Source organism: Bradyrhizobium sp. B025 (assembly GCF_042257955.1).
GTDB lineage: Bacteria > Pseudomonadota > Alphaproteobacteria > Rhizobiales > Xanthobacteraceae > Bradyrhizobium > Bradyrhizobium diazoefficiens.
The window spans coordinates 8,080,656-8,192,769 of record NZ_CP170150.1; the positions used below are offsets into that span (position 1 = coordinate 8,080,656).

At 61.8% G+C, this 112,114-nt stretch carries 105 protein-coding genes and 20 pseudogenes (2 of these 125 only partly in view); 53 read left to right on the forward strand and 72 right to left on the reverse strand.

Annotated features, from left to right (window positions below; all coding sequences use genetic code 11):
* The 5 genes from ACE10W_RS38155 to ACE10W_RS38175 form a co-directional block, all read left to right on the forward strand.
* Positions 1-188, forward strand: partial view of a response regulator transcription factor gene (locus ACE10W_RS38155; RefSeq protein ID WP_008542552.1) — the 3' portion only. It extends 514 nt beyond the left edge of the window; only the last 188 of its 702 coding nucleotides appear in the window; its start codon lies beyond the left edge, outside the window; the stop codon is at positions 186-188.
* Between the two features lie 117 nt (positions 189-305).
* Positions 306-2,111: a sensor histidine kinase gene (locus ACE10W_RS38160; protein ID WP_028175918.1), complete on the forward strand. Its 1,806-nt coding sequence runs from the start codon at positions 306-308 to the stop codon at positions 2,109-2,111.
* Entirely contained in the window at positions 2,108-2,632 is a 525-nt protein-coding gene (locus ACE10W_RS38165; protein WP_304549167.1) for an HPr kinase/phosphorylase, read from the forward strand. Before ACE10W_RS38160 ends, ACE10W_RS38165 begins: the two co-directional genes overlap by 4 nt.
* Before the next feature lie 133 nt (positions 2,633-2,765).
* Entirely contained in the window at positions 2,766-3,167 is a 402-nt protein-coding gene (locus ACE10W_RS38170) for a PTS sugar transporter subunit IIA (RefSeq protein WP_011090868.1), read from the forward strand.
* The gene (locus ACE10W_RS38175; RefSeq protein WP_011090869.1) at positions 3,164-3,481 is read left to right on the forward strand and encodes an HPr family phosphocarrier protein; all 318 of its coding nucleotides are present in this window, start codon (positions 3,164-3,166) and stop codon (positions 3,479-3,481) included. Before ACE10W_RS38170 ends, ACE10W_RS38175 begins: the two co-directional genes overlap by 4 nt.
* A 128-nt stretch (positions 3,482-3,609) precedes the next feature.
* On the opposite strand, the gene ACE10W_RS38180 is transcribed toward ACE10W_RS38175, so the two are convergent.
* A complete protein-coding gene (locus ACE10W_RS38180; RefSeq protein WP_304549169.1) occupies positions 3,610-5,235 on the reverse strand; it encodes a glycosyltransferase family 39 protein in 1,626 nt (541 codons plus the stop codon).
* A 114-nt stretch (positions 5,236-5,349) separates the two neighbouring features.
* Between ACE10W_RS38180 and lepA the strand changes: the two genes are divergently transcribed.
* Positions 5,350-7,161 (forward strand): translation elongation factor 4, encoded by a 1,812-nt coding sequence (lepA, locus tag ACE10W_RS38185; RefSeq protein ID WP_028175920.1) that lies wholly within the window; start codon positions 5,350-5,352, stop codon positions 7,159-7,161.
* 329 nt (positions 7,162-7,490) lie between these two features.
* Entirely contained in the window at positions 7,491-9,353 is a 1,863-nt protein-coding gene (locus ACE10W_RS38190) for a caspase family protein (protein WP_304553928.1), read from the forward strand.
* Positions 9,354-9,688: 335 nt separating this feature from the next.
* On the opposite strand, the gene ACE10W_RS38195 is transcribed toward ACE10W_RS38190, so the two are convergent.
* The 3 genes from ACE10W_RS38195 to ACE10W_RS38205 form a co-directional block, all read right to left on the reverse strand.
* Positions 9,689-10,105: an SRPBCC family protein gene (locus ACE10W_RS38195; RefSeq protein WP_304549171.1), complete on the reverse strand. Its 417-nt coding sequence runs from the start codon at positions 10,103-10,105 to the stop codon at positions 9,689-9,691.
* Between the two features lie 182 nt (positions 10,106-10,287).
* On the reverse strand, positions 10,288-11,541 hold the full coding sequence (locus tag ACE10W_RS38200; RefSeq protein ID WP_304549174.1) for a serine hydrolase: 1,254 nt from the start codon (positions 11,539-11,541) through the stop codon (positions 10,288-10,290).
* Between the two features lie 200 nt (positions 11,542-11,741).
* A complete protein-coding gene (locus ACE10W_RS38205; RefSeq protein ID WP_304549176.1) occupies positions 11,742-12,431 on the reverse strand; it encodes an aspartate/glutamate racemase family protein in 690 nt (229 codons plus the stop codon).
* Between the two features lie 139 nt (positions 12,432-12,570).
* On the opposite strand from ACE10W_RS38205, the gene ACE10W_RS38210 reads away from it, so the two are divergent.
* Entirely contained in the window at positions 12,571-12,870 is a 300-nt protein-coding gene (locus ACE10W_RS38210; protein WP_161532453.1) for a hypothetical protein, read from the forward strand.
* A 138-nt stretch (positions 12,871-13,008) separates the two neighbouring features.
* Positions 13,009-14,160, forward strand: a complete 1,152-nt coding sequence (locus ACE10W_RS38215; protein ID WP_304549177.1) for an acyl-CoA dehydrogenase family protein — start codon at positions 13,009-13,011, stop codon at positions 14,158-14,160.
* A 250-nt stretch (positions 14,161-14,410) separates the two neighbouring features.
* Here ACE10W_RS38215 and ACE10W_RS38220 read toward each other — a convergent pair whose 3' ends face one another.
* Positions 14,411-16,582 (reverse strand): bifunctional diguanylate cyclase/phosphodiesterase, encoded by a 2,172-nt coding sequence (locus ACE10W_RS38220; protein ID WP_304549178.1) that lies wholly within the window; start codon positions 16,580-16,582, stop codon positions 14,411-14,413.
* Between the two features lie 389 nt (positions 16,583-16,971).
* Entirely contained in the window at positions 16,972-17,415 is a 444-nt protein-coding gene (locus ACE10W_RS38225; protein ID WP_074077627.1) for a L,D-transpeptidase, read from the reverse strand.
* 138 nt (positions 17,416-17,553) lie between these two features.
* Between ACE10W_RS38225 and mepA the strand changes: the two genes are divergently transcribed.
* The 5 genes from mepA to modC all read left to right on the forward strand — a co-directional run bounded on the left by mepA (position 17,554) and on the right by modC (position 21,715).
* Complete coding sequence (gene mepA / locus ACE10W_RS38230) at positions 17,554-18,498, forward strand: penicillin-insensitive murein endopeptidase (protein ID WP_304549181.1); 945 nt, start codon at positions 17,554-17,556, stop codon at positions 18,496-18,498.
* A 346-nt stretch (positions 18,499-18,844) separates the two neighbouring features.
* A complete protein-coding gene (locus tag ACE10W_RS38235; RefSeq protein WP_304549183.1) occupies positions 18,845-19,348 on the forward strand; it encodes a hypothetical protein in 504 nt (167 codons plus the stop codon).
* Positions 19,349-19,558: 210 nt separating this feature from the next.
* On the forward strand, positions 19,559-20,341 hold the full coding sequence (gene modA, locus ACE10W_RS38240) for a molybdate ABC transporter substrate-binding protein (protein ID WP_060910007.1): 783 nt from the start codon (positions 19,559-19,561) through the stop codon (positions 20,339-20,341).
* A 13-nt stretch (positions 20,342-20,354) separates the two neighbouring features.
* Positions 20,355-21,050, forward strand: a complete 696-nt coding sequence (gene modB / locus ACE10W_RS38245; protein WP_011090882.1) for a molybdate ABC transporter permease subunit — start codon at positions 20,355-20,357, stop codon at positions 21,048-21,050.
* A gap of 2 nt (positions 21,051-21,052) precedes the next feature.
* On the forward strand, positions 21,053-21,715 hold the full coding sequence (gene modC, locus ACE10W_RS38250) for a molybdenum ABC transporter ATP-binding protein (RefSeq protein WP_011090883.1): 663 nt from the start codon (positions 21,053-21,055) through the stop codon (positions 21,713-21,715).
* Positions 21,716-21,752: 37 nt separating this feature from the next.
* Here the strand turns inward: modC and ACE10W_RS38255 are convergent, their stop codons facing one another.
* The 5 genes from ACE10W_RS38255 to ACE10W_RS38275 all read right to left on the reverse strand — a co-directional run bounded on the left by ACE10W_RS38255 (position 21,753) and on the right by ACE10W_RS38275 (position 27,479).
* Positions 21,753-22,790, reverse strand: coding sequence for a glycosyltransferase family 1 protein (locus ACE10W_RS38255; RefSeq protein ID WP_304549187.1), 1,038 nt, complete (start codon positions 22,788-22,790; stop codon positions 21,753-21,755).
* Positions 22,790-23,659 (reverse strand): UDP-2,3-diacylglucosamine diphosphatase, encoded by an 870-nt coding sequence (locus tag ACE10W_RS38260; protein WP_304553929.1) that lies wholly within the window; start codon positions 23,657-23,659, stop codon positions 22,790-22,792. Before ACE10W_RS38260 ends, ACE10W_RS38255 begins: the two co-directional genes overlap by 1 nt.
* A gap of 239 nt (positions 23,660-23,898) precedes the next feature.
* Positions 23,899-24,558, reverse strand: a complete 660-nt coding sequence (locus ACE10W_RS38265) for a DedA family protein (protein ID WP_011090886.1) — start codon at positions 24,556-24,558, stop codon at positions 23,899-23,901.
* A gap of 10 nt (positions 24,559-24,568) precedes the next feature.
* Complete coding sequence (locus ACE10W_RS38270) at positions 24,569-25,147, reverse strand: class I SAM-dependent methyltransferase (RefSeq protein WP_304549189.1); 579 nt, start codon at positions 25,145-25,147, stop codon at positions 24,569-24,571.
* 538 nt (positions 25,148-25,685) lie between these two features.
* Complete coding sequence (locus ACE10W_RS38275) at positions 25,686-27,479, reverse strand: potassium/proton antiporter (protein WP_028175936.1); 1,794 nt, start codon at positions 27,477-27,479, stop codon at positions 25,686-25,688.
* A gap of 208 nt (positions 27,480-27,687) precedes the next feature.
* Here ACE10W_RS38275 and ACE10W_RS38280 point away from each other — a divergent pair, with 208 nt between their 5' ends.
* Positions 27,688-29,004, forward strand: coding sequence for a mechanosensitive ion channel family protein (locus tag ACE10W_RS38280; protein ID WP_028175937.1), 1,317 nt, complete (start codon positions 27,688-27,690; stop codon positions 29,002-29,004).
* Positions 29,005-29,120: 116 nt separating this feature from the next.
* Entirely contained in the window at positions 29,121-29,939 is an 819-nt protein-coding gene (gene map, locus ACE10W_RS38285; protein ID WP_011090891.1) for a type I methionyl aminopeptidase, read from the forward strand.
* A gap of 14 nt (positions 29,940-29,953) precedes the next feature.
* Here map and ACE10W_RS38290 read toward each other — a convergent pair whose 3' ends face one another.
* The gene (locus ACE10W_RS38290) at positions 29,954-30,550 is read right to left on the reverse strand and encodes a bifunctional transcriptional activator/DNA repair enzyme AdaA (protein WP_304549191.1); all 597 of its coding nucleotides are present in this window, start codon (positions 30,548-30,550) and stop codon (positions 29,954-29,956) included.
* Positions 30,551-30,609: 59 nt separating this feature from the next.
* Between ACE10W_RS38290 and ACE10W_RS38295 the strand changes: the two genes are divergently transcribed.
* The 5 genes from ACE10W_RS38295 to ACE10W_RS38315 all read left to right on the forward strand — a co-directional run bounded on the left by ACE10W_RS38295 (position 30,610) and on the right by ACE10W_RS38315 (position 36,056).
* Positions 30,610-31,641, forward strand: a complete 1,032-nt coding sequence (locus ACE10W_RS38295; protein WP_370204934.1) for a DMT family transporter — start codon at positions 30,610-30,612, stop codon at positions 31,639-31,641.
* Between the two features lie 40 nt (positions 31,642-31,681).
* Positions 31,682-32,293: a RadC family protein gene (locus ACE10W_RS38300; RefSeq protein WP_304549194.1), complete on the forward strand. Its 612-nt coding sequence runs from the start codon at positions 31,682-31,684 to the stop codon at positions 32,291-32,293.
* A gap of 157 nt (positions 32,294-32,450) precedes the next feature.
* On the forward strand, positions 32,451-33,692 hold the full coding sequence (locus tag ACE10W_RS38305) for a site-specific integrase (RefSeq protein ID WP_011090895.1): 1,242 nt from the start codon (positions 32,451-32,453) through the stop codon (positions 33,690-33,692).
* Positions 33,689-35,032 (forward strand): YhcG family protein, encoded by a 1,344-nt coding sequence (locus ACE10W_RS38310; RefSeq protein WP_304549196.1) that lies wholly within the window; start codon positions 33,689-33,691, stop codon positions 35,030-35,032. Before ACE10W_RS38305 ends, ACE10W_RS38310 begins: the two co-directional genes overlap by 4 nt.
* A gap of 58 nt (positions 35,033-35,090) precedes the next feature.
* Positions 35,091-36,056, forward strand: coding sequence for a hypothetical protein (locus ACE10W_RS38315; protein WP_304549198.1), 966 nt, complete (start codon positions 35,091-35,093; stop codon positions 36,054-36,056).
* On the opposite strand, the gene istB (ACE10W_RS38320) is transcribed toward ACE10W_RS38315, so the two are convergent.
* From istB (ACE10W_RS38320) to ACE10W_RS38345, 6 genes and pseudogenes are all read right to left on the reverse strand, one after another.
* A complete protein-coding gene (gene istB, locus ACE10W_RS38320; RefSeq protein ID WP_304549200.1) occupies positions 36,017-36,787 on the reverse strand; it encodes an IS21-like element helper ATPase IstB in 771 nt (256 codons plus the stop codon). The two genes, ACE10W_RS38315 and istB (ACE10W_RS38320), sit on opposite strands and share 40 nt — an antisense overlap.
* Positions 36,684-38,286, reverse strand: a pseudogene (gene istA, locus ACE10W_RS38325) (IS21 family transposase). Before istA (ACE10W_RS38325) ends, istB (ACE10W_RS38320) begins: the two are co-directional and overlap by 104 nt.
* 299 nt (positions 38,287-38,585) lie before the next feature.
* Positions 38,586-39,125, reverse strand: coding sequence for a GNAT family N-acetyltransferase (locus ACE10W_RS38330; protein ID WP_014498653.1), 540 nt, complete (start codon positions 39,123-39,125; stop codon positions 38,586-38,588).
* 600 nt (positions 39,126-39,725) lie between these two features.
* Positions 39,726-39,965, reverse strand: a complete 240-nt coding sequence (locus tag ACE10W_RS38335; protein WP_018269532.1) for a hypothetical protein — start codon at positions 39,963-39,965, stop codon at positions 39,726-39,728.
* A gap of 132 nt (positions 39,966-40,097) precedes the next feature.
* Positions 40,098-40,364: a hypothetical protein gene (locus tag ACE10W_RS38340; RefSeq protein WP_014498652.1), complete on the reverse strand. Its 267-nt coding sequence runs from the start codon at positions 40,362-40,364 to the stop codon at positions 40,098-40,100.
* Between the two features lie 235 nt (positions 40,365-40,599).
* On the reverse strand, positions 40,600-41,004 hold the full coding sequence (locus ACE10W_RS38345) for a hypothetical protein (protein WP_011090921.1): 405 nt from the start codon (positions 41,002-41,004) through the stop codon (positions 40,600-40,602).
* A 172-nt stretch (positions 41,005-41,176) separates the two neighbouring features.
* On the opposite strand from ACE10W_RS38345, the pseudogene ACE10W_RS38350 reads away from it, so the two are divergent.
* Together ACE10W_RS38350 and ACE10W_RS38355 are read left to right on the forward strand one after the other, a co-directional pair.
* Positions 41,177-41,386 (forward strand): annotated as a pseudogene (locus tag ACE10W_RS38350) (transposase); the annotation flags it as partial.
* A pseudogene (locus ACE10W_RS38355) lies at positions 41,384-41,632 on the forward strand (IS701 family transposase); the annotation flags it as partial. The pseudogenes ACE10W_RS38350 and ACE10W_RS38355, both read left to right, overlap by 3 nt.
* Positions 41,633-41,730: 98 nt before the next feature.
* Here the strand turns inward: ACE10W_RS38355 and ltrA are convergent.
* The 5 genes and pseudogenes from ltrA to ACE10W_RS38380 all read right to left on the reverse strand — a co-directional run bounded on the left by ltrA (position 41,731) and on the right by ACE10W_RS38380 (position 46,275).
* Positions 41,731-43,209 (reverse strand): annotated as a pseudogene (ltrA, locus tag ACE10W_RS38360) (group II intron reverse transcriptase/maturase).
* Positions 43,210-43,545: 336 nt separating this feature from the next.
* A complete protein-coding gene (locus ACE10W_RS38365) occupies positions 43,546-43,701 on the reverse strand; it encodes an NAD(P)-binding domain-containing protein (RefSeq protein WP_018269530.1) in 156 nt (51 codons plus the stop codon).
* Between the two features lie 15 nt (positions 43,702-43,716).
* Positions 43,717-44,455: pseudogene (locus tag ACE10W_RS38370) on the reverse strand (IS6 family transposase).
* Positions 44,456-44,682: 227 nt separating this feature from the next.
* The gene (locus tag ACE10W_RS38375; protein ID WP_011090930.1) at positions 44,683-45,816 is read right to left on the reverse strand and encodes an FAD-dependent oxidoreductase; all 1,134 of its coding nucleotides are present in this window, start codon (positions 45,814-45,816) and stop codon (positions 44,683-44,685) included.
* 246 nt (positions 45,817-46,062) lie between these two features.
* Complete coding sequence (locus ACE10W_RS38380; RefSeq protein ID WP_014498644.1) at positions 46,063-46,275, reverse strand: aldehyde dehydrogenase family protein; 213 nt, start codon at positions 46,273-46,275, stop codon at positions 46,063-46,065.
* 108 nt (positions 46,276-46,383) lie between these two features.
* Between ACE10W_RS38380 and ACE10W_RS38385 the strand changes: the two are divergent.
* From ACE10W_RS38385 to ACE10W_RS38410, 6 genes and pseudogenes are all read left to right on the forward strand, one after another.
* Positions 46,384-47,129, forward strand: a pseudogene (locus tag ACE10W_RS38385) (helix-turn-helix domain-containing protein); the annotation flags it as partial.
* Between the two features lie 84 nt (positions 47,130-47,213).
* Positions 47,214-48,108, forward strand: a pseudogene (locus ACE10W_RS38390) (IS3 family transposase); the annotation flags it as partial.
* Between the two features lie 162 nt (positions 48,109-48,270).
* Positions 48,271-49,812: an IS21-like element ISFK1 family transposase gene (gene istA / locus ACE10W_RS38395; RefSeq protein ID WP_011090936.1), complete on the forward strand. Its 1,542-nt coding sequence runs from the start codon at positions 48,271-48,273 to the stop codon at positions 49,810-49,812.
* Positions 49,813-49,830: 18 nt separating this feature from the next.
* Complete coding sequence (gene istB, locus ACE10W_RS38400) at positions 49,831-50,592, forward strand: IS21-like element ISFK1 family helper ATPase IstB (RefSeq protein ID WP_011090937.1); 762 nt, start codon at positions 49,831-49,833, stop codon at positions 50,590-50,592.
* A gap of 104 nt (positions 50,593-50,696) precedes the next feature.
* Positions 50,697-50,942: pseudogene (locus ACE10W_RS38405) on the forward strand (integrase core domain-containing protein); the annotation flags it as partial.
* Positions 50,943-51,089: 147 nt separating this feature from the next.
* Positions 51,090-51,724, forward strand: a pseudogene (locus ACE10W_RS38410) (transposase); the annotation flags it as partial.
* On the opposite strand, the gene ACE10W_RS38415 reads toward ACE10W_RS38410, so the two are convergent.
* The gene (locus ACE10W_RS38415; RefSeq protein ID WP_162130962.1) at positions 51,633-51,959 is read right to left on the reverse strand and encodes a hypothetical protein; all 327 of its coding nucleotides are present in this window, start codon (positions 51,957-51,959) and stop codon (positions 51,633-51,635) included. The pseudogene ACE10W_RS38410 and the gene ACE10W_RS38415 overlap by 92 nt on opposite strands.
* 332 nt (positions 51,960-52,291) lie before the next feature.
* On the opposite strand from ACE10W_RS38415, the gene ACE10W_RS38420 reads away from it, so the two are divergent.
* Together ACE10W_RS38420 and ACE10W_RS38425 are read left to right on the forward strand one after the other, a co-directional pair.
* Positions 52,292-52,621, forward strand: coding sequence for a hypothetical protein (locus tag ACE10W_RS38420; protein WP_016848551.1), 330 nt, complete (start codon positions 52,292-52,294; stop codon positions 52,619-52,621).
* A gap of 94 nt (positions 52,622-52,715) precedes the next feature.
* Positions 52,716-53,313 (forward strand): annotated as a pseudogene (locus tag ACE10W_RS38425) (transposase); the annotation flags it as partial.
* Here ACE10W_RS38425 and ACE10W_RS38430 read toward each other — a convergent pair.
* From ACE10W_RS38430 to ACE10W_RS38450, 5 genes and pseudogenes are all read right to left on the reverse strand, one after another.
* Positions 53,301-53,552: pseudogene (locus ACE10W_RS38430) on the reverse strand (IS5/IS1182 family transposase); the annotation flags it as partial. The pseudogenes ACE10W_RS38425 and ACE10W_RS38430 overlap by 13 nt on opposite strands.
* 552 nt (positions 53,553-54,104) lie before the next feature.
* Complete coding sequence (locus ACE10W_RS38435; protein WP_011090946.1) at positions 54,105-55,151, reverse strand: ATP-grasp domain-containing protein; 1,047 nt, start codon at positions 55,149-55,151, stop codon at positions 54,105-54,107.
* Positions 55,142-56,005, reverse strand: coding sequence for a 7TM domain-containing protein (locus tag ACE10W_RS38440; protein ID WP_014498636.1), 864 nt, complete (start codon positions 56,003-56,005; stop codon positions 55,142-55,144). The genes ACE10W_RS38435 and ACE10W_RS38440 overlap by 10 nt, the downstream gene beginning before the upstream one ends.
* Positions 56,002-57,624, reverse strand: a complete 1,623-nt coding sequence (locus ACE10W_RS38445; protein WP_014498635.1) for a gamma-glutamyltransferase family protein — start codon at positions 57,622-57,624, stop codon at positions 56,002-56,004. Before ACE10W_RS38445 ends, ACE10W_RS38440 begins: the two co-directional genes overlap by 4 nt.
* 7 nt (positions 57,625-57,631) lie before the next feature.
* Positions 57,632-58,684, reverse strand: a complete 1,053-nt coding sequence (locus tag ACE10W_RS38450) for a KamA family radical SAM protein (RefSeq protein WP_016848546.1) — start codon at positions 58,682-58,684, stop codon at positions 57,632-57,634.
* Between the two features lie 420 nt (positions 58,685-59,104).
* Here ACE10W_RS38450 and ACE10W_RS38455 point away from each other — a divergent pair.
* Both ACE10W_RS38455 and ACE10W_RS38460 read left to right on the forward strand, forming a co-directional pair.
* Positions 59,105-60,167: pseudogene (locus tag ACE10W_RS38455) on the forward strand (IS630-like element ISRj1 family transposase).
* Positions 60,168-60,173: 6 nt separating this feature from the next.
* Positions 60,174-61,011: pseudogene (locus ACE10W_RS38460) on the forward strand (helix-turn-helix domain-containing protein); the annotation flags it as partial.
* A gap of 129 nt (positions 61,012-61,140) precedes the next feature.
* Here ACE10W_RS38460 and ACE10W_RS38465 read toward each other — a convergent pair.
* A pseudogene (locus ACE10W_RS38465) lies at positions 61,141-61,380 on the reverse strand (transposase domain-containing protein); the annotation flags it as partial.
* Positions 61,381-61,468: 88 nt separating this feature from the next.
* Here ACE10W_RS38465 and ACE10W_RS38470 point away from each other — a divergent pair.
* A protein-coding gene (locus tag ACE10W_RS38470; protein WP_085967575.1) for an IS3-like element ISRj2 family transposase occupies positions 61,469-62,598 on the forward strand; the annotation gives its coding sequence in 2 pieces (ribosomal slippage) (positions 61,469-61,721 and positions 61,721-62,598; 1,131 coding nt in all).
* 403 nt (positions 62,599-63,001) lie between these two features.
* Here ACE10W_RS38470 and tnpB (ACE10W_RS38475) read toward each other — a convergent pair.
* Both tnpB (ACE10W_RS38475) and ACE10W_RS38480 read right to left on the reverse strand, forming a co-directional pair.
* The gene (tnpB, locus tag ACE10W_RS38475; protein ID WP_011090953.1) at positions 63,002-63,358 is read right to left on the reverse strand and encodes an IS66 family insertion sequence element accessory protein TnpB; all 357 of its coding nucleotides are present in this window, start codon (positions 63,356-63,358) and stop codon (positions 63,002-63,004) included.
* The gene (locus tag ACE10W_RS38480; RefSeq protein ID WP_011090954.1) at positions 63,355-63,753 is read right to left on the reverse strand and encodes a transposase; all 399 of its coding nucleotides are present in this window, start codon (positions 63,751-63,753) and stop codon (positions 63,355-63,357) included. The genes tnpB (ACE10W_RS38475) and ACE10W_RS38480 overlap by 4 nt, the downstream gene beginning before the upstream one ends.
* 156 nt (positions 63,754-63,909) lie before the next feature.
* Here ACE10W_RS38480 and ACE10W_RS38485 point away from each other — a divergent pair, with 156 nt between their 5' ends.
* The gene (locus ACE10W_RS38485) at positions 63,910-64,254 is read left to right on the forward strand and encodes a hypothetical protein (RefSeq protein ID WP_011084509.1); all 345 of its coding nucleotides are present in this window, start codon (positions 63,910-63,912) and stop codon (positions 64,252-64,254) included.
* 524 nt (positions 64,255-64,778) lie between these two features.
* On the opposite strand, the gene ACE10W_RS38490 is transcribed toward ACE10W_RS38485, so the two are convergent.
* Positions 64,779-65,000 carry a hypothetical protein gene (locus ACE10W_RS38490; RefSeq protein ID WP_014497999.1) on the reverse strand — a complete coding sequence of 74 codons (222 nt, stop codon included), beginning with the start codon at positions 64,998-65,000 and terminating at the stop codon, positions 64,779-64,781.
* Positions 65,001-65,569: 569 nt separating this feature from the next.
* Here ACE10W_RS38490 and ACE10W_RS38495 point away from each other — a divergent pair.
* Positions 65,570-65,827 carry a WGR domain-containing protein gene (locus ACE10W_RS38495; RefSeq protein WP_011084508.1) on the forward strand — a complete coding sequence of 86 codons (258 nt, stop codon included), beginning with the start codon at positions 65,570-65,572 and terminating at the stop codon, positions 65,825-65,827.
* Positions 65,828-65,877: 50 nt separating this feature from the next.
* On the opposite strand, the pseudogene ACE10W_RS38500 reads toward ACE10W_RS38495, so the two are convergent.
* The 3 genes and pseudogenes from ACE10W_RS38500 to ACE10W_RS38510 form a co-directional block, all read right to left on the reverse strand.
* Positions 65,878-66,199 (reverse strand): annotated as a pseudogene (locus ACE10W_RS38500) (DDE-type integrase/transposase/recombinase); the annotation flags it as partial.
* A 362-nt stretch (positions 66,200-66,561) separates the two neighbouring features.
* Positions 66,562-70,887, reverse strand: a complete 4,326-nt coding sequence (locus ACE10W_RS38505; protein ID WP_011090955.1) for a Ulp1 family isopeptidase — start codon at positions 70,885-70,887, stop codon at positions 66,562-66,564.
* Positions 70,888-71,534: 647 nt separating this feature from the next.
* Complete coding sequence (locus tag ACE10W_RS38510) at positions 71,535-71,792, reverse strand: hypothetical protein (RefSeq protein WP_014498629.1); 258 nt, start codon at positions 71,790-71,792, stop codon at positions 71,535-71,537.
* 67 nt (positions 71,793-71,859) lie between these two features.
* Here ACE10W_RS38510 and ACE10W_RS38515 point away from each other — a divergent pair, with 67 nt between their 5' ends.
* The 3 genes from ACE10W_RS38515 to ACE10W_RS38525 all read left to right on the forward strand — a co-directional run bounded on the left by ACE10W_RS38515 (position 71,860) and on the right by ACE10W_RS38525 (position 72,686).
* Positions 71,860-72,102, forward strand: coding sequence for a helix-turn-helix domain-containing protein (locus ACE10W_RS38515; protein ID WP_011090956.1), 243 nt, complete (start codon positions 71,860-71,862; stop codon positions 72,100-72,102).
* Between the two features lie 114 nt (positions 72,103-72,216).
* A complete protein-coding gene (locus ACE10W_RS38520) occupies positions 72,217-72,450 on the forward strand; it encodes an AlpA family transcriptional regulator (protein ID WP_223153795.1) in 234 nt (77 codons plus the stop codon).
* A complete protein-coding gene (locus tag ACE10W_RS38525; RefSeq protein WP_016846398.1) occupies positions 72,447-72,686 on the forward strand; it encodes a hypothetical protein in 240 nt (79 codons plus the stop codon). The genes ACE10W_RS38520 and ACE10W_RS38525 overlap by 4 nt, the downstream gene beginning before the upstream one ends.
* Positions 72,687-72,689: 3 nt before the next feature.
* Here ACE10W_RS38525 and ACE10W_RS38530 read toward each other — a convergent pair whose 3' ends face one another.
* Positions 72,690-72,932, reverse strand: a complete 243-nt coding sequence (locus ACE10W_RS38530; protein ID WP_014498627.1) for a hypothetical protein — start codon at positions 72,930-72,932, stop codon at positions 72,690-72,692.
* Between the two features lie 904 nt (positions 72,933-73,836).
* On the opposite strand from ACE10W_RS38530, the gene ACE10W_RS38535 reads away from it, so the two are divergent.
* The 3 genes from ACE10W_RS38535 to ACE10W_RS38545 all read left to right on the forward strand — a co-directional run bounded on the left by ACE10W_RS38535 (position 73,837) and on the right by ACE10W_RS38545 (position 75,999).
* Positions 73,837-74,121: a DUF3892 domain-containing protein gene (locus tag ACE10W_RS38535; RefSeq protein ID WP_011090958.1), complete on the forward strand. Its 285-nt coding sequence runs from the start codon at positions 73,837-73,839 to the stop codon at positions 74,119-74,121.
* 871 nt (positions 74,122-74,992) lie between these two features.
* Complete coding sequence (locus ACE10W_RS38540) at positions 74,993-75,217, forward strand: hypothetical protein (RefSeq protein ID WP_154694125.1); 225 nt, start codon at positions 74,993-74,995, stop codon at positions 75,215-75,217.
* Between the two features lie 554 nt (positions 75,218-75,771).
* Complete coding sequence (locus ACE10W_RS38545) at positions 75,772-75,999, forward strand: hypothetical protein (RefSeq protein WP_223153796.1); 228 nt, start codon at positions 75,772-75,774, stop codon at positions 75,997-75,999.
* A gap of 385 nt (positions 76,000-76,384) precedes the next feature.
* Here the strand turns inward: ACE10W_RS38545 and ACE10W_RS38550 are convergent, their stop codons facing one another.
* Together ACE10W_RS38550 and ACE10W_RS38555 are read right to left on the reverse strand one after the other, a co-directional pair.
* Positions 76,385-76,588: a cold-shock protein gene (locus tag ACE10W_RS38550; protein WP_011090960.1), complete on the reverse strand. Its 204-nt coding sequence runs from the start codon at positions 76,586-76,588 to the stop codon at positions 76,385-76,387.
* Between the two features lie 16 nt (positions 76,589-76,604).
* A complete protein-coding gene (locus ACE10W_RS38555; RefSeq protein WP_011090961.1) occupies positions 76,605-78,011 on the reverse strand; it encodes a hypothetical protein in 1,407 nt (468 codons plus the stop codon).
* Here ACE10W_RS38555 and ACE10W_RS38560 point away from each other — a divergent pair.
* Positions 77,989-78,168: a DUF3892 domain-containing protein gene (locus ACE10W_RS38560; RefSeq protein ID WP_071916953.1), complete on the forward strand. Its 180-nt coding sequence runs from the start codon at positions 77,989-77,991 to the stop codon at positions 78,166-78,168. The genes ACE10W_RS38555 and ACE10W_RS38560 overlap by 23 nt on opposite strands.
* A gap of 3 nt (positions 78,169-78,171) precedes the next feature.
* On the opposite strand, the gene ACE10W_RS38565 is transcribed toward ACE10W_RS38560, so the two are convergent.
* From ACE10W_RS38565 to ACE10W_RS38610, 10 genes and pseudogenes are all read right to left on the reverse strand, one after another.
* Positions 78,172-78,537 carry a hypothetical protein gene (locus tag ACE10W_RS38565; RefSeq protein WP_014498622.1) on the reverse strand — a complete coding sequence of 122 codons (366 nt, stop codon included), beginning with the start codon at positions 78,535-78,537 and terminating at the stop codon, positions 78,172-78,174.
* A 101-nt stretch (positions 78,538-78,638) separates the two neighbouring features.
* Positions 78,639-79,129 (reverse strand): annotated as a pseudogene (locus tag ACE10W_RS38570) (HK97 family phage prohead protease).
* 196 nt (positions 79,130-79,325) lie between these two features.
* Positions 79,326-79,874 (reverse strand): hypothetical protein, encoded by a 549-nt coding sequence (locus tag ACE10W_RS38575; RefSeq protein WP_223153797.1) that lies wholly within the window; start codon positions 79,872-79,874, stop codon positions 79,326-79,328.
* 8 nt (positions 79,875-79,882) lie between these two features.
* Entirely contained in the window at positions 79,883-80,416 is a 534-nt protein-coding gene (locus ACE10W_RS38580; protein ID WP_011090966.1) for a hypothetical protein, read from the reverse strand.
* A gap of 197 nt (positions 80,417-80,613) precedes the next feature.
* Positions 80,614-81,165, reverse strand: coding sequence for a hypothetical protein (locus ACE10W_RS38585; protein WP_014498619.1), 552 nt, complete (start codon positions 81,163-81,165; stop codon positions 80,614-80,616).
* Between the two features lie 401 nt (positions 81,166-81,566).
* The gene (locus ACE10W_RS38590) at positions 81,567-82,994 is read right to left on the reverse strand and encodes a phage/plasmid primase, P4 family (RefSeq protein WP_011090968.1); all 1,428 of its coding nucleotides are present in this window, start codon (positions 82,992-82,994) and stop codon (positions 81,567-81,569) included.
* Positions 82,995-83,008: 14 nt separating this feature from the next.
* Entirely contained in the window at positions 83,009-83,344 is a 336-nt protein-coding gene (locus ACE10W_RS38595) for a hypothetical protein (RefSeq protein WP_161536874.1), read from the reverse strand.
* A 13-nt stretch (positions 83,345-83,357) separates the two neighbouring features.
* Positions 83,358-83,936, reverse strand: a complete 579-nt coding sequence (locus ACE10W_RS38600; RefSeq protein ID WP_231088587.1) for a bifunctional DNA primase/polymerase — start codon at positions 83,934-83,936, stop codon at positions 83,358-83,360.
* 76 nt (positions 83,937-84,012) lie between these two features.
* Positions 84,013-84,231, reverse strand: coding sequence for a hypothetical protein (locus ACE10W_RS38605; RefSeq protein ID WP_129964954.1), 219 nt, complete (start codon positions 84,229-84,231; stop codon positions 84,013-84,015).
* Positions 84,232-84,465: 234 nt separating this feature from the next.
* Positions 84,466-84,624 (reverse strand): hypothetical protein, encoded by a 159-nt coding sequence (locus ACE10W_RS38610; protein WP_016846393.1) that lies wholly within the window; start codon positions 84,622-84,624, stop codon positions 84,466-84,468.
* A gap of 103 nt (positions 84,625-84,727) precedes the next feature.
* Between ACE10W_RS38610 and ACE10W_RS38615 the strand changes: the two genes are divergently transcribed.
* Positions 84,728-85,857, forward strand: a protein-coding gene (locus ACE10W_RS38615; protein WP_085967575.1) for an IS3-like element ISRj2 family transposase whose coding sequence is annotated in 2 segments (ribosomal slippage) — positions 84,728-84,980 and positions 84,980-85,857 — 1,131 coding nt in all. Because the reading frame shifts where the segments join, the coding sequence is not laid out codon by codon here.
* Positions 85,858-87,623: 1,766 nt separating this feature from the next.
* Entirely contained in the window at positions 87,624-87,860 is a 237-nt protein-coding gene (locus ACE10W_RS38620) for a hypothetical protein (protein ID WP_011090972.1), read from the forward strand.
* A gap of 1,199 nt (positions 87,861-89,059) precedes the next feature.
* Here ACE10W_RS38620 and ACE10W_RS38625 read toward each other — a convergent pair.
* The 6 genes and pseudogenes from ACE10W_RS38625 to ACE10W_RS38650 all read right to left on the reverse strand — a co-directional run bounded on the left by ACE10W_RS38625 (position 89,060) and on the right by ACE10W_RS38650 (position 91,694).
* Entirely contained in the window at positions 89,060-89,254 is a 195-nt protein-coding gene (locus ACE10W_RS38625; protein ID WP_011090973.1) for a hypothetical protein, read from the reverse strand.
* Positions 89,251-89,440 (reverse strand): annotated as a pseudogene (locus ACE10W_RS38630) (hypothetical protein). Before ACE10W_RS38630 ends, ACE10W_RS38625 begins: the two are co-directional and overlap by 4 nt.
* 181 nt (positions 89,441-89,621) lie before the next feature.
* Positions 89,622-89,903 (reverse strand): hypothetical protein, encoded by a 282-nt coding sequence (locus ACE10W_RS38635; protein WP_011090974.1) that lies wholly within the window; start codon positions 89,901-89,903, stop codon positions 89,622-89,624.
* A gap of 762 nt (positions 89,904-90,665) precedes the next feature.
* Positions 90,666-90,896: a hypothetical protein gene (locus ACE10W_RS38640; RefSeq protein WP_016847165.1), complete on the reverse strand. Its 231-nt coding sequence runs from the start codon at positions 90,894-90,896 to the stop codon at positions 90,666-90,668.
* Positions 90,897-91,187: 291 nt separating this feature from the next.
* Entirely contained in the window at positions 91,188-91,322 is a 135-nt protein-coding gene (locus tag ACE10W_RS38645; RefSeq protein WP_016847164.1) for a hypothetical protein, read from the reverse strand.
* A gap of 21 nt (positions 91,323-91,343) precedes the next feature.
* Positions 91,344-91,694, reverse strand: coding sequence for a hypothetical protein (locus ACE10W_RS38650; protein WP_161170744.1), 351 nt, complete (start codon positions 91,692-91,694; stop codon positions 91,344-91,346).
* A 483-nt stretch (positions 91,695-92,177) separates the two neighbouring features.
* Here ACE10W_RS38650 and ACE10W_RS38655 point away from each other — a divergent pair, with 483 nt between their 5' ends.
* From ACE10W_RS38655 to ACE10W_RS38675, 5 genes are all read left to right on the forward strand, one after another.
* Positions 92,178-92,603: a hypothetical protein gene (locus tag ACE10W_RS38655; RefSeq protein WP_223153798.1), complete on the forward strand. Its 426-nt coding sequence runs from the start codon at positions 92,178-92,180 to the stop codon at positions 92,601-92,603.
* Between the two features lie 359 nt (positions 92,604-92,962).
* Positions 92,963-93,532, forward strand: a complete 570-nt coding sequence (locus ACE10W_RS38660; RefSeq protein WP_016848068.1) for a helix-turn-helix transcriptional regulator — start codon at positions 92,963-92,965, stop codon at positions 93,530-93,532.
* Between the two features lie 196 nt (positions 93,533-93,728).
* Positions 93,729-95,282, forward strand: a complete 1,554-nt coding sequence (locus ACE10W_RS38665; protein WP_049801880.1) for a phosphomannomutase/phosphoglucomutase — start codon at positions 93,729-93,731, stop codon at positions 95,280-95,282.
* A gap of 41 nt (positions 95,283-95,323) precedes the next feature.
* Positions 95,324-95,542, forward strand: a complete 219-nt coding sequence (locus tag ACE10W_RS38670; protein WP_125459388.1) for a hypothetical protein — start codon at positions 95,324-95,326, stop codon at positions 95,540-95,542.
* A gap of 683 nt (positions 95,543-96,225) precedes the next feature.
* Complete coding sequence (locus ACE10W_RS38675) at positions 96,226-97,347, forward strand: LysR substrate-binding domain-containing protein (protein ID WP_011090981.1); 1,122 nt, start codon at positions 96,226-96,228, stop codon at positions 97,345-97,347.
* Here the strand turns inward: ACE10W_RS38675 and ACE10W_RS38680 are convergent.
* The 16 genes from ACE10W_RS38680 to trbB form a co-directional block, all read right to left on the reverse strand.
* Positions 97,311-97,406: a hypothetical protein gene (locus ACE10W_RS38680; protein ID WP_301309069.1), complete on the reverse strand. Its 96-nt coding sequence runs from the start codon at positions 97,404-97,406 to the stop codon at positions 97,311-97,313. The two genes, ACE10W_RS38675 and ACE10W_RS38680, sit on opposite strands and share 37 nt — an antisense overlap.
* A 246-nt stretch (positions 97,407-97,652) precedes the next feature.
* Positions 97,653-98,285: a hypothetical protein gene (locus tag ACE10W_RS38685; protein WP_223154147.1), complete on the reverse strand. Its 633-nt coding sequence runs from the start codon at positions 98,283-98,285 to the stop codon at positions 97,653-97,655.
* Positions 98,173-98,901: an MFS transporter gene (locus ACE10W_RS38690; protein ID WP_016848072.1), complete on the reverse strand. Its 729-nt coding sequence runs from the start codon at positions 98,899-98,901 to the stop codon at positions 98,173-98,175. The genes ACE10W_RS38685 and ACE10W_RS38690 overlap by 113 nt, the downstream gene beginning before the upstream one ends.
* A 79-nt stretch (positions 98,902-98,980) precedes the next feature.
* A complete protein-coding gene (locus ACE10W_RS38695) occupies positions 98,981-99,577 on the reverse strand; it encodes a ribbon-helix-helix domain-containing protein (RefSeq protein WP_161170741.1) in 597 nt (198 codons plus the stop codon).
* Between the two features lie 8 nt (positions 99,578-99,585).
* On the reverse strand, positions 99,586-100,527 hold the full coding sequence (locus ACE10W_RS38700; RefSeq protein ID WP_011090985.1) for an alpha/beta fold hydrolase: 942 nt from the start codon (positions 100,525-100,527) through the stop codon (positions 99,586-99,588).
* A 122-nt stretch (positions 100,528-100,649) separates the two neighbouring features.
* Complete coding sequence (locus tag ACE10W_RS38705; protein WP_011090986.1) at positions 100,650-100,874, reverse strand: DUF2274 domain-containing protein; 225 nt, start codon at positions 100,872-100,874, stop codon at positions 100,650-100,652.
* On the reverse strand, positions 100,871-102,073 hold the full coding sequence (locus ACE10W_RS38710; protein ID WP_011090987.1) for a TrbI/VirB10 family protein: 1,203 nt from the start codon (positions 102,071-102,073) through the stop codon (positions 100,871-100,873). The genes ACE10W_RS38705 and ACE10W_RS38710 overlap by 4 nt, the downstream gene beginning before the upstream one ends.
* Positions 102,064-103,143 carry a P-type conjugative transfer protein TrbG gene (trbG, locus tag ACE10W_RS38715; RefSeq protein ID WP_375762484.1) on the reverse strand — a complete coding sequence of 360 codons (1,080 nt, stop codon included), beginning with the start codon at positions 103,141-103,143 and terminating at the stop codon, positions 102,064-102,066. Before trbG ends, ACE10W_RS38710 begins: the two co-directional genes overlap by 10 nt.
* Positions 103,140-103,829, reverse strand: a complete 690-nt coding sequence (trbF, locus tag ACE10W_RS38720; protein WP_011090989.1) for a conjugal transfer protein TrbF — start codon at positions 103,827-103,829, stop codon at positions 103,140-103,142. Before trbF ends, trbG begins: the two co-directional genes overlap by 4 nt.
* Positions 103,830-103,832: 3 nt before the next feature.
* Complete coding sequence (trbL, locus tag ACE10W_RS38725; protein ID WP_011090990.1) at positions 103,833-105,194, reverse strand: P-type conjugative transfer protein TrbL; 1,362 nt, start codon at positions 105,192-105,194, stop codon at positions 103,833-103,835.
* The gene (gene trbK-alt / locus ACE10W_RS38730; RefSeq protein ID WP_231088586.1) at positions 105,191-105,478 is read right to left on the reverse strand and encodes a putative entry exclusion protein TrbK-alt; all 288 of its coding nucleotides are present in this window, start codon (positions 105,476-105,478) and stop codon (positions 105,191-105,193) included. Before trbK-alt ends, trbL begins: the two co-directional genes overlap by 4 nt.
* Before the next feature lie 43 nt (positions 105,479-105,521).
* Positions 105,522-106,280, reverse strand: coding sequence for a P-type conjugative transfer protein TrbJ (gene trbJ / locus ACE10W_RS38735; RefSeq protein WP_011090992.1), 759 nt, complete (start codon positions 106,278-106,280; stop codon positions 105,522-105,524).
* The gene (gene trbE, locus ACE10W_RS38740) at positions 106,277-108,715 is read right to left on the reverse strand and encodes a conjugal transfer protein TrbE (protein ID WP_011090993.1); all 2,439 of its coding nucleotides are present in this window, start codon (positions 108,713-108,715) and stop codon (positions 106,277-106,279) included. Before trbE ends, trbJ begins: the two co-directional genes overlap by 4 nt.
* Positions 108,716-108,722: 7 nt before the next feature.
* A complete protein-coding gene (locus ACE10W_RS38745) occupies positions 108,723-108,998 on the reverse strand; it encodes a VirB3 family type IV secretion system protein (RefSeq protein ID WP_026312513.1) in 276 nt (91 codons plus the stop codon).
* Positions 108,998-109,339: a TrbC/VirB2 family protein gene (locus tag ACE10W_RS38750; RefSeq protein ID WP_011090995.1), complete on the reverse strand. Its 342-nt coding sequence runs from the start codon at positions 109,337-109,339 to the stop codon at positions 108,998-109,000. The genes ACE10W_RS38745 and ACE10W_RS38750 overlap by 1 nt, the downstream gene beginning before the upstream one ends.
* Positions 109,336-110,334, reverse strand: a complete 999-nt coding sequence (trbB, locus tag ACE10W_RS38755) for a P-type conjugative transfer ATPase TrbB (protein WP_011090996.1) — start codon at positions 110,332-110,334, stop codon at positions 109,336-109,338. The genes ACE10W_RS38750 and trbB overlap by 4 nt, the downstream gene beginning before the upstream one ends.
* A gap of 241 nt (positions 110,335-110,575) precedes the next feature.
* On the opposite strand from trbB, the pseudogene ACE10W_RS38760 reads away from it, so the two are divergent.
* Positions 110,576-110,813 (forward strand): annotated as a pseudogene (locus ACE10W_RS38760) (transposase); the annotation flags it as partial.
* A 119-nt stretch (positions 110,814-110,932) separates the two neighbouring features.
* On the opposite strand, the pseudogene ACE10W_RS38765 reads toward ACE10W_RS38760, so the two are convergent.
* Positions 110,933-111,885 (reverse strand): annotated as a pseudogene (locus ACE10W_RS38765) (IS481 family transposase).
* A 78-nt stretch (positions 111,886-111,963) separates the two neighbouring features.
* Here ACE10W_RS38765 and ACE10W_RS38770 point away from each other — a divergent pair.
* A pseudogene (locus ACE10W_RS38770) lies at positions 111,964-112,079 on the forward strand (IS66 family insertion sequence element accessory protein TnpB); the annotation flags it as partial.
* On the forward strand, positions 112,060-112,114 hold the 5' portion of the coding sequence (tnpB, locus tag ACE10W_RS38775) for an IS66 family insertion sequence element accessory protein TnpB (RefSeq protein WP_011091000.1). 299 nt of this gene lie beyond the right edge of the window; the window shows 55 of its 354 coding nt (coding positions 1-55); the start codon lies at positions 112,060-112,062; its stop codon lies off the right edge, out of view. The pseudogene ACE10W_RS38770 and the gene tnpB (ACE10W_RS38775), both read left to right, overlap by 20 nt.

Consider the following 112,114-nt stretch of genomic DNA (forward strand, 5'->3'; position numbering starts at 1 on the left):
CCCGGCCCGGCGTGGTGAAGAGCCGCAACGCGCTGATGGACGCCGCCTACGACGACCAGGTCTATGTCGACGACCGCACCATCGACAGCCACATCAAGCGGCTGCGCAAGAAGTTCAAGGTGGTCGACAACGAGTTCGAGATGATCGAGACGCTGTACGGCGTCGGCTATCGTTTCAAGGAAGCCTGAGGCGGCAGGGCACCTTCGCGAATGTCCGGAGCATTGCCGGTTCTGGTTCCATCGGAACCGGGATGACTCTAGAATGCGGGGACCGTCGCACGAGCTGTCCTAACGCGGGCGTAAGCATTGCTGGACCGAACGCAGCCTGACCCGAACCAGAGCGCCGAGGATATCGCATCCGACGGCGTTCCAGTGCACGTCGCCGAGGACAAGCCGGCTGCGCAGGGCTGGCGGCCGCTGAACTGGCTCAAGCGCGCCGGGCAATTCTTCTTCGCGCTGTCCTTCTCGAGCCTGACCCGCCGCATCGTCTCGCTCAACCTCGCCGGCCTCGTCGCGCTGGTGGCGAGCATCCTCTATCTGTCGCAATTCCGCGCCGGCCTGATCGACGCGCGCGCGCAGAGCCTGCTGGTGCAGGCTGAGATCATCGCCGGTGCGATCGCGGCCTCTGCGACGGTGCAGACCAACGCCATCACCATCGACCCCGACCGGCTGCTCGACCTCAAGCCGGGCGAGACCTATGGCGGCTCGGACGACTATTCGCCGCTGGATTTTCCGATCAATCCGGAGCGCGTCGCGCCGGTGCTGCGCACGCTGATCTCGCCGACCAAGACGCGCGCCCGCATCTACGATCCCAACGGCAGCCTGCTGCTCGACAGCCGCAACCTCGAGAACGTGCTACGCTTCCCCCTGCCGCCGCTGTCCGCCGAGAAGCCCGGCGTGGTCGAGCGCGGCATGGTCGCGGTGCGCACCTGGCTGAACCGCGGCGACCTGCCGCTCTATCGCGAGCTCGGGCCCGAGAACGGCAATGGCTATGCTGAAGTGGGCGACGCGCTCCAGGGCCAGAAGCGCTCGATGGTTCGGGTCAATGCGCGCGGCGAGGTGATCGTCTCGGTCGCGGTCCCCGTGCTGCGCTCGCGCGCCATCCACGGCGCGCTGATGCTGTCCACCCAGGGCGACGACATCGACCAGATGGTCACCGCAGAGCGCCTCGCCATCCTGAAAGTCGGCGGCGTCGCCGCCGCGGTCATGATCATGCTGTCGCTGCTGCTGGCCAGCACGATCGCAGGTCCCGTGCGCCGGCTCGCGGACAGCGCCGAGCGCGTCCGCCGCCGCATCAAGACCCGCGTCGAGATTCCCGACTTCACCCGTCGCCGCGACGAGATCGGCCATCTGTCCGGCGCGCTGCGCGACATGACCAACGCGCTCTACAGCCGCATCGAGGCGATCGAGATGTTCGCCGCCGACGTCGCGCACGAGCTGAAAAACCCGCTGACCTCGCTGCGCTCCGCGGTCGAGACGCTGCCGCTGGCGCGCAACGAGAACAGCCGCGCCCGCCTGCTCGAGGTGATCGAGCACGACGTCAAGCGGCTCGACCGCCTGATCTCTGATATCTCCGACGCCAGCCGGCTCGATGCCGAATTGCAGCGGCAGGACGCGATTCCGGTCGATCTGCGCCGCCTGCTCGGCACGCTGGTCTCGGTCGCCAACGAAACCAAGCTCGGCCACGACGTCGCGGTCGAGGCGCGCTTCGAGGGGCGCGGGCCGACCGACACGTTCGCCGTGACCGGCCACGATTCACGGCTCGGGCAGGTGGTCTCGAACCTGCTCTCCAACGCGCAATCCTTCTCGGAGGCCGGCAGCAAGGTGCGCCTCACCTGCCGCCGCGTGCGCGGTGAAATCGAGATCGTGGTCGACGACGACGGCCCCGGCATCCGCGATGACGCGCTGGAGCGCATCTTCGAGCGCTTCTACACCGACCGTCCGCATCAGGGCTTTGGCCAGAACTCCGGCCTCGGGCTCTCGATCTCCAAGCAGATCGTCGACGCGCATGGCGGGCGCATCTGGGCGGAGAACCGCCCCGGCCCCGCGGACGAGGACGGCGCGCCGACGGTTGCCGGCGCGCGCTTCGTGGTGAGGCTGCCCGCGCTATGAGCGACGGCGGGCCCAGCGTGCACGCCTCCGCGGTCAAGGTCGGGAATCTGGCAGTGCTGATCCGCGGACCGTCGGGCTCCGGCAAGTCGCGCCTTGCCTTCGATTTGATCATGGCGGGGCGCGCCGGCGTGGTCGAAAGGGCCGTTCTGGTCGGTGATGACCGTGTCCATCTGGCGACAGTCGGCGACGAAATTGAAGTCCGCCCCGCGCCGCCGCTCGCCGGCCTGATCGAGATCCGGGGCCTCGGAATCCGCCGCTGCAACTTCGTGGAGCATGCGACCGTCGGCCTCGTGGTCGATCTGGCCGCCGCGGACGCGGAACGCCTGCCGCCGGCCGAATCCCTGAAAACAAGCATTTTAGGTGTCGAAATACCGCGAATCCCTGTTAGCCGCGATTATTCACCCCTCCCACTGGTTGTTGCGGCCTTGACCACTACCAAGAGTTCATCTTCCGTTAATCCCTCAGGCGATTGTTTGAAGGGAAATGGTAACCATATGAACCCCACTATCGCGACCGAATAGACCGGCGCAGCTCCCCTCATCCATCCGTCTAAGTTCAGGGAGATACGCAACATCCCCTCTTGCGCAGGGGCTCTGGATGGTCAAAGTGGCGCGTTCGTGCGGTGCACCAAAAGCGCCCGCGAGGAGTTTTCCGATGATTGGTCTAGTACTTGTGACCCACGGGCGCCTTGCCGACGAATTCAAGGCAGCGCTTGAACATGTCATGGGCCCACAAAAGCAAATCGAAGCGATTACGATCGGCGCTGAAGATGATTCCGATCTGTGCCGAAGCGACATCATCGAGGCGGTTAACCGCGTCGATTCCGGCGACGGCGTTGCGATCCTCACCGACATGTTCGGCGGCACGCCATCCAACCTGGCAATATCCTGTATGAGCCGGCCGAAGGTCGAGGTGCTCGCGGGCATCAACCTTCCGATGCTGGTGAAGCTCGCCAAGGTGCGTGAGGAACGCGCGCTGCCCGACGCGATCGCGATGGCCCAGGAAGCGGGTCGCAAATACGTCACCATCGCCAGCCGCGTGCTCGCCGGCAAATGAGCGACGACGCGCCGCAAGCCGGGTCGGGCGTGCCCGCGGGCGCGATCTCCAAGGAGCTCCTCATCATCAACAAGCGCGGCCTGCACGCACGCGCCTCGGCGAAATTCGTCCAGGCGGTCGAGCGCTTCAACGCGCAGGTGTGGGTGACGCGCGGCGGCGAGACCGTCGGCGGCACCTCGATCATGGGCCTGATGATGCTCGCCGCGGGACCCGGCACGACCATCACGGTCGCTGCGGCCGGTGCGGATGCCGATGCCGCGCTCGCGGCGATCACGGAACTCGTTGAAAGCAAGTTCAACGAGGAGGGGATTTAGCGCCCTCCCGCCATGCGCTCAGCGCCGTAGGGTAGGCAAAGGCGCGACGCGCCGTGCCCACCATCTCTCGACAATCGCGACAGAAGTGGTGGGCACGCTTCGCTTTGCCCACCCTACGGCACCTTCGGTCACTTCGCCGGCGGCGCGATGTAGATGTTCCAGCTCATCGACGGGCCGGCCTTGCCATGGGTGAAGCGGCGCGTCGTCATCACGATGCGCTCGGCGTTCGGCGCAGTCTCCGACACCCATTTCTCGAACGCCGGCAGACGGCCGTCGGTCGGGTCGAACACGCCGATGAAACCGTATCGCTTGACGTCATCGCGCGAGGTCAGGCCGGAATCCCAGGCCTCTAACGGCAGCAGCGCGGACGGATGATCCGGGCTGTAGAACACCAGCGGCTGGATCTGTTCCATCGTGCCGGCAACGACGGCCCAGCGCGAGCCGAAGCGGGTGTGCCAGGCCTGGGTCAATTCGCGCGCGAGCTCCGAGCGCGCGCCATAGATCGCTGCGTTGCCGGCATTGGCCGCCATCTCGCGCGCGGCGATCCAGGGCGAGGCGGCAAGCGTCGCAACGCTGAGCACGAGCCAGATCGCGACGATGTTGAACAGGGTCGCGCTCTGCACCCGCAGCGCGGGGATCGCGACCAGCGCCAAGGGCACCAGGAAGAACAGCGAGATGCCCCAATCGGTCTTCATGTAGATGCTGAAAACCAGTGCGCCGAGCGGCGGGCCAACCGCGACGATGATCTGGATGATCCAGACATTCAGCGCCTGCGAGACATTGACACCCGGATTGGCGCCGCGCGCCCAGGCGCGGGTGATAATGCGCGAGGGCGTACGCAGCAGCAGCTTGCGCCACGGCGGCACCCACGCCATGGCGAGCGCGGCCAGCACCACCGGCAGCGCCAGCAGCGCGACATTATGCAGGGCATAGCCGGCCACGAGCTGATGCACGAGGCGGCTGTCCTCGAGGCTGTAGGTGTCGCCGGCATAAGTCAGCGGCACGAAATGCACCTCCGCCAGCCAGACGATGTGCGGGATCATCGCCACGACCATCGTCGCGATCGCCACCCACGGCGCCGGCGACATCAGGAACTTCACGCGCTCCGGATGGATCAACGCGGCAAGGCCGATGGCGCCGATCATGGTCAGCACCCAGTATTTGGTCATCAGCGCCAGCGCGCCGGCAAGGCCGAGCCAGATGCCGGACTGCCAGCTCCGCTTCTCGAAGGCGTTGAGATAAGCGAGCACGAGCAGCGGCAGCGTGACGAGCTGGAGCAGGTCCGGGTTGTACTTGAAGCCCTTGAAATTGAAGATCGGGTAGAGCGCGACCATCACCACGACCAGGAACGCACGCCGTGCATCCACGACGCGCAAGCTCAGCAACCAGCAGATCACCATGCCGATGCCGACGATCGCCATTGCCAGCGCATAGGTCGCCCAGTCCGCCGCCGGGAACACCTTGAACCAGAGGCCGGCGACCCAGCCCGACAGCGGCGGGTGCTTGCCGTAGCCCCACAGGAATTTCTGGCCCCAGCCCCAGGCTTCCGCGACGTCCATGTGAACGTCCTGCGCTGCCTTGAGATTGATCAGGATGAAGGTCCAGAGCACCGCATGCAGGATCGCGAGCTGGATCACCAGCCACAGGCGGGCCTCCGGCCGGACCGCGCTGGCAACCAGCCAGGCCCGGAAGCGGTTGAAACTCACCCGGGTCTTCGCGCGGGCTCGGCCAGATGGGATTGAGGTCGTCGACATCAGCCGTTGCGTAGCGCGTTTTGGCCCGTCGTGGAATCAGCTTGGCGTGAAGAAAGGCCCTGAAAATACAGCAATATGGTTGCCGCACGGGGATGTGAGTGGTATCCCGCGCCCATGACGACCGTCCCCATTTCGAACATCCGCAATTTCTCCATCGTCGCCCATATCGACCATGGCAAATCGACGCTGGCCGACCGCCTGATCCAGATGACCGGCGGCCTCACCGACCGCGAAATGGCGGGCAAGGAGCAGGTGCTCGATTCCATGGATATCGAGCGCGAGCGCGGCATCACCATCAAGGCGCAGACGGTTCGGCTCGCCTACCGCGCCAAGGACGGCAAGGACTACATCTTCAACCTGATGGACACGCCCGGCCATGTCGACTTCGCCTACGAAGTCTCGCGGTCGCTGGCGGCCTGCGAGGGTTCCCTGCTGGTGGTCGACGCCAGCCAGGGCGTCGAAGCGCAGACGCTCGCCAACGTCTACCAGGCGCTCGACAACAATCACGAGATCGTTCCGGTCCTGAACAAGGTCGACCTGCCGGCCGCCGAGCCCGAGAAGGTCAAGCAGCAGATCGAGGACGTCATCGGCATCGACGCCTCGGACGCGGTGATGATCTCGGCCAAGACCGGCCTCGGCGTGCCCGACGTGCTGGAAGCCATCGTCACCCGCCTGCCGCCGCCGAAGGGCGACCGCGATGCGACCTTGAAGGCGCTGCTGGTCGACAGCTGGTACGACGTCTATCTCGGCGTCGTCGTGCTGATCCGCGTCGTCGACGGCGTCATGAAGAAGGGTAGCCGCGTCCGCATGATGGGCACGGGCGCCGCCTACGACGTCGAGCGCGTCGGCTTCTTCACGCCGAAGATGACGCAGGTCGACGAGCTCGGCCCCGGCGAGATCGGCTTCATCACCGCCGCGATCAAGGAAGTCGCCGACACCCGCGTCGGCGACACCATCACCGACGACAGGAAGCCTGTCACCGAAATGCTGCCGGGCTTCAAGCCGGCGATCCCGGTGGTGTTCTGCGGCCTGTTCCCGGTCGACGCCGACGATTTCGAGACGCTGCGCGCCGCGATGGGCAAGCTGCGCCTCAACGACGCCAGCTTCTCGTTCGAGATGGAAACCTCCGCGGCGCTCGGCTTCGGCTTCCGCTGCGGCTTCCTCGGCCTCTTGCACCTCGAGATCATCCAGGAGCGGCTGTCGCGCGAGTTCGATCTCAACCTGATCGCGACCGCGCCGAGCGTCATCTACAAGATGAAGCTGACCGACGGCACCGAGCTCGAGATCCACAATCCCGTCGACATGCCCGACGTGGTCAAGATCGAGGAGATCCAGGAGCCCTGGATCGAGGCGACGATCCTCACGCCCGACGAATATCTCGGCAGCGTGCTGAAGCTGTGCCAGGACCGCCGCGGCGCGCAGAAGGAGCTGACCTATGTCGGCGCCCGCGCGATGGTGAAATACGATCTGCCGCTCAACGAAGTGGTGTTCGACTTCTACGACCGCCTCAAGTCGGTCTCCAAGGGCTACGCCTCGTTCGACTATCATCTCACCGACTACAAGCCGGCCGACCTCGTCAAGATGCAGATCCTGGTCAATGCTGAGCCGGTCGACGCACTCTCGATGCTGGTCCACCGCACCCGCGCCGAGGGGCGCGGCCGCGCCATGGTCGAGAAGATGAAGGAGCTGATCCCGCCGCACATGTTCCAGATCCCGATCCAGGCGGCGATCGGCGGCAAGGTGATCGCCCGCGAGACGGTCCGCGCGCTGCGCAAGGACGTCACCGCGAAGTGCTACGGCGGCGACATCACGCGCAAGCGCAAGCTTCTGGAGAAGCAGAAGGAAGGCAAGAAGAAGATGCGGCAGTTCGGCAAGGTCGACATCCCGCAGGAAGCCTTCATTGCCGCGCTGAAGGTGGATAGCTGAGGCTGCTGCCCGGACCAGTTTTGACGTAACGAGACTGGTCAGGCCCGGCCATCCGTGGCCGGAAAACAAAAACCGCGAAAACAACCCCATGCACAGTAGCCGGCCCCTTGTCGGCATTGCGCTTTTCGAATTTTCGATTTTACGAAATCGATTTGACCCGTCGGGCAAAACAGGGGCATGATGGCATCATGGCAGCGGGTGCGACGCGGGCGCCCCTCAGGAGGCACCGGAGGCAACATGCCGAAGGCCTGAGTGATCAACATCACAGATCCAATACTTGCCTTTCGGCAGGCTCCGCATACGCTGCGCACGTGATGTTCGGGGCTGCGATGGGCGCATTTCGCTGGTTTTCATTGTTATTTGTCGTCTGGCTAACCTGCGGTTCGGCGCACGCCGAGCGCCGCGTCGCGCTCGTTATTGGCAATTCGGCCTACAAGAGCGTGCCGAGGCTTGCGAACCCGGTGAATGATGCCGCCCTGGTCGGTGGCATGTTCAAGAAGGCCGGGTTCGACAGCGTCGACGTCAAGCTCGACCTCAGCGTGGTCGATATGCGCAAGGCGCTTCGCGAGTTTGCAGGCAAGGCTCGCGAGGCGGAAGTCGCCGTCATCTATTACGCCGGCCACGGGATCGAGCTGGACGGCAACAACTACCTGATCCCGACCGATGCTGCCCTGGAAACAGACAACGACGTGTTCGACGAGGCGTTTCCGCTCGACCGAGTGTTGTTTGCCATCGAACCGGCCAAACAGCTCCGCCTCGTCATTCTCGACGCCTGCCGCGACAATCCCTTTGCCAAGACAATGAAGCGCACGGTTGCCGCCCGCGCTATCGGACGTGGTCTTGCCAAGGTCGAGCCGACCAGTTCGAACACCATGATCGCCTACGCTGCGAAGGCGGGCTCGACCGCCTCCGATGGCGACTCGAAGAACAGCCCGTTCGCGGCCGCGCTCGTCGAGCGTCTGCCCACACCGGGCCTCGACCTGCGCAAGGCCTTCGGCTTCGTGCGCGACGATGTCCTCAAGAACACCGGCTACAAGCAGGAGCCGTATGTCTATGGTTCGCTGGGCGGTGACGACGTCCCCCTGGTCCAGGCCAAGCCGGCAGCCGCATCCGGGCCTCAGGCGAGTCCCGATGACGCCGTCCGTCGGGATTATGAGCTGGCTCTGCAGATCGGCACGAGAGAGGTTTGGACGGCTTTCCTCGCGAAGTATGCCGACGGGTTCTACGCCAGCCTGGCCAAGGGGCAATTGAACCGAATCGCAGCAGAGGAGACGCGCGCCGCCGCCGCCGATAAGGCGCGGCAGGCCGAAGACGAGAAAGCGCGGCTTGCGGCGGAGCGGGCCAGGAAGGCGGAGCAAGATAGGGCGGCGGCAGCCGCCAAGGCCGCCGAAGATGCGCGGATTGCGGCTGAGAAGGCCAAGCAGGTCGAAGAGGCCAAGGCCGCCGCGGCCGAGCAGCGCAGGAAAGAGGCCGAGGCCGCAGCAGCCAAAGCGCTCGCCGACAAGCAGGCAGCCGAGAAGGCTCTTGCGGACAAACAGGCCGCCGACAAAGCCGCTGCCGAGAAAGCCGCCGCAGAGCTGGCGGCGAAAAAGGCTGCCGAGAAGCCGGCAGGCGCGGGTGGCGAACAGAAGGTCGCGGCGCTCGCGCCGCCGTCGGCGCAGCCTGCCATGCCACCCCTGGAGGTCGCGAAATCGGTGCAGTCGGAATTGCGCCGGGTCGGGTGCCTGACTGCGTCGGCTGACGGTGACTGGAATGCGACGTCACAGCGCTCGCTGACGCTGTTCAACAAGTATGCCGGAACGAAACTCGACGCCAGGCTCGCCAGCTTCGACGCGCTCGACGCCATCAAGGCGAAGCCGGGCCGGGTCTGCCCGCTGGTGTGCGACCATGGCTTCAGGGCCGACGGCGATGCCTGCGTCAAGATCACATGCCGTGCCGGCTCCCGCGTCAATGACGACAACGAATGCGAGAAGATCCCGGAGAGGAAACCCGCGGCCGCGCGCGAGAATGCAAAGGGACGAGACGAGCAGCGCAAGCAGGTTGAATCGGCACCGACCAAGCCGCAGAGCACCGGCCAGATGGTTTGCAATGCGGCGGGATGCCGCCCAGTACGTCCGGGATGCAAGCTCGGCTATGCAAGGTCCGGGCAGGGCGTGACGGTCGCTGAAGGGACCCGGGAAGTCTGCAATTGAGGCGACGGGGATAGATTTGCGGCGATGAAAGAGATTTCCCCTGGATAGTGAGCGCTTCGTTCCAACTCTCGATGATCGGGTGTACGGAAAGCCAGTGTCCGCCTTTCCTAAAGCGGTGACACAGCGCCTCGTCGGCTCTTGGCCATCGCGCCGGCGAGCGCAACGCAGCGGCTTGTCCGGAGCCCGGCGCAAGCCGGAGGTCGCCGGCTGAGGGGTAAACCGACGCGGTTGCCCCCAAGCCGGCTATTCCCCGACTGTTCAGTTCCTGTCAGGTGCTCCGCCCGGAAAGCCGACGACGCCCGTCAGGGACCTCCATCTCGTGCCCCCGCGCGGCTTCACGACGTCTTCTGCTTCGCTTCGACGTATCGCGCGAAGTTGTCGAGGATCGCCTGCCAGCCGCCTTGCTGCTGCTCGACCGAGTGGGTCGGCTCGCTATCGAAGACAACGCGGACGACAATGCCATTCGAGCCCGGCACGAACTCGACCTCGGCCTTTCGATCGCCGAACGCGTATTCGATCCGCTTGTGTTCAACGATCTTGGTGTAGGTGCCGGCGAAGTCAAAGCCCATGCTGCCGTCCTTGGCCTCCATGCGAGACGAGAAGACGCCGCCTTCGCGCAGGTCGACCGTCGCCTTGGTCGTATGCCAGTCGTCGGACGCCGCGTTCCACTTCACGATGTCGGCAGGCGTCGTATAGGCACGCCAGACCTGGTCGATGGGGGCTGCCACGGTGGTTTCGACGGTGATCCTCATGAATATTGCTCCTGGTTCGATTTTGACGGGTGACGGCATCACTGACGTGTGCGGGGTCCGACCAAGGACGATCGAGACCGGCCCGTGCCGACATGGTCGTGTCGTGAATGTCCAGAAAAAGCAAACCCGTCACACTGAAGGGCGAGCAAATGCGCGGTCATGAGGTCCAAGGCGCTGTCAGATCATTGCCCGAGCTGTTGAAGCACGGCGGACCACAACGCAAGCGGCTCCCTGAGGGCTCCCGGTTCGGACGGCTTCTGGCGAACGGCGGTGTGCACCATGACGAGCTTCGAGGCCGGATCGACCAGGATGACCTGACCGCGGATGCCGAGCAGGGCAAATCTGCGCTGCTCGCCGGGCAGGAGCCACACCTGATAGCCGTAGCCGAAATAGGGTGTGGCCACGCGCGGAGCGAGATGACCGTCGTCTGGCCTGACCGTCGTGGCATCCAGCAGCCATTGCCGGGGGATCAACTGACGACCTTCCCAGGCGCCGTCATGCGCGAGCAGCCGGGCGAGGCGCGCATAGTCGCGCAAGGTTGCGTTGAAGCAGCAAAAGGCAATCTCCTGCCCGCTGCCGTCGATCGCCCATGAGGCATCCGCTTCGGTGCCGATGGCATCCCAGATCCGGTCGTGGAGATAGTCGGCAACCGGCGTGCCCGTCGCGGAGCGCAGGACCAGGCCCAAGATCTCGGTTTCCACACTGGCATAGTGCCATCGGGTCCCCGGCGGTGCGGTTCTTGTATTGAATTGTGCGACGACGGCGGCGGGATCTTTCGGCTCTTCAACGAACAGGGCTCGCCCAAGCCGGGCTATGTCATCGTGCCCGTCATAGACCTCGGAGAATTCGACGCCCGACGACATGTTCAGCAGGGCGCGGATGGAGGTGTTTCCATATTCCGTTCCCGCAAGGCCGGAGACGTAGGTCGAGACGGGGTCGTCGATCGACTTGATCCGTCCCTCCGAGACTGCGATCCCGACCAGCATGCCCACCAGCGTCTTGGCCATGGACTGCGAGAGAAAGCGATCGTGGTCGGTCCGCGCATATTGATAGTGCTCGTACAGGATTGTGTCGTCCCTGGCGATCAGGAGTCCCGTCACCGGGTTGCGTTTGAGGTAATCCGCGATGCTCAGCCGTTCCGTACCGAAACTGTAGGCGATCGCTGGCTCCGGCGCGCGCTTGAACTGCCAGGGCGCCGTCGCCCGACCGATCAGGCGCGAGGGATAGATCTCGCCGAAATGGCTGTAGACCCCGACGAGCTTGTCGATCTGGGTGGTGGTCCCCCGCGTGCCGACCGGATAGCCGGACGCCGCGCCGTAGAGCTCGGCATCGGGGCCGCTCTCCGAAAAGACCGGTCCCGCCTCGCCGGGAAAGCTTCGGACGTCCTGTGCGCAGGCCAGGGGCGCCCAGAGCGCGGAGGCGAGAATGACAGGCAAGAAAAGCCCCCGGCAACCGCGGGGCTTGCTGAGTGCTCCCCAATTCATCGTACTTGTCTCCTCACACATCTTTGTTTGTGTGCGTTTATGAGAACAACCTCGCAGACCGGTGACGGAGGCATGCTATCATTACGGGTAGACGGTGTCAGCATGTGGCCCACCGCCGACGTCGGCCGAATTCTGCGCCACCGAGACATCCATCATCCGATCGCGAAATCAGCCGCTGTCTCGGCGTGGATCGCCGTCGTGTCGAAGGTCTCGACTGTCGAGTCGCCCTGCCCGACCAGCATCGTGATCTCGGTGCAGCCGAGGATGATGCACTCGGCACCACGGGCGACCAGCGCCGCCATCACCTCCCGATAGCGGCAACGCGAGGGGGCGGCGACGTTTCCAAGGCACAGCTCGTCGTAGATGATGCGGTTGACGTCGGCCCGCGCCTCGGCGGGAGGAACGAGGACGTCGAGATCATGCGCGCGCAGCCGGTCGATGTAGAAGTCTTCCTCCATCGTGAACTTCGTGCCGAGCAACCCGACGCGCCGGTATCCTTTGGACCGGATGCGCTGTGCCGTTGAGTCGCCGATATGGATGAAGGGAATGGTCAGCTTCGCCACGATCTCGGGCGCCAGCTTGTGCATCGTGTTGGTGCACAATACGATCGCCCGCGCGCCGGCGCTTTCCAGGCGCAGCGCGACCTCGGCGAGGCTGCTTGCGGCCTCCTGCCAGCGGCCGGCGTACTGCATCTCCTTGATCTCCTGAAAATCGTAGGAATACATCAGCAACGGGGCCGAGTGCAGCTTGCCCATGCGGTCGCGGACACGCTCGTTGATCAGCTTGTAATAGAGCGCGGTGCTCTCCCAGCTCATGCCTCCGATCAGGCCAATGGTTCGCATCCCGGCATCTCCCAAAACTCGCTCGATGGATCGTAGACGAAGACGCGGAAGCTCGCCATGACGCGATTGAACCGGCCGCAAGTCCGGCTACACCAAACAAGGTCGTGCCGCTGCAATAGCCGCCGTTTCTCGCAGATGGATGCGCGATACGGATGAAGCGGGTGCCTGTATGCAGTTTTTCCTGTGTGAGATCGTCGCCCGAATCGTCGCGATCTATCTGTGCGTCGATTGCGGGCGCATGCTGCGCTATGGCTATGCCGACCGGAAAATCAGGGCCTTCAGTCCCGATCTCGTGGTCTGGCTGCTGGACTGGTCGCGGCAGGTTTTCCAGAGGGACACCGCGCCGGTCCAGTACTGGATAGAAATGGGCCATCAGGCCATCTGCCTCTTGGCGTGCCTCGTCGTCGCGATCTTCGGGTGGTGGCTGCCGAACGGCTGAGCAGCAGGCGATGGCGTTCCGGGACCGCAACCGACCTCGCCCTGGGGCGAGCGAGCGCGGGCAATCTTGATCCTCCCTGCCAAATAGACCACCATCGCTTGTCTTACCGCTCACGGCAGAATGGGCGAGGAAACGCAGATGAACGCAACTCGCGGGTTTGGCCTGGTTGAGCGGGCGCGGGCCATCGCACCACTGATCGCGGGCGAGGCCGACGAGATCGAGCGGACGCGGAGGCTGACGCCGGCCGTCGTTTCAGCGCTGGTCGAGAACGGGCTCTATCGCGCGCTGCTGCCGCAGAGCCTTGGCGGCGCCGAGGTTCCGATCGAAGGCTTCATGCAGATGCTGGAGGAGATCGCGAAGGCGGACGCCTCCACGGCCTGGTGTCTCGGCCAGTGCTGCGTCTGCGCGATGATCGCGGCCTCGCTCGATCACGACACCGCGCACGAGATCTTCAACACACAGCCGGGCATCCTCGCCTGGGGTGCGATCGCCCATGAGGCGCGCGCGGTCGAGGGCGGCTATCGCGTCACCGCGCGCTGGGATTTTGCCTCGGGCTCGCGGCAGGCGAACTGGCTGGGGGCGCATGTCCGCATCGCCAGCGCGGACGGCGTGTCGCGCAAGAATGCCGACGGCTCGCCGGAGGTGCGCACCATCCTGTTTCCGGCAGAGAGCGCCGTGCTGCACGACGTGTGGCAGGCGATCGGGCTCGCCGGCACCGGCACGGATTCATATGAGGTGAGCGACCTCTTCATCCCCGAGCGCTTCACCGCGTTCCGTGACGTGCCGTCGGCGCTGCGCGAGAAGGGACCGCTCTACAGGATCGGCACCGGCTCGACCTTCAGCCTCGGCTTTGCCGCGGTGTCGCTCGGCGTCGCGCGCGCCACGCTGGATGCGGCGATCGCACTGGCGCGCGGCAAGCACCAGTCGCTGGCGGCAAGCGCCATGCGCGACAACCAGTCGGTCCAGGGCCTGATCGGCCGCACCGAGGGCGACCTTCGCGCCGCGCGCGCCTATCTCCATGCGACCGCAAACGCGATGTGGCGCGATCTCAGCGCGACCGGTGAATTCAGCGCGACGCATCGCAGCGCGGTTCGCCTCGCCGCGACCTGGACCATCCACCAGTCGGCCAAGGTGGTGGACGCCGCCTACCACATGGCCGGCGCCACGGCCGTGTTCCGCAGCAATCCGTTCGAACGGCGGTTCCGCGACATGCACGCCATCGCGCAGCAGATCCAGGCGCGCGACACGCATTACGAGGATGTGGGGAAGGCACTTTTGGCGAGCAATTGAGGCGGAGAGATAGCCGCAAGGCCGGTGCGCTCCCTCCCCCGCTTGCGGGGTCGCGACGAGCTTCGCTCGCGCTGAGAGGGTTGGGGAGAGGGTGGCTCCAGAATCGAGAACCCCCAAGAGGAGAGAACCCTCACCCGCGCCTTCGGCGCGACCTCTCCCGCAAGCCGGAGAGGTTAACCGAGAGAGTGGCGCGTCCCTTACATTGGGAATTCACGGTGAGCTGCGAAGAATGGCCGGAGGAGCATGACGATCACGCCACCATCGCGGCGTCTTCCTCGTCGGCGGCATCGATGCCGCGCTGCGCGGCGAGCAGGCTGATGATCTCGATATTGGGGCGGGCCTTGCTGAACAGAAAACCCTGGCCTTCGTCGCAGCCTTCGGCCCTGAGGCAGCTCAGCTCGGCCTCGGTCTCGACGCCTTCGGCGGTGATGGTGACGCCAAGACCTTTGCCGAGGCTGACGATGGAGCGGATGATCGCCTGGGCCTCGCGGTTGGCCCCGAGATCGCGCACGAAGGACTGGTCGATCTTGATCTTGTCGAAGGGGAAGCTGCGCAGGTAGCTGAGGCTGGAATAGCCGGTGCCGAAATCGTCCATCGAGATGCGTACCCCGAGCGCGCGCAGCGCATGCAGCGTCGCCAGCACCTGGGCGCTCTTCTCCAACAGCAGCGTCTCGGTGATCTCGAGCTCCAGCCGCCGCGGCGGCAGGCCGGAATGTTTCAGCGCGTCCGTCACCATCGAGAGCAGGTTGCCGCTGCGGAACTGGAGCGGCGACAGATTGACGGCGACGCGGACGTCGTCGGGCCAGGTCGCGGCGTCGAGGCAGGCGCGGCGCAGCATCAAGCCGCCGAGCGGATTGATCAGGCCGGTTTCCTCGGCGACAGGGATGAACTCCGCCGGCGAGACCATGCCGCGCTCGGCATGCGGCCAGCGCACCAGCGCCTCGAAGCCGGTGATGCGGCCGCTCGAGAGGTCGATCAGCGGCTGGTAGTATGGCCGCAACACGTCGTTCTGGATCGCGTCGCGCAGCTCGACCTCGATCTTGCGCCGGCTCTGCGCTTTCGCATGCAGCGCCGCCTCGAAGAAGGCGAAGGTGCCGCGCGCGTCCAGCTTGGCGCGCGACAGCGCCATGTCGGCGCTCTTGAGCAGCTTTTCGGAATCGTCGCCGTCGGCCGGCGCCATCGCGATGCCGATGGAGGCGCCGATCACCACGGAATGGCCGTCGAGCAGATAGGGATCGGCGATGGCCTCCAGCAGGCGCTTGGCCAGCATCACCGCGTCCTCGGGACGGGTCAGCCCGCTCTGCACGATCGCGAACTCGTCGGAATTGAGCCGCGCCAGAGCGTCCTCTTCGCGCAAGGTGGAGCGCAGCCGCTTGGCGACACCGCGCAACAGCTTGTCGCCGACGGCGTGTCCCAGCGTCTCGTTGACCGCCTTGAAATTGTCCAGCCCCAGCATCAGCACCGCGACCTTCTCGGAACTGCGGCGCGTGTGCAGCAGCATCTCGTCGACCTGCTGGCGCAGCAGGTTGCGGTTCGGCAGGCCGGTGAGCCCGTCATGCTGGGCCATGAAGGCCAGCCGCGCCTCGGCGCGCTTGCGCTCGGTGATGTCCATCAGCGCGAGCAGCACCGCGGGCCGCTCGGCATAGGTCAATTCGCGCGAATAGATCGCAAGGTCGATCAGCGCGCCGTCGGCCTTGACGTGCTTCCAGGTGCGCGCGGCCTGCTCGTCGCTGGAGCGGTCGGTGGTCCAGGGCGGCTCGCTGTCGAAGGCCTGCAAGGACCGGATCTTCAGCTTCTCGAACTCGGTGCGGCTATAGCCGTAATGGGCGACCGCGGCGTCGTTGACGCCGAGGATGCGCTCGTCGTCGAGCGCGCAGACGATCATGGGGACGGGATTGCCGTCGAACAGCAGGCGGAACGAGGCCTCGCGCTGCTTCAACTCGGTGATGTCGACGCGCAGGCCGACGACGCCGCCGTCGTCGGTGCGGCGCTCCTCGATCAGGATGACACGGCCGTCCGACAGCGTCTGCTCGTGACGTGCGCCCGGCTGATAGAGCTTCTCCAGCCGCCGGGCTATCCACTCTTCCTCGTGGCCTGCGGCTTCCGGATAGTCGCCGCGGGCGACGCCGACGCGCAGCGTGTCTTCGAGGCGCGCGCCCTCCGCGAACAGATCGGCGGTCTTGCTGTAGATCTCGGAGTACTGCTTGTTCCAGAGAACGTAGCGGCCTTCGGGGTCGAGAATCACGATGCCCTGCGGCAGCAGCTCGACGGCCTGGCGCAGCCGTTCGTGCGATTTGCGCGCCTCGATGATGGCCGCTTCGGCTTCCGCGCGGCTCTGCACGAGTTCGTCGTGCCTGGCGGGCCGATGCGAGGCGCGCGCGAAACGCGGCTTGCGCGGCCGCTCGCCGGCCGCAGCACGCACGTTGCGCTTTCGCTTTCCTGGTTTTCGAGACCCCAAACTCAACTTCACATGTCCCAGTCGCGCCCTGCGGCCGCAAGTCTTGAGGCAGTCTTGGGGCAAGTGTCTGAAAAAAAAGTAATCTTCGCCGGCCCCGCGGCTCGCATGCACCCGCAGCCGTGCCTGTTTGCGAGGCGTGAAAGCCTCGGCGGGCGCAGCAAACCCGTTTCGCCGTCGCAATCGGACGGCGCGCTGACGCAAAATTGCGCGCGCGCTTGAATCATTTCCGAAATCGCGCGCGATTGCATGCCGACCGCGGTTATTCCTCGCGCCGCGCACGAATTTTGGTCAATGCAGGATACGGTTATCGGGCCGTTAAGAATCGGCTGGCCGGCATGCGACTTTGTGATGGTCTAGTTGGAAATACGGATCGTCGTGTTGCGCGCACCCTCGCGCTGGACCAGCGCGAACAGGGCGGCCGCATGCGCGGGATGCAGGCGGACACAGCCATGCGAGGCCGGCCCGCCCAGGCGGTAAATGTCGGTCGTGCCATGAATGGCGAAGCCGTAATGGAAGAAGATCGCGTGCGGCATCGGCGAATTGTAGTACTTGCGCGAAAAATAGCGCCGCATCATCGCCTGCGGATGGAAGGTGCCGCTCGGCGTGCCGTAGCCGCTGCGGCCCGTCGACACCGGCCAGCTGTAGCGCGGCGCGCCGTCGACACGCACCGACATGCGCTGTGACGATTTGTCGATGTCCACCCTGAGGTCGGCCCGCGCCGGCGTTACGCAACATCCCGCCAGCACAAACGCCGCAGTCACGACCCGCATCGCGAGCCGTGCACATTGCCGGTTCATGACCAAAGCCCCGCAGCTTTTTGTCCGGCCAGCATGGTGTCGGGGCCGGACCGCGGCTGTAAAGACACCGTGAGGCGGCGGCCGGTCGAAAGCCTAGTTCTTAACCCTGACGCAGCGTTGGGCTATAAGGTGATCAGCATGAGTCCCCGCCGCCTCGTCCCTCTCCTGGTTTTCGCGACACTCCTGACCGCCGGCGGCGCGCTGGCCCAGGACAAGGGCAGCGTGAACCCAAAGCCGCTGCCGCCGCTCGCCAACCCCAACGATCCCAGCATCGGCGCCAAGGAGCTGTTCGCGCGAAAGCTGCTGCCCTCGAAGGGGCCGGCGCATGTCATCGGCTCCTACACCAAGGGCTGCATCGGCGGCGCCGAACGGATGCCGCTGAACGGCGACAATTGGCAGGTGATGCGGCTGTCGCGCAATCGCAATTTCGGCCACCCCGAGATGATCGCGCTGATCAAGCGGCTCGCGGCAAGGGCGCACAAGGACGCGGGCTGGCCGGGCATCCTGGTCGGCGACATCGCCCAGCCGCGCGGCGGGCCGGCGCTGTCGGGCCATGCCAGCCATCAGATCGGCCTAGATTCCGACATCTGGCTGACGCCGATGCCCGACCATCGGCTCTCGCGCGAGGAGCGCGAGGAAATGTCCGCGGTGATGATGGTGCGGCAGGACCGGCTCGACATCGACCCGAAGGTGTTCACGCCGTCCCACGTGCTGGTGCTGCGCGACGCCGCGCAGGAGCCGGCGGTGCAGCGCATCTTCGTCAATGCCGCGATCAAGAAGGCGCTGTGCCGCGAGGCCAAGGGCGACCGCTCCTGGCTGTCGAAGATCCGGCCATGGTGGGGCCATGACTATCACTTCCACATCCGCATGCGCTGCCCGCCGGGCGCCGGCGAATGCGAGGGCCAGCCGTCGCAGTCCGAGGACGAAGGCTGCAAGGAGGCCGATCTCGCCTACTGGTTCTCTGATGCCGTGCTGCACCCCAAGCCGCCGCCGGAGCCGCCAAAACCGAAACCGCCGATGACGCTGGCGCAAATGCCGGCGGCCTGCAAGGCAGTGCTGCACGCGGCGGATGCGAAACCGTAACGCTCTCCGCCGTCGTCCCGGGGCGCGAAGCGAGCACGGGACTCATAACCACAGGGAGTGGTTGTGGCGCGAGCTGGCAACTCAGAACCCCCGTGACCACACCCGCCTGTGGCTATGGATCCCGGATCTGCGCTCCGCTTTGCTGCGCTTGTCCGGGACGACAGTGGTGATTGGGGCGCGCGGCCCGGGCTGACGAACGAGTTGATTGGTTCGCACCAGCCAAATGCGCTAGTATCGGCCTGCCGCCGCGCCGTAAGCCCGCGGCATCTCGGGACGCGCATCCCGTTCTTCAACAAGCCTGACCGCAAGCCCCGCGTCTTTCGCGTGGCCAACGATGAGATTTGACATGCGCATCCTCACCTTCCTCGCCGCGCTCACGCTCGGTGCGACCTCCGCGCCGGCCGCCGAAGAGCCGAGCGGCTGCGACAAGTTCAAATGGCCGATCGAGCGCGAGCGCGCCGCGCTGACGGCGCCGGACCGTGCGAAGCTCGCTTCGGGGAGCGAACAGGCTGCGCTGCCGTCATCGGCCATTACGCTGGGGCTGGTTGCCCCGAGCGAAGCAAAGCTGCCCACGCCGCCGGAGCGGGCGCCAAAGGACGGCACCTTTGCCGGCTTCACCGACATCAAGACAACGAAAGCCGGGCTCTACACGATCAGCCTGTCGGCCGGCGCCTGGGTCGACGTGGTGCAGGACGGGCATGTCCTCAAGCCCGTGGCCTTCAGCGGCGCGACCGATTGCGACGGCATCCGCAAGACCATGAAATACGAGCTGTCGGCGCAGCCCTTGGTGCTCCAGGTCAGCGGCGTCAGGGACAATTTTATCTCGATCGCGATCCTGCCGAGCGAGTAGGCAAGGGTCGGACCAAAGGTCGCCTTTGACCTCAAAGGTCGCCTTTGACCTGTTCCGCCAGCCTGTTATGGTCGCGCCCAGCGATATCCCGAGGGACCGTAAGTCCGTCGGGCTCCCCGGAACAGCGCGTCCGCCGATCGCACCCCTGATTCAACCAACGCCGTCTTGCGTGCGCTATTGGCGCGCGCAGGCGCGCATGGAGCGCTCCCGATGTCCCGCCCTTCCGTACTTTTTTCCGCCTTCATCGTTTTGCTCGCGGCTTTGTCGCCCGCCGCCGCCGAGGACAAGACCATCACCGTGTTCGCCGCCGCCTCGATGAAGAACGCGCTCGACGAGATCGACGCGGCCTACACCGCGAAGACCGGCGTCAAGTTCAGCGTCAGCTATGCCGCAAGCTCGGTGCTCGCCAAGCAGATCGAGCAGGGCGCGCCGGCCGACGTGTTCGTCTCCGCCGACACCGACTGGATGGACTACGCGATCTCCAGGAAGACCATCAACGAGCCTTCCAGAGTCAACCTGCTCGGCAACAGCATCGTGCTGATCGCGCCGAAGGATTCCAAGATCGACAGCGTCGCCATCGCGCAGGGCTTCGACCTCGCCAAGCTCGCGGGCGACGGCAGGATCGCGACCGGCGACGTCAAGTCGGTGCCAGCAGGCAAATATGCCAAGGCTGCACTGGAGAAGCTCGGCGCGTGGCAGGCGGCCGAGCCGAAATTCGCCATGGCCGAGAGCGTGCGCGCCGCGCTGACGCTGGTCGCCCGCGGCGAGGCCGATCTCGGCATCGTCTATTCGACCGACGCCAAGGTCGAGCCGGGCGTGAAGATCGTCGGCACCTTCCCGGCGGACTCGCATCCCGCGATCATCTATCCCGTTGCCGCGACCGTGACCGCGAAGGGCGAGACCAGCGACTATCTCGCCTTCCTGCGCTCGACTGCGGCCAAGACGATCCTGGAAAAATACGGCTTCAAGTTCCTGATCAGCCCCACGACGTGATATCTGCGACTTGATGTCCGAGATCTCACCTGCCGAATGGACTGCGATCCTGCTCTCGCTCAGGGTCGCCGTGATCGCGACGCTGGTGGCGACGCCGTTCGGCATTGCGCTGGCATGGCTGCTCGCGCGACGCGATTTCTGGGGCAAGTCGCTGCTCGATGCGCTGGTGCACCTGCCGCTGGTGCTGCCGCCGGTCGTGACCGGCTATCTGCTGCTTCTCACCTTCGGCCGCCGCGGCCTCGTCGGCGGCTTCCTCGCCGACCATCTCGGCATCGTCTTCGCGTTCCGCTGGACCGGCGCCGCGCTGGCCTGCGGCGTGATGTCGTTTCCGCTGCTGGTGCGCCCGATGCGGCTGTCGATCGAGGCGATCGATCGCAAGCTGGAGCAGGCCGCGGAGACGCTGGGCGCGGCACCGTGGAAAGTATTCTTCACCGTGACGCTGCCGCTGGCGCTGCCCGGCGTGCTCGCCGGCATGGTGCTCGGCTTTGCGAAAGCGATCGGCGAGTTCGGCGCGACCATCACCTTCGTCTCCAACATTCCCGGCGAGACCCAGACGATTTCCTCGGCGATCTATTCGTTGATCCAGACGCCCGATGGCGATGCCGCCGCGGGTCGCCTTGTGATCGTCTCGGTCATCCTGGCGCTGGGTGCGCTGATTGCCGCCGAGTGGTTCGCCCGCCGCGCCACCGCGCGATTGCACGGGAATTGACCATGCTGCGGGTCGATGTCGAAAAGCAGCTCGGCGAGTTCTCGCTGTCCGCATCCTTCACCAGCGAAGGCCGCGTCATCGGCCTGTTCGGTGCGTCAGGCGCCGGCAAGACCTCGCTGGTCAACATGATCGCCGGGCTCTTGCGGCCCGACCGCGGCACCATCGTGATCGACGGCGAGACCGTGGACGACACCGCGGCCGGCATTCATGTGCCGCCCTGGCGCCGCCGCATCGGCTATGTGTTCCAGGACGCGCGGCTGTTCCCGCATCTCAACGTTGCGCAGAATCTCGACTATGGACGACGGATGAACCGCCTTGCGCCCGATCCTGCCCAGCACAGGCGCGTCATCGACCTGCTCGACATCGGTGCCTTGCTTGACCGCCGTCCCGGAAAACTCTCCGGCGGCGAGCGCCAGCGCGTCGCGCTCGGCCGCGCGCTGTTGTCCAAACCGCGCCTGCTGCTGCTCGACGAGCCGCTCGGCGCGCTCGACGAAGGCCGCAAGCTCGAGATCCTGCCCTATCTGGTGCGGCTGCGGGATGAGGCCAACGTCCCGATGGTCTATGTCAGCCACGACGTCGCCGAGTTGCGCCAGCTCGCGACGCAAATCGTGATGCTGAAAGAGGGGCGCGTGACGTCGTTCGGCGGGGTGAAGGTGCTGACGTGAGGGGCTTGTGACGTTGCCGCTCTTTTGCTTATCGTCCTCAGCTCGCGAATAGCGGCCGCGCGGCGTCGGTCAGCATGCCATGCGCCCGCTTGACGTTGTCGAGAAACTGCCGCACGCTTTCCTGCCAAGTGAAGGTCAGGGCATAGGCCCGGCATTTTTCGCGCGGCACCTGCAGGGCGGCGAGCGCCGCGCGGCGCAGGTCGGCATCGAGACAGCCGCATCCGGACTCGCCGATCACATCGAGCGGCCCCATCACCGGGAAGGCCGCAACCGGCAGGCCGCACGCCAACGCTTCGAGGATCACCAACCCGAACGTATCGGTCAGGCTCGGAAAGACGAAGACATCGGCTGACGCGTAGACATCGGCGAGTGCTCGCCCGGTTCGCGTGCCGAGAAAATGGACCTGCGGAAACCGCGCCTGCAGGCTCGCACGCAACGGCCCGTCGCCGACCACGACCTTCGAGCCCGGCAGGTCCAAGGCAAGGAAAGCCTCGAGGTTCTTCTCGATCGCGATGCGGCCGACATACAGAAACACCGGCACCGGAAAGGCGAGCGGCTGCACGCTGCGCGGACGAAACAGCACGGCATCGACGCCGCGCGACCACGGCATCAGGTTGCGGAAGCCATGCGCCTTCAGGGCCTGTTCCAGCGTCGGCGAGCCGACCATGATGCCGTCGCCGCCGTTGTGGAAACGGCGCAGTACCGCATAGCTCCACCTCAGCGGCACCGGCAGCCGCTCCGCCAGATATTCAGGAAAGCGGGTGTGATAGCTCGTCGTGAACGGATAGCCGCGGGTCTGGCAGACATGGCGAGTGATCCACCCGATCGGCCCCTCGGTCGCGATGTGCACGGAATCCGGACCCATGCTTTTGATCGCGCGCTCGATTCGCCCCACCGAGGCCAGCGCGAGACGGATCTCCCGGTAGCCGGGCAGCGGCACGGTGCGGAAATCGCCCGGCGTGAGGAAGCCGATACTGGCGCCGAACGAAGGCGCTTCGCTGGCGAGATATTCGAGCGAGCGCACCACGCCGTTGATCTGTGGGCGCCAGGCGTCGGTCGCCACCAGCACGCGCATCAGGCGACCGCCCGTGCGAACGGCACCACGCTCGACGGCCCCGGCATCTGCTGGGGCCGCGCCTCGACCCAGCGGATGATCTCGAACCGGCCGTCATGGTGCTCGACGACACCGGTGCAGGATTCCACCCAGTCGCCGGTGTTGATGTAGCGAATGCCGAACTCGTCATGCATCGCCGCGTGATGGATGTGGCCGCAGATCACGCCTTGCGCAGCGTGCCGCCTTGCCTCCGACGACAGGACCTCCTCGAAGCGGCCGATGTGATTGACCGCATTCTTGACCCGCAGCTTCGCCCAGGACGAGAACGACCAATAGGCGAGCCCGAACCGGCTCCGGATCCAGTTGAGCCAGACGTTGGAGGCAAGCGCCGTGCGGTAGCCGACATCGCCGAGCAGCGCCAGCCAGCGGGCGTGGCGTACGACGAGATCGAAGTGATCGCCATGGACGACGAGATAAGCGCGGCCGTCGACGCCCCGGTGGATCGCGTGCTCAACCACCTCGACGCCGCCAAAGGTCGAGCCGACATAGTCGCGCACGAACTCGTCGTGATTGCCGGCTGCATAGACGATCCGCTTGCCGCGCCGCGCGATATCGACGAGCGCCTGCACCACTGCATTGTGCGTGCCTGGCCAGTACCAGCTCGACCGCAGGTACCAGCCATCGACGATGTCGCCGACCAGGAACACAGTGTCGGCGTCATGGTGATGGAGAAAGTCGATCAGCCGCTCGGCCTGGCATCCCCTCGTCCCAAGATGGACATCGGAGATGAACAAGCTCCTGACCTTGACGACGTCGGACGGCAAAGCCGCATCCCTGTCCGGACTCTGCGCCGGCCGGTCGCCGCGATTGTCATCGCGCAGGAATGCCATCGCGGCAGCTTTCGCCAATCCCGCGACCGCCTTCGTCACATCGCGGTTGGCGCGGCGCCGGAAGATCGAGCGATGCCAATAGACGCCGACGGCAAGAACCAGGAGCGCGAACTGGGCGCCGCGATGCCGCCCGTCGGACGCCGCGACACCGAACTGAAGGCCGGCGAGCAGGATCAGCACCGCGGCGGTGAGATGTTCAAGCGTGTGCGAGCCGGACCGAAACCGGGACAACAGGGGTCTCATGCGATCTCCTCCACAGCCTTGGGGGCGGCGATGGCGCGCGACGACGCGAGGCGCGGCCGCGCGATCGCGTGCGTGTAAAGGCGAAGTCCGAGAATGATCGCGACCTCCACAGCGACGAGGATGGCGACCACCCAGAAGCCGATGCTGACGGGATCCTGACCGCTGTCGCGCAGCACATAGCCAAGGCTCAGGAACGGCATGTTCCAGATCACGGTGCCGATTGCGGTGGCGGTGACGAAGGCGCGCGGCTCCAGTTGCAGCACGCCGGCCGGCAACGCCAGATAGATCCGCACGGTCGGCAGAGTCTGGCCGATCAGCGTGACCCAGAAATGGTTGCCGCGATAGGCATCGGTGAGTTGCTGATAGAACGAGGGCCGCAGCAGCACGTATTTGCCGTAAGTCCTCACCAGTCGCTCGATCCGCTGCGAGCCGAGCGCGCGGCCAAGCCCGTACCAGCCGAGCGCGCCGACGACCGATCCAACACTTGTCGCCACGATGGTCATGGCCAGCGACGCGCCGTCGGACACGGTGAGACCGAGCAGCATCAACAGAACGTAGGACGGAAACAGCGGAATGAATTTCTCGGCGATCGCCAGGCAACCAATGCCCAGCAGGCCGAAGTGCAGAAACATTGCGATCGTGCTCGACGTGTCCATGGTGCCTCGATCACGCGTAGGGGGGACGGCGGCTGATCCGGTACACCGAGGCCGGAGGCAGGTTGCGATAGGTCTGCCCGATGCAACTTGCCTGCAGATCGAGATGATCGAGGATCGCATCAGGGACGGGACAGCGCGGGCCGTACGTGATCTGGTAAAACGCGCCGCCCGGACGGAGATAGGCAAACGCGCCGTCGAGAATCGCCAGCACTTTTCCTGGCGGCATCGTGAGCAATCCGAGGCCGCTGACGACGGCGCCGACCGGCGCCCCTTCAAACAGTTTTTCTCTCACCAGCCAGGCCGCATCCATCCACAGCACGCGCGCGCCGGGGAATCGCTGCTGCAGCAACGGGATGAAATCGGAGCCGTATTCGACCAGCGTCAGATTCTGCTGCCGGACGCCGCGATCGAGCAATGCGCGGGTGAACACGCCGGTGCCGGGGCCGAGTTCGATGACGGGGCCAGTCTCGGCCGTAATCTCCTGCGCCATCAGCGACGACGCGGCGGGTCCCGACGGCGCAACCGCTGCGACACGCAAAGGATCGCGAATCCAGGCGCGGAAGAACGGCAGGATGTCAGCAGACAACATGCGAGATCTCCCTCGCGATGCAGTCGGTCTCGCAGGTGCGGTTCAGTACCAAGGTCATTCAAATGTCTTTCCGCTTGCGCGTGTCCGCATCGAACGCGGAGCGTCGCGCAGGTGAGCCATGTCGGGCCTGGCAGGATGATCAAGCCCGACCCAATAGTGGCTTCAGTCTCACGCCTACATTGCGAGAGTCTGTCGCGAATGCGCATCTTGCAAAAAAACATCCGCGACGTTCGCGCTGGATGGAGCCGCAAGGTTGCCGCAATGAATTGGACAAAAAGCCGGCAGCGAGCGCGAAGGAGAGACTCCTCGATGCGGGCACTGTTGGTGGAACCACACCCTCCGCCGTCGTCCCGGCGAAGGCCGGGACCATACCGCGTGATCTATCGAGAGCGTTCGGTGCGAGTACCGGCAAAGAAGAGATAGCTACCAGTCTTCGCCAAACTTCTCCCTGGGGTGATGGGTCCTGGCTTCCGCCAGGACGACGTTGGGGAGGCATATCGCTTCAACAACTCACACCGCCATGACGACGCCGGGACCGCTAAACCCCCGCCACCGAGGTCCATAGCTCCGCCAGCTTGCGCCGCAGCGCCTGCCAGCGTGTCAATGGCGCGGGCGTTTCCTCGTCTTCCGGCAGGCGCAGGCCCACGACGTTGACGCGGCCGCCGGAGATGCTGCGTGCGACCAGCACGATCTCGTCCAGCGCAAGCTCGGCGCCCTCTTTCGGCGCGCGGTCGAGATGGACGTCGAAATAGTCGGCCAAGGTCAGCTTGCCTTCGTCCTCGCTCACCTTCACGCCATAGATCTCGGCGAGCTCGGCGAGCGTGTGCTCGCCGGAGACCATGAAGTCGCCGAGCAGATGCGGGTCCGGCGCGGTGCTCGGCTGCATGTCGACGAAGAAGCGGTCGAGCGACTCGGCCTTTTCCGGCGGCGCCAGCAGATAGATGTAGTCGCCGGGCGCGATCGGATCGGCCTCCGTCGGCGTCAGAATGTTCTCGTTGCGGATCACCAGCGTCGGCTTCGACCAGGACGGTATCAGGCCGCGGCGGAAGTACAGGCTCTTGGATCGCACCGGATAGCCGACGAGCTGCTGCTCGAGCTGGCCGGGCAGATCCAGTTCGACACGCCGCGGGCCGCGCTCGGCGCGCGGCAGCGCGACGTGCAGCTTGCGCGCGGCCGGCGCCAGGGTCCACCCTTGCAAGAGCAGCGAGATGATGACGACGACGAAGGCGACGTCGAAATAGAGATAGGCCTTGGACAGGCCGACCAGCATCGGGATCGACGCCAGGAAGATCGCGACGGCACCGCGCAGGCCAGTCCAGGCGATGAAGATCCTTTCGCGCCAGTTGAAGCGGAACGGCGCCAGGCAGACGAACACCGCGAGCGGCCGTGCGACCAGCATCAGCACGAGCGCGACGGCGACAGCCGGCAAAACGCTGGCGCCGAGCCGGCTCGGCGAGACCAGGAGACCGAGCAGCACGAACATCACGATCTGCGCCAGCCAGGTCGCGGCATCGAGGAAGGTCACCACCGAATTATGCGCGCGCGTAGGCCGGTTACCGATGATGATGCCGGCGAGATAGACCGCGAGGAAGCCCGAGGCATGCATGATCTGCGAGCCGCCGAAGATCACGAGCGCGCCTGTGGTCACGAACGGCGCATGCAGGCCCTGCGGCAGCGCCACCTGGTTGAGCGCGATGACGACGAGACGTCCGCCGAAGAAGCCGACGACGGCGCCCAGCACCGCCTCCTGCAGGAACTCCATCAGCACGTGCCCCGCCGAGCTCGATCCCAGCGAGATGTATTCGACCAGCATCAGGGTGAGGAAGATCGCGAAGGGGTCGTTGGTGCCGGACTCGGCCTCCAGCGTCGCACCAACGCGCGGACGCAGGCGCAGGCCCTGGGTATGGACCAGCAGGAACACGGCGGCCGCATCGGTCGAGGCTACCACGGCGCCGACCAGCAGCGACTCCGTCCAGTTGAGGTCGAGCGCGTATTTGGCGAACGGCGCCGTGATCAGCGCGGTCAGCAGCACGCCGACAGTCGCGAGCACCACGGATGGCGCAAGCACGGTGCGGATGCTGGCAAAGCGCGTCTTCAGGCCGCCGTCGAACAGGATCAGGGCCAGCGCCACCGAGCCGACCAGATAGGTGGTGCGGACGTCGTCGAACTGGATCTGCCCGGGACCGGAATCGCCCGCGAGCATGCCGATCACAAGGAAGACGAGCAGCAGGGGCGCGCCGAAGCGCAGCGCAAGCAGGCTCGACAGGATACCCGCCATCACCAGGACGGCGCCGAGCAATATGGCGAGGCTGACAGAGTCGAGAGAGGCCATCCACCTTCCGGGTAAAAATAGCTGGATTTGCATCCTTATCGTCGCTGCACCGGCGCGCCAACCCATTTTCTCCCGCTCGCGGCAATCTGCCCGTATTTTGCGGCCTTAACGCGCTTCACATAGCGGTGTATCGATGGCCGGGCCGCACCCTTTGTGGGATTCTGCAGCGCCCTCGAATCAATTCCTCCCCCGCTTCCCGACGAGACCGATGGACATGGACCTCAAAGACTTCATGGAGTTCGTGCAGACGACCGCACGCAGCGTCGGGGCGGAGATTTCCTCACCCTGGTTCTACCTGCAATTTGGTCTCATTCTCGCGGCAGCCGGCATCGCCTATGCCGCGGAAGCCGGCGTTCGCAACCGCGTCGACATGACGTCGCTGGCGATGGGCTGGCCGCTGCCGCTCCGGCACTTCTCCCGCGTCATGGTCTCCAGTGCCTCGACGGCGGTGTTCACCCTGCTCGTGATCATCTCCCGCTTCGTGATGTACCATGCGACCTGGCCGAGCCGCAGCTATCTCTTGATGGTCGCCGCCAAGATGGGGCTGGCCTGGCTCGCGATCCGGCTCGTGACCTCGGTGCTACGCAACGCCTTCATCGTCAAGCTGGTGTCGATCACGGCGTGGTTCGTCGCCGCGCTTTCCATCCTCGGCCAGCTCGACGCGACGATCGATCTGCTCGATTCCTTCGCGATCGTGCTCGGCGGCCTGCGGCTGACCCCGCTGCTGGTGATCAAGGCCGGCGCGCTGCTGCTCATCGCGCTGTGGGCCACCAACATCGCCAGCAATTTCGCCGAGAGCCGGATCAACTCGACCACCGATCTGACGCCGTCGGTGCAGGTGCTGCTGGTCAAGATCATCCGCATCGGACTTCTGGCCATCGCAATCGTCATTGCGCTCGGCGCGGTCGGCATCGACCTCTCGGCGCTCGCGGTGTTCTCCGGCGCGGTCGGCGTCGGCATCGGTATCGGCCTGCAGAAGATCGTCGCCAATTTCATCTCGGGGATCATCCTGCTCGCCGACAAGTCGGTGAAGCCCGGCGATCTCGTCACCATCGGCGACAACACCGGGCGCATCAGCGCGATGAAGACGCGTTATATTTCCGTCGCCGCCGGCGACGGCCGCGAGTTCCTGGTGCCGAACGAGGACCTGGTGACGCAGAAGGTCGTCAACTGGACCTATACCGACAAGAACACGCTGGTGAAGATCGCCTTCGGCACCAATTACGACGCCGACCCCAGGCTGGTCTGCAAGCTCGCAATCGAGACGGCCATAGCCCATCCCCGCGCGCAGAAAGCCAAGCCGCCGAACTGCATCCTGACCGAGTTCGCGGAGGCCGGGATGAAGTTCTCGCTGACCCTCTGGCTCGCCGACCCCGACGGCATGGACAATGTCAAAAGCGACGTGATGCTGGCGCTATGGGAGGCCTTCAAGCGCGAGGGCATCCGGGTTCCCTATCCGGTCCGCGAAATCCGCGTCCGCGGCGGCGCCCTGCCGGTGGAAACCACCGTAGAAGTCCCGAATTAGGCCCGCTTTCGGGCGCAAGGCCCACGCTCGGCTTGCATGAAGGCCCGCGATCATTAGATTAGGGCCTGAAATCAAGCCCTTTCCACCGCATCGAGCCCCGCAAAGACCATACAAGCATGAGCTACGTCGAAGCCACCGATACCTCCCTGCGTAAGACCGGACAGATCAAGCTGCATGGACCGAGCGCCTTTGCCGGCATGCGCAAGGCGGGCGCGCTGGTAGCCAAGTGCCTCGACGAGCTCACCGACATTGTCGGGCCGGGCGTGCCGACCGAGCGCATCGACCAGTTCGTCCGCGACTTCGCCTTCAGCCATGGCGCCTATCCGGCGACGCTGATGTATCGCGGCTACCGCTACTCGACCTGCACCTCGCTCAACCACGTGGTCTGCCACGGCATGCCCGGCGACCGTCCGCTGAAAGAGGGTGACATCGTCAACATCGACGTCACCTTCATCGTCGACGGCTGGTACGGCGATTCCAGCCGGATGTATGCGATCGGCCCGATTGCGCGCAAGGCCGAGCGGCTGATCGAGGTGACCTATGAAGCCATGATGCGCGGCATCGCGGCGGTGAAGCCCGGCGCCACCACCGGCGACATCGGCCACGCCATCCAGAGCTTCGTCGAGCCGCAGGGCATGAGCGTGGTGCGCGATTTCTGCGGCCATGGCCTCGGCCGCATGTTCCACGACGAGCCGAACATCATCCATATCGGCCGCCCCGGCGAAGGCGTCCAGCTCAAGCCCGGCATGTTCTTCACCATCGAGCCGATGATCAACCTCGGCAAGCCGCATGTGAAGATCCTCTCCGACGGCTGGACCGCGGTGACCCGCGACCGTTCGCTGTCGGCGCAGTTCGAGCACTCGGTGGGCGTGACCGCGACCGGCGTCGAGATCTTCACGCTGTCGGAGCGGCACGGCGAGAAGCAGATCGGGTGATCCCGGCGCGCGTCCTATCGCCGGCGGCGGAATGACGACGGCGGCCGCCTGTAGGTCGCGGCAAAAGCATCGTTGAAGCGGCGGACGCTGCCGAAGCCCGCCGCAAACGCAATCTCCGCCAACGTCATCTCAGTCTGGTCGATCAGACGCTTGGCTTCCTGCACCCGGCGGGTCGCCGCGATCTCGCTCGGGCTCGCGCCGGCGTGGCGCATGAACAGGCGCAAGAGATGGCGCGGCCCGACCCCAAGCGCTTCTGCAAGCTCCACCATCGACGCGCGATCCAGAAAACCGTCGTTGATCAGGCGCATGCCGCGCGCAACGGTGGTGGCGGTCCCCATCCAGGCCGGCGACCCCGGCGCCGTTTCTGGCCGGCAACGCAGGCATGGGCGGAAGCCGGCGCGCTCCGCAGCCGCAGCGGTCGGATAGAAGGTCACGTTCTCGGAGCGCGCGGGGCGAACCGGACAGACCGGCCGGCAATAGATCCGCGTCGAGCGGACGCCGGAGAAGAACAGGCCGTCGAACGCGCGCGCACGCGCCAGCCGCGCCCGGTCGCAGGTGTCCCAGTCGAGATGCGGTGGCAGCGTCTGCCGATGTGCCGAACCTGTCGCCATCGCGGAAGAATAATGGCCGCGCGGCTCGCCGAGTAGCTGAAATCGGACTCGGTCGGGCGATGAGGTCCGAATTCAGCCAGCCCACGCCGTCGCTCCGGATCATGGTGCCGACACATCCCGGGGCACATCGCATGGACACACAGGCGCAACAGACGACGTCAGAACAAACCACGCTCGCGTTCGAAATCGGGCTCCTGCTGCTGCTGGCGCTGATCTGGGGCAGCTCGTTCACGCTGATCAAGGTCGCGATCCCCTCGATTCCGCCCGTCACGATGGTCGCGGCGCGGGTGACCATCGCGGCCATTCTCCTGCTCCTGATCGCTCGCGCGCAGGGACACGCCCTTCCCCGCCGGGGATCGGTGTGGGCTGCGTTCCTCGTGCAGGGCCTGCTGCAAAGCGCGCTGCCGTTCACCCTGATCAGCTGGGGCGAGGCGCATATCGCCAGCGGCCTCGCCGGCGTGCTCAATGCGACTCCGCCGATGTTCGTGCTCGCAATCGCGATGATGAGCGGGCGCGGACGGCAGACCGTCAGCGGCCGTAAGATCATCGGCGTCGCTCTTGGCCTTGCGGGCGTTGCCGTGACCATGGGCGCCGACGCGCTCTCGGGGATCGGCACGACCGCTCCGCTGGCGCAAGCGGCCGTGCTGTGCGCGAGCCTCTGCTACGCGGTCGCGCCGATATGGGGACAGCGCTTCTCGGGCCTTCCCGCGATCGTCACGGCCGCCGGGGCCATGAGCTGCGCCGCCGTGCTGACGCTGCCGGCGGCCGCCGTTCTCGAACGGCCATGGACGCTGGCGCCGCCGCCCGTGCAGGCGATCGCAGCGGTGATCGCGCTCGCGGTGATCTGCACGGCGTTCGCCATGGTGATCTATTTCCGGCTGATCCACACGCTTGGCCCGCTCGGCACGACCAGCGGCAGCTATCTGCGCGCGGGCTTCGCCGTGGCGCTCGGCACCGCGTGGCTTGGCGAGCGTTTTAGCTGGTCCAGTCTTGCCGGAATGGCGCTCATTCTCGCAGGCGTGGTGGCGGTCACGGTGCCCGCTCCTGCACGGACCGGCAAGACAGCGACCGGCGCACCGTCCCGCAATTGACGGTTGCAAAAGCGCAGGTCCCCGGCGATGCTGGCGGCCGATGCCCGCCAAAGCCGACCACGACAAGACCAAGCCGGAGGACGCGCCGCACTATCACGGCCATCGCGAGCGGTTGCGCGAGCGCTTTTACAGCGCCGGGGCGGATGCGCTCAGCGACTACGAGCTGTTGGAGATGGCGCTGTTTCCGGCGCTGCCGCGGCGCGACACCAAGCCGCTCGCGAAGACGCTGATCAAGATTTTCGGCTCGTTCGCCGAGGTCGTGCACGCGCCGGTGGCGCGCTTGCGCGAGATCGACGGCATCGGCGAATCCGCGATCCACCAGCTCAAGCTGATCGCAGCCGCCGCGCATCGCGTCGCCAAGGGCGAGGTCAACAGCCGCAACGCGCTGTCGTCCTGGAACGAGGTGATCGACTATTGCCGCACCAGCATGGCCTTTGCCGACAAGGAGCAATTCCGTCTGCTCTTCCTCGACAAGCGCAACCAGCTCATCGCCGACGAGGTGCAGCAGACCGGCACCGTCGACCACACCCCGGTCTATCCGCGCGAGGTGATCAAGCGCGCGCTGGAGCTGTCGGCAACCGCCTTGATCCTGGTGCACAACCACCCCACTACCCACCCTATGATCACGTTGGATCACGTTCAATACCGATGAATCATCAACGATATATCCGATTTTTTCTTCATTGCACACAGGGGGCGGCTATGGCAAATTGGGAGCGGTAAGAGGGGTTGAAAGCGGCTTTCCGATCCCAGCAAACGATCCCCGTTTCTCCTCGACCGATCCCAGTTGCGGCACAGGAGGAAACGCCATGCCAAGCCTGACCGACACCGCGATCCGACATGCGTTGAAGCGGGTGGAGCTAAGTCAGAAACAGGAAAATCTCGCCGACGGTGAAGGGCGCGGCACCGGCCGCCTCGTGCTTGTCCTCAAGCCCATGCCGAAGCGCGTCACCGCCGACTGGATGGCGCAGCAATGGCGCGATGGGAAGCGGACCAAGAAGAAGCTCGGGGCTTATCCCTCCATATCGCTCGCCCAGGCACGCGAAATATTCAAACGCGACTTCGCCGACGTCATCCAGAAGGGTCGCAGCATCAAGATCGCTACCGACACGCGCCCCGGCACCGTCGCTGATCTGTTCGAAGGCTATGTCGCCGCGCTCAAGGATGCGAGCAAGCCGTCCTGGAAGGAAACGGAAAAAGGCCTTAACAAGATCGCCGACACGCTCGGACGCAACCGCCTCGCTCGCGAGATCGAGGCCGAGGAAATCATCGAGCTGATCCGCCCGATCTACGAGCGCGGTGCCAAATCAATGGCCGACCATGTGCGCTCCTATCTCCATGCCGCCTTTAGCTGGGGCATGAAGTCTGACAACGACTATCGGCAGCAGTCTTCCAGACGCTTTCGACTCCCTTTCAATCCGGCAACCGGCATTCCTACCGAGCCTAAGATCCAGGGCACGCGCTGGCTTGACGAAGACGAGTTTGTGCAACTCTATCGCTGGCTGGAGAGCCCCGACACGCCGGTCCACCCCTCCTATCCCCGCGCGGTGCAACTCATCATGCTGACAGGGCAGCGCGTCGAGGAGATCGCGCGGTTTCATGTCAATCAATGGGACGCCAGTGAGCGAATCATCGACTGGTCGAAGACCAAGAACCTCCAGCCGCACGCTGTCCCAGTGCCATTGCTTGCCGCCGAGCTGATCGAAAAGATCAAGCCGAACGAGTATGGCTGGTTCTTCCCCTCCGCCAAGGACCCCTCGAAGCCTGTCAGCCACGGCACTCTTTATAGCTTTGTTTGGCGGCAGCGAGATCGCGGCGTGATTCCATATGCGACAAACCGCGATCTCCGGCGCACGTTCAAGACGCTCGCCGGCAAGGCAGGCGTGTCGAAGGAAATCCGCGATCGCCTCCAGAACCACGCGCTACAGGATGTCAGCTCCAAGCACTACGACCGCTGGCACTATATGATCGAGAAACGCGCTGGCATGGCGAAATGGGACAAATTCGTGCGCGCCATGCTGGCGAAGAAGCGACTGAAAGAGGCCGCATGAGCTCGCGGCCGCGAAAGCCCCCTCGCCGCAGCGATGCGCTCGGTTCCGCTGGCGAAGTGGACGCGCAAAGCTACACGGCGTTCGTCGGGGATCTGAAGCAGAAGATCGCGGCGGCACGCCACCGAGCCAGCTTGTCGATCAACCGCGAGCTAGTGACGCTCTACTGGACGATCGGGCGCGACATCCTGGAACGGCAGGAGCGCGAAGGTTGGGGTGCCCGGGTGGTCGACCGTCTGGCTGGCGATCTTCGCCTGGCTTTCCCGGAAATGACCGGTTTATCGCCCCGGAATCTGAAATACATGCGCTCGTTCGCCGAGGCCTGGCCCAACGGCGAATTTGTGCAACAGGTTGTTGCACTATTGCCATGGGGGCATAACGTCCGTTTGCTCGACGCCGTCAAAACGCAGGAAGAGCGCACCTGGTACGCGCGGCAGGCAATTGAACACGGCTGGAGTCGTAACGTTCTTGTCCATCAGATCGAAAGCAAGCTTTTTGCCCGGCAAGGAAGCGCCCTCACCAATTTCTCGCGAACCCTGCCCGCAGAGCAGTCCGAGCTTGCCCAACAAATCCTCAAAGACCCCTACACGTTCGACTTCCTCTCGCTTGGCCCAGACATGCTGGAGCGCGACCTCGAGCGTGGTTTGGTCGAGCATCTGCGTTCACTCATCCTCGAGCTCGGCAAGGGCTTCGCATTCGTCGGCAGCCAATATCACCTCGAAGTCGGCGGGCAGGATTACTACTTGGACCTTCTTTTCTATCATCTGCGTCTTCGCTGCTTCGTGGTGATCGAGCTGAAGATCGAAGACTTCAAACCCGAATTTGCGGGAAAGATGAACTTTTACCTCTCGGCCGTGGACGAGCAATTGCGCCATCCCGACGACAAACCGACCATCGGCATCATCTTGTGCAAAGGGCGCAACGAGGTGATCGTGGAATACGCGTTGCGAGACTCCAGCAAACCGATGGGGGTCGCCCAGTATCAGCTCTCGGCTGCGTTGCCGCCACAACTCGAGGATGCCCTCCCGACGGCCGCGGAGTTCGCGCGAGAATTTCCACTGATGTCCGTGGTCAAGCTACGCATCGAAATCGAGCGCGCGGTACGCGATCTCGCGGACAAGCGAGGCGTCGCTTTCGACCGGCCGACCGGCATCATGAAAATGCTCCGTGATCTGCATCGAAATGGATCGGTGCCAAGTAGCACAGAGCAGATGCTCGACGCCCTCCACACCATGAACGAAGCTACGCATGGCATGGATGTGGCCCCGGAGACCGCTGAACGCGCCGTCGAAATCGGCACGATCTTCCTTGGGGAACTCCAGAAACTGAATACAGACGAGTAAGGTGCTTTTCGCGGCAAATCCGACACCGACAAAACCCCAGAAAGCACAGGACAATCTCGTGGAAGACAGCTGGCCGACGTGGCTCAAAATTATGGAGAACGGCGCCGTCGGAGAAGCGCGTACGCGTTCTTTTCTCATCGACCGGTTCTGGGTTCTCGAGCGGAGCGTAGATACCGACGGGGCCGATTTTCTCATACAGCGACGCACCACCACGCAGCGATTTACCGATAGAGTCCCGCCGCGCGTCGGAGTGATACAGGCAAAATATTTTCAGGATCGCCGCACAACGCACTACATTCCCAAAAGCTACGTGGTTGACGACAAAGGAATGCCGCTCGAAGGCTTCTTCGCGCTTCTTCACGTCGGCCGGGAGGACGACGGCGAGATGTACCTGCTGTCGGCCCGGCAAATCGTCAACACGCTATCCATCAGCAGCACCCATTCACCGGAAAGCTACGTCGTCGGCACGACTGCGCTCCAAGGCACTTTTAGAATTAATGCCCGTAAGCTCGCACTCGATCAGATCGAGCATAGCTTGAAGAGCCAGACCTACTACCAGTCGGCCGCCTTCCTGGACAAGCTCAACATTCCCTATCGGCGCTTCAGCGAAGACGACATCGACTTTCCTTGGACACTTCCGCTTCCGAACCCCGTCGGTGAAATCCCGAAGATGTTTGTTGAGCAAAAAGAGGAGCTCAGAAAGATCGTTTTCGACATGGAGGAGGTGTTGGGAGCCATCGACGCGGTCCTTACAGAAAAAGACCCGCGTCGAGCGCTCGAGCTGATGGACGCGCTGCGTTACCATGTCGATGGTTACGGCAAGATCACCTTCGGCGGCCGGGGAGACTTCAACTGGGGCGATTTTCCAGACGCCCTCGACACCCACGACCGCTGGCGCCAAGGCCTCCAGACAGACGGACTGCTAGAGCCTTACATCGCAATGGGCGATAAACTGCAAGTGGCTCTTGTATCCCATACAGCCGCTCATCCGCTAGCGGAGGCGAGACGAGCGCGGGTGGCGTGATCGTCGTCTCGGCTTTTGAACCGCCAGCTATCGTTGCCGGTCTCGACGATGTCGCAGTGATGGGTCAATCGGTCGAGCAACGCTGTGGTCATTTTGGCGTCGCCGAACACGCTGGGCCATTCGCCGAATGCGAGATTGGTGGTCACGATGACGGAGGCGCGCTCATAGAGCCGGCTGACGAGGTGGAAGAGAAGCTGGCCACCGGACTGGGCGAAGGGCAAATAGCCGAGTTCGTCCAGCACGATGAAGTCCATCCGGGTCAGATGCTCGGCGAGCCGTCCTTGCCGTCCATTGCGGGTCTCGGTCTCGAGGCGGTTGACGAGGTCGACCACGTTGAAGAAGCGGCCGCGGGCACCAGATCGGATGCAGCTTCTTGCGATGGCAATGGCCAGGTGGGTTTTGCCTGTGCCGGTGCCGCCGACCAGCACGACGTTGCGCTGTTGGGCGACGAAGCCGCCGCCAGCAAGATCATTGACGAGCGTCTGATTGATCGGCGTGCCGTCGAACTGGAAGTCGGCAATGTCCTTGGCAAGCGGCAGCTTGGCAATGGTGAGCTGGTATTTGATAGATCTGGCTTGCTTCTCGTTGATCTCGGCGGAGAGTAGATCGCCAACGATGCGCTGGGGTTCATGCTGACGTTTGACGGCAGTTGCCATGATCTCGTCGAAGGCAGCCTTCATGCCATAGAGCTTGAGCTCGCCCATGAGGTCGAAGATTTGAGTTCGTTCCATCAGTTGGTCCTCCGAAGGTTGTCGTAGCGGGCACAATCGGCGATTGGTGCATGACGGAGCGTCAGGGCGGCTGGCGTCATGATGTTGGCCGGCGGGGCTGGCTCACGTTGACGGGCCAGGATGTTGAGCACCACATCGGCGGAATGAACGCTGTGACTGAGCGCTTCGGCACAGGCCGCTTCCACCGCAGGCAGACCGTCAGTCAGCACCGCGTTGAGGATGTCGACCATCTGCCGATTGCCATCGTCGATGCTGGCAAGCTTGCGCCGGATCCGCTCGATCGCGGCCGGCAGCACCCAGTCCTTGAAGGGAGCGCCGTTGCGTAAGGCGCCGGGGTTGCGGGCGAGCACCGGCACATAATGCCAAGGGTCGTAGACGGTATCGCCGCGGCCAAAGGATCGCTGATGCTCGGCAACGATACGTCCATCCTGGCGGATCACGATGCGATCGGCATAGGCTTGAACCTCGACCGGTCGTCCGACTGCACTGGCTGCGACCGAGTACTTGTTGTTGTCGAAGCGCACCAGGCAGGTCTTCGAGACCGACGCCGTCACCGCATGGAAGCCGTCAAATCGCCCTGCATAGGGAACGAGCCTAGGGCGTTCGACTTCGAACACGTCCCAGATCGTCTGATCGACCAGTTCCGGATGGCGATGAGCCTTGGCGTAGGTGATGCATTTGTCGAGCAGCCAGGCGTTTAACTCGTCGAGGTTTTTGAACCGCAGACGCGGCGTGAAGAAGCGTTCCCTGACCAGCCCGACCTGGTTCTCAACCTGCCCCTTCTCCCAGCCAGACGCCGGCGTGCAGGCGACTGGATCGACCAGATAGTGGCTGCACATCTGCAAAAACCGGCGATTGTAAAGACGCCCTTTACCGACGAAGATCGTCTCCACGGCGGTCTTCATGTTGTCGTAGATGCCGCGGGTGCAGGTGCCCTTGAACAGCGCGAACGCTCGGTCGTGGGCGTCGAACACCATCTCCTGCGTCTCTCGCGGATACGCCCGGGCAAATAGCATACGGCTGTGGCAGAGCCGGACGTGAGCAACCTTCACGACCACGGTGGTTCCGCTCAACAGCACCACCTCATGGCTCCAGTCGAACTGGTAGGCTTCGCCTGGCGCAAAACTCAGCGGGACATAGGCCGCCGCGGTCGATTGCCCGCGTTCCTTGCTCCACCGCCTGGCGTAACGTCGCACCGCATCGTAGCCGCCGTCATAGCCGCGACCGCGCAGCTCTTCGAAGATCCGGATCAATGTCAGCTGCTCACGAGCCGATTTAGCCGCGTTCGCCGCAAGCAGCCCGTCAAGTTCGACTGCCCATCGTCCGAGCTTTGGCCGCGGCTGCACTTGCCGCTCATACTCGAAGGAGGTCTCTCCCGACCTCAGCACCTTCCGAACCGTGTTCCGTGACACCTTCAGGTCACGGGCGATCTCCTTGATCGTCTTGCCCTTGATGAAGTGCTCGCGCCGAATCCGCGCAATCGTCTCCACGACCAGCATCCTCCACCACCTGCTTTGTTACGAAGCAGGCAGCGCAACAGACCAACCTGTAGGGGGGCAATTTTGGACGCCGATCCCCCGGCTTAGGGGGTCAATATTGCAAGCCGAATGACACCATCGAAGGCAGCTGTGACTTTCTTGGCGTGAACGGCTGGAAACGAGGATGGCAGAATCGTATCATCGGTCATGGCGGGCGTGGTTTAAGGTGATGGGGTGGCTTCGCAACCGAATCCTACGCCGCATCAGCGCTTTACACCACGCTCGCCAGCCCTCAGGCGCACTCTTACGAATAAGACGGGCTAGCGCTCCATCTCGCCCATAAGAATTTCATCTGAGACGTATCGTGGATTGGAAATGACAGTCCGCATTTCCGCATTCTTGCCCTCGTCCGCAAACCGGAATCCCTTCTTGTAGAAAAATGCTGAAGCTCCTTCATCTTGAGAGAGAAGGGATAGCTTGGAAAGGCCCGCGGACTGCCTAGTATGATCGGCGACTTCAATCATAGCCGTCCCGACCCCTTTGTACCTCGACCGGCCGAGATTTTCTATGCTGAGAATTCGCAAACTGTTGCGCCCCGGCGCCACGGTCATCGCTCCCACCTTATTGCGTTCATTGGCATCAGTAAACAAAGAAACACTTTGGGCGTTGCCAATATTGCTACTTACTCTGTGTAGGCGGACTGACACACCTGTCCTCTTGTCAAAAGCGGAAGACGCTGGTCCAGCAGCTAAAGCGGCCGTAAAAGCAGCACCATCTGCGCCAGAAGTGCCGGCCAGCGCATCGCGCTGCTGGTCCACACTTTGCCCGTCGGAGGGCCAGTTGTTGTAATTGGTTCTCATCACAACGAGCTACTATTTGGACGAGCTGACAGAAAGCTGACAAAGCCGACGCATGAGCCGGTCCTTTACGAATAAGACGGGCTAGACTGCCGCTGGGGGTCACTCCGATGGGTGAAGCCAAGCGCAGACTTGAGGAAATGAAGGTGGCACCTTGTCGTTGTCGATCGGGGCGACAATCGGCTTCCTGCTGTTTTGATGGTGTTCGATGGCACAAGCCGGCTTCAGGGCTTGACCTTCGATCCGGCTCGCCCAGTACGACACTTGAACGCTGTTACATGCAGGAGCTGGGAAATTGCGAAGCGCCAATCTCCGGCGAGCATCTGATCAGCGAGGCTGTGATCGAAATACTTCGCGGGGACGGTAATTTCACGGCCTCTGGACTGCCTTGGCTCGAAGCAGGCGAAACAAAGGCGCTGGCTCCAAAGAATCTCACCGCGAACTGCCTTTGTAGACGACACAACAGCGCGCTGTCGCCGTTGGATGCCGCTGCCAAGATATTCTTTGCCGGCCTCAGGGACTGCTTGGAATCGAGCGAAGCCGTCTTGCCGTACTTGCTGTCCGGTCATGATGTCGAACGCTGGCTGCTGAAGACGCTCAAAGCTAACGAAACGGCCGCAGCCCATATCGGCGGCAAAGCGCCAGAAAAAGGTGCCGAGACCACTGGTCGGGAAGTGAGAATTGCTGTTCGATTGGTGGATCGTGGCGAGCGAGTTCCTCGACCCGGGCCCGCACCCGCTGCAGCGCGGCTTCCGCCGCATGGCGCTCACCAGCAGTTCCGGCCCCCACGAACAACGCCTCGATCTTCCGAAGCTTCTCGCGCAGCTGCGACTCGCTGTTCATTCTGATCCCGTTGCCCGCTCCGAACCGGGATCACCCCATCACCGCGCCCCGGCGGCGTCAATCATCCCGACCGCGCTATCCAGAGCATTCCGCGCAAGTCAAGCCCGGGAACCGGTGATCCTGTCGTGACGCTCACGTACAAGCTGCGTTTGATGTAGGGCAGAAGCGACTGCCTTGGTCGTGAACGCGTCCGACCGGAATTTTCGCAACGATTTCGACAAGAGCTGGTCGATCGACGTTGCAAACAGCGAGCTTGAGTGAGCGCGCGGCCTTTTTGGCCGCCGCCGCCTGGCGCTCCGGAAACCGGCCGGCCTTCGGCTTGCCGGTCGCGTCGATCCCGTAAACGATGATTGCCGAGGCGGAGAGTGTCTTTTGGTTCGTGAGATTGGGCTTGGCCATTTTGCCCTCCTGAAAAGCCGAAGGGGCCCGATTTGGGCCCCTTTCTGAAACGGCGTTGTCGCTGGTCCTGCGGGATGCTCCCGGCAATGGCGGTCTTGTCATTGGACGACTCCTTTGCTGAAGACGAGAAGAGCGTTCAAACAATCTCGTCGTAAGTATAATAAAGCATATCATCCAAAAGCGCAATGATTGCAATAATTTAGCTGCAGAAAAATTGCGCTTAAATAGAAGATAATTACTGTAATTTCCGCGCTTTTTTGGCACAATTACTGTAAACAATACACGACGAAAGATCGCATGACTTGCGATCATCAATATTGTTGCCGTTGCAGACGTTCAAACCGTCAGCAGCGCAGTAACGCCAAAGAGCGTGCTGAACAAAGCGCGGAAAATCCGCCGGAAAATTACGATCAAACTGGCGCGCGTCGATCTGTGCCGAGACGCGCCGCAAGACCTCGGCGCAGCCGCCGTCTGCATAGCAACGGGGACCGTACGGATGAACCATGCCAAGTTGCTCCAAAATCCCGGTTCGGACCAGAAAGTTGTGAACCAGCCGATCCACGACGATCATGGCAATGCCAACTGCATACCAATCAGGACGGGCCTCGCGATCCGCCATCAAAACGGATGAAAGCGTCATCGTCAGAACCTTGTCCGAAACCCCAAAAACATGACGGGTCGGACCGACTAACCTGTCTTATTCGTAAGAGGCGCCCGAGAGGCTGGCGAGCGTGGTGTAAAGCGCTCATACGGCGTAGGATTCGGTTGTGAAGCCAACCCCATCACCTCCAACCGCGAACGCCACGCCCGCCATGACCGACGATACGATTCCGCCCTTCTCGTTTCCAGCCATTCACGCCAAGAAAGTCACAGCTGCCTTCGATGGTGGGCGCCTAACCTCGAACGGGGGCGTGATGCTTCTGGCGATGGCCGAGCGGCGTCTCGGCTTGGCCGACAATCTGGCCCGGGTGTTCCCGGATCGGCGCGATCCGACGCGGGTCGTGCACAGCCTTGTCGATATGAAGGAGGAGCTTGGACTTGATCACTTCGAAGGGCGATCATGGCAAGGTCTTCATCGCCACGCCCTTATGACAATGATTGCCTACGCCTTCCTGCAACATCGTCGCCTCGCATACGCGGGGCGGAAAAAAAAGAATCAACGGGCCTCCGCCTCAACCAACCATGCCCGCCGCACGCCATGCCATCGTCGATCTCATCCTTCGGCCGCCGCCTCAGCAATGCCCATATTGCCGAAAGCAAATCCTTGAAAAGCAGTGGCGCAAACGCATTCTGTTCGCGGTAGGGACACCCATCACTGGGCGCCCCCCGCGCAGATCCCGGCGAGCCCAATTAAGGCACCGGGCTCCTACCTCGGGTGTTTGACGGCGAAGCGCAGCTTCGGCCATGGATGAAGGATGCGAGCCTTGGGGAGCCAGTCATCGGTGATCTGCGTTATGCGATCCCAGGTCAGACAGGTCCGCTGACTGCGCCGCCGAAGCGTCCGCCTCCAGAGATCGGTCAGATAGAACCGAAACGCATTGAGCGCTCGGCCATTCGTCGGGACAGCAAAGTACGCAAAGTGGCCGGTCAAGACCTGCCTCAGCCATTTCCCTTGTGCAGGGATCGGCCAGTGCATTCGGCGCCTTAGCTCCTCCTTGATTTCGCGGAGTTTGGTTCGCAAGCGGTCGCTACGGGTCTTCCGTTGAAGCTGGAAGCGCCCTTGGCGTGATTTGCCGCAGATAAACGTGAACCCCATGAACGCAAAGGTTTCCGGCTTTCCGAGTCCGCGCTGCTTGCGTTGAGCCGCCGCATGGCGACCAAACGCAATCAGGCGGGTCTTGGCCGGATGGAGCGTCAGCTCGAACTCCTCCAGTCTCGCGCGCATCGCGTCAAGGAAACGACGTGCGTCATCCTCGCGCTCAAAGCCGACTACTACATCGTCCGCGTAACGCACGATGATCATGCCGCCGGAGACCTCGCGCTGTCGCCGGCGTTTGGCCCACAGGTCGAGAGCGTAGTGCAGGTAGATGTTGCCGAGAAGCGGTGAAATCACCGAACCTTGACCCGTTCCCCTGTCATCAGCGGCTACGACGCTGTCTTCGAGAACACCCCCGCCTTCAGCCATTTCTGAATGAGGCGGATGATGCGCTTGTCGCCGATCCTATGTTCCAAGAAGCGAACCAGCCAAGGTTGACTGACTGCGCCAAAGAAGTTTTGGATGTCGGCGTCAATGATCCAGTTCACGTTCCGCGTCTCGATCGCTGTGCAGAGCGCGTCCAACGCATCATGTGGTCCTCTGCCGGGCCGAAACCCGTAGGAAAAGCCACAGAAGTCTCCTTCGTAGATGGCGTTGAGCACGATGACGGTTGGCGCCCTGGACGATTTTGTCTTCGAGAGCCGCGATCGCTAACGGGCGCTGCTTGCCGTCTGCCTTTGGTATGTACGTCCGGCGAGACGGTTGCGGGCGATACGCTCCTCGTTGGACCCGTTTGTGCAGATCGGCGAGCCGGGGCTCGAGATCTTCCTCGTAGTCCTCCCACGTCATGCCATCCACTCCGGGAGCAGCCTTACGCCTGAGCGCAAAGAACGCCGCCCGCAGTGTATCGACATTGATGTGGTGAAAGAGCGCGGTGAACCGGTCCTTCTTCCTCAGCCTTGCGGCTGTCCGTACGCGGTCCAGCGACTGGGTCATGCGAGCCCGGCCCTGTGTCCGGTGCATGCGCTGCTGTTCCGCGTTTCCCTTGGTCCCCGGCCTTGGCTCCGCCCACTCCGCCGCCAGTAATCCGGCTTTGTTCGTTGGCTTCTCAGCTACTATGCCAGAGTCAGACTTCTCCGTGTCGTGCATCAGCGGCTACAGCTCCTCGCCTTCCCGCTGCGGACCATCTCCTCCGAGAAGGAAGATGGCCGACCCGGAGATATCCCGGTTCCCGTACAAGGAGCTTCCATACATGCCAGGGTCTACGACCACGCCGGGTTGGACGGGTGCTCGCGTTTGCGCACTCGCCCATATTGCCTTCCGCTCTTTGGACAGCGTCGGCTCCCGAGATAACACTGTTTCGCGGCTCAATGGCTGGCCTGCATGCTCCCCTACCGACGCTTCGCCGACACCCTCGCGGACGCCTGCGCACGGCTCGGGGCCGATGTGGTTCGCTACACCTTCATCGCAATGGACTTCCACCATCTATTCCTTGCCGGTCTCCCGGCGCACCCAAAGTAGTGATAGGGCTTCAATATCGCTGCGCGTGCGATTGTAGACGATGAGATGATGGCTAGCCTTTAGCAGGTTCCGCGCCATTGGCGCACCCATGTGGCCAAGCCCGATGAAGCCGAGGTCCATCGCAGGCATCGTCAACTAATCGATCGCCGAGCTGAAGGAGGCGAGTCTCAGAGGTCGAGAGTCGGCGATAGCGCTTGTCCTGGAGATCTCGCGCCAAGTCGCAAAGGCTCGTTCGCGCGAAGCTCGACGGAAGTCGGCCGTGACGGCTCCGGGATAGGGGATGTGGAAAAGGTTCGCGACCTGATCGTGAACTGACAGAAACCGTTGAGCCTGATGGGGACGATTTTAAACGCTTCATGATCCGCTCGCGTCGCCGCGTCGGCTGATGAGAATTCTCGGCCCGATTGTTGAGAGCTTTGTGCTGGCGATGTTCGACGTGAAAGCCCATCTTCGCCCTCGCAGCGCCGTACGAACGCAGCTTATCCGTGATCATCACGCGCGGCGGCGTGCCGGCGGATTTCAAGAGCTTCTTCATGAGCCGCTGGGCAGCGCGCGAGTCTCTCTTCGGCGCTGGATCAAGACGTCGAGAACGAAGCCATTCTGGTCGACAGCGCGCCAGAGCCAATGTTGTTCGCCCGCGATCGAGATAACGACCTCGTCCAGATGCCATTTGTCACCGCGGGTGGGAGCGCGCTCGACGGATCCGATCGGAGAACAGCTTGCCGAATTTCCGTCCCCCCTGGCGCACGGTTTCATAGGTCATGCCAATGCCACGCGCCGCCAGCATTTCCTTGACCAAGCGCAAGCTTAAGGGAAACCGGAAATACAACCACCGTTCATGATGAAGGATTTCGCACAAAACCCGAATGCGCAAGTGGCAGGACTGGCGATAGCAGGACCACTCCGAACACCGTCATCCATGGGCGGAGGTCAAAATCCATCCCTGCAACGAACCTGCTTGTCTTGTCATGCATTTCCCCTGTCGTGACATGCTTGTTGTCGGCCAAAATGCTACAGAGTTTACCTTCAGTCCACGGATGTGGCCGATCCACCGCGGTAGCGACGTCCGTCAAATTCCCATGTGACTTCGCCTGCTTCTAATCAGACGGGCGCAGCCAGAAACGCGTAGCCTTCACGAAGAAGGCCCATCGAATAGTCGCGGCCATGCTCCGGTTTGCGCTCTTCCCGGCAAATGGCGTATGCAATGTCGTATACGCGCCCGACTCTTTCTTCGCGGCGTCGGCAATAGGTCTTGAGCGCAGTCTCCAGATCGTCGTTGCGATTCAGTTCCTGGGCCAGAACCAGCGCATCCTCGATCGCCATTCCGCCGCCGGATGTCATTTGCGGCATCAACGAATGGGCAGCATCGCCGAGCAGCACGACACGGCCACGGTGCCAGGGGGCTGGCATCATCAAGACATCAAATGGGCGGTAGCTTATGTGCTTGTCTTCGCCGATCACCTTGGCAGCCGCGACCAGTTCGGGCGCCGTAAAGGGGGCGAGCAGGTTACGGAGATAGTCGCACACCCGATCTTGCGGAATACGAAGCTTTTCGTCCGTGCTTTCCAGGAAGAATAGATAGCACAATTCCTTCGATAGCGGCAGCGCGCCAACTACGCGGCCCGTCGGAAGGCGGTACAGGACGAAGCCATTCATCGCCTCGGTGCGAGAAACCGTATAACGCCATACCCCTTGGCCGGCGTAGTGCGGCTTGAACTCGTCGCCGAAGATGCTCTGGCGGATCTTGGAATAGACTCCATCCGCAGCGATCAGCAGATCGGCGCGATCTGTCTCGCCGTTCGATAGCTGAACCGTCACCCCTCGATCGTCCTGATCAATACGGGTGATCGTTGTGTTGAAATCGATTTTCGCGCCGCTCTTCGTCGCAAAGTCTTCCAGAATCTGTCCCAGACGTGGCCGCATGAGTCCCAGTGCGGCTGGACGATCAGCGTCCCAAATTCTTGGTGAGGACTGTTCGCTCAGAATCGTTCCCGCGCCATCGCGTACCGACACGGTATCCCAACCAAGGCCGCCTTCGAGGCAGGCATCCACCAATCCCAATTCGGCAAGTGCCCGCAAGGCATTCCCCAGCAGCGTGATACCGGTGCCGATCCGGTCACGCTTATCTCCCATCTCAATGACTCTGGTAGATACGCCTATCCGCTGAAGCGCATGGGCGACCGTCAAGCCGCCAATCCCGCCACCTACGATGAAAACCTTCTTCACCGCGCCCATTTCTCCTCCTCCACTTGTTGGTATCTTTTTTATTTCTTGGCGATCACCCCCCGGGGGCCGCCGCGTTCTATGAAAAGCATTGTATTCTGTAACCTACCAATCCTGCTCTCGCCGAGCACCACCAAGCGCAACACCGATCCCGCTTACATCCATTTCAATGACGTCGTCGGGCTCGATCCGCTCGTCCAAAGATCGGCACACGACTACCCATCGCGCGCTAGAGCGAGACCGCAATGTACTTTGGTTTCAAGGTATTCCTTGATGCCTTCGGTTCGAGCCTTCACGACCGAGGCCGCTTGCCTTGCTGCCACCGAAGGGCGCCGCCCGATCGGACGCAAGTCCTCTGTTCAGCGCGACCATGCCGCTCTGCATTTGCCCGGAAAGGCGCAAACCACGCTTCAGGTCCTCGGTGTAGACGTAGGAAATCGGCCCAAATTCGGTGTCGTTGGCCAACTTCACGGCGCGCGCCTCATCGTCGAAGGGTGTTCGCCGTCAGGACCTGTGAGACAAATTGAAGGATTTTGCGGAGGGAGGATTTCTGGTTCATCGTAGCCACCAGGAGCGAAGATGAAGCAGAAATCCGTACCGGGCAAAGTGCCGCAGAACAAGTTCTAAAAGACATTCTGCGACAAACCCGCCGGCATTATTCGTCGGAGGAGAAGATCCGCATTGTGCTGGAAGGATTGCGCGGCGAGGAAAATATCTCCGAGCTCTGTCGCCGCGAGGGCATTGCCGCCTCGATGTATTACGGCTGGTCCAAGGAGTTCCTCGAGGCCGGCAAGCGCCGCCTGGCGGGCGACACGGCACGAGCTGCGACCTCCGGCGAGGTGAAGGATCTCCGCCGGGAGACTGTTGCCCTGAAGGAGGCCGTAGCCGATCTGACCCTGGAGAACCGTCTGCTCAAAAATAGCATGAACGGGCTCTATAGGTGAATGCTCCGCATTCACCTGTCGGGTGAGAGAGGGGGAGGACGAGGCATGAGGTATCCCGCCTCTGAGAAGGCCGAGATCATCCAGCAGGTCGAGCAATCGCATCTTCCCGCCAAGCGCACGCTGGACAAGCTCGGTATCCCGCGCGCCACATTCTATCGCTGGTATGATCGCTACCGCGAGGGAGGCGTTGAAGCGCTGGCCGATCACCGGTCTCGACCAGACCGGGTCTGGAATCGCATCCCCGACGATGTGCGGGGTCAGATCATCGACCTGGCGTTGGAGTTGCCTGAGCTGTCGCCACGCGAGCTGGCCGTGCGGTTCACCGACGAACGAAAGTACTTTGTATCCGAGGCCTCGGTCTACCGGCTGCTGAAGGCAGAGCTGGCCCCGCAAATTCGGACAGTAGCTTGAGTGGATTTTCTGCCTGACAGCGGCGAGGATTCTTGCTGCGAATCAGGAGCGAAGATGACGAAGAAGAGCCGCCGGACGCATTCTCCGGCATTCAAGGCGAAGGTTGCTTTGGCTGCGGTCAAAGGCGACAAGACACTGGCGGAGCTGGCGCAACTGTTTGATGTTCATCCGAACCAGATCACGATCTGGAAAAACCAGCTCCTGGAAGGCGCCGCCGGCGTGTTTGGGCATGACAAGACATCGGCCGAGACGCCGGTCGATTTGAAGGCGTTACATGCCAAGATCGGCGAGCTGGCGTTGGAAAACGATTTTTTGTCCGGCGCGCTCACCAAGGCGGGCCTGCTGAGCGCAAAGCGATGATCGACCGCGGTCATGATCTTTCTATCGTGCGCCAGGCGAAGGTCCTGAAGCTGGCTCGCAGCACGGTCTACTATGAACCTCGGCCAGTTTCGGCCGAGGACCTTGCCTTGATGCGTCGGCTCGATGAGCTGCATCTCGATTATCCCTTCGCGGGAGCGCGTATGCTGCGATCGTTGCTGCGGCGGGAGGGGGTATACGCCGGTCGCCGCCACATCGCGACGCTGATGAAGCGCATGGGGATCGAGGCGGTCTATCGTCGCCCGAACACGAGCAAGCCGGCTCCGGGTCACAAGATCTACCCGTACCTGTTGCGCGGATTGAAGATCGAGCGGCCCGACCATGCGTGGGCAATGGACATCACCTACATTCCGATGCGGGTGGCTTCGTCTATCTCGCGGCGGTCGTCGATGTGTTCAGCCGACGGGTCCTGGCCCATCGCGTCTCGATCACAATGGAGGCGGCCTTCTGCGTCGAAGCGGTCCAGGAGGCGCTGGCGAAGCACGGCAGGCCCGAGATTTTCAACACGGATCAGGGCAGCCAGTTCACCAGCCTCGAGTTCACCGATGTGCTGCTGGACGTGCGCGTTTCGCGGGATCGTGAGCGCGGATTTCAGGGGATCGTGAGCAGAGATTTCAGACGATCGTGAGCAACGATTTCGCGGGATCGTGAGCAAGGCTTTCGGAGCCTTGCAGCGCTTCGGCCGACAACTCAACCGGCTTAGGGATGACCTCGTGGTTAACGAGGAAGCCCAATGCCTACCCAGAGATTGTCGATGCGCCGGATCAAGGAAGTCCTTCGGTTAGAACATTTTCAAGGCCTGCCAGAGCGGGCCATCGCGCGGAGCGTGGGCGTCAGCAACGGCGTTGTGCACAGCTACCTGAGCCGCGCCCGCTCTGCTGGGTTGAGCTGGCCGCTTCCGGAGGGAATGACCGATGAAGACCTGGAGCTTTTGCTTTTCCCAGCCCCACGACCAGCGTCTCAGAGCCCGCAGCGGCCGGTGCCCGACTGGAGCTACATCGATAAGGAGCTCCGCCGGCGCAACGTAACCCGTCGCCTGCTCTGGGAGGAGTATCGCGCCGTTAATCCCGACGGTTTCGGGTACACGTGGTTCTGCACTACCTACGAGGCCTGGAAGGGGCGGGTCCGACCTTCGATGCGGCAGATTCATCTGGGCGGCGAGAAGGTGTTCGTGGATTTCGCCGGCGACACCATCGACATCGTCGATCCCCTGACCGGGGAAGTGCAGCCGATGAAGCTGTTCGTCGCGGCGATGGGCGCTTCGAACTACACCTACGCCGAGGCCTGCCCCAGCGAGAGCTTGGCCGACTGGATCCGGGCCCACGTCAACTTGTTCACGTTTTTGAGCGGTGCGCCGACGTTCGTGGTCTGCGACAACCTCAAAGCCGCCGTCAGCAACCCCGACCGCTACGATCCCGGCCTCAATCGCACTTATGCCGAGATGGCGAGCCATTACGGCACGGCCATTCTCGCCGCACGGCCGCGGCGCCCAAAAGACAAGGCGAAGGTCGAGGTCGCGGTGCAAATCGCCCAGCGCTGGATTCTGGCCCGGCTGCGCAATCAGCGCTTCTTTTCCCGGGCCGAGCTCAACGCCGCCATCAAGACACTCGTCGACGAACTCAATGCTCGTCAAATGCGTGGCTTCGGCTCAAGCCGCGCCGAACTGTTTGCCGAACTCGACAAACCCAAGCTAACCCCGCTGCCAGATCAGCCTTATGCCTTCGCACGCTGGAAGCGCTGCCGCCTCGCTCCCGATTATCATGTCGAGGTCGACGGCCATTGGTACTCCGCGCCGTATCGTCTGATTGGCGAGCTGGTCGATGCCCGTATCGACGATCGGACGGTCGAGATCTTCCACAAGGGCCAGCGGATCGCCAGCCATGCCCGCGCGCCCAACCGACGCGGACACACCACCATCGCCGACCACATGCCCAGCGCCCATCGCCGCTACGGCGAATGGACCCCCGCCGCGGTGATCGCCGCCGGCGAGCGGATCGGTCCTTCGACAGCAGCGTTTTTCCAGGCCGTGATCGACGCCCGGCCCCATCCAGAACAAGGCTTTCGAACCTGCCTTGGCATTCTGGCGCTCGTCAAAAGCTACGGCGCCGAACGCCTCGACGCAGCCTGCCGGAGGGGCATCCTCATCAAGGCGCGCTCCGTCGCCTCGATTAGATCGATCCTCCAGAACGGCCTCGATCGCACGTTCTTCGACGAATCTTTCGAGCACCAGCCCCTGCGCCACGGCAACATCCGCGGACGCGACTACTTCCACTGAAGCAAGGAGAGACCCGGCATGCTTAACCACCCAACCCACGAACGGCTGATCGAGCTTGGCCTGACCGGAATGGCCAAGGCCTTCGAGGAGCAGCGCCGATCGCCCGATCTCGAAGCCCTGCCGTTCGAAGATCGCATCGGCCTGTTGGTCGACCGCGAAGCCGCCGAACGCGACACCAGGCGGCTCACCACGCGCCTCAAGATCGCCGCACTGCGCCAGACTGCTTGCGTCGAGGACGTCGATCTGCGCACCCCGCGGGGCATCGACCGCGCCGTTTTCGCCAAACTCGTCGAAGGTCGCTGGATCGATCGCCACGAGAATTTGCTCGTCACCGGGGCAACCGGCCTGGGCAAAAGTTGGTTAGCCTGCGCGCTCGGCCACAAGGCCTGCCGCGACAACCGATCAGTCCTCTATCATCGCGTTCCAAGGCTGTTCGAGGCGCTCGCGCTCGCGCGCGGAGACGGACGTTACGCCCGGCTCCTCAAAAGCCTCGGCCGCGCTCAGCTTCTGATTTTGGATGATTGGGGACTATCGGTGCTCACCGCCGCGGAACGCCGCGATCTGCTCGAAATCCTCGAGGACCGACATGGCCGCGCATCCACCATCGTCACAAGTCAGCTCCCCGTGGACACCTGGCATGGAGCCATTGGGGACCCCACGGTCGCCGACGCCATTCTCGATCGCCTCGTCCACAACGCCCACCGCCTCCAGCTCACCGGAGAAAGCATGCGAAAACGCAGCGCCAAAACCATCACCCTTGACGGCCAACCAGAACACTGACTCTATCTCCCATCGGCCGTAGCGGGCTGCTCACGATCGTCTGAATTCAGTGCTCACGATCGCGCGAAATCGATGCTCACGATCCGTGAAATCCGCAGCTGGACGCGAAGATCGCCATCAGCATGGACGGCAAGGGCGCCTGGCGCGACAACGTGTTTGTCGAGCGGCTCTGGCGCACGGTCAAATACGAAGAAGTTTATCTCCGCGCCTACGACAGCGTGTCCGAGGCGCTAGCGTCAATTGCCAAGTATCTGGCCTTCTACAATCAGGGACGCCCTCACTCGAGCCTTGACGGGCGCACGCCCGACGAGGCTTACTTCGGCACGCAAGCTATGGTGATGGCCGCATGACCGTCGCCGACGGTTTTGTCGTCGCTCTGGTCGGGCTACGCCCTCCCGACGCAACGACAAAACCGTAAAGCCTCGCGTTCAGCATAACCCGGCAGGAATCCACTTAAATCCAGCGGGGCGCTGTCCAAACAACCGGGGCCAGCTCTGGCGCATGACCTCATCACCAGCCCGGCCTATGTGGTGATCAAGGCCGCGAACGAGTTCAAGGACAAGACGACGGCCGTCAGTCAGCTCTGGCAGACCGACTTCACCTACCTCAAGATCACCGGATGGGGGTGGTACTATCTCTCGACCGTGCTTGACGACTTCTCGCGCTACATCGTGGCCTGGAGGCTTGGTCCCACCATGTGCGCTTCCGACGTCACAGCCACCCTCGACCAGGCACTCGCTGTATCCGGCCTTGACCACATCGCCGTCGCGCACCGGCCAAGGCTTCTCAGCGACAATGGTTCGAGTTACGTGGCGGACGATCTGGCCAAGTGGCTCGACCAGAAGGGCATGCAGCATGTGCGCGGCGCTCCGTACCATGACCCAGGGAAAGATCGAGCGGAAAGATCGAGCGCTGGCATCAGACGCTGAAGAACCGCATCCTGCTCGACAACTACTACCTGCCCGGTGATCTCGAACGTCAGGTACGGGCCTTCGTCGAACACTACAATCACGTCCGTTATCATGAGAGCATCGACAACCTCACAGCAGCCGATGCCTACTTCGGCAGGGCCGAGGCGATCCTCGCAGAACGAAAACGCATCCGAGGGAAACGATCCATTTTTCCATCATGACCGTGATCCCAAGCTCTTTTTCCGTCTCTATCCTTGCTGCGTTGAGTGCTGCGACCGCTTGCGTTTGGTCGACAAACGAACCCTCCAAGGTGGTGTTCGGAAGAGTAAATAGAGTGTCGTCATGGTCCAGAATCCAGGGAAACCAGCCGTACTCGATCGCATTTGTAAGAAAGTGTTCGTGCGGGTCTGGCCTAGCCTCTTTTAGATCGTACGAGGCAATAAATGTGGGCATCATGGTTGCTCCACTCTGCGGCGCACACGCGGACTTGGAGGCACGCGGACATGACTCGACGCCGTGGAGAGTGAAAACCCGCCGCTGTTCCTGCCGCGCCCACGCTGCCAGTGAAGTTGGCGGCGGTGACTCGGCGCTCACGGCTCCGGAAGCGCTGTCCCCACCACGCGCTGCAAACTTCGGTGGCCAGCCTTCGCCCTTGGATTAGCGAGACCGACCACCTCCCCGAGAGGCTCAATTCCAAGGGCGCTACCAGACAGTATCGCTGAGAACGACTGGAAGCACCTACCAAGATTGGTTGGTGCCGATCTGATGTGGCCTGGGGCAAATGCGCCATGGCGACTGAATTAGATACGATTTTTGATGTGATTGAGCGTCACCGCGAGCTTTCCGCGCAGCACGCCGCCGCGGCATCGGTGTCCTCGAAACTTGTCGCAGGTCCCGAGTTTGATGCCGCCGACGCGATCAGCGAGGAAAGAGGGTTGGCTCTCGAGGAGTATGCAGACGTGCTCATCCACTCCAAGCCTACTACGCTTGCGGGCGTAATCGCCCTGAGCCGCTACGTAGCCAGCCTACCGGCTTGGCTGCTGTCTGATGAAAATGATTGGCACCAATCGTTTCTGAGGACGCTGGCGGACGCGGTGGATGAGATCGGTGTGAGGTAGCGCCACCTCTGGAATTGAACCGGCCGGTGCGCGGGAAGCGCAAGAGAGCTATCGCTGAAAGTTGGTGACGGCGGAATCGCAAAGGCGGCACCCCGTGGGGGGGCTTGACGCCTCCACTTCTCCACCGAAGGAGCGATATGCCGTGTCCAACGATAACGTCATCCAGCCGATTCAGCCAGGAATCGTTGACGATCAACTCACAGAAGTCTTGCGCAACGGGGCACGTGCCTTCTCGCCAAGGCGGTCGAGGCCAAAGTCGCAGACTTTCTCGGCCAGCATGCCGATTTGAAGACCGCGGACGGCCACCAGCGCATCGCGCGCCACGGTCACCTGCCGGAGCGCGAGGTGATGGCCGGCATCGGTCCGGTCGCCGTCCGCCGGCCGCGTGTACGCGCTCGCGAGGCGGCCGCTACCTGGGCGCCGGTTCTCTCCGTCGATGCTGCGGCCAACATGCGCCACTCCAAGTCGATCGAGACACTGCTGCCGATCCTTTACCTGAAAGGGATCTCGACCGGCGACTTCTCCGAGGCGCTGCCGGCGCTGCTCGGCAACGATGCTGGCGGGTTGTCGGCATCCGCGATCGGCCGGCTGCAGGACGTCGGATTGACGAGCACGCCGCGTGGCAGAAGCGCGATCTGTCGGCGAAGCGCTACATCTACATCTGGGCCGACGGCATCCATTCCAAGCACCGCCCGCACAGCGCTTCGTCAGACAGATTGTGCATATGTTTGAGGATGAACAGCCCGGCCACGAGCCTCGTTGGCAGCGGCGGCTGGCCCGGCCCGGTGCGACACACCGAGCTGAAGCGCTTCGCCAGAAAATCCCAATCAATCTCCGCCGCAAGCCGCACCAGCGGATGACGAAGGTTGATGATCGCATCCAGAGAAGCCCGAAATAGGTCGTCCTGGCGATCGTCGCGCGGCTGACTCACGGCCCGTTCTCCAACAGCGAATCTTGCCGTCAAAGGAATCACGATCCACCAAAATCCGGTATCCCAAAACGCAAGAAACCGACCCTCCCCCCGGCTTTCTTGCAAAATCGAATACTTGCTCAGGTTAAATCATCGCGACGTATCAATCGCTTCCGAATTCTTCACGGGCGGCTAGCGAAGAATTTGAGGAGCTGATCTCGTCGCAGCGTCTTGCGAAAGATGACGACTCCTGAAACATCCGAGCCATGCACCTTGCCAGTCTCCCGGCGCACCAACTGTAAAGCTAAGATAACGAGGCAGTCGGTACCGGTCGTTATCGCGGTCTGCATATGTCGCCGCATTTCCCGCCAGGTCCTTTCGCGCACGCAAGCCGTTTCCGCCCATCCCTCCGGAAGTGCCGGCACCAACAACCCGAGCGCACAGCTTCAGCGATCGTCTGCATCATCAGTTTCGAGTCCGGCAGGAAAACCGCCCTCCATTTGCCTGTGCAAACATCGCTATTGTTGCTCCGCCGAACCATACGATCGACAAAAAGTGACAGCTCTCAACACACTACCCAGCGGCATAATAAATCCGCTCGCGATTTGACGGTTGTTCGGCCTGGGAAATGCCAGTTCCGAAATACCGCGCGTGGGCGACGTCGAGGATACCGTTGACCAAACTCGAGAAGGTGTACCCGGCGGCTTTCGCGGCCAGGACATAAGACGCGCCGATACCGAGTGCGGCCATCGAGTTGATCTCCAGGACAAAGGGGTGCCCGGAGCGGTCGATCCGGATGTCGACGCGGGCGTAATCCCGGCAGCGGCAGGCGCGGAAGGTCGCAACCGAAATATCCCGCAGTATTGTCGCGAGATTGCTCCCGACCTGCGCCGGGCAAATCTTCTGGGGCTCCACGACCGCCATGTGCATCTTGTCTTCCCAAGTGATAAGACGCGTCTCGCGCTCGCCGAAGTCCTGCTCCACCAGAGGCAACGCCTCAAGCTCTCCGTTTCCCAGCAGGGCAACGCAGATCTCCCGCCCTTCGATGTATTCTTCTACGAGTGCATCCTGCGCATATTGCGTGACGATCACTTCTACGGCCTGTCTCAACTGGGCGGGCTCATATACGAGCTGCAATCCGAAGCTCGTGGATTCATGACGCGGCTTTACTACCAACGGGAAGCACAGATCGCCGGTACTCTCGGTGCCCCTACGCATCACACGAAAGTTCGGCGTCGGCACGCCGCAATCGCGGATGAGCTGTTTGGTAATGGCCTTGTCGAGCGCCAGTGCGTGCCCGAGCGGGCTGGAGCCGGTGTACGGAACGCCAGCCATCTCGAGCATGGCCGGAACGTGCGTGTAGCGGCACTCGCCCTGAATTCCGTACGCCATGTTGAAAACGATCCCTGAAGGGCGGGCTTGCGAATCGGGTGGCATGAACCGCTCAAGCGTCGCGAGCAGTCCTTTATCACCTTCGCACAGCAGCGTGTCGTGGTTACCCTCTTGCAGTGCCGCCACCACGCTTTCGACCGTCTTGCGGCCGTATTTCTCCGGGCAAGGTTGACCGAAGTGGTTGATCACGCCCCTATGATCATCGTTCCACACGACGGCTACCCGCATGAGCTGCTCCCTGTATGTTGCCGGCTTTCACGTTCATTCGCCTGGATTTGGCAGATCGAGAGGGACGGCTCGCCTGGAGTGCCCGCGCCCCAAGGCCAGGCGACGAGCGGGTTCACTCCTTCCAACAAGCGGAAATCGAGATACTTGTTGATTAGCAAAATGCACCCGGCCTGCACCAACAGCAGTTCCGGGAATCGCAGGAAGAGTTCCAACGTGCCTGGCAAACTCGATAGAGCCACGATGATGAGGGCGGCCAACACCGTCGTGAAGGCGCGCCAGATCGCTTCACGGACTCCATTTTGGTCGAGCACTTTTGCGAAGCTTTCGCAGGTCAAACACAAGGCGATAACCGGAAAGAACGCAATCTCACGAAGCCAGGCGATATGCCACCATTCCCCCGCGGTCAAAGGCGCAAACAGCAGCGCTGCCGCCAAGCTCAACAGCACAGCCACTCGCGCGTAACTGTGGTCTGTCTTGAGCAGCGGCCGCAAGGCGACAACGACGAGGAGTACGAACAGCAGGAAGGCAAGGCTGATCGGGATGCTGACGGTATCGAAAGCCATCGCCAACAAGATCGGCCGAAGAAGCCCCAGCACCCTGACGCCAAGAGTGAGGCGAAAGAGTACGACGAAGACAGCTCCCAAGGAGACGAACACCACGCTCTCGGCTGACTTGTGGAACTGGGCCGGTAACTCTGTGAGCGAAACAAAACTCGCACTGATGGACGAAGTCGATAGCATCGGCAGTTTGGCGAGCGCTACGCCGAGCGGCAGGACAAAGAGGCCCACGAGCAACCAATCGGTCTTTGGCGCGGCGTCCGCCGAGGCATTCTTATTTCTGCACGTTTCACTCAAGAGAGCACCTCCACCAGGCCATCACGCCGGGGATCGGCAGCGCCTTTCGCGCTTCCGTCAGTCATGAGTTGGAGCGCGTTGACCGAACCCATCGCAAAATTGAGTCGTGATTTGACGATTGGGATGCGGTTACGGGCGCGCAATCTTGCCAACAGGGCATTGCTGGCTGCCGGCCGCTCGATCCAGACTTTGCGACCGACCAGTCCATGTACGCGAGGCGCCGCCACAGCGTCCGTGATATCCAAGCCCAAGTCGATGACTCCACTTAGGACATGGAGAATTGCCGAAATGATCCGTCGACTGCCGGCGGCGCCCAGTGCCAGGAGCGGGCGGCCGGTGGCGCCCTGTAACACCAGCGTTGGGGCCATGTTCGAGCGCGGTCGACAACCTGGTCCGAGCTCATAGGGGTGAGAAAGGCGGGGACACGTGCACAGATAATTGTTGTAGAGGAAACCCAGATCCCGGTGTGCCACCTTGGCGCCGAACACCGATTGGATAGACTGTGTCAGCACTACAATGATGCCATCTCGATCGCAGACCGAAAGATGGGTCGTATCGCCCGGTTCTTCGGCACTGTCGGTCGCGAGCTCTTTGGTACTTTGCGGCGCCAGGATGCTATCTGCGACTTGCCGCGCGTAATCTTCGCTCAACCGCCCTTGACGCGATTGCGGAATGAGATCATCGGGCAGCAACGGGCGGAGCTCCCGCTCGCGAAAGACGGCGGATGACGCGAGCGCGATCGCTTCGTGCCAGCTATCGTCGGATGACTCCGAGTTTGTCGCTGATATCTGCGCGATGATGTTAAGTGCAAACAAGAGTTGCAGTCCGCCGCTAGGCGGCGGGATGCTGAGAATCCGATGGCCGCGATAGGACGTCGAAACCGGCTCCACCTGTGCGGGCGGACCGCAGCTTGCTAGATCTTCTTCGGTGATGAGACCGCCGGCCGCTCGCATATCGGCTGCGATCTGCCGGGCAATTCCGCCGTGATAGAAGTCCTCGGTGCCGAAATCGGCCAACCGGCGAAGCGTGCCCGCGAGCTCCGGTTGTCGAAACATGTGGCCGATTTCCGGTGGCAGACCGTCTTGGAGAAACAGCTCACCGGCCGGCGATGCTCGCAGATCATCGGCCACCCATCGGGCTTGTCGGTGCTGCAATGGCGTGATCGGATAGCCTTCTTCCGCAATGCGGATCGCTGGCGCCATCACAGTTTCGCGGCTGAGCACGCCGTATTTCCTGTGCGCCCAGTCCAGCGTCGCGGGAGTCGATGGAATCGTGCAGGAGCGATACCCGCGCCGCTGCTGGCCCGCTTTGATCGTGTCGAGCGAAGCGGCTGCGGGCGCACGGGAATGTCCGTCGATGATCCGAATTCGATCATCCGCAAAACGGACGAGCAACACGGTCTGCCCGCCCAGACCCGATGCACTGGGTTCGCACACGCAAAGCGCCCAGGCGGCGGCCACAGCGGCGTCGATCGCGTTTCCGCCGGCGCGCAGGATTTCCACCCCGGCTTCGGTAGCGTTCGGGAAAGCCGTCACCACAGCCTCGTGGCGCTGCCCTACGGAAGCGGCAGGGCCGTCGAGCTCCACGCGCTCCAAGTTGGGCATCAGCATCGCGCGCATTTCGATCTCAGCCTTCGGGCAAATCGTCCAACCAGCAGGCGCCCTCGACGTGCCGCCGGGAAAAGACCTTTCCGAGTTCTTCGGGAATCTTGTTTTGATGATATCGCATATACACGCGGCCATCGGCACCAAGGTCGAGAACCTCGATCTTCCCCGTGTAATGGGACATGATGTATTTGAACGTCTTCTGGATACCGCTGAGACGTCGGTTGATGCCGCGCGCGATCTCTATACCGCGCCGCAGCGAGACCTGAAAGTGCGATGCGCCTTTCACCGGCCTGCCTTGAAAAAGATAATAAGGGCGGACGCCCATTTGGTGACACTTTGCAAAGGTCGCCGCCAAGATTTCGGGATCGTCGTTGACTTTCGCCAGAAGCACGGACTGATTCAGAAACTGCACGCCCTGTGCGCGTAGCGCGCGAATGTTGCGCTCCGCATCGACCGAGATCTCGCCGATGTGGTCGAAATGCGCGACGATCACTGCGGTCTTTCCCGCTTCACTGATCCGCCGGAACAACGCCGGGAGTGCGGGATCCTCAAACCGCCTGGGTGCGAAGGCGACTATTTTTGTGCCGAATCGAATTGACTCCAAGTGCGGGATCGGTAGCAGATGATCAAGAATCTTGCCGAGCTTAGCGGTGCTGAGCACGAACGGGTCGCCTCCAGATAGCAGCACGTTCGTCATCTCAGGATGGCCGGCGATATACTGCGCGACCCGGGCGAAATCGGGCGCGATCTCATCGGAGTCCTTGCCGACGATGCGTTTGCGAAAGCAGTAACGGCAATAGGACGCGCAACGGTCCGTTACCAGCAGCAGACCGGTCTGCGCGTATTTGTGCTGAAGCCCGGGCACGACGGTATTGTCATGCTCGCCGCTGGTGTCAAGACTTCCGGGACTCTTGAACTCAGCAATTGTGGGCTCTACAATGTATTTAAGCTGGTCGTAGTAGCCACTGTTGGTGATCTGATCGCGATAAAAATTTGTGGCGTGATACTGCGTGATGTTGTTGGCTTGCAGCTCACTCTCGGTAATGGCGCGCGCGCCCTCGATGAAATTCATGACCGCGGTGTGCGGCCGCAGGCCGTGCGCGATAGGCCGTGATGAGGTGCGCAAACCCGCGCCTCCGGGGTTGTCAGCATGAACAACTCCTTGTTGATCTTGTGATGAGGACGGTATCTCGACCACCGGACGTCTTCCGGTGGCGACGCGAGCTTGCGCAGATCGGCCTAGCATCTTGTTCGTCATAGCTGATTCTCCCCAGCGCGTGGACCGGAACTGATCCCCGGGCAAAGTCTGGACTAGCAATTGATGTGCCACCAGAGACTCTGTGTAGTTAAGCTTCAATGACAATAGGATGATGCGTCTCTTCTGCGCAGCACGAGACGCAGAGTCGGGTTGCCGACATTGTGTCACCAGCCGGACGCGAGTGAATACTAGTACCCACTTTTCTTGGAACGTGAGTCGTGATTCAAGGTCGGGATGATACCCGAAGCAAGAGAAGTCCACCTTTCGAGGAAAGATCGCAAGGTGCTTGAGGCGTGCTGTCGCTCACCGGTGACGTTGCAGCGCGATTTGAAGCGGGCGCGGATAGTTCTGTTGGCGGCGGATGGGCGCAGCACCCGGTCGATCGCCAAGGAAGTTGGGGTCCAGCCGCGGATTGTCAGCCTTTGGCGGCATCGCTATGCCGACCATGGCCTTGAAGGGCTGCAAGACAAGCCGCGGCCTGGCAAGCAGCCGATCTATACGAAGACGACCGACAAGCGGATTCTGAAGCTGCTGGATAAGCCGCCACCGCAAGGGTTTGCGCGCTGGACCGGCCCCCTGCTGGCCGAGGCGCTGGGCGATGTCGATGTCCAATATGTCTGGCGGTTCCTGCGCAGCCACAAGATTGACCTGGTGGCTCGCAAGTCCTGGTGCGAGAGCAACGACCCGAACTTTACGGCCAAAGCCGCCGATGTTGTCGGCCTCTATGTCGCGCCGCCGGCGAAGGCCATTGTGCTGTGCGTGGACGAGAAGCCCTCGATCCAGGCTTTGGAGCGAGCGCAGGGTTATCTGAAGTTGCCCAATGGCCGCGCCTTGACCGGCCAAAGCCACGATTACAAGCGGCATGGCACCACAACATTGTTTGCGGCGCTCGAAGTCGCCACCGGAAAGATCATCGCGACCCATTCAAAACGCCGGCGCCGCGTCGAGTTTCTCGATTTCATGAACAGCGTCACCGCGGCTTTTCCGAACCGCAAGCTTCACGTCATCCTCGACAACCTCAACACCCATAAAAAGAACGAGGACTGGCTCAAGGCCCACCCCAACGTGCAATTTCATTTCACGCCGACAAGTGCGTCATGGCTCAATCAGGTCGAAGTATGGTTTTCCCTTGCAGGGGCAGTCGCTCAGCGGCACCTCCTTCACGAGCCTCAAGCAGCTTCAGGAACACATCGATGCCTACGTCAACGCATACAACGACAGAGCCGAGCCCTTCGTCTGGACCAAGAAAAAGGTCCGTCAACGCCGTTTCAAAGGCCGCCGTATCACTCAGCTCTGATTCCGGGTACTAGAAGGATTGCGCGGCGAGGAGAACATCTCCGAGCTTTGTCGCCGAGAAGGCATTGCCGCCTCGATCTATTACGGCTGGTCCAAGGAGTTTCTCGAGGCCGGCAAGCGCCGCCTGGCCGGCGACACGGCACGAGCTGCGACCTCCGGCGAGGTGAAGGACCTCCGCCGGGAGGCCGGCGCCTTGAAGGAGGCCGTCGCCGATCTGACGCTGGAGAACCGTCTGCTCAAAAAAAGTATGAACGGAGATGGGGAGGACGAGGCATGAGGTATCCCGCCTCAGAGAAGGCCGAGATTCATCCATTTGGTCGAGCAATCGCACCTCCGGCCAAGCGCACGCTGGACAAGCTCGGGATCCCGCGCGCCACATTCTATCGCTAGCATGATCGTTACCGCGAGGGCGGCATCGCCGCTCTGGCCGATCATCGGTCTCGACCAGACCGGGTCTGGAACCGCATCCCGGACGATGTGCGGGGCTAGATCATCGACCTGGCGCTGGAGTTACCTGAGCTGTCGCCACGCGAGCTGGCCGTGCGGTTCACCGACGAACGAAAGTACTTTGTATCCGAGGCGTCGGTCTATCGGCTGCTGAAGGCGCATGACCTCATCACCAGCCCGGTCTATGTGGTGATCAAGGCCGCGAACGAGATCAAGGACAAGACGACGGCGCCGTCGCGCACCGGCCAAGGCTTCTCAGCGACAATGGTTCGAGTTACGTGGCGGATGATCTGGCCGAGTGGCTCGACCAGAAGGGCATGCAGCACGTGCGCGGCGCTCCGTACCATCCTCAGACCCAGGGAAAGATCGAGCGCTGGCATCAGACGCTGAAGAACCGTAAGCGACGTTCGCGTCCCATTCGCAAAGGTTTGGCGTGGGGATTGCAGTCTGTTGATCAACGTGTTTGCAAATCGTTGGCGGGGGGTATGGAGGCGGCAACGACGGAGAATTACGAGGTGCGGCCGAACGACCAGCTCGTCGATCCGGGACTGCGGGTGACCGGTTGCGATCGCTTTGAGCGTCGCTTTCATCCAGACGTAGGGCTCCACGCTGTTGATTTTGCAGGTGGCGATGAGCGAAGCTATGCGCGCCCATGAACGACCACCTTCGTCGTGACCAGCAAATAAACTATTTTTACGCGTCAGAGTCAGCGGCCTGATTTGATTTTCGACGGGATTGGTGTCCAACTCAACGCAACCATCGTCGAGAGAGCTGGCCCCGCAAATTCGGACAGTAGCTTGAGTGGATTTTCTGCCTGACAGCGGCGAGGATTCTTGCTGCGAATCAGGAGCGAAGATGACGAAGAAGAGCCGCCGGACGCATTCTCCGGCATTCAAGGCGAAGGTTGCTTTGGCTGCGGTCAAAGGAGACAAGACACTGGCGGAGCTGGCGCAACTGTTTGATGTTCATCCGAACCAGATCACGATCTGGAAAAACCAGCTCCTGGAAGGCGCCGCCGGCGTGTTTGGGCATGACAAGACATCGGCCGAGACGCCGGTCGATTTGAAGGCGTTACATGCCAAGATCGGCGAGCTGGCGTTGGAAAACGATTTTTTGTCCGGCGCGCTCACCAAGGCGGGCCTGCTGAGCGCAAAGCGATGATCGACCGCGGTCATGATCTTTCTATCGTGCGCCAGGCGAAGGTCCTGAAGCTGGCTCGCAGCACGGTCTACTATGAACCTCGGCCAGTTTCGGCCGAGGACCTTGCCTTGATGCGTCGGCTCGATGAGCTGCATCTCGATTATCCCTTCGCGGGAGCGCGTATGCTGCGATCGTTGCTGCGGCGGGAGGGGGTATACGCCGGTCGCCGCCACATCGCGACGCTGATGAAGCGCATGGGGATCGAGGCGGTCTATCGTCGCCCGAACACGAGCAAGCCGGCTCCGGGTCACAAGATCTACCCGTACCTGTTGCGCGGATTGAAGATCGAGCGGCCCGACCATGCGTGGGCAATGGACATCACCTACATTCCGATGCGGCGTGGCTTCGTCTATCTCGCGGCGGTCGTCGATGTGTTCAGCCGACGGGTCCTGGCCCATCGCGTCTCGATCACAATGGAGGCGGCCTTCTGCGTCCAAGCGGTCCAGGAGGCGTTGGCGAAGCACGGCAGGCCCGAGATTTTCAACACGGATCAGGGCAGCCAGTTCACCAGCCTCGAGTTCACCGATGTGCTGCTGGACGCGAAGATCGCCATCAGCATGGACGGCAAGGGCGCCTGGCGCGACAACGTGTTTGTCGAGCGGCTCTGGCGCACGGTCAAATACGAAGAAGTTTATCTCCGCGCCTACGACAGCGTGTCCGAGGCGCGAGCGTCAATTGCCAAGTATCTGGCCTTCTACAATCAGGGACGCCCTCACTCGAGCCTTGACGGGCGCACGCCCGACGAGGCTTACTTCGGCACGCAAGCTATGGTGATGGCCGCATGACCGTCGCCGACGATTTTGTCGTCGCTCTGGTCGGGCTACGCCCTCCCGACGCAACGACAAAATCGTAAAGCCCCGCGTTCAGCATAACCCGGCAGGAATCCACTTAAATCCAGCGGGGCGCTGTCCAAACAACCGGGGCCAGCTCTCTCGTACTCCTTCACGAGCAGTTCGAGGCGTTCGACGCTCTCTTTGGACGCAGCCAGTTCACTCTCGACATGAAGGCGCGCCGAGCATTCATCGTCTGCGCGACGACGCTCGGCTTCAATCATCGCTTCCTGCGCGCGGAAGAGCGCGCGCAAATCGGCGGGCAGCGCTGCAAGACGGGCGGGATCAATGGGGGACGGCGGCACATCCGCAAGCTATCATCCCAAAGCCCCGCGCGAAACAGGTTGTCGGGTCTGAGTCAGTTCGCCGCAGCTGGCGTCGCGACAATCCGTTCGCCCACTCGCTTCCAGTTCAGCCCTTCAAACAGCGCTTCGAACTGCACGCGCGTCAGATGCATGACGCCGTCGCTGATCTGCGGCCACTCGAAACGACCATCGCGGCCAAGGCGCTTGTAGACCAAAACGAGGCCCGTGCCGTCCCATAGCAAAATCTTCAGCCGGTCGGCGCGCTTCGAACGAAAAACCACGATCAGGCCCGAATGCGGATCGAGCCCAAGCGTGTTTTGCACAAGACCGGCCAGCGCGTCGTGCCCGCACCGGAAGTCAACAGGACGCACAGCAAGCACAATCCGCAGTCCCTGCGCCGGAATGATCATGCGCCGCGCTCGATCGCAGTCACGATCTCCGCGATCCGCACCGCCGACACGTCCGCATCCAGGCGGACCGAAACCTTGCCAATCGTAATCTCGACGGGCCCCTCGCTCTTGCCTGACGCCACTGGATCGCTCAGCTCGATCGACACGAAATCCGCCGCGTCGTCCGTGACCAATGCGAGCCGGCCAGCACGCGCCAATCTGCGCCACGTCGTCAACTGCTGGGCCTTCACACCATAACGCCGTGCGACATCACATACCCGGGCGTCGGGCTTCATGCTCTCGAAAACAGCGCGCCCCTTGATCTCCGCAGACCATAACCGGCATCCAGAACGCGTCCGGCGCGTAAGCTTCCCCACAAAGCCATCAGCTTCGGCTTCCTCCCCCGATTGTTCCATCGCCTTCAGTCTCCTCTCGGCTCTCTGACAAGCCAAGGATCGCAGAGCGAAAGCCGAAGCGAAACCAGTCAATCAAATGGGAGAAAAGCTCCGCTTACAATTTTTGCTCGTTCAGACCGACACAAATTGCTCAAAGATTCGTGGAGAGAAAAGCAGATGAGCGATGAGCCCGACCTCGAGAGCAGAGTCGTTGCAGCGATACGACACTATCGTGCGGCGCTCGACGTGGCGGAAAACCTGGAACGAGAGGACGCGTGCGCGCATCGAGCGCTGACGAGCACCCTGCTCGATTTGGAGCGTGCCCTGCGAGGCGAAGCGGCCCCGCATCTCAACAACAACCTGTTTGAGACCGGCTCCACGGCGGTTGCACGGTCGGATAAAACATGGGCCGACCTGGTCGAGGCGACTGCGAGATTGGATTCGGCCCGTCGAACCTTAGCTGCTCTGGAACGGCAGTTGGGATATCTTCCAAAAGTCTCGAGGGGAGCGGATCACAAGTGAGGTTAGATAAGAGTCTCGCACGATCGGAAGGTTTCCCGACCATTTCAGAGCGGCGGCGGCAACGCTCTGACGGGCTCGTGTCCCAGCCAAAATCCCGCGCCCAAAACAGACCTCTCTGCGTCCTCGTGTTTGGGACCGCCGAGGTACAGCGCGCGAATCGGGACCTTGCTGGATCCCAACCTTCCAACTTTCCCGCCGCCTCGCCGCGTCCTCCTATGCAGGAATAGACCTCGACGCACTGGCTCGATCGTCCTGTCGAGCGTGCACAGTTTCTGATGACGCTGACCAGCGCGAGTCCTGGTTGAGTTTCTTCTGCTTGTGACTCGGCGTGGAAACGGCATTGCAGCCTCTTCGATCTTCGGCGCGGCTGCGATCATGTGATCAAGCTCTAAAAAGTGGTTCGACGACAGGCAGGCGCTTGAGGCCAGCGTCAACGTTGTCGGAAAAGTGGAAGCCGTGCCGGCTCACACCGTAATCAAAACAGACGTCAAGCGCCAATCCAAGGGCCAGAGCTGCGCTTACGATCAACGTCGAACCGATGCGTTCGAACCACCAATCTCATTGGTGGCGCCTGCTCCGGTGCGATCGATGACCCAGGCCACCATGTAGCCCTTGGCCTGCTCGGTCTGCACCTGCCGGAGGGCCTCAGAGTAGGTTAGTAAGGGCTCTTGCGCCGGGTAGACGGCGCGGTCGGTCGGGGTGACAAAGTGATGGCAGCACACGCGATAGTCTTTAGCCTCGAACATCGGAATCCTCCTCTCGCCTCAGGTTGCGCGGCCATACGCGCTTTCAGATACTGCCCTACCACAGAGAATGCGGCCTTTAAGAGGCCGCGCGCTTCTTCAACACCCCATAAGGTTGGTCGGGCTGCCAGACGCAGGTCGGCGATGTCCGACCACATCGCGCGCTTGATTCTCTGCAGCAGCACCGGCAAAGAAGTGCCCGGGTGTCATTCCATAATTCACCCGTGTCCGGACTTCGATTTCCCGTTCGTCCGCAATTGCTCCGTCGATCGCTCAACGGCTGCACCGATGTCACCTAGTCAGCTTTCAAACCTTGCTGAGGCTGCTGGATCGACAATGCTTGGACCTAGCTCCGGCGCGATTCAGTGAGCTTCTCGATCAGTTCAGACTGCGGTCTCGGTTTTGCCGCGAGACGGTGGGGTTCAAATCGGGCCGTGGAGCCTCCACATCATCGCCACAGTCCGAAGACACCCGCCTGGTGCAATTGATGTAGCGAGAGAATGAATCGTTTGGCCCTGATCGATTCATAGAAAGCATTGGACCTCGCTTCCACAGGAAGCGAGAATCCATGCATGCCGAACCTTAAGCTAGGGCCGCTTCACCTTCGCCGCATCGACACCACCCGCAACATGCGGCGGTTTTACTTGCTTTCGATCCAACCGACCTTGTTCGGCGGGGTCTCGCTGATCCGCGACTGGGGCCGGATCGGCACGACCGGCCAGACGATGGTGCAGACTTTCGATGCCAGCGCTGAAGCGGGCGAAGCATTCGGACGGCTGGAGCGCGCCAAGCGCAGGCGCGGATACACCTCTGCTGAGGAGAGAGTCTGAGGTTTCGTCAATTTCCCGGGGATTACGGATCCACTTACGATGCCTGGAACGTGAAGTGACAGAAACCGTTGAGCCTGACGGGACGATTTGAAACGCTTCATGATCCGCCGCGTTGCCGCGTCGGCTGATGAGAATTCTCAGCCCGATTGTTGAGAGCTCTGTGCTGGCGATGTTCGACGAAAAAGCCCATCTTCGCCCTCGCAGCGCCGTGCGAACGCTTGTCCGTGATCATCACGCGCGGCGGCGTGCCGGCGGATTTCAAGAGCTTCTTCATGAGCCGCTGGGAAACCGGAAATACAACCAAACGGCATAGCTGATCACTTCCGATGGGAAGCGATGGCGGCGATAAAGAGGGTCCCGGGCGGTCGGCATGCCGGTCGTCTACCCCTCGGCCGCTCCAATTCGTTAACTTGACGGTACCCGCTGCTCGTCGACAGCGATGGCACGATCATCGCGGGCGAAGGCCGATACCTGGCCGCGCGAAAGCTCGGTCTCCTCGAGGCGCCGGTCAGCTGACCGGTCTTTCCGAAGCGCAGCGTCGCGCGCTCGCCCTTGCCGACAACCGCATCGCGCTGTCGGTGGTCCGGCGGCTCGTCGGATACGGGCGCTTCGACGGGGGCGAGACGGCCCGCGTGATGGCACGTCTCTACGCCGCGGCGCGCCTGCTGGTGAACTTCTTCCAGCCGTCATTCAAGCTCAAAGAGAAGCGCCGCGAGGGTCCGCCCACGGCGACATCAACCCCTGAGTCGCGCTTGCAGTGCCTGCCGATTGGCAACGACGTTGCTGAGGTTCAGCTGGTCTGGCTCCCGTCCTTGCGCCAATTGCCTAACCAGCTCCCGCGTGCCGTCCACGACAAAGACGCCGCAATCACAAGTGTTCTGCTGCTGGGCCATGCCGGCGGGCTGCAGGGCGAGGTTCAGCCTTTCTGCGAGTTGTCTTGCATGCGTCTCGTTGTATCTCCCGTAGGAATCGTAGTGATAGGCGACAGGCCGTTGCCGGTTGCTGCGATCAACGAACAGCAGCGACCAATGCCTGCCGCGGTCCGTAGCACTGGCATCGTTCACTGGCAGCAACAGGAAGTCGGCTGTATCGTTATCACGCCGATCATGGACGATGCGATGGAATACGCGTAGCACGTCGCTCTCCGCGCCCAGGCGCAGCCGCAGCGCTTCGAGGGGATCTACGAACCGCGTCCGGGCGGCGAGATCCGAATCGCTCCTCTGCAAATCCAGCTCCTGAAGCTGGTAATCCCTGAGGATATGCTCGTCGCCCAGCCATTCCGTGTCCTCGAGCACCAGCCCGCGGTTATGGGACAAGGCTATCGGATTCAACGCCCCGATCTGAGCATCGGAGGAGGTGATCGGAAACCGCCGCACGATATCGTCGCGCAATGGGGACGGTGCGGGCGCGGTCAGATCAACCAATGGAAGACCGTCGTAGGTGTCTGAACGAGCCCTGGCAGAAGGCGCTGGCGCAAAGTGAGCACTGTCATCCAACTCGGCCGCATCCGGATCAAGCAGTGCCCCAAACCCACGATAGAGATCCTGAGCCCTGGCAGTTGATGGTGATGCCGGTTCTTGCATCTGCCGCGCAAGCTCCTCGCTCAACCACGCCAAAGCGTCATCGTCCGAGTGGGCGGACACCGGAGAAAGCCCCTGCGGCGAGCCGAGCTGTCGAGCGCCCTGGTGATGCCCCGGTACCGGCCCGGCAAACGGCGGCGGAAAGCCAGGCGCCCGGCTCCAAGCATTGTCGCGCAACTCAAATGATGTGGGCGAATTCGGATTAAACGATACCTCAAGACCGCCGTAGGTGTCTGAGCAAGCCCTGGCAGAAGGCGCTGGCGCAAAGTGAGCACTGTCATCCAACTCGGCCACATCCGGATCAAGGAGTGCCTCAAATCCACGATAGAGATCCTGAGCCCTGGCAGTTGATGGTGATGCCGGTTCTTGCATCTGCCGCGCAAGCTCCTCGCTCAACCACGCCAAAGCGTCATCGTCCGAGTGGGCGGACACCGGAGAAAGCCCCTGCGGCGAGCCGAGCTGTTGAGCGCCCTGGTGATGCCCCGGTACCGGCCCGGCAAACGGCGGCGGAAAGCCAGGCGCCGGGCTCCAAGCATTGTCACGCAACTCAAATGATGCGGGCGAATTCGGATTAAACGACACCTCAATACCGCCGTAGGTATTTGAGCGAGCCCTGGCAGAGTGCGTTGGCGCTGCTTCCACGGTCGGCCGGGCAGGTTCCTGCCCAGCTTGGACTATGTCCTGCGCCTGCTCAGGAGGAACCTCGGGCCACGATGGGCCGTCTTCCACCATTAAGCGCAGATCCTGATCGTAACCTTCCGGGAGGACCAATGGCCGACTGACAGCTCGCTGCCGCGCGCTGTGCTGCGCAGCGGCGCCCCCGACGTACATCGCGACCGCATGCGGCGCCGTGACATCTTCGTAGCCGCTCCGCAGCAGCATCGGCTGCGTCTCCCATGACGACGTACCCTGTTGATGGGTAGGCGCCGGTGTCGGCTGGCCGCCTGAATTGGCGATCTCGCTCAGCTGCCGCTCGCCGGCAACGCCTTGCGGATTGTTTAGGGTCCTCTGCCTCTTCGCTGGCCTCAACTCAGCTGTGTCATGCTCATCGTTGATGAGGACCTCCTCGCTTGGCAGGCGGTTGCTCCTGGCAAGCGCAGCCATCGGCTCGTCCGGGGACTGCTGGCGGTCGGGCTCTCCGGGATCCGGTGCCTGGTCATGGCGCGCGGCTGGCTCGAGAGATGACGACGAGCGGGGTTCGTCCATCAGCCCCAAAAGCAAATCCTGATCGCGGCCTTCCGCGGGAAGCTCCTCTGGCCGACGGCCAGTTTCCTGCGACGCGCTGTGCTGCGCAGCGGCGGCGTCGACGCGCCTCGGCTCCATCAGTACCGTGTCTTCGGGATTGATAAAGGCCACGTTCTGGGGGTGAGGATTCAGCTTAGCGCGTCGTGAGATCGGCACTTCGCCCGTCGACCGCAAGGTCCGGAGATAGTCGATTGCCTGAACGAGTCTCTTTGGATTACCCTCTCCGGTGAACTCGAGCACCTCACCGCCATCGGTCAGCGACTTATTGTCGAGCCGATCACGAATGCTCGGTTTTTCTTTTGCGAAAAGCCAACGGCTAAAGCTACGAAGGGAACCTCCGTGCTGCTCGGCAGCGGATTTGCTGAACCCGCCCTTGATGAGGGCCCTCTCAAGCCCCGAAATAAGGGGAGCATCCACGGAATAAAGAGGCTGCTTCCTCTTCCCTATCACAATCCAAGTTGACTGAGCCGACTGCGGCGCCGAGGACGACGGGCCGGGTTCATCCATCAGCCCCAAAAGCAAATCCTGATCATGGCCTTCCGCAGGAAGCAATTCCTCTGGCCAACTGCCACCCTTCTGCGACGCAATGTGCTGCGCAGCGGCGTCGCCGACCCGCCTCGACTCCCTCAGGGCCGCCTCTTCGGGATCAATATGGCGCTCGTGCTCCATCGCCTCAGCGCCGGCCTGCGATTTTCGGAGACGAGCCAGTGCGGCACCAATCCTGGAATCAGCACCGGCGACCTTCCTATAGCTCTCGACATCTCCATCAAACGACGTGCCGAGCCCAGCAGCAATGCCCGGCCTGTTGTTGTCACGCAGGTAGTCGCTGAAATTGCGAAGAGCAGTTGCATCCCTCTTGCCGGCATCTGTCGCTACTTCGTTTTTGTACTCTTTGATGAGTGCCGCGTCCTGGGGATAAGGATGCAACTCAGTGCGGCCTGCGATCGGCACGATTCCGCCCGTCGACCGCGAGGTCCTGAGATGGTCTATTGCCCTATGGAGTGTCGCGGGACGCTTTTCGAACAACTCGCGCGCATCAGCGGTCAGTGACTTTTCGTCGTCGAGCCGAGCAGCAATGGGATCTTTGTTATTTGCGTAGAGCCTCTGGCCAAAGCTGAGAAGAGTACGTACATGGTCCTTGGCGGTGCCTTCGGCGGCCCCGCCCTTGATGAGGGCCTTCTCAAGCCCCGAAATAAGGGCAGCATCCTCGGGATAAAGAGGCCGTCTCCTCCTCCCTCTCAAAATCCCAGTTGACTGAGTCGGCTGCGGCGCCGAGGACGACGCGCCGGGTTCGTCCATCGGCCCCAAAAGCAAATTCTGATCATGGCCTTCCGCAGGAAGCAATTCCTCTGGCCAACTGCCAGCTTTCTGCGACGAACTGTGCTGCGCAGCGGCGTCGCCGACCTGCCTCGACTCCTTCAGGGCCGCGTCTTCGGGATCAATATTGCGCTCGAGATCCATCGCCTTAGCGCCGGCCGACGATTTTCGGAGACGATCCAGCGCGACACCGATTTTCGAACGAAAAGCGGAGACTTTCTTATAGCTCTTAACATCTTCATTTAACAACTCGCCGCGAAGCCGACCAACAATACCCTTCTTGTTGTTGTCACGCAGGTAGTCGCTGAAATTGCGAAGAGCGGTTGCATCCCTCTTGCCCATCTCTGACGCTACTTCGTTTTGGTACTCTTTGATGAGTTCCGCGTCCTGCTGATAAGGATTTACCTCAACGTGGCGTGTGATCGGCACGACTTCGCCGGTCGACTGCGAATTTCGGAGATGACCTATTGCTGTAAGAAGTTTCCAGGGCTCACCCTCTCCGCTGAACTCGCGCGCATCTTGAGACAGCGATTTTTTGTCGTCGAGCCGAGCAGAGATGCCCTTTTTGTTATTTGCGGAGAGCCAATGGCCAAAGCCGCGAAGAACACGTAAATAGTTATTGGTGGTGCCTTTGGCGGCCCCGCCCTTCGTAAGGGCCTTCTCAAGCCCCGAGATAAGGCGAGCATCCTCGGAGTAAAGGATCTGATTGCACTGCCTCCCTATCAAAACCTCCGTTGATTGAGCCGGCTGCAGCGCAGCGGCGGCCGGCATTGCTCCACCACCCACACCTGAACTGCTGATCTCTCTCAATTGCCGCTCAAAGGTCGCCGCGGCTGCAGACGGAGCCGCGGGTGAGCTCTCTTGCGGACCCGTGCTGCCCGATTGTTCATGCACCGACTTGGTCAAGGGGAAATCCATCCGTCCTCTTCAAATATGAACCTGGGCTATCGATCTGACATGCCGGGCAATCAGCAACAAACCGCCCTTTACAGCGCCGGCAGGCACGCACCGTGAGCATCGGCAGCGGATGTTCTTCCAAGGGGATCAGCCCTGTATGTTTGTTAAACTTAAATGGGGAAGCTGTCGAGAACCTGATGACGACAATTGCCGCGCCAAGACAGCATGGCGCATGTGCCTGCGCGCTTCGCCGTCAACAGCCGATAGACCGAAGATTCAGAGACAAAATACTGCTCCTCATCGGTGAGGCGTACGGCCAGCTTTCGCGGCGAGGACTATCTCCAGCCAACATCTTTGTGAATCGACGCTGAACATTGACCCATCAAGCACTTGGGACGCCGATCGGCGTCCGGACCCCATATGGACCCCGCCCGATTGCAACGACCGACTTGATCAGGATCGACGGCCACAACTACTGACGTATATCCGGCTTCTTGATGCGGCTGGACAACGTCTTCGCCGCGAGCCTCGATGGTTTTCGCATGCTTCTGTGAATCGGCGCGGGGGTCCGACGCCGATCGGCGCCGGGGTCACTTTTCCGGCACTTGAAAAATCAAGACGTTAGCCCACGAGATAGACTGATTGAGGGGTCAAATTTCGATCCGCATTCACATACGATCGAGCCACTCCTGCTCGTAGGGCAATTCGTCGAGCAGCAGCAGGGCTTTCTTGCTCAGATCCCGCCAGTCTGCGGCGGGCGCCTCAAGGATCCTCTCCGCAATTCCGCATGCGGTGTGGGTCATCTCCTCAACGATCTCGCTGGGAAGCGGCCCACGGGCCAGGTCGGTCAATCGGCGATGGGTGTAGAGAAACTGCGAAAGGGTGGTGGGTCGTTCAGCGGACGGAAATGAGGCGGCTTGCAGCATTGGGCGGGTTCCTTTATTGTGCATCTATCACCTCTATGGTGACAAATGCACTATACAGGAATTAACCATGGTGACAAGTGCACAAATTAGGGCGGCGCGCGGTTTGTTGAACTGGACCGTTCGAGACCTTGCGGAGAAATCGGGTGTGCACAGAAACACCGTGACGAGGGTTGAGACCGACGCGACGGCACCGGGTCATTCGATAGCCGCCATCCGCGCCGCCCTCGAATCTGCCGGCGCCATCTTCCTGGCAGATGGTCAATCGATCGATGGCGGCCCTGGTGTGAGGCTGGCGAAACCGAAGGCCTAGCTGCCCACACCTATCGGGGCGCTTCGGCGCGTCCATAGGGATGTGGGTGCTGCCCTATTGTAAAGCCACACTCCCATTCCAGCGTGCGGCGGCAGCAACGATTCGGTGGCGCCCGTGTCGACCGTTGATCTCAACGCCCTCGCGACAGATCAGTATCTCAACGCCAAGCAAGTTCGCGAGCGCTACGGCAGCGTATCGAACACTTGGCTATTCCGGCGCATGCGCGATGCGGCCTTTCCGCAACCGTCGACGCGCCTCGGTGGCCGCACCAGGTTCTGGCTTCTATCCGAGTTATTGGAGTGGGAGCGGAGCAAGCTCCCTATTGACGCGGACAGCGTAGGCGAATGATGACCAAACGGTTCGCGATCCGCAGTGACGAACCAATCACGGTCGATACACTGGAGCGTTGCTTGGATTGTCTTGCGATCCTAATGGATCAGTCGCCACAAGGCGGTGAAGTCTATCTCCCGATCTTCGAGCGGCTTGAATCAGAGCTTGCCACTGCGAAAGCGAAGGAAGACATGATGGAGCGAGCGCGCGTTAGGGCCGCGCGGTTTATGCAAGAGCACTCGATTAAGAAGTAGCCGCTACGTCTTGGCTGACTTACGGAATTTTTCCGCATTCTCCGCAGCTACAGCTAAGGCCCGCGACAACTCAAGCGCCTGCTCCACTGTCACTTGGAAGTGAACGCCGACAATGCTTGCAATGACGAGCGTGATTTCGTCGTCCATCTGCTCAACACAGATCGCCGCCGATTCATTTAGTTCGATCTCAGCAATTAGTTCGATCTCAGCAATACGTCCGATGAGATCATCCGGTTCATTCGTCATGGCTACAATCCATCCGGCGATTGGGCTCGCGACTGGCGTAGGGTCCGCTCGACAGCAATTCGAGCCCAGAGAACACGAACTGGTCAACTACAAGAATTTGTAGTCGCACACCTACCGCAGTGACCGGCATGATTGCGGACCGTCGCAGCGGAGGCCGCAGACGCAATTTCGGAGGGGGATGTGCCTGCGGCCTAGGGGGAACTGATGAGCGAAAGCTTTAGGGTTGGTTTCGCGATAGCCATCACGGCAGCCGTAGTCGCAGGGGCGTTTTTTGCTATCCGTTTTTTGATTGGCTTTTACGGATAGGATCTCGCCGCCCTACTTCCACCCGAACCTGTCGCAAATCGATGCGATGATTTTGTCGATCGCTATCGCGATGTTCTCATCAGCATATTTTCTGGCCAGGGCGGCAAGTGCGACTATCTGAATCAGAAAAATGCAGATGACGGCCACAAATCCTAAGTGGGGAAATGTGGCCAAATCAATTAGCGTAATGCGCGCGCATATCCAGTAGAATCGTTCCTCGCGGCGCTCATCGGCCTTTTGAGCCCAACAGTCCTGGGGGGGGCGCGGGGGCGACTCGGCGTCGCGAAACATGCGAAACGACGCTGTCCCTGCCACACCCGCGCCGCGGTGAAGTTAGCGGCCACGTGACTCGGCGCCTCCATACCGAAGAAGCGCTGTCCCTATCGCGCGCGCCACTAACTTCCGTGGTCAGCCTTACCGCCTTGAGCTGCAAAACTGACCGCCCCGCCCCCGAGGGGGGGCATCAACCCGCGGGGGGCCCTCGCGTTGTATCGGCGAAAAGCCTCCCGGGCCCCTACCAGGATTGGTTGGGCTGCCTGGGCCGCCACTGAACGCTAAACTGGTCACCCAGCCTTTGCAGCACGAAGGAGAGAGCCCTGTGGTTAAACTCGCACGCGTTCGCTGCATCAATAAGACCGACAGGATGAATCCCCACGAGAGGATTGAAAGTGTCGGAGGTGAATATTCAAACGGAAGTCAATGGAAGCAGTCTGTCGTTCAGACGATCAGAGACATTGAAAGCGGCGAATGGGAGTTCTATGTCGAAGAAGACGGACTCATGGCTGGCGTGGTCGTGGCCGAACACAACGGGCACAAATACATCAAGACAACGGCGGACGGCGTTCAGCCAGACAATCTTCTTTCACTGGCTGAGTGCCCGTGATCCCCACTAGCGACGGCCTCCACGGCTAAGACCCCCCTTCCGCGAGCTAACGCTTTTTCCTTCCGGCCGCCCTGCGCATCCCGACACGGAGCTTCAGGGCCGCCAGCGCGGCGGCGCTCGTCAAACGATTTGCGCTCGTTCCAATCGGCTACGGCGCGGAGACTCGCCGCACCGGCACCAGTGGAGATGGCCTGCTGCAGATGCGAATTGTTTATTCCCTCGGCCCGTTTCGGCTTCGATAAAGTGCGAGAAATTCTCGCACTTTCTCCAACGGCCATTTCTGCCTGCACCTGCTCCCAAATCTCCTTACGTCGCTTGATGTAAAACCTCTCGCACCTAGCCAACCACCGGACATTTGCGGAGAGCGAAGCCGTCTCTTTCCGGTGGACAGCCTTTGGTTGCGATAGCAACTTGGTCGTTTTTCAGGACGTGAGATTTGCTTATGCGCGATTAGCAACTGCCGTTTTCTCGCGTTTGCTCGGATTGCACCTCAACGCGCGAACGAAGATCCTACCGCCGATTACTGTCATGCAGTGCGATTTTGACCGGTGCGTGATGCTGCTCTACATTTACACGGTCATAATGATCGAGTCGTGGCTCGATTTCTGGCTCGCGTCAGCCCAACGTCTCGCCCCAGCATGCTGCCCGTGCTGGGGTCTCTCTTTCGGAGACTGACTTGGAGTCCTGGCAGCCTGTCGGTCGTGATTGAAGCAAGACAGTCCGTCACCCTTTCGTCAGCTATCGCGAGCGCACCCAGTGCCTTTTATGACTAACCCGCACACCGCAAGCAGCGCGGGCGCGCTGGCGAAAGTCTCACAGGCATGCCACCCGAACCGGTTGGCACACACGCGGCTCTCCTAGAAGAGCGCGTATGCGTGCAGCGATCTTCCGCGCCTCCTTCGGCCCGAGGTTGGGTTTCAAGCTGTCGAGCCTCCTCGGCATTAGACGTCGCGATTTGGCGATCTGCTTGGCTCAAAGACTGATCGGCCGCGCTGGCCTGATTGGCTGCAAACACCGCAAGCGCTTGGGACCGCAGGGACGTGATTTGCTGCTCGAATATGTGCATCCATTGGCCTGTAGCTACCCTGTGTGGTGACGTCGCAAGCGATGGTGGCCAGCCTTCGCCCCTTGGATTGGCAGGGCTGGCCACCTTTGCTCCCGAGGGGCCCAAAATTCCCCCCTGGTGCCACCAAGGAGTATCGCTGAGAAGGACTGGAAGCACCTACCAGTACCAGTGGGTTGTCGCGCCCCCGCGTGCATGCCATATCAAAGTGCTCGGCCTGCAAATGTTCGAGCTGGCTCCGCTCATAGGAGTAACCGCCGTGCCTAGGACCGAAGTGGTAGCGGCAATCCAAGCATTCACGGACTACGTCCGTAGGCCAAGCCATACACCGGCAGAAGACACGTACGCGCCACAGCGAACTGAAGAACAGCTGGCCGATTGGCGATCCCGGGTTGAAGTTATCTGCTCAAAAATGGACGCGGTGGCGGATTGCCCTCTTTCGACCTTATCCGAATTCGAGGCGCTCAGACGCGAGATGGGGACAGATTTTCCCGCAACACCACCCGCTTTACTAAACCGTGTAGCGGACGCATTTTTACGCTGCGGGTCGGCGGATGCCGGCCCCTTAATCAGGACGGAGCCGGATGATGCCTAGCACATTCTCGCTGCACAAGATCGACGAAGCTATACGCGACCTCGAAGAAAAAGTTGCTCACGGTGCAGAAATCAGCCGCGAGGAGCTCGCGAGCGGCATTCTGCGGATTACGAAGCGTCTTCGAGATGAACTCGAAGCCGCGCTCAAGGTAATCGATAGCCTCAAGGATCACACCGGGCTCACGGTGGCAGCCGCGCGACCTAAACAGCGGGAACGTTAGCGGCCACGTGACTCGGTGCTTTGGGGTGGACCGATAAAGCGCTGTCCCTATCGCGCGCGCCACTAACTTCGCCCGGTCAGCCTCAAGGGAGGGAGAAGCTGACCGGGCAACGTATCCTCCGGACGAATGCCCTAGAGCAACTACCAGGATTGTGGGCGGTGACTTGGCAATCAGTCTCGGATCGCAGGCAGCGCCGTGGCGAGTCGCCATCGGCAACTTACTACCAAGGAAGGTACAGCGCGACGAACAGTACCAAGAGGATTAGAGCGCACGCCCACGCGAACAATAGCGCCTTATCCATCGGCCGATTCCGATCGATCTCCTCGGCCGCCCGCAGCGGCGTACCACTGCGGCCTTTCTGTTGAGCAACACAATGGGTGGTGCATCACTCGATTCGTAGATTTTCCGCCGACTCCTTTCCGCGATTTTTCACGATGTCGAAGCTGACTTTTGCGCCCTCTGCGAGCGAAGTAAAACCAGCCTTCTCAACCGCGGAGATGTGGACAAAGACGTCATTGCCGCCGGAATCCGGTTGAATGAACCCATACCCCTTTGTTGGGTTGAACCACTTCACTGTCCCAATTGCCACCTTACTTCTCCATTTTTCAAAAATGAAAAGTAGTGCGCGACTCCGACAAAAGAATGGCTTGTCGCGACGCGCGTCCGCAGGCCATACGGGTGGCACCGATCTTACATCCTCGCCAGGACGCTAAGCGCGTTCTGACCTGCCACGTTGATGTTGTTGGCGTTGGTGCCATCGCCCTGTTCGTTGGCTGAGAACACGTGCAAACCCAATAGTGGCGGAGCCGCGTACGCGGCTGCTCCACCGACCTGAGTAGTATTCGTCCGCCTGCAAGAACCCCCTGACCAATGAAAACGTTGGTCGCATCCACGCCAATACCGGAAACCGCGGCTGCTGAGTTCGTGACCAGACCAATGCGTGATGCATACGAAATCTGCGTCGCATCTTCGGCCAGCCCGAATACAGCCGACACCTGATTGCCTGCGGACGCTCTCGCCTGCCTCACGGTCGCGCTGGAATAGGTGTATGCGAGGCCGCTATCGATCGCCGCTGCGGATGCCGTCACGCGGTTATAGGCATTCCACACGCCGAGGTACCCAGCCACACCGCCAGACCCCGAACCGCCAAGAATCCAATCAAGTTGCGACGATGCATTGCTGCGCGTGGTGCCTCCGCGCCACGCTGCCGGCCCATTGGTGATGGCTTGATTGTTGAGCCAGATACCATTGACCTGGCCCAACGCCGTTCCAGCCGAGCGCACCGTGTCGCTTGTCCAGTCGGGACCGTGAGGCAGCCGCAGCGTACCGCTGTCGTTCCAGACAAACCAGTCATTGACCTTGCTGGCGCCGATCGCCGCGGGGTTCTTGGTGATGTCGGTCGTCGCGATCGACAACTCGGCAAATGTCGTCATCGTGAGTTTGGTGCCGTCATAGATTGGCACCTGATTGCCGTTGTAGAGCGCATAGTACAGCGTCGTTTTGGCGCTCTGCGTCGTCGTCATCACGGGCGTTGCGCTCACCAGGGTCAGGCGACCTTGCGGCGGAGACAGAACCCCGAGATTGCCACGTGACGTTTGAGCACTCGCCACGTCCGACAGATTGTTGGCGCTCGACAGATCACCAGCCCCAGGCTGGCCCACCACGTTGAAGTTCCAGTCCGCGAGCGTGCCGCTGCCGCCGGTCTTGTCGGACGTCATGGTCAGCGTCGTGCCGCTGTAGGTGACGAGGCCTTCCATCCAATTCGCCGTGTTCGCCGCCGAGCTAGCCCGCACGCGAGCGCCATTCTGATAGGCGAGGCCGGCCTGCGTGGTGAACGCTTTGGATCCGGTGCCGATAGCGAGCGACGTGGTCGAAGTGCCGCCATACGTGGGGGCGTTGGCCCCCGCAGCACCGGTTGAGCCCGTGGCGCCAGCATCCCCCTTCGACGCCAGCAATTGCCAGTATGTCGCATTCGGAGGCGTGTGGTTGGTGTGGCCGAGATCGGAGGTCATTCGATCGATCGAGAACGGGACCAATACATTCTTTACGTTGGTCGGCGGTAAGCGCGCGGACGTTGGCGTCGTTAGCGGCCCGAACGGAAAATATGTTCGAACTCACGCTGACGGCTACTACAACGATAACCTACTAGCTCTGCCGGAGTGTCCGTGAGTTTTAGTCAAGTAAATCGTCCGCCTCCTCTGCCGGCGCCCAACTGATCTTGCTCGCATCGGCCGGTGTCGCGCCCATACTGCTTAGGCACAGCCTCAGTAGGCTGAGCGATTTTGTACCCATCTCCGCGCCGCTTTGCAGGCGAGCGCGCAAGACTGATGCGATGGAGACAAGACAACGGTGAGATGCATTGAGCCATGGCAACTCGCTGGCGAATTCACGCCATGCATTGGCCTGTTGCTCGTTTAGCCAAGTGGGTGGAGCGCCGATTTCGGCACCGGTTGGATCGTTGCGTTTATAGCGGCCAGCATTGATGATGTGCCGGCCTTCAACCAGCGCCTTGGCGGCCGGCTTTCTTGGTCGTGGCATTTTGCCCCTGGGGGTCCGAATTGCAGATGCGCGTGAAATGGGGGGCCGCCGGTAGCTAGTGGCGGCAGTGGGAGGGATCTGACCCACCCCTCCCCCTGCGCTTAAAGGATGCCGCGGGCCCGCATCTTCGCTTCAACGCGCCGTCGTGCTGCCTGGTTGTTGCTGGATGCTCGACTGATCTGAGCTGAGGTGTCCTTGCCGTAGGCTCCCCACAGGACCAAGCTGATCTCGAAAAGTTTGGCCTCGGTGATGAGGCGCTTCGGAATGTCGCCACCGTCGTCCCACTCCTCGACAACTGGAGTAAACGACACGCTCACCTCGTTGACAGTGCCAAGGCCTCCTGCCCTAAAGGCGCATCAGGATGCGGCTCTAACGAGTAGTAGAGTCCGACGTTATCCGAACGTAGTTTGAGGGTGCCGTTGCTGATGCGCCCCAGAGGCCTGCTGACATCATGACTGCAAAGCGCGGCGACGTCTGGATTTTGCGCGATGTGCTTGTCGAATGCGCCGCGCGCGAAGCGTTCCTCGAAGAGCCCCGCGATGATGGCCGGCCGATTCCAGGAAATCGCGAATCCTGAGATGGTTTCAGCCATTGCGTTGCGTCACCCGCAATCGTTTCTCGCGTTTCGCTTGCATCAACTTGCGCGCAATCACGGCTGGTGAGTCCGAGCACTCGGAGTGTCGGCTTTCGCCAGGCATCTTTACACGGCGCCGAACTGGCTTTCGGTCGGCCACATCGGAAGTGCGTTCGGATCCCTTAGACATTGTGGCCCGCCTCCTTCACTTCCTTCAAAAAGTAAAAAGCGCGGCCTTCGCGCCGATCGCCCAAGAAGTGCGCGCGCACTGGCCGCAGATAACCGAGGCGCACATCCTCGCGCTCCAGATCGTCCAGCAGCGCGTCGTGCTTTTCTCGGGCTTGGCTGCTTCCAACGCGCGAGCGGCCTCACATACCGCACCCAAACGGCGCTGGTACTCTGGCATCACGGTGAAGCACACGAGCTTGGAGGCTACGTTCCGCGCTTCGTCTGTGCGCCTATGCAGGACCTCCCGCGCTGACTCGATGTTTGCTATCTCCGTGGTGACTTCGCGGAGCTGCCGCGACAGATCGGCAATGCTGTCAGTAGGATCGTCACCAAGCAGCGCGGCCACGCCGGGCGAGATATGTTTCCCAAAAGCCGCCCTGCCCGCCTCGATCTTACCGCGCAGTTTCGAGCGCTCGCTGTTGAGCTTAGAGTCTCTCTGCTCCAATTCCACGCGTTTCGCGATCAGGTCGGCGTACGAGCTGTCGGCCTCCGCGAGGCTGGGGACGCGGAATTCGTCGGTGGTCTTCGTCTTCAACGGAGCCATTAGGCAACAACCTTTCCAAACAATGCATCAATGATACCGGCCACAGCGGCGACGTTGATGGTGACTGACTTGTGATGGCCATTGGATTGCCAGTGAGCGCAATGAGCGCCCGGCTGACTGAAGCGACTGACCGACCCATCAGGTTTGTGAATCGCGACGGCTCTACAATTGCAGGATACGGCAACCTGAGATTTTCGCGCCTCCGCGACGCCAGTGCGTGCGTCCTCGACCAAAATCGCAACAGCGATCGGCGCGTTGGGAATCGACTGCGGGGCCCCATCCAGGTTGACACTACCGGGTGTCATCGCGTGGTAGGCGCGGACCGCGTCAACAGCGGTGTGCAACTCGGTGTCAGAGGCGAGCGCAACAACGAGGTCGAGAACATTGTCCTCGTCTAGCTCAGGCGCAACGCCCGGTGCGCCGGAAGGCAAGATTCCGGCTTCCTGCAAACGCCTGGCGATTCCGGTGCTTCGCGAGCGCGGGAAATCAAGATGACGCTCGATCGCGTCGAGCACGTGATTCCAAGTGGCCATTGGGGCCGCTCTCCTTTCAGGATTGGAAATTGCGATTGGAGGGTTAAATAAAACGCCGCATGCAGCGGCTTCGCGGCTCAGGGCCGGGAAAAAGTGGCGACGCCGGGTGGTGGCCAGCGCGCCGAGTGCACGTCACGTCAGACCACAAATCGTGGTCTTCAAGGTGATACGTTCCCAACTATGGCGAAAACTGGATTTTAAGCCGCCAGCGCGATTTTCCTCCGGCGCGGCCTGTTCCTGCGAATGTCGGGCTCATTATCATTGGCCACCTGCGTCAGGAATCGCTTGGCGTCGATTGCCCGGATCATGGCGTCCTCAACGGCACCGAATTGCATGAGCCGAATGCCGCTTGTCGCCGGGGCGGTGCGGCCCGCAAGAAATTCAGCGCCCTCCGCAACTGCATGCGACCACCTGGAGTACGGTGCGCCCACGTCCTGCTGCCAATCCAGTAGCTCTGGCCTGGCGGGCTTGCCGGGCTTGTTGGGGGTGGCCGCCTGTTTGGTGCGGCGCTTGCCTTTGCTCTGGCGATATTGCTCGGCAGTTGAATGCCATCGCCCGTCCAAACCAAACCACTTGGACATATCCGCATTAAACGTCGCCCTCGCCGCCGCATCCAATTGCCAGCCATGGGCCGGCCCCATACCGGGGAAGCGGCGGTGTAGAATGCGGTTCAGCTCGCCAGGGCGCGGGCGGACCTCGGTAACATGGTCGGCTGCTATGGGTTGGTCGTTGTCGTTTGCGTGTTGCATTGGTTGTCTCTCGTGACGAGCGTACCTGACCGCTTCTGCGGTCTTGTGCGTCGGCATCTGCGTGCCGATCGAATAATCAAACAATCAAAAAAAGTTATACGTAACTCGGCCACTGGTTCGGGCGGCTCGCGGGATCCAAGGGATTTGCTATATCCCCGCCCCATGTTTTGGTTTTCATTTTGCACTCGGAGATGTTTTCCTGGGGGCGCGGGTCCCTATGTGAACGGCGGGAGAGATCAGCTAGACCCCGCCGCCGTGCGCGGTGTGCGCGATGTGCGTGATTTTCACGTATGACTCTCTACACGCGCGCGCGAAGCGCCTATAATGGAAAAATCGCGCACATGTCGCACACGTAGCACCGACCATTGAAATCATTTCGTTTTCCCGTGCGCGATCCGTGCTCAATCGCGCACGCTAGGTTCTTTCTCGGCCTGCCTAAGCAGTTGCAGTCCGATATAGAGTTGTCCGCCGCGTACCCTTTGCCCCTTCTTGAAGCCACTCTTGGTCAGCGACTGGACAAATCCCTTCTGGCTTCCGGGGCGCTCGCCAGATGCTTCAGCATAATCGGTCCACGATTTGAACAGATCCGCGACGAAGTCTGAGATGCTACGATTGTCCGGCTCAACTCGGCAAGCATCCTTCAGCCACTGGCCGAACGTGTCTTGCTCGGCAAAATACGTTTCGGTCGCCTCAACAATAGATGCAGGTCGCACCAAACCATTGCGCTGCCAGTCCCGGCACCCATCAACCATCCACCGCAGAATGGCGGGCGCCTCACCGCGAAGCTTTGCTTCAAGTTCACGATCCGGCTTCGTCGGCTTTCGCGTGAACGGCACGATGTTGAATCGCCGCCGGGCTGCGGCGTCGACGCTATGCAGTGCTGGCTGGTGGTTTCCAACCACAAACAGTTTGAATTGCGGCTGGAACGTAAAGAAGTCCTGCCTCATAAAGCGCGCTGAAATCGCATCGCCGCCCGTCATCTGTTTTATTCGCGACTCGGCCCAAGCCCTGCCCTCCTCTGTCTCGCTGGCGCTGACTAGACGCGCACCGCGCAACATCGCCAAGTCTGTCGGGTGTCTGTCACTGCGGCTGGCAACGAACGTGTCCATTGACGCCGTAGTCGCATAATCGTGCAGAATATAGCTAGTGGTGTTGAGAAAAACCGATTTCCCATTACCGCCGTCGCCATGCACAAAGACAAGTGCATGTTCGCGCGTGTCGCCCGTAAGGCAGTAGCCGCACCACTGCTGCAGAAAGCGGATCATTTCACCGTCGCCGCCAGTCGCGTCTTGAAGAAATCGCAACCAAAGTGGACAGTCTGCCTGGGCAGACGGCGCGGTGGACGTTAGTTTGGTAATGCCATCTGCAGGGTCGGCAGCGCGCATTTTCCCTGTACGCAGATCAACGGTGCCGTCTGGCGTTCCGAGCAGAAACGGGTCGCGGTCCCAAGCCTCGATCGTGACGGCGAAGGTTGGGTCATTGCGAGCGAACCCCTCGACTCCTGAAGCGAATGAACGCTTTCGTATAGTCGCGAGCGCCTTCGGAGACAGGCCCTGTGACATATCGCGGGCCATCACCCTAACATGGTGAGCCGCAAGGCCGACTTCGTTCCTGCGCCAGTACGAACCATCCCATTCAAACCACGCGCCAGTGGAGTGGCAGAAGCGCAGCGTGTCTCGATAGGTGCTCGCGAATATATACGCAACACTATCCTCGGTTACCGAAGTGCCGGGATTAGATGCGGGTTTGTTGTCGTTGGCTGCGACAGGCTCCTCATCGCGGGCTTCAACGGTTGAATTGGACGCGTCGGTTTTAATTGCATTTTGCATTCAGCAATCGCCCTTCAGGACAAAGTTGATGTTGATCGACGCGCTGCGGCACGCCTGGCGGGTTGAGTAAGAAGACGAGCAACGCTGACTGGCTTGGTGTCATCGCCGCCGCCAACTCGTTTACGCAGCCACTCGGCGGCCTCTGACGCGGACATGCTGAGGCTGACTGAAACCATGTTGATCGGCGAGTAGCCGGCGTTTCCAGCCGAATAATCGACAATACCACTGGGCTGGATATTCAGCGCGCGGCCTCGCTTCTTCACCTTCGAGTTGATCGAGGGGCGGAAGGATGCAACAGCGTGGAAGCCGCCCTGGTACTTGCGCAGATCTTCGAGTCCAAGCTCCGGCACCCATGCATCGAGGCTAGCCAACGCGCGGCGTTGATGTGTCAGCCCACGGGTGGTCACTATCGACTACCACCGGGCCGCGGTCACTGGCTTTGCTGGCTGGCTTAATCAGCGTCCCGCGCTCGGCGAAGTACGCCTCCGCCCGAGCCAACAATTCGTCGATCGCCTCTGGTGTGATTTCCGGAAGCTCGGCCAACGGTGTTTCGGCCGGCGAACCGTTGAACCATTCGTAAGGTCGGCCCGTATCGGGATGCGTTCCGAACGCCACGAATTGCGTGCGTTCACCAAACGCCTCGACCTGACACTTGGCGCCGTTGATCAGGTAGGCGCCTGTTGCGCGCTTCTCGCGAGGCTCGGTGGCGCGGAATGCGAACAGGGTCTTCGGTGCCTTGCCCATCCGATACGGCGCTCTGTCCGACCCCGGCAACTCCATCACCATCGCGCGGATAGCGTCGGCAGTCTCAGCGTCCGGCGTGTCGACATCAAGCCCCACAAGTTCGCCGCAGAGCAGACCCGTATTTGTGGCGTCCGGATAGTTGCGAGCGATGCCTTCCATTTGCGCAGCGGACCACCGCGAGCGCTGCCAGTTACCCATGACAGCGGCTTTGCCACTACACGCGACGGGACGGTATCCGTAAGCAATAAGGCTGCGACGAAGGTGGATAATGCGCTTAAGCGTGGCCCGCATGTTGGCAATCGCCCTCTAAAACGAGAGATGAAATTGATTCGACCATCGCGGGCGAAAGCGCAGCCCCGCGCGCGTAAGCTCGATGCGATCCATCGGCCGCACGCACAATGCGCACGCCGAACAACTTCACCCCTTCGCAGACTTCGACGTCCGCAAGGGCAACGTCAGCACCGAGCGGCGAATGAGTGGCGAGGATTTTCATATTCCGGGTCTCCCTCGATCAGAAGCTTAGTCAGTTGCCGGTCGACCTGAACCGGATCGTAATACAGGTTGAACGAGCCGGGGATCTTGACCGGCTCTCTGAAGTTGTGGTGGAAATTGAGTTGTGGCTGCACACAATTCCTCCGTTCGTAGTGTGTGATGAGTAGTGAGATTTTTCGGGCGTGACACTAAAGGTCGCGCTGCAGATATTTGGCGGGCGACGCGGGGCTGTTGTTCACGCAGCTACCTTGGACTTGCCGTTATCGTTTGCGCCGCGGGCAGCAAGCCGCCGCCGCGCGCGTGTCATCACGTCATCCTTCGACTGCATAGCGGCAAGCTCCCGCTCCAGGCGTTCGACGTAGGGCGCGAAGCCCGGCCGGTCGTGCAGCACCATCACCTCGGCGATGAGAGAGCTGGCCTCGCAAATTCGGACAGTAGCTTGAGTGGATTTTCTGCCTGACAGCGGCGAGGATTCTTGCTGCGAATCAGGAGCGAAGATGACGAAGAAGAGCCGCCGGACGCATTCTCCGGCATTCAAGGCGAAGGTTGCTTTGGCTGCGGTCAAAGGAGACAAGACACTGGCGGAGCTGGCGCAACTGTTTGATGTTCATCCGAACCAGATCACGATCTGGAAAAACCAGCTCCTGGAAGGCGCCGCCGGCGTGTTTGGGCATGACAAGACATCGGCCGAGACGCCGGTCGATTTGAAGGCGTTACATGCCAAGATCGGCGAGCTGGCGTTGGAAAACGATTTTTTGTCCGGCGCGCTCACCAAGGCGGGCCTGCTGAGCGCAAAGCGATGATCGACCGCGGTCATGATCTTTCTATCGTGCGCCAGGCGAAGGTCCTGAAGCTGGCTCGCAGCACGGTCTACTATGAACCTCGGCCAGTTTCGGCCGAGGACCTTGCCTTGATGCGTCGGCTCGATGAGCTGCATCTCGATTATCCCTTCGCGGGAGCGCGTATGCTGCGATCGTTGCTGCGGCGGGAGGGCGTATACGCCGGTCGCCGCCACATCGCGACGCTGATGAAGCGCATGGGGATCGAGGCGGTCTATCGTCGCCCGAACACGAGCAAGCCGGCTCCGGGTCACAAGATCTACCCGTACCTGTTGCGCGGATTGAAGATCGAGCGGCCCGACCATGCGTGGGCAATGGACATCACCTACATTCCGATGCGGCGTGGCTTCGTCTATCTCGCGGCGGTCGTCGATGTGTTCAGCCGACGGGTCCTGGCCCATCGCGTCTCGATCACAATGGAGGCGGCCTTCTGCGTCCAAGCGGTCCAGGAGGCGTTGGCGAAGCACGGCAGACCCGAGATTTTCAACACGGATCAGGGCAGCCAGTTCACCAGCCTCGAGTTCACCGATGTGCTGCTGGACGCGAAGATCGCCATCAGCATGGACGGCAAGGGCGCCTGGCGCGACAACGTGTTTGTCGAGCGGCTCTGGCGCACGGTCAAATACGAAGAAGTTTATCTCCGCGCCTACGACAGCGTGTCCGAGGCGCGAGCGTCAATTGCCAAGTATCTGGCCTTCTACAATCAGGGACGCCCTCACTCGAGCCTTGACGGGCGCACGCCCGACGAGGCTTACTTCGGCACGCAAGCTATGGTGATGGCCGCATGACCGTCGCCGACGATTTTGTCGTCGCTCTGGTCGGGCTACGCCCTCCCGACGCAACGACAAAATCGTAAAGCCCCGCGTTCAGCATAACCCGGCAGGAATCCACTTAAATCCAGCGCGGCGCTGTCCAAACAACCGGGGCCAGCTCTGAGGTCGAGGGCCGCGTCAAGGCGATCAGCGGTAACCGCAGACGCATTTAAAGTGGTCATGGGTGTGGGAATTTTCGGTTAGCGTTGCCGCTGAGCGGCTGCATTACCTCGGCTATGAGCCGATGACGGACAAGGTGTCCGTCAGGCAGTCACGGGCGCGCCCTCGAATCGCGCAACGTCGCCATGAGTGGTACATAGCAGAACGGGACCTCAACCGCAATACGAAAAGTCAAATCAAGTTTTGTTACAAGTTGTATAGTTATGGGTTTGCGCTCTACCGCCCCTCATCGACTCGTTAGTTTCGGTAGCCGAGTCGGCTACCGACCCAAAAAGTAGATACACCGCGTAGATACACGTCGAAACGGCAAGATTTTAACATATTGAAATATAATAGGAAATCTCATCATTACCTGTGGTTACATTCCGCTAGGGAGCGCCATTTAAAGAAAATAATACAATAAAATCAGCTAGATAGCCCCAGAGGGCCATTCATATTACACACCTGTTTGCACATCATTGGCATGATGACCGCAATGCTCTTTCTGTCGTCAGCGCCGCGAAGCGGCGGAATGCCGCCATTAAAAGCAGCCGATCTCCGAGTTGGGGCAGTCGCTCTCGAAATGGAGGATGGGGAGAAGCGGTAGTGGCACGTCAAGCTGCATTGCCGCCAACTCTGCCGCCGCGCCTAATCGATCGTGAGGCCTCCGCAGCATATGCCTCGGTTAGCCCGAACACGTTTGACCTTCTCGTGACGGCGGGAAGCATGCCCAAGCCGCGGGTCATTCCGGGTACGAGACGACTGGCTTGGGACGTTCGCGAACTCGAGCGCGATCGACGCTCTGCCTCACCACGGGGAAGAGCACGCGACCGGCGTTGACGCCGATGTTGGTTGGGAGAGGTAGGCCATGCCTCGCAAACTGCCACCAAACGTCGAGCGCAACGTCGTCAAGGGGCATGCGTATCTGTCGTTTCGGATCGGAAAGGCTTGGCATCTGCCACAGTACGGGGACGCCTCAACACCTGCCGGCGCGACGCGGTTCAACCGCAAGGTTCGGCAGCAACAGAGATATGCCAAACAGCGCGCCGAGCGCCTGGCCGCGATGACGCCCCGACAGCGAGCGACGCACGACGCCTGGCACCGAGCCCGTCGCCCGGGCCTATGGGAGGCTATTTGGTTTTTTCTGAGATGAAGTGTCGACTATGCCTGTTCGGCCGAATGGTGGGATTGTCCCAACGACAGCCGCCGAATTAGAAGCGATGTTGGTTGGGGATCCTATCCGATGACGCGAAGACGCTCTTCGACGTCATTGTGTTCGACGGGTCAAATCCTGCGGCCTCGGTTACGCGAAAGTCTCGTAAGAAGGCTCGCAAATGAACCGTGGCTCGCTTCGCAATCGTCAGGCCGTCGCGTGGGCAATACTTCTTGCCGGCCTCGGGCTGTTCGTCGCGCTCTATCCTCCTTGGTAAGGGCCTTTGGGGAGGCCCTGCAAACGCCCGTTGATGTGGCCGAGGAAGCTGTCACATTACTTTGACGTACAGGTGCCAATTTTGTAGGCGCTGGGATTTCGGAGCCCAGACCGGAATACGCGGCGAACGCTGCCAAGCGAATATATTCCGCTTGTGCAGCGTTCAGGATCCTCTCAATTTCGGGAGTTCGGCGTGTTTGATGCTGAAATGACTGCGCTGCTCAGGGCGGTGCTCGACGAAGTTTGCGAAAATATTCCTGTAAGCGAAACGGGCGCCAGAGCGTACGTTGCTTCGAAGCTGCTCGATGCTGCGGCACATGGACAGCTCTCAACCGACGCGTTGAAAGCGGCGGGTCGCAAGGCCTTGAACCCACCAACGATGTGGCGCTGATTATCCGCTCCACATCACTCGATCACATCGTATTCGAAGGCGACGCCCTCCGGGTCGTTCTCCTCGAACCATCGTTCCGCGGCGTCCACCGTCGCGAAGACTTGATGTGATCGACGTCGCCGACCTGCTTGGCGGTGTTCACATAGACGCCCACCGTTGTGTTCCTTTTCAAAACTCGAGCCGGCGCTGTCCGTATCTAACCCAGTGTCCGAACCTGATTTAAGGGCCTAACATGGTAGAAGGCAAGCCAGCGGGGAAAGGCGATCCCACGTCCCGCGCGGGCAACAGGAAGGCTGAGCCATTGATCAACATTGCTGAGTGCCGCGAGCAGGCTAACCACTACAAGAGACTTTCTGGCGTGAGCGGCATTTCCAAGGATCGCGCCGCCGCCCTGAAAAACATCGCCCGAAGTTTCGTGGGTTTGGCTGGCCAGCTGGATAGACTGGCTTCCCGTGCGAGGAACGAGCAGAGGTAAGCAGCCTCAGCTGATGGCCTTAGTTACCAAGGTCGGCGGTTCTTTTTTTTGACCTTGGGAAATTTACGGTGGGCGCCGGTTCACGCTGGTGGGCCTAGCACTCCCGGCGCTCAAATCCGCAATTGGATCGGCAACCGGGAGCATTGGGGCTGGAATTGCCATGCCCAGCCATGTCGGCCCTCCAAGTGACAATACGTAGAAAACCGAAGTCCGGTAGTTGTCCGGACTCCATTTTCGGAACGGGGTGTTCTACTGAAGGAACACCGGCGCGATTTGAGCACTAATTTTTTTGTTATTCCGGGAATGCCGCAGTGGGGCTGGAACCACGCTGCGGCTTTTCCCATTCGGGGCGTACTGGTCCCAGCTGCGTTCCGTCGGGCAAACACTAACCTTTGACCCCTGCGGTAGCCTGCATCATAACTGTCACATGAAGAAAGGCGACGTGACGTGCCCTGATTGTTCGGCGGGATCTCGCCGGATCGAACTTGAATCCCGCAAGGGCAACGCCGGGCACTACAAGTGCCTGATCTGTGAGCGCGTCCTAGAGGTCTTCGACGGCTCCCGGGAGATTGCTTATCGGCTCGCCGTACAGCCGTCCGACTTGCATCCTGTGAGAGAGTAAGGCCGCCTCAGTTGGCGGCGCCTTATTGGTCCCTCTTCAGCTTGCGCCGGCCCCAGTGAGGCTCTTTGCCCTTCGGGTTAAACTCCGGGACGTGGTGGCGGTTCAATGCCCGCATGACCCCGATGCTGGCAAACATACTCGGGCCTCCACCTTCATCGCGGCTTGCCATTCCGATGCGGCGTGCTCTTTCTTCGGCGACGCGGCGATGTACTCGCCGGCGTCGAGCTGCGTCACCAGTATGCGATCGCCGATCGTGATCGGATCCTCGAAACGCCGACCCCAGCCTCGTTCCGTCATTCCTTCCGCTTCAGCTCAGGTCTCGCGGCAGCAATGGCGCGTTCAACCTCGTCGGCCAGAACTGTCAGATGCTCGGCCAGCCTTGTGAACATCTCGCTTCTTGGGTTCAGTAGCAAGATCGCGGATCAAGGCGCACTCGGCAGCATCCGTGCGGAGCTTTTCTAACTGAGCCTGCATGTCCTTCATTGCGACCGGTTCCGTTCCCGATGAGGAACTATACCGCTTTGGGCACAAGTGGACAGAACTGATTGCCGGTTTTTCCTATGCTCGTCACCACCTGGCGACCCCATTACCGCCAAGGTCACCTCCAACGGCCCCGGCCTCCACACTTCAAAAGCCCCCATGGCCGGGGCCGTTTTTAAGGTGGCTACCGATAGCCCATGTCGCCGATCGGCCCTTTTGCGTTCCAGTTGAAATCCGGTCGTACGTCTGCGCCGCGCCCGGCGCAGGCGGTGCAGACGAAGCGCGGCTCGACATCTGACAGCCGAACATCGTCGGGCCAGCGATCGGTGCCGAGCGCAACGTGACGGCCGCAGGGGCAATACATGAGGACGCCGCGCAAGCCCATCTCGCGCATCTCGCCAAAGGTGATCTTGATTGGCCGACCCTCGGCGTGCGTGGGCGTGTGGCGGCGGGCAGGGTGAGGCATGCCGAGATCCAACCGCTGCGCGGGCGACAGTCAAATTATCGATTACTGGTGGCTCGGACCGCGCGCGAGCTACTGCGCGTCGTGGGTGTGGAAAAGCGCTCACTGCGATCGACAGCGGTTTTGCGCCCGCCGGCCGAGGCGGTGAACGACGAGAGCGCGGGGCTTCGGTCCCGCGCCCAGATCAGCGGAAAATGGTTGTTCCTATATTGAAGGGCTGACGGATCCGCAGGGCTCATGGGTTAGGAGCACGTGCCCGTGCCAACATTCACGGTGCGTTTGGGCGAAGCCAATCAAGGCCAGGATAATCAAAGCCACTGCGACGCATCCGGCTACAACGTTCTGCATCATGGCTGCCACTCCAGGTAAACTGTGACTGGCTTACTCGGCCAGGCTCCGCCTCGCTGCCGCGCACCGCGCTGGGCGCCCGGTCACCGAGTGATCACCGCGGACGGTGACCGGGCGGACAAGCTATCTGGCGGGCCTTCTCAAAGCGGCGTGAGAATCTGCCAGATGACCACCAGCACCACGACCACCATCATGACGTAGATAATCCTACGGCCGGTCTGGTTTATTTGGCTCATCGGATCACCCTGCACGGTTTGCCCTTCTTGCGCAGTGGCCCGCCATCTGGTGTCGGCCCTCCGAGGTGCAAGGCCCACATGATGCCACCCCCCAGCTTGCGCCCGTCTACCTCGATCGGATCATCCTCGAACGGGCGCCCCAGCCTTGATCGGTCATTGCCACGGGCTGACACCGCCTGCGCTATCTGGCGAAACCGGAGTCTAGAAGCTTCAGAGTCGAAATCGGCCACTTGCCGTCGTGGCCACCGATCGAGATCCGGAGCCCGTGCACCTCGTCAAGGAAGACGTGATCAACCGTCCCCGCCTTACCGTCGGTCAGGATAGCCCCCCTGCCGATTAGCTCCGTCTCGGCAGCATGAAGTTCTCGAAGGATGTTCGTCGCTCGTTTGGTCCAGTCATCGGACATGGTCATGCCCTACGCGGCTGGCGGATTAGTGAAGATCAGTCAGAGCGGCAGATGCATTGAGGCCATCGGCGCTTCGCGCGAATCAGTGCCGCCAACCGTCCTTGTCGAGCTCGACCCTGAAACCTTCCGGCAGCCGCGGCGTCTCGCCTTCGGTCACGACTTGCAGCGCGGCTTACTTCGGTGGGCGCAAATCGCCTTGAAGCCACCGGCCATTGGAATGCATGGAATCTTCATGCGCTGCGAATGTCGTAAGTGCGTGATTGCAGACAGCGCAGCGAAACCTGTGCAAGTCCACGCTTAGGCTTGCTGACTGCGAATGTCGAGTTCGGCCGCGTCGATCAACGCTTTGGCGGCGGCAAATTGCCCAATTAGCGTGTCGAGAACGGCGGCTTGGGCTTGGATGGTGGCGATGTTGGCAGCGATTGTTGCCATGATGGAGCATTTCGTTTTTTGCTAGGTGGGATCGTAGTCGGTCGCAGCGAAGCCGCCGAACGACGGCCACGGTGCTGCGGGTTCAGGCGCGGGCATGATCGGCTTGTAAGCCGGCTTCGGCAGCGGCGGTGGTGGTGACGGCGGCGCAGGTGGTGCGGCTGGCGCTGGCTGCTCTACACGCGAAGGGAGAGGAGCAGACGCGACCTTCACGATCGGCGGAGCCGGAAGCGCTGGAAGAGATGCTGCGCGAGCCTTGGCGCGATCGATGCGCTCTCCCAGTCCTTCCAACAGGCTAAACTCAACCCGCTCCTGGAACGCATTGACGCGAACATGCTTGCCGATCAGCTCCAGGCGGCGCAGTCGATCACTCAACCTGATCTTCTTGACGTGACCGACTTGCCTACGCTCCTCGCCCGCCCCTTCGTATAGCGCGTCGATCTCGACACCGGCAACGAGGCCTTGCCGCCAAATTTCCGGCCAAGCGTCTATGGGCTTGAGGTCGCCGCGCTCGTCGTACAGGTCAGCAAGGTCGGCTTCAGCTTCATCGGCTAGCGGCGACGATGACGAGCAGGGCCCGTGAGTGCCTCGGGCAAACGAACAGCTCTCAGCTAGCGATCGGGCTTTGCGCGCCCCTCAGAATGTCTTGCTTTCGGCAGAACAGGGCGCAACATCTGGCTTGCCATATTCACTGTCCGGACGGCGCCCGCTGGATTCATTGTACGTTACGTACAGAAGCGGCGCGTTACGAACCCAATTGACCCTTCAGGGCTGTCCCTAGAGAAAGGACATCAAATCACAGCGCTCCGCGGAGTCAGCTATGCTCCACCGCAGGCACGCGGTTAAGGAGGAGAGGATTTGATTTCGAATGAGATTCTGCCGATGATCAGCGAAACGCTCGCCGCCATGCGAACCCACCGTAACCGCATCCACCGCTATCGCCGTTTGCTTGAAACAGAGGTCGCGGGGCTTGACCGCCAGTATGTCGAAAGACGTCTGTCCGAGGAGCGATGTGCTCTCGACGCGCTAGTCTCGGCTATTTTTCCCTTGGTTTTCAAGTTCCCAAAGGCATCTACGCCTCCTAGGGAGATCGAAAGCAGTGGCGTACCAGAGCCCGGAGCCACTCAGGGTGAAGCCCGCTCTGCGTTAGAGGGTTCGCGGCGCGAGGCAAAATCAGGAGGCGCGTTCAAGAGAGCCTGCCGTGATCAAATTCAGCACAAAAATGGGAAAGTTCGCCGGATTTGTGCAGGCAGGACTGCGAAGATCAGCGGCTTCTTCCTATGACTAGTTAGATTTTCACTTTTGCATCGATCGCGCAGCTCGAATGCCGGCGAAGAAGCGCTGAATTCGAACGGGCAAACGCAGCGAGCGCTTATTCATCGCGCGCCCGAAAGGTCCGTAGCCTACGGACTCAGTCTGAAACTCTAGAAATTAGTGCGAAACATATCTCAAATGGGACTGTCCACTTTGACGCACGCAGCTATAAGTTGAGACATGGGACGATGGCGTTTTCAGCATTAGTTATGCGAACCATTTTTTGAACTGTTGCTATGCTTGAGGGTGACGAGAGAACGGGGGCAGGTCCGAAAGGAGCTTTGTTTTGCCCGAGTGAATTGCGCATCGCTCGTGGGGAACGGCCCAGTATGATTGGTACGCTTGATCTATTGGGCCGGCCTGCGATTTTGATCGATCAGAATGGCTTCGTGGCGGCTGTCAACGACAACGCGTCGAAGCTTTTCGATGACGATCTATCGGTGAAGGGACGGCGTCTGTTTGCAGCGGATGCTCAGTCACGACTGAGGCTGGACCGACTGATCACTCAGGTCCGCTTTTTGTCTGGCAAACCGGGCCGTAGCACCTTGCAAACAGTTGTCACCCGGAGTCAGCGCCGGCCGATTGTCATTGATGCCATCGTTCAGGACTGGGAAAGTGCAGGCGATCCCCTCCTCCCGGACATGGGCGCCCTTCTGATCCTGACTGATCTGAATGAAATACCTCGCGTCTCGCAGAGCTCTGTCATGGAGATCTTTGGATTGACTCCCGCGCAGGCTCGTCTCGCATCGCTGCTGGTGGAGGGAAAGTCGCTGGAAGAAATTGCATTTTATATGAACATTTCGTCGGGGACAGCGCGAAACCATCTGAAAGCTGTCTTTTTGCGAACCGGGACCAGGCGGCAAGCTGAGCTAGTCTCGCTATTGTCCCGGCTTCTATAACCCCGCCCATCCAAACTGGCCGGCCGGCTGCATTCTTCTCGCTGTGCAGGTCAACGTTTCCTGGTTTTCGATGACGGAAAGCTGACCAAGACTTAGCCAACAAGCCTACCTTGTCCATTGTGTGATGCCCGCGATACCTCGGCCTGGGCATTCGCTATGGCGGCGGTCAATTCCTCGCATTTCTGAGATTGTCTCAATGTTCCCCAAGCCGAAATCCGTCTTGTTGCCCAACACCTATGCCTTCGAATCCGAGCCGATGGTGAAGGCCACGGGTTTTCGCGAATACGACGCGCGCTGGTTGTTCCAGAAGGAAATCAACCTGATGGGGATCCAGGCGCTCGGCATGGGGCTGGGCGCGCTGATTGCGGAGCTCGGCGTCAAGCAGGAGATCGTCACCGGCCATGATTTCCGCGGCTATTCGGCCTCGATCAAATATGCGCTGATTTCCGGCCTGATGGCTGCGGGCTGCAAGGTGCACGACATCGGGCTCGCGGTGACGCCGATGGCCTATTTCGCGCAGTTCGACCTCGACGTGCCCTGCTGCGCCATGGTCACGGCCTCGCACAACGACAATGGCTGGACCGGCGTGAAGATGGGCGCCAACCGCCCGCTGACCTTCGTCCCCGACGAGATGACGCGGCTGAAGGAAATCGTGCTCAACGCCGAATTCAAGAACAAGGCCGGCGGCTCCTACCAGTTCCACGAGAACTATCCGGCGCGCTACATCGCCGACCTCACCAGCCGTCCGAAGCTGACCCGCAAGCTCAAGGTCGTCGCGGCCCGCGGCAATGGCACGGCCGGCGCGTTCGCGCCGCAGGTGCTGGAGGCGATCGGCTGCGAGGTGATCCCGCTCGACACCGAGCTCGACCACACCTTCCCGAAATACAATCCGAATCCGGAAGACATGGAGATGCTGCACGCGATCCGCGATGCGGTGCTGCATCACAAGGCCGATGTCGGTCTCGGCTTCGACGGTGACGGCGATCGCTGCGGCGTCGTCGACAACACCGGCGAGGAAATCTTCGCCGACAAGGTCGGCGTGATGCTCGCCCGCGACATGTCGGCGATCCACAAGGACGCGCAGTTCATCGTCGACGTGAAGTCGACCGGCCTGTTCGTCACCGATCCCGTGCTGCAGAAGCAGGGCGCCAAGGTCGCTTATTGGAAGACCGGCCATTCCTACATGAAGCGCCGCACCCACGAGACGGGTGCGCTCGCGGGCTTCGAGAAGTCCGGCCACTTCTTCTTCAACAAGCCGTATGGGCGCGGCTATGACGACGGCCTGGTGTCGGCGCTCGCGATCTGCGACATGCTCGACCGCGCGCCGGGCAAGTCGATGGCCGATTTGAAGAACGCGCTGCCGAAAACCTGGTCGTCGCCGACCATGTCGCCGCATTGCGCCGACGAGACCAAGTACGGCGTCATCGACCAGGTGGTGAAGCATTTTGAAGGCTTGCAGGCCAAGGGCGCCAGGATCGGCGGCCAGGCGATCCGCGATCTCGTCACCGTCAACGGCGGACGCGTCACGGTCGAGGACGGCAGCTGGGGCCTGGTGCGCGCGTCCTCGAACAAGCCCGAGCTCGTCGTCGTGGTCGAGAGCCCGGTCTCCGAGCAGCGCATGCACGACATGTTCGAGATGGTGAACAGCGTGCTGCGCACGCATGCCGCGGTTGGGGAATACAATCAGAGGATCCAAGGTGGCCTTGCTGGGCCGATCCGGCAGGCGAGGACCGATACCGAATTTGACTAATTAAGCTCGTCCAAGTTTCCGTAATCTATTTGGAGCAAGCCGTGACAACCAATCTTGTTTCTTCAGGCACGACCACGCTCAGTTCAAACTCCTCCAACAACTATCTCGTCTATGGTTCTGGCGCGCTTGTAATTGCTGCCAGCGTCATGCTTCCGGGACAATCCCTAGCGGGGATGACACCGCCCCAGTCGCTGTATCCAACCGTTCGCGCCAGAAGGGTGGAGCAGATGAGAGCGTTTCGGGCAAGATTCATCGAATAGCCGCGAAAAACGGCGTGCGTCCTTGGCATTAATCCCTCCTGGGCTCTTCGACCCGTAATCCGCGCGCCCCTCCTCTTCCAGGGGCCGTAGTACTGAAAGGCTAATCGCCATTTTTTGGTCTCAAGCGCCCTTTCACGCTGAAGTTGGGTAAGATTGAGTTACCCCGAAAATCGGTAGCAGAAAAGGAATTGCGGATTAGAAGAAAGGCAAGGCGGGCAGCTAGGCCTTAACTTGGATAGGTGGGAGGCTTTCATCCCGATGATTCAGTTATACTTCTAGTTCGCTCAGGCCGCCTGAACTGTCGTCAAAAACCTGTCGACTTCGATCCTCAGTTGCGCGCCGTTGGCGGACAGCATTTAGGCGGACAACCAAGCTGACCTGAAGCTCAGTCGGTTTCTGTTGCCCTGTCGCAAAATTACCTCGTGTAGGATCACACGCTCGGTCACAAAAACGGATTTTCCCCGTTCTACCCATTTCAATCGAAAAGACTGCTTCTCGGGTCGTTCGGGAGGCTTTTTCATGATCGGGTTGGGTTGGCGATTGGTTCACTGTCATTTGGAATCATAGCAGTTTACCCGAAACATGAAGTTAGAAGAGCTTGCGCTTCTCGTGCCTCCAGCGAGCCTAGGTACCGAGCAAATGGCGGCAGGGTCTTAACCGGCCCGGAGGGCGGATGTCTTTTGATGGCCCTTTCGAGGCCGAATTGGCGGGTTGAAGCAGCGCAAGCAAATGAAAGGCAAACTTGCCAAACTTTTTTGGCTCCAGCCTCGCCCATTTTTGCGCTTGCCAAATTGGAAGATCCAGAAGCAGCGCAAGCAAATGGCGTGCGCCATTCAAGACAAAAATTGGTCAATTGGTCACCGGCAACTTACCCTAGGGTTTCGACCGTGCCTGTGGAATTTCGAGACCTGCGCTGGGCGATCGTCGCGTCCAAGCACCGAAGCCTCCGCCAAGCGGCAGAGGCGCTCAGAATCAAGCAACCCACTCTTAGTCGCGGCCTGCGCAATCTCGAATACAGGTTGGGCGTCACTCTGTTTAAGCGTACCAATGGCGGCACACGACCTACCGTTGAAGGGCAGGAATTCCTCGAAGCTGCCCGGCGTTTCGTTGATGAGACGGAAGCAATCACGGTTCGTGGCAAGAACCGCTCGCGTGGTGAGAGCGGCCGATTGACCATCGGCATCCACACTTCCCTGTCAGCCGGCAATCTCCGGGCCACTCTCATCGAGCACCGGCACCGCTTCCCCGATGTCGACAGACAACTGGTTGACGGAGCGAGCGACCATCTGATTTCGGATCTCGCCAGCTCCGCGATTGACGTCGCCTTTGTGGCCGGCCTCAGTCCAAGGTGGAGCGACAGGTCATTGTTGCTCTGGAGCGAGCGTGTCGTTGCCGCCCTCCCCGCGAACCATCCGCTGACAGGTCGTGACGTAATTCACTGGGGCGAACTGAGGCACGAATCGCTTTTGATGTCGCAGCGAGGCCCGGGACCGGAATTCCTGAAGCTCCTTGACAGCAAATTGGGGTCTTCCGATCCTTGCCCGCTGGTTCGCCATGATGTGGTGCTCGACCGTCTTCTCTCCTTGGTCGGCGTGGACTGGGGCATTCTACTGGTATTGGAAAGTGCGACGGGCGCAGTCTATCCGGGTGTCACCTTCCGCGAGGTGCATGATGCCGAGGGGCCGACGCGGCTGAGCTTGCGCGCTTATTGGCGGCAGGACAACGCTAATCCATCGCTGCGTCCGTTGCTCGACCTGCTTCGGGAGCGCTATCCTGATATTTCCGCTGCCCCAGATGCGAGCTGAACAGCATTTCGTCGGGCCTTCGCAAAGGCGCGGTCGGTTGCGATAAAGCGCCCAACCATTGGCGATCAACTTGGCAGCCTTGGTCGGCGTCGTCGCGCCGCCGCTACGCGTCAGAATCGGCATAGCTTTGAGATCCCTGAAGACTGCAGCATCTGTTCGAGCATCGGCATCGGGGTGTCACGATCACCCCTGGGGGGCGGCATTTCCTGGACGAGGTGCGTCGCGGTGTCGAACATTCGCCGGTGCTTGCTGTGATCGCTCACAGTCCCGGCAGGCTGAACCTTGGCTGCCGCCGACTCGCGCCCCTAATCGCTGAACCTAGCGCTCGTCGACGGCCGAAGCACCCACGGGAAAGCGAACCAGACCCATGCGATGATCTGAAGGACAAGATTGAGGAAAAAGGCTATCTGGTACGCGATCTCCGGATAATGCCCCGCCTGAGGCGTCCAATGTTCAAGGACGACGCCAGTGGCATATTGCAGGACAAACGCTCCACCGATATGGAACACGTTCAGCGCAGCATTGGCCCGTCCGGCAAGCTCTTTCGGGAAATAACTAGCCAGGATCGCATAGCTAAGCACCGTAGCTGCGCCGACGGCGGCCACAGCGGCCCACAGGACGTATGATGACAACGGCCATCGCAGGATAATCGCGAATTGCACGGCAATGAACATAAGGCCGACGACCGCGAGGAGCGCCTCTGTTCCAATGCCATAGCGACGCAGCCGATCAGCCAGAACGCCTAGCAGGAGCGCACCCAGGCTGAGCGCGACGGTCATGACAAGCAAATGTTGCACCAAAGCAGCGCGATCAAGTCCCTCGACGTCAGTGAACCACTGCGCTGCCCAAAGTCCCTGCAGCGCCCAGGCGGTGCCGACGGAAGTCGCTGATAGCGGCGCCAGACGCCAGAAATGCGGATCGGTATAAATCTTCTTCAAGCTGGCCACGGCTGTTCCACGCAGGACCGGCGTTGCCGATGCACTCTCCGGCACCAAGAGATAGATCATCGAGATAGATCATCGCCGAACAGCCGGCCGTGAAGACAGCTAACAATGCGAAGAGCGTCCTCCACCCAACCCAAGCCAGCAACCACTGCGCCGGCGAGGTCGTGGTGACTGCTCCCAATGCACCGAGCATGACCATCAGGCCGTTGAGAAACGGAAGACGGTCCTTCGGAAACCAGAGAACGAGGGCTTTCAATCCGGCGGTCAGGCTCGCGGCGACGCCGAGACCGAGTAGCGCCCGGCCTAGAAGCAGCATGAGCAAATTGTCTGACGTAGCAAACAATGCGGCGCCGACCGCAGCAGCAACCAGCAGCACGCTCTGGATCAGCCGCGGACCATATCGATCCAGAAGGATGCCGACGGGTATCTGCGCTACCGCGAAGGTGAGAAAATAGACCGAAGTCAGCAAGCCAAGATCACCAGCGTCGAGCCCCAATTCCGATGTCAGGGGAGCGGCGATCAAAGCGTTGATTGTCCTGAAGAGGTACGAGAGGTAATAACCGACAGCAAAAGGTAGAAACACCCGCATGACAAGTGCGGAGACACCCATCACGTCTGCAACTGATCGTCGCGGCACGTAGGTGCGGCTTGGGCTAGGCGGCCGCGAATAAGGCGTGGTTTCAGCGCCGTTAGATCTCTCGCTGTAGCGGGATGTTGGTCCGGTCTGGAAAGGTTCGAATGCTGCCGCCCTCCCGCACGGCAGCATTCGGCTCTGACCCGCCATCAACCGTGTCGGACAGACGACGGTCTGGTTCTGAAGACCTGCAATTCGTGCGGCGATCCGCGCTTGCCGCAAGGTGGCTCGCCCAGCGGTTCTTATTCGTCACGAGGCGCCGGTTCATCGTCTCCCGGAGGAGGGATGTCCCCCGCTCAACACGACGTCCTACTTGCGCAGCGAACTCATCGAAGCGTTCTGAGCCCACCACAGTCGCCATATGCTGCTCTGCCGCCGATAACGAGGGCGTAACAGCCAAGTGAAAGCGCGCGTGAAGGGCGACGGCCTCATTCACCATCTTGAGATCGGCACCGAGACGCCCGATCTGATCGTTCAACTCAGTGAGGCGGCCTGCCACGATCGCGAAATGTTCAGCAGCGTTATCGGATTCGAGAAAGCTATCGAGCGCGGCTTCAATAAGTTCTGACTTTGTGACTCCCGTGCGTGTAGCCGCGGCGGTCAACCGCGTTGACATGGATTCGCTGAGATGAACGCCGGTCCGGGATTTCATGAGAGGACTCACTGTGAAGCGCCTGGAGTGTTGCAGTAACGGGCCACTGCCTTCGTGCGTGTATCGCACGTCATCTCAAGTTTCAGATCGGATTCAGCCTCAATTTCCGGATGCCCGCGGCGCCAGCTCCCACGCTCGACGGCGGCTAGAAAGCTGTCGAGCTGAGCATTGAATGCTGTCGGCTCTTCCAGATTGATGGTGTGGCCGGTGTTGGGACAGATCCAAAGACCGGCGTTGGGAAGCACTGCTTTCAGCATCAGGTTAGTCTCAAGGCAGGGCGCGTCTTCATCGCCCAGGGCCAGCAATACCGGTGTTCGCATCGTTGAGAACTGATCGGCCAGATCATGCAATGGCGGTCGCACCCCCTGACAGCGCGCCATCGTATTCGACATACCTAGCGGTGAGTGGTGACGCAGGCGTTCCTGGAACTCTTCCCAGCTCCGTGTGTCCTTGTATTTGAGTTGAATACGAGTCTGACCATGCGCCATTCTCCGGGCCATCGCGTCCATCCCGCGCTCGATGAAAGCCCGCGCGAGAATGGAGGTTTCTCTCGACCAGGCGTCCTGCTGGGAAGGAGCCGATCCGGATCCCACACCGGCCGCGACAATCGCGCTGGCTCTCTTCGGATAGCGTAATCCGAACTGCAAGGCGGCATATCCGCACATGCTCAATCCGACCAGGTGTGCGTGTTCGACAGCGAGGCCACGCATGACGGCGGCGATGTCGTTCACAGCGAGCTCCCAGCCATATAGCGTCGGATCGTCAGGAACGTCGCTGGGGGCATATCCGCGAGCGTTGAAAGTGATGCAGCGATAGGCACGAGAAAAGTAGCGAACCTGGGTTTTCCATCCGCGGCTATCTGAGCCGAACTCGTGCAGGAAAATGATCGGATGACCTTCCCCGGCTTCCTCAAAATAAAGCTTCACACCCGTGGCATCGATATATGGCATCTGACTTCCTGTTCACCTGAACGCGTCTACGTGAGCAAAATGCTGGTCTATGACCGGATTTGACTTGATGGGCTTTCGTCCCGGCCGTTTCTGCAAGGCAACGCTGAACGATCGTCCCCTTATCAATTTGTTGCCGCGCGTTTCACCTTTGAAAACCCCTTGTCTGTTGCCATGAATCTTTGGATCATCGGAGCGATGAGCTTGGCGGGATCGGGTGCCGGCTGTCCGCTCTCGCGCGCGATCGCCTCGGCATAGGCGAGGAGATTGCGATGGACGGCAGCCGGCAACTCGACGGCGATCTTCACCGGCTTATCGTCGAGGATGGTTCCGAGCTTCAGCTTGCTCATCGGCTTGCCTCCTGGCGGTAGGGAGCCAACACCAAATCCCGCGTAACGATGACCCGCACCGGGAAACCTGGCCGGATGGTCAGCGTCGGCTGGATGTTGAGCTGGCGCTGCACGATCTGCTGGCCGGTCTGGCTGATGCTGTTGGACGCGCCGCTACGGATCGCTTGAACGAGGTTGTTCTCATTCTGGCTCGTGCCCGCCTCGCCTCCGACGCTGAGCATGGTCGAGAGGACGGCAGCCTTGAACAGCATGCCCCAGTGGTTGTCGACCTCATCCTCGAGACCGGCATAACCACCGGTGTCGGCGCCGGGCTGGCGCTCTAGCACGATCGAGTTGCCATCCGGCATGATGATGCGGGTCCAGACCAGGAGGATGCGGGACTGGCCGAACGCGACGGAGCTATCGTACTGACCTATCAGTTTGGCACCCTGCGGGATCAGAAGATATTTGCCAGACGGACTGTCCCAGACCGCCTCGGTCACCTGTGCGGTGACTTGGCCGGGCAGATCGGAACGAATGCCCGTGATGAGCGCAGCCGGAATCACGGTGCCCGCCTGCACGACGTAAGGTGAGGCCTTGGCTTCGAGCCGTTCCGGACTGACCGTGCGCTTGTCTGTCGGAGCAGTGAGGAAGGCCGTCTTGCGGTCCTGCATGTTCTGGGCAGATCCGGCATCGACGGGCGGTGTCGCGGCCGGAGTGGCCGTGGCGCCAGCGGAGGCATTCGGGATGAGTTGGCCGACGCTCTGCGGTTGCTGAGCAGTTTGGGCAAAGAGGCGGCTGACCCGCGCCGCCTCGATTTCCTGGCCCCTGCGCTGCGTCTCGGGATCTGACGTCGCCGCCATCGTGTTCGGTGCAGCGCCGGTGTTGAGGATCGGCTTGCCGAGATCGCCGGGCAGCGGCGGCCCGAGCGGCGGTGCTTGACGCGGCAGGCCGGTATAGTCTTTCGGCAACCCGGCCAGACCCTCGGCCGAAGGCCGGTTCTGGGTGCTGAGCAGTTCTTGGCCGCTCTGCGCCTTGTTGCCGGTCTGGAGCGCGTAGCCGAGCGCGCCCGCGACCGCGAGGGCAGACAGCGCGCCGAGGCCGACAAGGACCTTGCGCGAGAGCCGTGTGACACGGGGCCGCTCGCCTCGGAGCCGCAGGTCCGGCGGCGCGACGGGCGGAATGTCGCCCTGACGTTCGTCTTCGCTGTCTATCGCCATGCGCGCGGCCTTCCGTCGGTGCGGACGATGCGCACGCGCCGCTCACTATCCTTGTCGCCAAGACGCAATTCGGCGGCGGCGAACAAGCGGTCGACGATGTAGTAGTTACGGTTTGCTCGGTAGTTCACCAGTTCGGAGCCGCCGGCTGGACCTATCACGAACAGCGGCGGCATTTCACCCTGGGCGATACCGCTTGGGAACTCGATGTAGACCTTGTTGCCGTCATCAAAGGCGCGCAGCGGACGCCAGGCCGGGTCGTCGCCCTCAATAGAGTAGCGGAAGTTGATCGAGGCGAGATCGACGCCAGCCGCAATTGGCGCCGCAGTTTCAGCGGCCGCATTCTGCCGCCGAAGCGCAATCAGCTGGTCCTCGGGATACTGCCAGGAGACCGAGGCCATATAGGTCTTTTCCGTCGAGCACAGCTCGAGGAGATAGGTCCGCCGATCGGTGTTGATCACGAGATTGGTGACCAAATCCGGCCGCGTCGGCTTGACGAGGATATGAATCTTCTTGGTCGCGCCCGCGCCGCTCTCGGTATCGCCGATGATCCAGCGCACAGTGTCACCGGCGGCAACCGGACCGGAGCCGACGAGTTGCTCACCCTCCTGGAGGGCGACATCTGTGATCTGGCCGGGCGCCGTGTAGACCTGGTAGAGGGCTCCGCCGGAGAACGGATAGACCTGTACTGCGTTGATGAAACCATTGCGGACCGGCTGCACCCGTGCCGCGGCGTTGGCCTGTTTGACGCGAACCTTTGGATCGGCGGCTTCCGGGACGCGTTTGCCGGCGGCGAGCGGCTTCAACTGCCCGGGCAGTGGCAGCGGCTGGGGCAACTCCACGATTTTGACGGGCGGCGCCGGGTCGACGGTGAGCGTCGCAGGCTCCGCAGTGTCGTAGCTGATGTCGGGTGGGATGAAATTGTGCGCGCAGCCGCCAAGGGCTGAGACGGATATCAGCAAAGCCGTCAAAGCGGATTTACGGAAAGACGTATCGCCGTCCTTCCGGTTTTGATGAACGATGGAAAAACGCGAAGCCGAACCGCCGGCTTTTGCGAAAATCGGCGGGGTCATTGTCCCAGCTCCTTTGACCAGTTGATGGCGTTGACGTAGATGCCGAGTGGATTCTTGCGCAGCCGATCGGCGTCGGTGGGCGGCTGAATCGCGATGGTGAGGATCGCGGTCCAACGCGTGGTGCCGGCGAGCGCCCCGTCCTGAAAGCGGTGCTCAACCCAGGCCACGCGAAAACTGTCGGGCGAGGCGCGGATGACGCTGGAGACGTCGATCGCGACCTGCTGCTTGCCGAGATTGGCGAAGGGGTCGTTGGCGCGGGCGTAGTCGTTCAGCGCCGCCGCGCCCGCCGTGGTTGTGAAATCATAGGCCTGCAGCCAGTTGTGCCGCACGATGATCGGGTCGGCCGGAAGCGAGCGAACGATCTGAATGAAGTGGGCGAGATACCAGGCGATCTGTGGGTCGTTCGGCCTGTAGTCGGCGGTAGCGGGCGCCATGACTTGCGCTTCGCCGAGCTTGTCGACCTGCACCACCCAGGGAACGACAGTGCCGTGCGTGGATTGCCAGACGAGTCCACCGGCAAGGCCGCAGGACAGCATCAGCGAACCGAAGGCCATCAGCCGCCAGTTCCTGGCCTGCACCCGGGCGGATCCAATGCGCTCATCCCAAACTTGCGCTGCGCGCTGGTAGGGGGTTTCTGGTTCGGGCGTGCGGCCGTAACGAACCGACGATCGCCGGAAGACTGACATTCGTTATTCTCCTCCCGAGAGGTCGACGGAGTGGCCGCCGCCATGGCTGTCGCCGGATTTGAGGGCTTGCGCGGTGGTCTGAGCGCCGTGAATGACGGTCTGATTGCGCTTGACGCGTTGGGCCCAGGCGGGCGGACCGCTCTCGCTCGGCACTTGAGATGCGGCTCCATCGTTTGCGGCCGCGCCGCTCCGAATGGTCCCCATCGTCGAGGAGCCACCCGTGTTGGCGACGCCGGCACGGGCGCCAGAAGTGAAGCTCTCCGTCATTGTCCCTGCCGCTTGCGCAGCGGCGCGTCTGACGGGAGCTGCCGCGTGACTAGCCGCCGCACGGCCTGCACCGCCGAGACCGGACGCGACGCCGCCGGCGCCGGACCGACCGGCTGATGCGAGGCTGTAGGCGGAGGACATGCCGCCCGCCATCGCCGCACCGCCGCGCGCGGCAGCCGCAGCACCAGAGCTGGCTGCCATCGCTCCCCTTCCGGCCAAACCGAGCGCCGCGCCGCCGACCATCGCTGTACCGGCAACAGCCAGACCCGTGCCGACGGTAGCGCCCGCACCAAGCTGCGGCGCGCCGGAAACAAGCCCGGTCGCGATGCCGGGCCCGAAGATGCCGAGGCCCAGCATAGCGAGCGCCGCGAGCACGACAGAGAGCGCCTGCTCGATCGTCGGCTGGCCGCCGGCATAGGCGGTGGTGAACTGCGAAAAGAGCCCGGTGCCGATGCCGACGATGACGGCGAGCACCATGACCTTCACGCCGGAGGCAACGACATTGCCCAGCACCTTCTCCGCGAGAAAGGCGGTCTTGTTGAAGAGCGCGAACGGAATGAGGATGAAGCCGGCGAGCGTCGTCAGCTTGAACTCGATCAGCGTGACGAAGAGCTGCACCGCCAGAATGAAGAAGGCGATCAGCACCAGCAGCCAGGACACCATCAGCACGGCAATTTGTACAAAGTTGGAAAAGAAGCTGGTGAAGCCCATCATTTGGCTTGCGGAGTCGAGCAACGGCTGCCCGGCGTCGAGGCCGACCTGCGCAAGCCGGCCGGGCCGCAGGAAGTCCGCCGTCGAGATCGACGAGCCGCCGGCCTTCAGGCCGAGGCCTGCGAAGCTGTTGAAGATGATGCCTGAGAGCTTGGTGAAGTTAGTGATGATGAAGGCAAAGAAGCCGATGTAGAGGGTCTTCTTCACCAGTCGCTGGAGAATGTCTTCGTCTGCGCCCCAAGCCCAGAACAGGCCCGCGAGCGTGATGTCGATGACGATCAACGTCGACGACAAATACGTGACCTCGCCCTTGATCAGGCCGAAACCCGAATCAATGTAGGTCGTGAAAGTATTGAGAAAGGTGTCGATGACGCCGACGTTGTTCACGGCTTCTCTCCCTTTGGAACAGCCGTCATCGGCTGAGTGGCCGGCGCGGCTTGCGGCAGACGTGGCCGCGCCGGCCTGCCGAAGAAGCGCGCGCGGTTCTCCTTCCAAACCGCCTGGCAGTGCGGATCTTCGGCATCCTGGGGTCCAAGCTCGGCGCAGCGGAGCAGCTCGGCCGAGAGGTCATCGGGAGCGGAGACAGAGGGGGCGTCGGATACCGGCCGCTCGGCTGGACGCCGATGGATGACGTGCAGCGCGGCGAGGAAAATCACGAACACGACGATCATCGCGCCTGCGCGAAAGATATCCGAGCGCTCCATGATCGGTGCCTCAGTTGCCGCTGAACATGGTGACGTTGCCCGGCTGATAGCCGCTGCGTGTCGAGAAGATTTTGTATTGCTGCTGGCCCTGCGACTCGGTCGCCGTTACGCGCGCCTGCTCCAGCGCATCCGCCCGTCCCTTCGCGGCGAGCACCGCGACGAGATCGGATAGCTGCTGGGATTGCAGCGCGAGGAGTTGGTTGCCGGCTTGAGCGGCTTGCAAAGCGCCACTTGCCGACTGACTGGCGGTAACCAGCGTACTCATTGCGCTGGAGTTGGTCGAGATATTGCCGACGACGCCGGCCTGCACCTTCAGCGAGTCTTCGAAAGCGCCCACCGAGTTCTGCCAACGACTTTGAGCCGCGGCAAACATTGTTGCATTGGAGCCCGTCGCCGCCGCCGTGCCGTAGGTGCTGGAATACATCGTCTGGACGCGCTCGACGTTGAAGGCGATGTTCTGGGCCTGGCTCAGCAGTGACTGGGTCTTGGCAATCGATGACTGAAGCTGGGTCAGCGTCGACAACGGCAGGTTGGCGAGGTTCTTTCCCTGATTCACCAGGCTTTGGGCCTGATTGGTCAGCATCTGGATCTGATTGTTGATCTGCTGCAGCTCGCGCGCCGCGGTCAGCACGTTCTGGCTGAAGTTGGTGGGGTCGTAGACGATCCACTGCGCAAGGACCGAGGTCGTCGAAAGCGGCGAGATCGAAAAGGCGAGCGAGAGAGCCGTCGCAGCGGCCAAGCCAGCGCGCCGCACTTCGAGAGCGGTCATGATTGCACCTCCAGGTTTGTCAGGTCAGGGATGAGATCGGCGGCCCACAGCAGTTCGTGATCGGCGAGCCAGGCGGCCGTGAAGTCGTCACGGCCGTGCTCGGCAAGCAGCCGTTCGATTGCGGCATGGTCGGTCTTGGAGGAGGCGGCGCAGAAGGCGAGCGCAACTGGCCCAAGGCCGAGCTCGAACAGCCGATTGCCGCGACGAGACTGGCAATAGTAGTCGCGCTTCGGCGTCGCCCGCGCGATGATCTCGATCTGGCGGTCGTTCAAGCCGAACCGCTGGTAGATGGCGGTGATCTGCGGTTCGATCGCGCGCTCGTTCGGCAGGAATATCCGCGTCGGGCAGCTCTCGACGATCGCTGGCGCGATGTTGCTGCCATCGATGTCGGAAAGCGATTGAGTGGCGAAGACGACGGAAGCGTTCTTCTTCCGCAGGGTCTTCAACCATTCCCTGAGCTGTTGCGCGAAGGCTGGATCGTCGAGGACGAGCCACCCCTCGTCGATGATGAGGAGGGTCGGCCGGCCGTCGAGCCGGCCCTCGATGCGATGGAAGAGGTAGGTGAGGACGGCAGGCGCCGCGCCTGCGCCGATCAAGCCCTCGGTCTCGAACGCCTGCACCGACGCAAAGCCGAGCTGCTCGGCCTCCGCGTCGAGCAAACGGCCGGAGGAGCCGCCGACGCAATAAGGTTGCAGCGCCTGCTTGAGTGCGGTCGATTGCAACAGAACCGTCAAACCGGTGATCGTGCGTTCCTCGGCCGGTGAGGACGCCAGTGACGTCAATGCCGACCAGACGTGCTCCTTCACGGTCGGATCGATGGTGACGCCCTCCTTGGCGAGGATTGCCGTCACCCATTCGGCCGCCCAGGCGCGCTCGGCCGCATCGCCGATACGTGCGAGGGGTTGAAGGGAGACTGAATCTTCGGCGCTGTTGGACAGACTTCCGCCGAGGTCGTGCCAGTCGCCGCCCATGGCAAGGGCCGCCGTGCGGATCGAGCCACCAAAATCGAAGGCGAAGATCTGGCTTTTCCGGTAGCGCCGGAACTGGATCGCCATCAGCGCCAGCAGCACGGATTTGCCGGCGCCGGTCGGGCCGACGATCAGGGTGTGGCCGACGTCGCCGACATGCAGCGAAAACCGGAACGGCGTCGAGCCTTCGGTCTTACCGAAGAAGAGCGGGGAGCTGCGGAAATGCTCATCCCGATCTGACCCGGCCCAGACCGCTGAAAGCGGAATCAGGTGAGCGAGGTTCAGTGTCGAGAGCGGCGGTTGGCGAACGTTGGCGTAGGCGTGACCCGGCAGAGAGCCGAGCCAGGCTTCGAGCGCGTTCACCCCTTCCGGCATGCAGGTGAAGTCGCGCCCCTGGATCACCTTCTCGACGAGGCGAAGCTTCTCAGTGGCGAGACCGGGGTCCTCGTCCCAGACGGTGACGGTCGCGGTGATGTAGGCTTGACCGACGTCGTCGGTGCCCAGTTCCTGCAAGGCGAGATCGGCGTCAGTGGCCTTATTCGCCGCATCGCTATCGACCAGTGTCGAGGCCTCGTTGGTCATCACCTCCTTGACGATGGCTGCAATCGACTTGCGCTTGGCGAACCACTGCCGGCGGATCTTGGTCAAGAGTTTCACCGCCTCGGTCTTGTCGAGGAGGATCGCGCGGGTCGACCAGCGGTAAGGAAAGGCAAGCCGGTTCAGCTCGTCGAGGATTCCGGGATAGGTCGCGGTCGGAAAGCCGACCACCGTGAGTGTACGAAGATGATGGTTGCCGAGCCGCGGCTCGAGGCCACCGGCAAGCGGTTCGTCCGCGAGCAGCGCGTCGAGATGCATCGGCGTCTCGGGGACGCGCACGCGCTGTTGCCGGGTCGAGATCGTCGAATGCAGGTAGGTCAGCGTCTCGCCATCATCGAGCCACGCCACCTCAGGCATGAACCCTTCGACAAGTTGCAGGACGCGGTTGGTCCGATCAACAAAACCACGCAGCAGCTCGTGGGGATCGACGCCGCTCTGCGCGCGGCCCTCATAGAGCCAGCCTTCGATCCGCGAGGCGTCCTCAGCCGGCGGGAGCCAGACGAAGGTCAGGAAATAGCGGCTCTCGAAATGCGCGCCCGCCTCCTCGAAAGCGTCCCGCCGCTCCAAATCGACCAGCGCTGATGCGGCGTCAGGAAAAGTATTGTGCGGATAAGTCTGGGCGGCGATGCGCTGGGCCTCGACGAAGATCGCCCAACCTGAGCCGAGACGGCGGAGCGCGTTGTTGAGTCGGGCCGTTACGCCGACCAGTTCGGCAGGCGTCGCGCTGTCGAGATCCGGCCCGCGGAAGCGCGCCGTGCGCTGGAACGCGCCGTCCTTGTTGAGGACGACGCCCTTCTCGACCAAAGCGGCCCAGGGCAGGAAGTCGGCAAGACTGTGGGGCCGGTTGCGGTATTCGGCGAGGTTCAGCATGGAAGTCTCACACGCCGAGGTAAGAAGGATAGCGGAGGTGGCGTCGAACGACGTCCACGAACTGCGGGTCGCGCTTGGCCGCCCAGACCGCCGCGGCATGGCCCACGGCCCAAATCAGCGCGCCGGGGATCCAGAGGTGGAGGCCGAGCGCTATTGCCGCGGCCAACGTGCCGTTGGCGATCGCAACCGTGCGGGGCGCGCCGCCCATCAGGATTGCCTCGGTGAGCGCGCGATGAACCGGCGCGAAGAAGCCCGGCACGTCTAGATCGATGATGCCGGCCATCACACCAGCGCTCCGCCGGAGAAGCTGAAGAAGGTCAGGAAGAAGCTCGACGCGGCGAAGGCGATCGACAGACCGAAGACAATCTGGATCAGCCGGCGGAAGCCACCGGAACTATCGCCGAACGCAAGCGTCAGGCCGGTCACGGTGATGATGATGACCGACATGATCTTCGCGACCGGCCCTTGCACCGACTCCAGGATCTGATTGAGCGGCGTCTCCCACGGCATCGACGAGCCGGAGGCGTAGGCCGCGGGCGCGATTGCAATGGAGATGACGGCAATTGCGGCGAGGCCCGTGAAGCGGAGTCGCACGCGACGGATCGCGGGAGGAAACTGGATCATGAGGGGTCTCCGGGAAGTGAGGATGGGCCGCCCGCCGCGGCAGAGTTGACGCGGTAGTCGCCGGTGGCGGGATCGAGGCCGGCGACGAGAGCAAGTTCAGCGAGGCGGCGTTCGCTGCCGCGGCCGCGCAGAACCGCGACGAGATCGATGGTCTCGGCGATCAGCGCCTTGGGAACAGTGAGGACGGCTTCCTGGATGAGCTGCTCGAGGCGGCGAAGCGCGCCCAGAGCCGTGCCGGCGTGAATCGTTCCGATCCCACCGGGGTGGCCCGTGCCCCAGGCTTTGAGGAGCTCCAGGGCTTCGCTGCCCCGTACCTCGCCGATCGGAATCCGGTCGGGGCGTAGGCGGAGGGAAGACCGAACCAGATCCGACAGGGACGCCACGCCGTCCTTGGTGCGCAGCGCGACCAGATTCGGCGCGCGGCACTGCAGTTCACGCGTGTCCTCGATCAGGACCACGCGATCGGTGGTGCCGGCGATCTCCGCCAGCAGCGCGTTTGTCAGGGTGGTCTTGCCGGTCGACGTGCCGCCGGCGACCAGGATGTTCTTGCGGGCCGCGACGGCTTCGCGGAGCATGCCCGCCTGCCCGGCCGTCATGATGCCGGCCGCCGCGTAGTCATCCAGGGTGAAAACAGCCACCGCAGGCTTGCGGATCGCAAAGGCCGGCGCCGCAACGACAGGCGGGAGAAGCCCCTCGAACCTCTCCCCCGTCTCGGGAAGCTCGGCCGAGACGCGGGGCTTTTCGGCATGCACCTCAGCGCCGACATGGTGCGCGACCAGGCGCACGATCCGCTCGCCGTCGGCGGCGGACATCGTTCGTCCGCTATCCTCCAGCCCGCCGGACAGCCGGTCGACCCAGAGCCGACCATCGGGGTTGAGCATCACCTCGACGATCGAGGGGTCTTCCAGGAAGGTGGCGATCGCGGGACCAAGCGCGGTGCGCAGCATGCGCGCGCCACGCGAGAAGGCTTCCGAATGGAGTGAAGTGCCCGCCACGATCGTCCCCCGTCGAGTACCAATCGCGGCAAGCGATCAGCAACGGGGATGGATAGAAAAGGCAGGAAACGGGTTAGTTCAACAAGTATTCAGGCGTCGTAGGAAGCGGGCGTAGAGCGGCGAAAAAATACTTGCTGCGTCGAAGCATGCTGATCGACAGTAAGCGCGAATTTCCCTCCACCTTTTGCTTTTGAGTACTCTGATGCATGAGGTGTCCACCAAAATAGGTGGGCACCTTGTGATGGCAGACGATGATCAGAAATTGCGAGTGAGGCTTGTTGGCCGGAACGGTCGCCGGCGCTACGAGGCGGCATCGAAGGAGCGTCTTGTCGCGACCTGTCTTGAGCCTGGGGTTTCGGTATCGAGACTTGCGCTCGAACACGGGGTCAACGCGAACCTGCTTCGGAAGTGGATCAAGAAGCACACCGCGACCAGGTCTCTGCCGCCATCTTCACCATCGGCGTTCATCCGGGTTCAGCTTGAGGAGACCGCCGATCGAGCCCTGTCGCGACAAGACAGCGTGGCGACGGTTGATTTGCCGGCGACTTGCGATGAAGTGCGCGGGTCGGAACCCAAGGGGACTACAGCTTTTTGTTCTCTAGCTGTGGAATCTCAACAGGTCGTCCTTCGGGAGGCCGAGGCGGCTGATGGGTGGTTTGGCCTGCAGGCTGCCGTGCGGGCGATGCCAGTTGTAGTGATGAAGCCAAATTGGCAGGTTTTTGGCGCGCTGGTCTGAGGTGTCATAGGCGCGAGCGTAGGCCCATTCGCGCAGCACTGTCTGGATGAAGCGTTCGGCCTTGCCGTTTGTTTGCGGTCTGTAGGGTCTGGTGAAGATGTGCTTGAGGCCGAGCTTCCTGCACGCTCTGGCGAAGGCCTTGGCGCGGTAGCAGGAGCCGTTGTCGGTCATGATGCCGGTGACCTTCATGCCGAGGCTGCGGTAGTAAGTGACGGCCTCCTTGAGGAAGGCGATGGCGCTCTCCTTTTTCTGATCCCGCCGGATCTGGGAGAAGGCCAAGCGCGATGCATCGTCGATGGCCACGTGGACGAACTCGTGGCCGGCGCCGCGGCTTCGCCTTTCTGGCGATCGTGTGTGATGCGGTGGCCTGGTCTTACGAACCTGCCGAGCTTCTTGATGTCGATATGGATGAGCTCGCCGGGGTGCTCGCGCTCGTACCGGCGCACCGGCTCGGCGGGCTCCAGATCGCGTATCCGGCTTAATCCCAAGCGGCGAAGGATACGGCTGACGGTGGCCGGTGACACCTCGACCTCGGCAGCAATCTGCTTGCCGGTGTGGCGCTGCCGGCGCAACGTCTCGACGGCGGCGCACGTGGCCGGCGGGGTTTGGCTCGGCGATGAACGAGGTCGCGACGAGCGGTCGCGCAAACCATCCACGCCTTCTGCGCGGAACCGCTTGACCCATTTGGCCACGGTTTTCGGTGTCGTGTTGAACTGATTTGCCGCATCAGCCTGGCTCAGCCCGCCCTCGACCACGCCTCGCACCATCGCCTCTCGACCTTTGAGCGTCAAAGGCGCATTCTTGTGGACGTTCATCTGCCTTGGAACACTGAAGCTTCGCAACCTCAGCTTCCTCGGTTCAGACCAGATGGACAACCTCCTGAGAGACCAAATCTAGCCCAAGTGAGCGCGTCCCTGCCGAACGGCGTGAAGCTTGCGCTGGAATGCGGCGATGTGGATGCATGACGGCGATCATCGGAGCACTGGGCCATGTTCAGACTGGGCGGTGAGCTTCAGGTCTATCTGCACCGTGAGCCGATCGACT

Coding starts and splice junctions, on each gene's coding strand:
- istB (WP_304549200.1), bottom strand. CDS start 36,787: ATGGAACGAACTCAAATCTTCGACCTCATGGGCGAGCTCAAGCTCTAT.
- ACE10W_RS38195 (WP_304549171.1), bottom strand. CDS start 10,105: ATGAGGATCACCGTCGAAACCACCGTGGCAGCCCCCATCGACCAGGTC.
- ACE10W_RS38280 (WP_028175937.1), top strand. CDS start 27,688: ATGGACATGGACCTCAAAGACTTCATGGAGTTCGTGCAGACGACCGCA.
- ACE10W_RS38510 (WP_014498629.1), bottom strand. CDS start 71,792: ATGCTGCAAGCCGCCTCATTTCCGTCCGCTGAACGACCCACCACCCTT.
- modB (WP_011090882.1), top strand. CDS start 20,355: ATGTCCGAGATCTCACCTGCCGAATGGACTGCGATCCTGCTCTCGCTC.
- ACE10W_RS38705 (WP_011090986.1), bottom strand. CDS start 100,874: ATGAGCAAGCTGAAGCTCGGAACCATCCTCGACGATAAGCCGGTGAAG.
- modA (WP_060910007.1), top strand. CDS start 19,559: ATGTCCCGCCCTTCCGTACTTTTTTCCGCCTTCATCGTTTTGCTCGCG.
- ACE10W_RS38515 (WP_011090956.1), top strand. CDS start 71,860: ATGGTGACAAGTGCACAAATTAGGGCGGCGCGCGGTTTGTTGAACTGG.
- ACE10W_RS38590 (WP_011090968.1), bottom strand. CDS start 82,994: ATGCAAAATGCAATTAAAACCGACGCGTCCAATTCAACCGTTGAAGCC.
- ACE10W_RS38665 (WP_049801880.1), top strand. CDS start 93,729: ATGTTCCCCAAGCCGAAATCCGTCTTGTTGCCCAACACCTATGCCTTC.
- ACE10W_RS38675 (WP_011090981.1), top strand. CDS start 96,226: ATGGCCCTTTCGAGGCCGAATTGGCGGGTTGAAGCAGCGCAAGCAAAT.
- ACE10W_RS38585 (WP_014498619.1), bottom strand. CDS start 81,165: ATGCAACACGCAAACGACAACGACCAACCCATAGCAGCCGACCATGTT.
- ACE10W_RS38235 (WP_304549183.1), top strand. CDS start 18,845: ATGCGCATCCTCACCTTCCTCGCCGCGCTCACGCTCGGTGCGACCTCC.
- ACE10W_RS38750 (WP_011090995.1), bottom strand. CDS start 109,339: ATGATCCAGTTTCCTCCCGCGATCCGTCGCGTGCGACTCCGCTTCACG.
- ACE10W_RS38490 (WP_014497999.1), bottom strand. CDS start 65,000: ATGTTCGAGGCTAAAGACTATCGCGTGTGCTGCCATCACTTTGTCACC.
- ACE10W_RS38540 (WP_154694125.1), top strand. CDS start 74,993: ATGCGTGCAGCGATCTTCCGCGCCTCCTTCGGCCCGAGGTTGGGTTTC.
- map (WP_011090891.1), top strand. CDS start 29,121: ATGAGCTACGTCGAAGCCACCGATACCTCCCTGCGTAAGACCGGACAG.
- ACE10W_RS38215 (WP_304549177.1), top strand. CDS start 13,009: ATGAACGCAACTCGCGGGTTTGGCCTGGTTGAGCGGGCGCGGGCCATC.
- ACE10W_RS38340 (WP_014498652.1), bottom strand. CDS start 40,364: ATGGCCAAGCCCAATCTCACGAACCAAAAGACACTCTCCGCCTCGGCA.
- ACE10W_RS38745 (WP_026312513.1), bottom strand. CDS start 108,998: ATGGCCGGCATCATCGATCTAGACGTGCCGGGCTTCTTCGCGCCGGTT.
- ACE10W_RS38690 (WP_016848072.1), bottom strand. CDS start 98,901: ATGGGTGTCTCCGCACTTGTCATGCGGGTGTTTCTACCTTTTGCTGTC.
- ACE10W_RS38435 (WP_011090946.1), bottom strand. CDS start 55,151: ATGCGGGTAGCCGTCGTGTGGAACGATGATCATAGGGGCGTGATCAAC.
- lepA (WP_028175920.1), top strand. CDS start 5,350: ATGACGACCGTCCCCATTTCGAACATCCGCAATTTCTCCATCGTCGCC.
- ACE10W_RS38270 (WP_304549189.1), bottom strand. CDS start 25,147: ATGTTGTCTGCTGACATCCTGCCGTTCTTCCGCGCCTGGATTCGCGAT.
- ACE10W_RS38375 (WP_011090930.1), bottom strand. CDS start 45,816: ATGGGCGCGGTGAAGAAGGTTTTCATCGTAGGTGGCGGGATTGGCGGC.
- ACE10W_RS38565 (WP_014498622.1), bottom strand. CDS start 78,537: ATGCCACGACCAAGAAAGCCGGCCGCCAAGGCGCTGGTTGAAGGCCGG.
- trbJ (WP_011090992.1), bottom strand. CDS start 106,280: ATGACCGCTCTCGAAGTGCGGCGCGCTGGCTTGGCCGCTGCGACGGCT.
- ACE10W_RS38680 (WP_301309069.1), bottom strand. CDS start 97,406: ATGGTTGGGCGCTTTATCGCAACCGACCGCGCCTTTGCGAAGGCCCGA.
- ACE10W_RS38295 (WP_370204934.1), top strand. CDS start 30,610: ATGAGGTCCGAATTCAGCCAGCCCACGCCGTCGCTCCGGATCATGGTG.
- ACE10W_RS38710 (WP_011090987.1), bottom strand. CDS start 102,073: ATGGCGATAGACAGCGAAGACGAACGTCAGGGCGACATTCCGCCCGTC.
- ACE10W_RS38300 (WP_304549194.1), top strand. CDS start 31,682: ATGCCCGCCAAAGCCGACCACGACAAGACCAAGCCGGAGGACGCGCCG.
- ACE10W_RS38255 (WP_304549187.1), bottom strand. CDS start 22,790: ATGCGCGTGCTGGTGGCGACCGACGCCTGGCGCCCACAGATCAACGGC.
- trbG (WP_375762484.1), bottom strand. CDS start 103,143: ATGACCCCGCCGATTTTCGCAAAAGCCGGCGGTTCGGCTTCGCGTTTT.
- ACE10W_RS38165 (WP_304549167.1), top strand. CDS start 2,108: ATGAGCGACGGCGGGCCCAGCGTGCACGCCTCCGCGGTCAAGGTCGGG.
- ACE10W_RS38555 (WP_011090961.1), bottom strand. CDS start 78,011: ATGACCTCCGATCTCGGCCACACCAACCACACGCCTCCGAATGCGACA.
- ACE10W_RS38525 (WP_016846398.1), top strand. CDS start 72,447: ATGATGACCAAACGGTTCGCGATCCGCAGTGACGAACCAATCACGGTC.
- istB (WP_011090937.1), top strand. CDS start 49,831: ATGCTTAACCACCCAACCCACGAACGGCTGATCGAGCTTGGCCTGACC.
- ACE10W_RS38265 (WP_011090886.1), bottom strand. CDS start 24,558: ATGGACACGTCGAGCACGATCGCAATGTTTCTGCACTTCGGCCTGCTG.
- ACE10W_RS38415 (WP_162130962.1), bottom strand. CDS start 51,959: ATGATGCCCACATTTATTGCCTCGTACGATCTAAAAGAGGCTAGGCCA.
- ACE10W_RS38495 (WP_011084508.1), top strand. CDS start 65,570: ATGCCGAACCTTAAGCTAGGGCCGCTTCACCTTCGCCGCATCGACACC.
- istA (WP_011090936.1), top strand. CDS start 48,271: ATGCCTACCCAGAGATTGTCGATGCGCCGGATCAAGGAAGTCCTTCGG.
- ACE10W_RS38365 (WP_018269530.1), bottom strand. CDS start 43,701: ATGGACCTCGGCTTCATCGGGCTTGGCCACATGGGTGCGCCAATGGCG.
- ACE10W_RS38175 (WP_011090869.1), top strand. CDS start 3,164: ATGAGCGACGACGCGCCGCAAGCCGGGTCGGGCGTGCCCGCGGGCGCG.
- mepA (WP_304549181.1), top strand. CDS start 17,554: ATGAGTCCCCGCCGCCTCGTCCCTCTCCTGGTTTTCGCGACACTCCTG.
- ACE10W_RS38275 (WP_028175936.1), bottom strand. CDS start 27,479: ATGGCCTCTCTCGACTCTGTCAGCCTCGCCATATTGCTCGGCGCCGTC.
- ACE10W_RS38305 (WP_011090895.1), top strand. CDS start 32,451: ATGCCAAGCCTGACCGACACCGCGATCCGACATGCGTTGAAGCGGGTG.
- tnpB (WP_011090953.1), bottom strand. CDS start 63,358: ATGATCATTCCGGCGCAGGGACTGCGGATTGTGCTTGCTGTGCGTCCT.
- ACE10W_RS38335 (WP_018269532.1), bottom strand. CDS start 39,965: ATGAACAGCGAGTCGCAGCTGCGCGAGAAGCTTCGGAAGATCGAGGCG.
- ACE10W_RS38505 (WP_011090955.1), bottom strand. CDS start 70,887: ATGGATTTCCCCTTGACCAAGTCGGTGCATGAACAATCGGGCAGCACG.
- ACE10W_RS38605 (WP_129964954.1), bottom strand. CDS start 84,231: ATGAAAATCCTCGCCACTCATTCGCCGCTCGGTGCTGACGTTGCCCTT.
- ACE10W_RS38580 (WP_011090966.1), bottom strand. CDS start 80,416: ATGGCCACTTGGAATCACGTGCTCGACGCGATCGAGCGTCATCTTGAT.
- trbE (WP_011090993.1), bottom strand. CDS start 108,715: ATGCTGAACCTCGCCGAATACCGCAACCGGCCCCACAGTCTTGCCGAC.
- ACE10W_RS38645 (WP_016847164.1), bottom strand. CDS start 91,322: ATGGCAACAATCGCTGCCAACATCGCCACCATCCAAGCCCAAGCCGCC.
- ACE10W_RS38210 (WP_161532453.1), top strand. CDS start 12,571: ATGCGCGATACGGATGAAGCGGGTGCCTGTATGCAGTTTTTCCTGTGT.
- ACE10W_RS38610 (WP_016846393.1), bottom strand. CDS start 84,624: ATGGTGCTGCACGACCGGCCGGGCTTCGCGCCCTACGTCGAACGCCTG.
- modC (WP_011090883.1), top strand. CDS start 21,053: ATGCTGCGGGTCGATGTCGAAAAGCAGCTCGGCGAGTTCTCGCTGTCC.
- ACE10W_RS38170 (WP_011090868.1), top strand. CDS start 2,766: ATGATTGGTCTAGTACTTGTGACCCACGGGCGCCTTGCCGACGAATTC.
- ACE10W_RS38310 (WP_304549196.1), top strand. CDS start 33,689: ATGAGCTCGCGGCCGCGAAAGCCCCCTCGCCGCAGCGATGCGCTCGGT.
- ACE10W_RS38480 (WP_011090954.1), bottom strand. CDS start 63,753: ATGGAACAATCGGGGGAGGAAGCCGAAGCTGATGGCTTTGTGGGGAAG.
- ACE10W_RS38600 (WP_231088587.1), bottom strand. CDS start 83,936: ATGGGTAACTGGCAGCGCTCGCGGTGGTCCGCTGCGCAAATGGAAGGC.
- ACE10W_RS38180 (WP_304549169.1), bottom strand. CDS start 5,235: ATGTCGACGACCTCAATCCCATCTGGCCGAGCCCGCGCGAAGACCCGG.
- ACE10W_RS38545 (WP_223153796.1), top strand. CDS start 75,772: ATGCCTAGCACATTCTCGCTGCACAAGATCGACGAAGCTATACGCGAC.
- ACE10W_RS38640 (WP_016847165.1), bottom strand. CDS start 90,896: ATGACCATGTCCGATGACTGGACCAAACGAGCGACGAACATCCTTCGA.
- ACE10W_RS38190 (WP_304553928.1), top strand. CDS start 7,491: ATGGGCGCATTTCGCTGGTTTTCATTGTTATTTGTCGTCTGGCTAACC.
- ACE10W_RS38450 (WP_016848546.1), bottom strand. CDS start 58,684: ATGAATTTCATCGAGGGCGCGCGCGCCATTACCGAGAGTGAGCTGCAA.
- ACE10W_RS38420 (WP_016848551.1), top strand. CDS start 52,292: ATGGCGACTGAATTAGATACGATTTTTGATGTGATTGAGCGTCACCGC.
- ACE10W_RS38635 (WP_011090974.1), bottom strand. CDS start 89,903: ATGCCTCACCCTGCCCGCCGCCACACGCCCACGCACGCCGAGGGTCGG.
- ACE10W_RS38700 (WP_011090985.1), bottom strand. CDS start 100,527: ATGCCATATATCGATGCCACGGGTGTGAAGCTTTATTTTGAGGAAGCC.
- ACE10W_RS38290 (WP_304549191.1), bottom strand. CDS start 30,550: ATGGCGACAGGTTCGGCACATCGGCAGACGCTGCCACCGCATCTCGAC.
- ACE10W_RS38260 (WP_304553929.1), bottom strand. CDS start 23,659: ATGGCATTCCTGCGCGATGACAATCGCGGCGACCGGCCGGCGCAGAGT.
- ACE10W_RS38625 (WP_011090973.1), bottom strand. CDS start 89,254: ATGACGGAACGAGGCTGGGGTCGGCGTTTCGAGGATCCGATCACGATC.
- ACE10W_RS38485 (WP_011084509.1), top strand. CDS start 63,910: ATGAGCGATGAGCCCGACCTCGAGAGCAGAGTCGTTGCAGCGATACGA.
- ACE10W_RS38345 (WP_011090921.1), bottom strand. CDS start 41,004: ATGACGCTTTCATCCGTTTTGATGGCGGATCGCGAGGCCCGTCCTGAT.
- ACE10W_RS38445 (WP_014498635.1), bottom strand. CDS start 57,624: ATGCGCGCGATGCTGATGCCCAACTTGGAGCGCGTGGAGCTCGACGGC.
- ACE10W_RS38225 (WP_074077627.1), bottom strand. CDS start 17,415: ATGAACCGGCAATGTGCACGGCTCGCGATGCGGGTCGTGACTGCGGCG.
- ACE10W_RS38695 (WP_161170741.1), bottom strand. CDS start 99,577: ATGAAATCCCGGACCGGCGTTCATCTCAGCGAATCCATGTCAACGCGG.
- ACE10W_RS38660 (WP_016848068.1), top strand. CDS start 92,963: ATGATTGGTACGCTTGATCTATTGGGCCGGCCTGCGATTTTGATCGAT.
- ACE10W_RS38205 (WP_304549176.1), bottom strand. CDS start 12,431: ATGCGAACCATTGGCCTGATCGGAGGCATGAGCTGGGAGAGCACCGCG.
- ACE10W_RS38530 (WP_014498627.1), bottom strand. CDS start 72,932: ATGACGAATGAACCGGATGATCTCATCGGACGTATTGCTGAGATCGAA.
- trbF (WP_011090989.1), bottom strand. CDS start 103,829: ATGTCAGTCTTCCGGCGATCGTCGGTTCGTTACGGCCGCACGCCCGAA.
- trbK-alt (WP_231088586.1), bottom strand. CDS start 105,478: ATGATCGTCGTGTTCGTGATTTTCCTCGCCGCGCTGCACGTCATCCAT.
- ACE10W_RS38330 (WP_014498653.1), bottom strand. CDS start 39,125: ATGAGAACCAATTACAACAACTGGCCCTCCGACGGGCAAAGTGTGGAC.